This window comes from Actinoplanes sp. NPDC049316 (assembly GCF_040677315.1).
In the GTDB taxonomy this organism is placed as follows: domain Bacteria; phylum Actinomycetota; class Actinomycetes; order Mycobacteriales; family Micromonosporaceae; genus Actinoplanes.
This window is the reverse complement of record NZ_JBFAQM010000005.1, coordinates 55,212-169,560: the sequence shown is the minus strand read 5'-3', so window position 1 is coordinate 169,560 and position 114,349 is coordinate 55,212. Positions and strand designations below refer to the sequence as shown.

General features: G+C 70.8%; 104 protein-coding genes, 1 tRNA gene and 4 pseudogenes (2 of these 109 only partly in view). 40 read left to right on the top strand and 69 right to left on the bottom strand.

The genetic code is table 11. From position 1 onward, the window contains the following. A protein-coding gene (locus AB0K03_RS10170) for a DNA repair helicase XPB (RefSeq protein WP_364682744.1) crosses the window boundary here: on the top strand, positions 1-140 show its end. 1,522 nt of this gene lie to the left of the window's left edge; only the last 140 of its 1,662 coding nucleotides appear in the window; its start codon lies off the left edge, out of view; it ends in the stop codon at positions 138-140. 4 nt (positions 141-144) lie between these two features. Here AB0K03_RS10170 and AB0K03_RS10165 read toward each other — a convergent pair whose 3' ends face one another. The 4 genes from AB0K03_RS10165 to ligD (AB0K03_RS10150) are packed head-to-tail and all read right to left on the bottom strand — an operon-like array spanning position 145 to position 3,212. Then, a complete protein-coding gene (locus AB0K03_RS10165; RefSeq protein WP_364682740.1) occupies positions 145-990 on the bottom strand; it encodes an HAAS signaling domain-containing protein in 846 nt (281 codons plus the stop codon). Next, complete coding sequence (locus AB0K03_RS10160) at positions 987-1,328, bottom strand: PadR family transcriptional regulator (protein ID WP_199517008.1); 342 nt, start codon at positions 1,326-1,328, stop codon at positions 987-989. The genes AB0K03_RS10165 and AB0K03_RS10160 overlap by 4 nt, the downstream gene beginning before the upstream one ends. Before the next feature lie 32 nt (positions 1,329-1,360). Continuing rightward, positions 1,361-2,272 (bottom strand): non-homologous end-joining DNA ligase, encoded by a 912-nt coding sequence (gene ligD / locus AB0K03_RS10155; protein ID WP_364682738.1) that lies wholly within the window; start codon positions 2,270-2,272, stop codon positions 1,361-1,363. Beyond that, on the bottom strand, positions 2,262-3,212 hold the full coding sequence (ligD, locus tag AB0K03_RS10150; RefSeq protein WP_364682737.1) for a non-homologous end-joining DNA ligase: 951 nt from the start codon (positions 3,210-3,212) through the stop codon (positions 2,262-2,264). The genes ligD (AB0K03_RS10155) and ligD (AB0K03_RS10150) overlap by 11 nt, the downstream gene beginning before the upstream one ends. A 93-nt stretch (positions 3,213-3,305) precedes the next feature. Between ligD (AB0K03_RS10150) and AB0K03_RS10145 the strand changes: the two genes are divergently transcribed. From AB0K03_RS10145 to AB0K03_RS10135, 3 genes are read left to right on the top strand one after another with little or no spacing between them, the layout of a single operon-like run. Continuing rightward, complete coding sequence (locus AB0K03_RS10145; RefSeq protein WP_364682735.1) at positions 3,306-4,214, top strand: Ku protein; 909 nt, start codon at positions 3,306-3,308, stop codon at positions 4,212-4,214. 13 nt (positions 4,215-4,227) lie between these two features. Beyond that, positions 4,228-4,716, top strand: coding sequence for an NUDIX domain-containing protein (locus tag AB0K03_RS10140; protein WP_364682733.1), 489 nt, complete (start codon positions 4,228-4,230; stop codon positions 4,714-4,716). 38 nt (positions 4,717-4,754) lie between these two features. Continuing rightward, positions 4,755-6,014 carry an MFS transporter gene (locus tag AB0K03_RS10135; protein ID WP_364682731.1) on the top strand — a complete coding sequence of 420 codons (1,260 nt, stop codon included), beginning with the start codon at positions 4,755-4,757 and terminating at the stop codon, positions 6,012-6,014. A gap of 1 nt (position 6,015) precedes the next feature. Here AB0K03_RS10135 and AB0K03_RS10130 read toward each other — a convergent pair. Beyond that, positions 6,016-7,195 (bottom strand): annotated as a pseudogene (locus AB0K03_RS10130) (geranylgeranyl reductase family protein). 29 nt (positions 7,196-7,224) lie between these two features. On the opposite strand from AB0K03_RS10130, the gene AB0K03_RS10125 reads away from it, so the two are divergent. The 3 genes from AB0K03_RS10125 (at position 7,225) to AB0K03_RS10115 (ending at position 9,792) form a co-directional block, all read left to right on the top strand. Beyond that, positions 7,225-7,791, top strand: coding sequence for a sugar O-acetyltransferase (locus tag AB0K03_RS10125; protein WP_364682729.1), 567 nt, complete (start codon positions 7,225-7,227; stop codon positions 7,789-7,791). A gap of 109 nt (positions 7,792-7,900) precedes the next feature. Continuing rightward, positions 7,901-8,473: a TetR family transcriptional regulator gene (locus AB0K03_RS10120; protein WP_364682727.1), complete on the top strand. Its 573-nt coding sequence runs from the start codon at positions 7,901-7,903 to the stop codon at positions 8,471-8,473. After that, the gene (locus AB0K03_RS10115; protein ID WP_364682725.1) at positions 8,470-9,792 is read left to right on the top strand and encodes an MFS transporter; all 1,323 of its coding nucleotides are present in this window, start codon (positions 8,470-8,472) and stop codon (positions 9,790-9,792) included. The genes AB0K03_RS10120 and AB0K03_RS10115 overlap by 4 nt, the downstream gene beginning before the upstream one ends. Before the next feature lie 142 nt (positions 9,793-9,934). Here the strand turns inward: AB0K03_RS10115 and AB0K03_RS10110 are convergent, their stop codons facing one another. The 7 genes from AB0K03_RS10110 to AB0K03_RS10080 form a co-directional block, all read right to left on the bottom strand. Next, complete coding sequence (locus AB0K03_RS10110; protein WP_364682723.1) at positions 9,935-10,279, bottom strand: DinB family protein; 345 nt, start codon at positions 10,277-10,279, stop codon at positions 9,935-9,937. Positions 10,280-10,362: 83 nt separating this feature from the next. Further along, positions 10,363-10,563 (bottom strand): DUF397 domain-containing protein, encoded by a 201-nt coding sequence (locus tag AB0K03_RS10105; protein ID WP_364682721.1) that lies wholly within the window; start codon positions 10,561-10,563, stop codon positions 10,363-10,365. Positions 10,564-10,752: 189 nt separating this feature from the next. Further along, complete coding sequence (locus AB0K03_RS10100; protein WP_364682719.1) at positions 10,753-10,950, bottom strand: DUF397 domain-containing protein; 198 nt, start codon at positions 10,948-10,950, stop codon at positions 10,753-10,755. A gap of 65 nt (positions 10,951-11,015) precedes the next feature. Beyond that, positions 11,016-11,933 carry a helix-turn-helix transcriptional regulator gene (locus tag AB0K03_RS10095; RefSeq protein ID WP_364682717.1) on the bottom strand — a complete coding sequence of 306 codons (918 nt, stop codon included), beginning with the start codon at positions 11,931-11,933 and terminating at the stop codon, positions 11,016-11,018. A 174-nt stretch (positions 11,934-12,107) separates the two neighbouring features. Beyond that, entirely contained in the window at positions 12,108-12,554 is a 447-nt protein-coding gene (locus tag AB0K03_RS10090; protein ID WP_364682715.1) for a DUF6232 family protein, read from the bottom strand. Between the two features lie 241 nt (positions 12,555-12,795). Beyond that, entirely contained in the window at positions 12,796-13,239 is a 444-nt protein-coding gene (locus AB0K03_RS10085; protein ID WP_364682713.1) for a DUF6232 family protein, read from the bottom strand. Between the two features lie 253 nt (positions 13,240-13,492). Next, positions 13,493-13,846, bottom strand: coding sequence for a DUF1304 domain-containing protein (locus AB0K03_RS10080; RefSeq protein ID WP_364682711.1), 354 nt, complete (start codon positions 13,844-13,846; stop codon positions 13,493-13,495). Positions 13,847-13,994: 148 nt separating this feature from the next. Between AB0K03_RS10080 and AB0K03_RS10075 the strand changes: the two genes are divergently transcribed. From AB0K03_RS10075 to AB0K03_RS10060, 4 genes and pseudogenes are all read left to right on the top strand, one after another. Beyond that, entirely contained in the window at positions 13,995-14,456 is a 462-nt protein-coding gene (locus AB0K03_RS10075; RefSeq protein WP_364682709.1) for a DUF2231 domain-containing protein, read from the top strand. Positions 14,457-14,491: 35 nt separating this feature from the next. Then, a pseudogene (locus AB0K03_RS10070) lies at positions 14,492-15,045 on the top strand (type 1 glutamine amidotransferase domain-containing protein). A gap of 126 nt (positions 15,046-15,171) precedes the next feature. Continuing rightward, positions 15,172-15,762 (top strand): alpha/beta hydrolase, encoded by a 591-nt coding sequence (locus tag AB0K03_RS10065; protein WP_364682708.1) that lies wholly within the window; start codon positions 15,172-15,174, stop codon positions 15,760-15,762. Between the two features lie 231 nt (positions 15,763-15,993). Continuing rightward, complete coding sequence (locus tag AB0K03_RS10060; protein WP_364682706.1) at positions 15,994-16,836, top strand: hypothetical protein; 843 nt, start codon at positions 15,994-15,996, stop codon at positions 16,834-16,836. A gap of 391 nt (positions 16,837-17,227) precedes the next feature. Here AB0K03_RS10060 and AB0K03_RS10055 read toward each other — a convergent pair. Beyond that, positions 17,228-17,301: transfer RNA gene (locus AB0K03_RS10055), tRNA-Thr, on the bottom strand. A 188-nt stretch (positions 17,302-17,489) separates the two neighbouring features. On the opposite strand from AB0K03_RS10055, the gene AB0K03_RS10050 reads away from it, so the two are divergent. Next, positions 17,490-19,250, top strand: a complete 1,761-nt coding sequence (locus AB0K03_RS10050) for a metallophosphoesterase (RefSeq protein WP_364682705.1) — start codon at positions 17,490-17,492, stop codon at positions 19,248-19,250. Positions 19,251-19,278: 28 nt separating this feature from the next. Here AB0K03_RS10050 and ricT read toward each other — a convergent pair whose 3' ends face one another. After that, a complete protein-coding gene (gene ricT / locus AB0K03_RS10045) occupies positions 19,279-20,115 on the bottom strand; it encodes a regulatory iron-sulfur-containing complex subunit RicT (RefSeq protein WP_364682703.1) in 837 nt (278 codons plus the stop codon). Between ricT and AB0K03_RS10040 the strand changes: the two genes are divergently transcribed. Further along, positions 20,114-22,045, top strand: a complete 1,932-nt coding sequence (locus AB0K03_RS10040) for a hypothetical protein (protein ID WP_364682701.1) — start codon at positions 20,114-20,116, stop codon at positions 22,043-22,045. The genes ricT and AB0K03_RS10040 overlap by 2 nt on opposite strands. Positions 22,046-22,475: 430 nt before the next feature. On the opposite strand, the gene AB0K03_RS10035 is transcribed toward AB0K03_RS10040, so the two are convergent. From AB0K03_RS10035 to tmk, 5 genes and pseudogenes are all read right to left on the bottom strand, one after another. Continuing rightward, entirely contained in the window at positions 22,476-23,093 is a 618-nt protein-coding gene (locus AB0K03_RS10035; RefSeq protein ID WP_364682699.1) for a hypothetical protein, read from the bottom strand. Between the two features lie 28 nt (positions 23,094-23,121). After that, positions 23,122-23,418, bottom strand: a complete 297-nt coding sequence (locus AB0K03_RS10030; RefSeq protein ID WP_364682697.1) for a type VII secretion target — start codon at positions 23,416-23,418, stop codon at positions 23,122-23,124. Continuing rightward, positions 23,418-23,744, bottom strand: a complete 327-nt coding sequence (locus AB0K03_RS10025; protein WP_364682695.1) for a YbaB/EbfC family nucleoid-associated protein — start codon at positions 23,742-23,744, stop codon at positions 23,418-23,420. Before AB0K03_RS10025 ends, AB0K03_RS10030 begins: the two co-directional genes overlap by 1 nt. Before the next feature lie 277 nt (positions 23,745-24,021). Further along, positions 24,022-25,212, bottom strand: a complete 1,191-nt coding sequence (locus tag AB0K03_RS10020; RefSeq protein WP_364682693.1) for a DNA polymerase III subunit delta' — start codon at positions 25,210-25,212, stop codon at positions 24,022-24,024. An 859-nt stretch (positions 25,213-26,071) separates the two neighbouring features. Then, positions 26,072-28,030, bottom strand: a pseudogene (tmk, locus tag AB0K03_RS10015) (dTMP kinase); the annotation flags it as partial. Positions 28,031-28,270: 240 nt separating this feature from the next. On the opposite strand from tmk, the gene AB0K03_RS10010 reads away from it, so the two are divergent. Then, on the top strand, positions 28,271-29,473 hold the full coding sequence (locus tag AB0K03_RS10010) for an amino acid deaminase/aldolase (RefSeq protein ID WP_364682691.1): 1,203 nt from the start codon (positions 28,271-28,273) through the stop codon (positions 29,471-29,473). 4 nt (positions 29,474-29,477) lie between these two features. Here the strand turns inward: AB0K03_RS10010 and AB0K03_RS10005 are convergent, their stop codons facing one another. Beyond that, entirely contained in the window at positions 29,478-30,107 is a 630-nt protein-coding gene (locus AB0K03_RS10005; RefSeq protein ID WP_364682689.1) for a TetR family transcriptional regulator, read from the bottom strand. Between the two features lie 218 nt (positions 30,108-30,325). Here AB0K03_RS10005 and AB0K03_RS10000 point away from each other — a divergent pair, with 218 nt between their 5' ends. After that, the gene (locus tag AB0K03_RS10000; protein ID WP_364682688.1) at positions 30,326-31,639 is read left to right on the top strand and encodes a D-arabinono-1,4-lactone oxidase; all 1,314 of its coding nucleotides are present in this window, start codon (positions 30,326-30,328) and stop codon (positions 31,637-31,639) included. Between the two features lie 32 nt (positions 31,640-31,671). Beyond that, on the top strand, positions 31,672-32,370 hold the full coding sequence (locus AB0K03_RS09995) for a YafY family protein (protein WP_364682686.1): 699 nt from the start codon (positions 31,672-31,674) through the stop codon (positions 32,368-32,370). On the opposite strand, the gene AB0K03_RS09990 is transcribed toward AB0K03_RS09995, so the two are convergent. The 7 genes and pseudogenes from AB0K03_RS09990 to AB0K03_RS09960 form a co-directional block, all read right to left on the bottom strand. Then, positions 32,357-32,719 carry a VOC family protein gene (locus AB0K03_RS09990; RefSeq protein ID WP_364682684.1) on the bottom strand — a complete coding sequence of 121 codons (363 nt, stop codon included), beginning with the start codon at positions 32,717-32,719 and terminating at the stop codon, positions 32,357-32,359. The two genes, AB0K03_RS09995 and AB0K03_RS09990, sit on opposite strands and share 14 nt — an antisense overlap. Positions 32,720-32,827: 108 nt before the next feature. After that, complete coding sequence (topA, locus tag AB0K03_RS09985) at positions 32,828-35,644, bottom strand: type I DNA topoisomerase (RefSeq protein ID WP_364682682.1); 2,817 nt, start codon at positions 35,642-35,644, stop codon at positions 32,828-32,830. A 794-nt stretch (positions 35,645-36,438) separates the two neighbouring features. Next, a pseudogene (locus AB0K03_RS09980) lies at positions 36,439-36,735 on the bottom strand (hypothetical protein); the annotation flags it as partial. A 66-nt stretch (positions 36,736-36,801) separates the two neighbouring features. Next, on the bottom strand, positions 36,802-37,332 hold the full coding sequence (locus tag AB0K03_RS09975) for a hypothetical protein (protein WP_364682680.1): 531 nt from the start codon (positions 37,330-37,332) through the stop codon (positions 36,802-36,804). A gap of 77 nt (positions 37,333-37,409) precedes the next feature. After that, on the bottom strand, positions 37,410-39,776 hold the full coding sequence (locus AB0K03_RS09970) for a sodium-translocating pyrophosphatase (protein WP_364682678.1): 2,367 nt from the start codon (positions 39,774-39,776) through the stop codon (positions 37,410-37,412). A gap of 609 nt (positions 39,777-40,385) precedes the next feature. Next, positions 40,386-40,826 carry an ATP-binding protein gene (locus AB0K03_RS09965; protein ID WP_364682676.1) on the bottom strand — a complete coding sequence of 147 codons (441 nt, stop codon included), beginning with the start codon at positions 40,824-40,826 and terminating at the stop codon, positions 40,386-40,388. Further along, positions 40,823-41,194, bottom strand: coding sequence for an STAS domain-containing protein (locus AB0K03_RS09960; protein WP_364682674.1), 372 nt, complete (start codon positions 41,192-41,194; stop codon positions 40,823-40,825). The genes AB0K03_RS09965 and AB0K03_RS09960 overlap by 4 nt, the downstream gene beginning before the upstream one ends. A 339-nt stretch (positions 41,195-41,533) precedes the next feature. On the opposite strand from AB0K03_RS09960, the gene AB0K03_RS09955 reads away from it, so the two are divergent. After that, complete coding sequence (locus tag AB0K03_RS09955) at positions 41,534-43,831, top strand: DEAD/DEAH box helicase (protein ID WP_364683059.1); 2,298 nt, start codon at positions 41,534-41,536, stop codon at positions 43,829-43,831. Positions 43,832-43,851: 20 nt separating this feature from the next. Here the strand turns inward: AB0K03_RS09955 and AB0K03_RS09950 are convergent, their stop codons facing one another. Genes AB0K03_RS09950 through ssd form a run of 8 tightly spaced genes read right to left on the bottom strand, consistent with a single transcriptional unit; the run spans position 43,852 to position 48,693 of the window. Continuing rightward, on the bottom strand, positions 43,852-44,202 hold the full coding sequence (locus AB0K03_RS09950; protein ID WP_364682672.1) for an Rv3654c family TadE-like protein: 351 nt from the start codon (positions 44,200-44,202) through the stop codon (positions 43,852-43,854). After that, positions 44,199-44,576, bottom strand: coding sequence for a TadE family type IV pilus minor pilin (locus AB0K03_RS09945; RefSeq protein ID WP_364682670.1), 378 nt, complete (start codon positions 44,574-44,576; stop codon positions 44,199-44,201). The genes AB0K03_RS09950 and AB0K03_RS09945 overlap by 4 nt, the downstream gene beginning before the upstream one ends. Positions 44,577-44,626: 50 nt before the next feature. Next, positions 44,627-44,815, bottom strand: a complete 189-nt coding sequence (locus AB0K03_RS09940; RefSeq protein ID WP_364682668.1) for a DUF4244 domain-containing protein — start codon at positions 44,813-44,815, stop codon at positions 44,627-44,629. Between the two features lie 60 nt (positions 44,816-44,875). Next, entirely contained in the window at positions 44,876-45,412 is a 537-nt protein-coding gene (locus AB0K03_RS09935; protein WP_364683057.1) for a type II secretion system F family protein, read from the bottom strand. A 50-nt stretch (positions 45,413-45,462) separates the two neighbouring features. Next, the gene (locus AB0K03_RS09930) at positions 45,463-45,654 is read right to left on the bottom strand and encodes a hypothetical protein (RefSeq protein ID WP_364682666.1); all 192 of its coding nucleotides are present in this window, start codon (positions 45,652-45,654) and stop codon (positions 45,463-45,465) included. Further along, complete coding sequence (locus AB0K03_RS09925; protein WP_364682664.1) at positions 45,651-46,400, bottom strand: hypothetical protein; 750 nt, start codon at positions 46,398-46,400, stop codon at positions 45,651-45,653. The genes AB0K03_RS09930 and AB0K03_RS09925 overlap by 4 nt, the downstream gene beginning before the upstream one ends. Continuing rightward, positions 46,397-47,593, bottom strand: a complete 1,197-nt coding sequence (locus AB0K03_RS09920; protein WP_364682662.1) for a TadA family conjugal transfer-associated ATPase — start codon at positions 47,591-47,593, stop codon at positions 46,397-46,399. Before AB0K03_RS09920 ends, AB0K03_RS09925 begins: the two co-directional genes overlap by 4 nt. Next, entirely contained in the window at positions 47,590-48,693 is a 1,104-nt protein-coding gene (gene ssd / locus AB0K03_RS09915) for a septum site-determining protein Ssd (protein WP_364682660.1), read from the bottom strand. Before ssd ends, AB0K03_RS09920 begins: the two co-directional genes overlap by 4 nt. A gap of 260 nt (positions 48,694-48,953) precedes the next feature. On the opposite strand from ssd, the gene AB0K03_RS09910 reads away from it, so the two are divergent. Together AB0K03_RS09910 and AB0K03_RS09905 are read left to right on the top strand one after the other, a co-directional pair. Then, on the top strand, positions 48,954-49,310 hold the full coding sequence (locus AB0K03_RS09910) for an STAS domain-containing protein (RefSeq protein ID WP_364682658.1): 357 nt from the start codon (positions 48,954-48,956) through the stop codon (positions 49,308-49,310). A gap of 418 nt (positions 49,311-49,728) precedes the next feature. Beyond that, on the top strand, positions 49,729-50,529 hold the full coding sequence (locus AB0K03_RS09905; protein WP_364682656.1) for an HAD-IB family hydrolase: 801 nt from the start codon (positions 49,729-49,731) through the stop codon (positions 50,527-50,529). Between the two features lie 271 nt (positions 50,530-50,800). Here the strand turns inward: AB0K03_RS09905 and AB0K03_RS09900 are convergent, their stop codons facing one another. Together AB0K03_RS09900 and AB0K03_RS09895 are read right to left on the bottom strand one after the other, a co-directional pair. Then, a complete protein-coding gene (locus AB0K03_RS09900; RefSeq protein ID WP_364682654.1) occupies positions 50,801-51,283 on the bottom strand; it encodes a PH domain-containing protein in 483 nt (160 codons plus the stop codon). Between the two features lie 81 nt (positions 51,284-51,364). After that, on the bottom strand, positions 51,365-52,108 hold the full coding sequence (locus tag AB0K03_RS09895) for an oxidoreductase (protein WP_364682652.1): 744 nt from the start codon (positions 52,106-52,108) through the stop codon (positions 51,365-51,367). Positions 52,109-52,331: 223 nt separating this feature from the next. Between AB0K03_RS09895 and acs the strand changes: the two genes are divergently transcribed. The 7 genes from acs to AB0K03_RS09860 all read left to right on the top strand — a co-directional run bounded on the left by acs (position 52,332) and on the right by AB0K03_RS09860 (position 63,039). Further along, positions 52,332-54,317, top strand: coding sequence for an acetate--CoA ligase (gene acs / locus AB0K03_RS09890; RefSeq protein ID WP_364682650.1), 1,986 nt, complete (start codon positions 52,332-52,334; stop codon positions 54,315-54,317). Positions 54,318-54,587: 270 nt separating this feature from the next. Continuing rightward, entirely contained in the window at positions 54,588-56,948 is a 2,361-nt protein-coding gene (locus AB0K03_RS09885; protein ID WP_364683055.1) for an immune inhibitor A domain-containing protein, read from the top strand. Between the two features lie 186 nt (positions 56,949-57,134). Beyond that, positions 57,135-59,516 (top strand): immune inhibitor A domain-containing protein, encoded by a 2,382-nt coding sequence (locus AB0K03_RS09880; protein WP_364682648.1) that lies wholly within the window; start codon positions 57,135-57,137, stop codon positions 59,514-59,516. Between the two features lie 986 nt (positions 59,517-60,502). After that, positions 60,503-60,808, top strand: coding sequence for a hypothetical protein (locus tag AB0K03_RS09875; protein ID WP_364682647.1), 306 nt, complete (start codon positions 60,503-60,505; stop codon positions 60,806-60,808). A gap of 200 nt (positions 60,809-61,008) precedes the next feature. Then, on the top strand, positions 61,009-61,419 hold the full coding sequence (locus tag AB0K03_RS09870; RefSeq protein WP_364682645.1) for a hypothetical protein: 411 nt from the start codon (positions 61,009-61,011) through the stop codon (positions 61,417-61,419). 185 nt (positions 61,420-61,604) lie between these two features. After that, the gene (locus AB0K03_RS09865; protein WP_364682643.1) at positions 61,605-62,075 is read left to right on the top strand and encodes a hypothetical protein; all 471 of its coding nucleotides are present in this window, start codon (positions 61,605-61,607) and stop codon (positions 62,073-62,075) included. Between the two features lie 43 nt (positions 62,076-62,118). After that, positions 62,119-63,039: an alpha/beta hydrolase gene (locus tag AB0K03_RS09860; RefSeq protein WP_364682641.1), complete on the top strand. Its 921-nt coding sequence runs from the start codon at positions 62,119-62,121 to the stop codon at positions 63,037-63,039. A gap of 15 nt (positions 63,040-63,054) precedes the next feature. On the opposite strand, the gene AB0K03_RS09855 is transcribed toward AB0K03_RS09860, so the two are convergent. From AB0K03_RS09855 to AB0K03_RS09840, 4 genes are all read right to left on the bottom strand, one after another. Beyond that, complete coding sequence (locus AB0K03_RS09855; protein WP_364682639.1) at positions 63,055-63,417, bottom strand: hypothetical protein; 363 nt, start codon at positions 63,415-63,417, stop codon at positions 63,055-63,057. Beyond that, positions 63,410-66,820 carry an SseB family protein gene (locus AB0K03_RS09850; protein ID WP_364682637.1) on the bottom strand — a complete coding sequence of 1,137 codons (3,411 nt, stop codon included), beginning with the start codon at positions 66,818-66,820 and terminating at the stop codon, positions 63,410-63,412. Before AB0K03_RS09850 ends, AB0K03_RS09855 begins: the two co-directional genes overlap by 8 nt. A gap of 510 nt (positions 66,821-67,330) precedes the next feature. Beyond that, on the bottom strand, positions 67,331-67,624 hold the full coding sequence (locus AB0K03_RS09845) for a WXG100 family type VII secretion target (RefSeq protein WP_364682635.1): 294 nt from the start codon (positions 67,622-67,624) through the stop codon (positions 67,331-67,333). 21 nt (positions 67,625-67,645) lie between these two features. Continuing rightward, the gene (locus tag AB0K03_RS09840; RefSeq protein ID WP_364682633.1) at positions 67,646-67,984 is read right to left on the bottom strand and encodes a WXG100 family type VII secretion target; all 339 of its coding nucleotides are present in this window, start codon (positions 67,982-67,984) and stop codon (positions 67,646-67,648) included. Positions 67,985-68,238: 254 nt separating this feature from the next. On the opposite strand from AB0K03_RS09840, the gene eccE reads away from it, so the two are divergent. The 3 genes from eccE (at position 68,239) to rarD (ending at position 72,576) form a co-directional block, all read left to right on the top strand. Beyond that, a complete protein-coding gene (eccE, locus tag AB0K03_RS09835; protein WP_364682632.1) occupies positions 68,239-70,140 on the top strand; it encodes a type VII secretion protein EccE in 1,902 nt (633 codons plus the stop codon). Between the two features lie 560 nt (positions 70,141-70,700). Then, entirely contained in the window at positions 70,701-71,084 is a 384-nt protein-coding gene (locus AB0K03_RS09830) for a phage holin family protein (protein ID WP_364682630.1), read from the top strand. A gap of 424 nt (positions 71,085-71,508) precedes the next feature. After that, positions 71,509-72,576 carry an EamA family transporter RarD gene (gene rarD, locus AB0K03_RS09825; protein ID WP_364682628.1) on the top strand — a complete coding sequence of 356 codons (1,068 nt, stop codon included), beginning with the start codon at positions 71,509-71,511 and terminating at the stop codon, positions 72,574-72,576. Between the two features lie 19 nt (positions 72,577-72,595). Here the strand turns inward: rarD and AB0K03_RS09820 are convergent, their stop codons facing one another. From AB0K03_RS09820 to AB0K03_RS09710, 23 genes are all read right to left on the bottom strand, one after another. Further along, the gene (locus AB0K03_RS09820) at positions 72,596-73,312 is read right to left on the bottom strand and encodes a zf-HC2 domain-containing protein (protein ID WP_364682626.1); all 717 of its coding nucleotides are present in this window, start codon (positions 73,310-73,312) and stop codon (positions 72,596-72,598) included. Continuing rightward, positions 73,309-73,824 carry a sigma-70 family RNA polymerase sigma factor gene (locus tag AB0K03_RS09815; RefSeq protein WP_364682624.1) on the bottom strand — a complete coding sequence of 172 codons (516 nt, stop codon included), beginning with the start codon at positions 73,822-73,824 and terminating at the stop codon, positions 73,309-73,311. The genes AB0K03_RS09820 and AB0K03_RS09815 overlap by 4 nt, the downstream gene beginning before the upstream one ends. Positions 73,825-73,900: 76 nt before the next feature. After that, positions 73,901-74,695: an IclR family transcriptional regulator domain-containing protein gene (locus tag AB0K03_RS09810; RefSeq protein WP_364682622.1), complete on the bottom strand. Its 795-nt coding sequence runs from the start codon at positions 74,693-74,695 to the stop codon at positions 73,901-73,903. Between the two features lie 263 nt (positions 74,696-74,958). Continuing rightward, positions 74,959-75,951 (bottom strand): polyprenyl synthetase family protein, encoded by a 993-nt coding sequence (locus AB0K03_RS09805; RefSeq protein ID WP_364683053.1) that lies wholly within the window; start codon positions 75,949-75,951, stop codon positions 74,959-74,961. Between the two features lie 231 nt (positions 75,952-76,182). Continuing rightward, the gene (gene nuoN, locus AB0K03_RS09800) at positions 76,183-77,715 is read right to left on the bottom strand and encodes an NADH-quinone oxidoreductase subunit NuoN (RefSeq protein ID WP_364682620.1); all 1,533 of its coding nucleotides are present in this window, start codon (positions 77,713-77,715) and stop codon (positions 76,183-76,185) included. 2 nt (positions 77,716-77,717) lie between these two features. Further along, on the bottom strand, positions 77,718-79,256 hold the full coding sequence (locus AB0K03_RS09795) for an NADH-quinone oxidoreductase subunit M (RefSeq protein WP_364682618.1): 1,539 nt from the start codon (positions 79,254-79,256) through the stop codon (positions 77,718-77,720). Next, complete coding sequence (gene nuoL / locus AB0K03_RS09790; RefSeq protein WP_364682616.1) at positions 79,256-81,181, bottom strand: NADH-quinone oxidoreductase subunit L; 1,926 nt, start codon at positions 81,179-81,181, stop codon at positions 79,256-79,258. Before nuoL ends, AB0K03_RS09795 begins: the two co-directional genes overlap by 1 nt. Positions 81,182-81,193: 12 nt before the next feature. Next, positions 81,194-81,493 carry an NADH-quinone oxidoreductase subunit NuoK gene (nuoK, locus tag AB0K03_RS09785; RefSeq protein ID WP_023357573.1) on the bottom strand — a complete coding sequence of 100 codons (300 nt, stop codon included), beginning with the start codon at positions 81,491-81,493 and terminating at the stop codon, positions 81,194-81,196. Then, positions 81,490-82,257 carry an NADH-quinone oxidoreductase subunit J gene (locus AB0K03_RS09780; protein ID WP_364682614.1) on the bottom strand — a complete coding sequence of 256 codons (768 nt, stop codon included), beginning with the start codon at positions 82,255-82,257 and terminating at the stop codon, positions 81,490-81,492. Before AB0K03_RS09780 ends, nuoK begins: the two co-directional genes overlap by 4 nt. Next, positions 82,254-82,910 (bottom strand): NADH-quinone oxidoreductase subunit NuoI, encoded by a 657-nt coding sequence (nuoI, locus tag AB0K03_RS09775; RefSeq protein ID WP_364682612.1) that lies wholly within the window; start codon positions 82,908-82,910, stop codon positions 82,254-82,256. The genes AB0K03_RS09780 and nuoI overlap by 4 nt, the downstream gene beginning before the upstream one ends. 1 nt (position 82,911) lies before the next feature. Next, complete coding sequence (nuoH, locus tag AB0K03_RS09770) at positions 82,912-84,306, bottom strand: NADH-quinone oxidoreductase subunit NuoH (protein ID WP_364682610.1); 1,395 nt, start codon at positions 84,304-84,306, stop codon at positions 82,912-82,914. Then, the gene (locus AB0K03_RS09765) at positions 84,303-86,777 is read right to left on the bottom strand and encodes an NADH-quinone oxidoreductase subunit G (RefSeq protein ID WP_364682608.1); all 2,475 of its coding nucleotides are present in this window, start codon (positions 86,775-86,777) and stop codon (positions 84,303-84,305) included. The genes nuoH and AB0K03_RS09765 overlap by 4 nt, the downstream gene beginning before the upstream one ends. After that, positions 86,777-88,093 carry an NADH-quinone oxidoreductase subunit NuoF gene (nuoF, locus tag AB0K03_RS09760; protein ID WP_364682606.1) on the bottom strand — a complete coding sequence of 439 codons (1,317 nt, stop codon included), beginning with the start codon at positions 88,091-88,093 and terminating at the stop codon, positions 86,777-86,779. The genes AB0K03_RS09765 and nuoF overlap by 1 nt, the downstream gene beginning before the upstream one ends. Then, entirely contained in the window at positions 88,090-89,316 is a 1,227-nt protein-coding gene (nuoE, locus tag AB0K03_RS09755) for an NADH-quinone oxidoreductase subunit NuoE (RefSeq protein WP_364682604.1), read from the bottom strand. Before nuoE ends, nuoF begins: the two co-directional genes overlap by 4 nt. Then, the gene (locus tag AB0K03_RS09750) at positions 89,317-90,642 is read right to left on the bottom strand and encodes an NADH-quinone oxidoreductase subunit D (RefSeq protein ID WP_364682602.1); all 1,326 of its coding nucleotides are present in this window, start codon (positions 90,640-90,642) and stop codon (positions 89,317-89,319) included. It lies immediately after the preceding gene. Continuing rightward, the gene (locus AB0K03_RS09745; protein ID WP_364682600.1) at positions 90,639-91,358 is read right to left on the bottom strand and encodes an NADH-quinone oxidoreductase subunit C; all 720 of its coding nucleotides are present in this window, start codon (positions 91,356-91,358) and stop codon (positions 90,639-90,641) included. The genes AB0K03_RS09750 and AB0K03_RS09745 overlap by 4 nt, the downstream gene beginning before the upstream one ends. Further along, entirely contained in the window at positions 91,355-92,026 is a 672-nt protein-coding gene (locus AB0K03_RS09740) for an NADH-quinone oxidoreductase subunit B family protein (RefSeq protein ID WP_364682598.1), read from the bottom strand. Before AB0K03_RS09740 ends, AB0K03_RS09745 begins: the two co-directional genes overlap by 4 nt. A 5-nt stretch (positions 92,027-92,031) precedes the next feature. After that, positions 92,032-92,397, bottom strand: coding sequence for an NADH-quinone oxidoreductase subunit A (locus AB0K03_RS09735; protein ID WP_364682596.1), 366 nt, complete (start codon positions 92,395-92,397; stop codon positions 92,032-92,034). Positions 92,398-92,524: 127 nt separating this feature from the next. Next, positions 92,525-93,805: a geranylgeranyl reductase family protein gene (locus AB0K03_RS09730; RefSeq protein ID WP_364682594.1), complete on the bottom strand. Its 1,281-nt coding sequence runs from the start codon at positions 93,803-93,805 to the stop codon at positions 92,525-92,527. Positions 93,806-93,904: 99 nt separating this feature from the next. After that, positions 93,905-94,186 carry a hypothetical protein gene (locus AB0K03_RS09725; RefSeq protein WP_364682592.1) on the bottom strand — a complete coding sequence of 94 codons (282 nt, stop codon included), beginning with the start codon at positions 94,184-94,186 and terminating at the stop codon, positions 93,905-93,907. A gap of 49 nt (positions 94,187-94,235) precedes the next feature. Further along, entirely contained in the window at positions 94,236-94,931 is a 696-nt protein-coding gene (locus AB0K03_RS09720; protein WP_364682590.1) for a demethylmenaquinone methyltransferase, read from the bottom strand. Between the two features lie 432 nt (positions 94,932-95,363). Continuing rightward, positions 95,364-96,599, bottom strand: a complete 1,236-nt coding sequence (gene mqnC, locus AB0K03_RS09715) for a cyclic dehypoxanthinyl futalosine synthase (RefSeq protein WP_364682588.1) — start codon at positions 96,597-96,599, stop codon at positions 95,364-95,366. 46 nt (positions 96,600-96,645) lie between these two features. Continuing rightward, positions 96,646-97,386: a TetR/AcrR family transcriptional regulator gene (locus tag AB0K03_RS09710; RefSeq protein ID WP_364682586.1), complete on the bottom strand. Its 741-nt coding sequence runs from the start codon at positions 97,384-97,386 to the stop codon at positions 96,646-96,648. Positions 97,387-97,460: 74 nt separating this feature from the next. On the opposite strand from AB0K03_RS09710, the gene AB0K03_RS09705 reads away from it, so the two are divergent. From AB0K03_RS09705 to AB0K03_RS09695, 3 genes are read left to right on the top strand one after another with little or no spacing between them, the layout of a single operon-like run. Then, the gene (locus AB0K03_RS09705; RefSeq protein ID WP_364682584.1) at positions 97,461-97,841 is read left to right on the top strand and encodes a VOC family protein; all 381 of its coding nucleotides are present in this window, start codon (positions 97,461-97,463) and stop codon (positions 97,839-97,841) included. A 54-nt stretch (positions 97,842-97,895) separates the two neighbouring features. Then, complete coding sequence (locus AB0K03_RS09700; protein WP_364682582.1) at positions 97,896-100,946, top strand: DEAD/DEAH box helicase; 3,051 nt, start codon at positions 97,896-97,898, stop codon at positions 100,944-100,946. A gap of 1 nt (position 100,947) precedes the next feature. After that, positions 100,948-101,784 carry an SWIM zinc finger family protein gene (locus AB0K03_RS09695; protein ID WP_364682580.1) on the top strand — a complete coding sequence of 279 codons (837 nt, stop codon included), beginning with the start codon at positions 100,948-100,950 and terminating at the stop codon, positions 101,782-101,784. 85 nt (positions 101,785-101,869) lie between these two features. Here the strand turns inward: AB0K03_RS09695 and AB0K03_RS09690 are convergent, their stop codons facing one another. Further along, positions 101,870-103,468, bottom strand: coding sequence for a beta-1,3-glucanase family protein (locus tag AB0K03_RS09690; protein WP_364682578.1), 1,599 nt, complete (start codon positions 103,466-103,468; stop codon positions 101,870-101,872). Positions 103,469-103,730: 262 nt separating this feature from the next. On the opposite strand from AB0K03_RS09690, the gene AB0K03_RS09685 reads away from it, so the two are divergent. Together AB0K03_RS09685 and AB0K03_RS09680 are read left to right on the top strand one after the other, a co-directional pair. Continuing rightward, a complete protein-coding gene (locus AB0K03_RS09685; protein WP_364682576.1) occupies positions 103,731-104,687 on the top strand; it encodes an aldo/keto reductase in 957 nt (318 codons plus the stop codon). A gap of 34 nt (positions 104,688-104,721) precedes the next feature. Continuing rightward, positions 104,722-105,753, top strand: a complete 1,032-nt coding sequence (locus AB0K03_RS09680; RefSeq protein WP_364682574.1) for an alpha-hydroxy acid oxidase — start codon at positions 104,722-104,724, stop codon at positions 105,751-105,753. A 4-nt stretch (positions 105,754-105,757) separates the two neighbouring features. On the opposite strand, the gene AB0K03_RS09675 is transcribed toward AB0K03_RS09680, so the two are convergent. The 3 genes from AB0K03_RS09675 to AB0K03_RS09665 form a co-directional block, all read right to left on the bottom strand. Continuing rightward, positions 105,758-107,281, bottom strand: a complete 1,524-nt coding sequence (locus AB0K03_RS09675) for a hypothetical protein (protein ID WP_364682572.1) — start codon at positions 107,279-107,281, stop codon at positions 105,758-105,760. A 169-nt stretch (positions 107,282-107,450) separates the two neighbouring features. Continuing rightward, positions 107,451-108,305, bottom strand: a complete 855-nt coding sequence (locus tag AB0K03_RS09670) for a menaquinone biosynthesis protein (RefSeq protein WP_364682570.1) — start codon at positions 108,303-108,305, stop codon at positions 107,451-107,453. A gap of 207 nt (positions 108,306-108,512) precedes the next feature. Then, positions 108,513-108,650: a hypothetical protein gene (locus tag AB0K03_RS09665; RefSeq protein WP_364682568.1), complete on the bottom strand. Its 138-nt coding sequence runs from the start codon at positions 108,648-108,650 to the stop codon at positions 108,513-108,515. Positions 108,651-108,844: 194 nt separating this feature from the next. On the opposite strand from AB0K03_RS09665, the gene AB0K03_RS09660 reads away from it, so the two are divergent. Continuing rightward, positions 108,845-110,869 carry an AAA family ATPase gene (locus AB0K03_RS09660; protein ID WP_364682566.1) on the top strand — a complete coding sequence of 675 codons (2,025 nt, stop codon included), beginning with the start codon at positions 108,845-108,847 and terminating at the stop codon, positions 110,867-110,869. Between the two features lie 36 nt (positions 110,870-110,905). On the opposite strand, the gene AB0K03_RS09655 is transcribed toward AB0K03_RS09660, so the two are convergent. Continuing rightward, entirely contained in the window at positions 110,906-111,328 is a 423-nt protein-coding gene (locus tag AB0K03_RS09655) for a GNAT family N-acetyltransferase (RefSeq protein ID WP_364682564.1), read from the bottom strand. 203 nt (positions 111,329-111,531) lie between these two features. Here AB0K03_RS09655 and AB0K03_RS09650 point away from each other — a divergent pair, with 203 nt between their 5' ends. From AB0K03_RS09650 to AB0K03_RS09630, 5 genes are all read left to right on the top strand, one after another. Then, positions 111,532-112,185, top strand: coding sequence for a transporter (locus tag AB0K03_RS09650; protein ID WP_364682562.1), 654 nt, complete (start codon positions 111,532-111,534; stop codon positions 112,183-112,185). After that, positions 112,182-112,511: a transcriptional regulator gene (locus AB0K03_RS09645; protein WP_364682560.1), complete on the top strand. Its 330-nt coding sequence runs from the start codon at positions 112,182-112,184 to the stop codon at positions 112,509-112,511. The genes AB0K03_RS09650 and AB0K03_RS09645 overlap by 4 nt, the downstream gene beginning before the upstream one ends. After that, the gene (locus AB0K03_RS09640) at positions 112,508-113,377 is read left to right on the top strand and encodes an ABC transporter ATP-binding protein (RefSeq protein WP_364682558.1); all 870 of its coding nucleotides are present in this window, start codon (positions 112,508-112,510) and stop codon (positions 113,375-113,377) included. The genes AB0K03_RS09645 and AB0K03_RS09640 overlap by 4 nt, the downstream gene beginning before the upstream one ends. 14 nt (positions 113,378-113,391) lie before the next feature. Further along, positions 113,392-114,132, top strand: coding sequence for an ABC transporter permease (locus tag AB0K03_RS09635; RefSeq protein ID WP_364682556.1), 741 nt, complete (start codon positions 113,392-113,394; stop codon positions 114,130-114,132). An 82-nt stretch (positions 114,133-114,214) separates the two neighbouring features. Further along, positions 114,215-114,349, top strand: partial view of a VOC family protein gene (locus AB0K03_RS09630; protein WP_364682554.1) — the beginning only. Its footprint extends 630 nt past the window's final position; only the first 135 of its 765 coding nucleotides appear in the window; it begins with the start codon at positions 114,215-114,217; the stop codon falls past the right edge of the window.

The following is a 114,349-nucleotide window of genomic DNA, read 5'->3' as shown; positions in this document are numbered from 1 at the left end:
TCTACACCGTGGTGTCCCGCGACACGATCGACACCGAGTACGCGGCCCACCGCCAGCGGTTCCTCGCGGAGCAGGGGTACGCGTACACGATCGTCGACGCGGACGACGTGCTCGGGCCGCCCCTGCCGCAGGTGGATTAGGCCCCTACTCGGTCGGGAGCGGCACGGGCGGGACCGGCGGCAGGTCCACCGGGTCCGGCGCCTCCACGGACACTGCCGCCGGCGCCTCGTCCACGCTGCTGGTCTGCAGCAGGAACGCCCCGGCGAGGCAGCCGAACATGACGACGACCGCGAAGGCGATGGCGGCCCCGACGGCCGCGCGCACCCAGGCGCGTGATGACGGCTCCCGGCGCGGCGGCGGGGGCGCGAAGGGCGGCCCACCGACGAACGGTGGCGGGGGTGCGTCCGACCACGGCCGCCCGCCGGGGCCGCTCGGGAAGAGGTGGCCGCCGCCCGGCGGGAAGGGCCCGGGACGCTCGCGGAGCAGGTCGTCCGGCGGCGGCACCACCGCTGCGGAGAACGACGGCGGCGCATATGCCTGCACCGGCGCGGCCGAGGCCGGTTTCGGCGCGGGCGGGGTTTGCAGCGGCGCGGGCGAGGCCGGCCGGGCGCCGGCCGCGCCGAAGAGTTCCTCGCTGCCGAGCGCGGCGGTCCGCTCGGCCCGCCCGGTGAAGCGCGCGGACGCGGCAACCGTCAGGGTCCCGCTCGCGGCCCGCGGCGCCGCACCCGCCGGTGCCAGCTCCACGGTCGGCTCCGGGAGCCCGGCCTCCTCGTACGCCGCGGCGGCCACGACCTCGGGGCTGCCCAGCCGCTCGAGCACGACGAGCAGCTCGGTCTCGGACGTGACACCCCGCTCGGCGCGCTCGTTCACGATGTGCGCCTCGAGGTCGCCGAGCAGTTCCCGGCGTTGCAGGACGGGCAGGCCGCCCAGGCGTTGCTCCAGTTCGCGCAGGTACTCGGCGACGACCTCGTCGCATCTGTCGCTGCTCATGCCCCACCGGTCCCTACGAGACGGTCGACGGTCTGTCGAAACGACACCCATTCCGTGCGGAAGTGCTCCAGCGCCGACCGGCCGTCGTCGGTGAGGGCGTAGTAGCGCCGTGGCGGCCCCGACGGCGACTCGCTCCACTTGCTGTCGAGCCAGCCGATGCGGCGCAGCCGGGACAGCAGCGGGTAGATGGTGCCCTCCGAGGCGGCGAGGCCGCGTTCATCGCCGAAGCGGCGGACGATCTCGGTACCGTACCGGTCCTCGTGCTCGACCATCGCGAGCACACAGAACTCGAGGGTCCCGCGCCGCAGGCTTGTCGAGAGCTGCGCGACGTCTGCCATGCGGCACACGGTACCTTGCGTCGCAAGGTACCTCAAGAGAGCGGTACCGGCGGCCCGCCGGCCAGCAGATCGGCGAGCAGATCGCCGTGGTTCTCCACCCGCTCGAGCACCTCCGCGGCGCCGAGCTGCCGCGCCGGCTCCTCGCCGAGCGCCATCGCCGACACCTCGTCCCACGTCAAGGGCGCGGACGCGGTCGGCTCCGCCTGCGCCCGCAGCGAATACGGCGCCACGGTCGTCTTAGCGGCCGCGTTCTGGCTCCAGTCGATGAACACTTTTCCGGGCCGGATCGCCTTCGCCATCTTCGCCGTGATCGAGCCAGGAACCCGCGCCGACAGCTCTTCGGCGATCCTCTTGGCGTACCCGGAAACGGTTTCGGAATCCTGAACCCCCGCGATCGGCACGCAGAGCTGCATGCCTTTCTTGCCGGAGGTCTTCGGGTACGCGCTCAGCCCGTCCTCGGCGAGCCGGTCCCGCATCAGCATCGCCACGGCGCAGCATTCCCGCAGTCCCGCCGGGGCGCCCGGGTCGAGATCAACGACCATCAGATCGGGGTGCTCGCCGATCCTCCACTGCGGCGTGTGCAATTCCAGCGACGCCAGGTTCGCCACCCACACGAGCGTCGCCAGCTCGTCCACTACCACGAAGTCGATGGTTTCCCGTGATTTGGTCGACCCCGGTACGGGCAGCGTCTCCAGCCGTACCCAGGAAGGAGTTCCGCCCGGCGCGTTCTTCTCGAAGAAATGCGTGCCGTCGACGCCGTTGGGGTAGCGGATCCGGGTCAGCGCCCGGTCGCGCAGATGCGGCAGCAGCACCGGCGCGATCCGCGTGTAGTAATCGATGACCTCACCCTTGGTGTACCCCGCCTCCGGGTACATGAGCTTGTCCAAATTCGACAGTTCGAGGTCGCGGCCCTCGATCTGCACGGCGAAGCGCTCAGCCGCCATCGTCGTCCTCCACGCATTCCGCCGGCGTCTTGTCGGGGCGCAGCCGCAGGAAACGCGGGAAACGCAGCCGTCCGTCCGGCGTACGGTTCCCGTAGCGCACCTCGACCACCAGGTCGGGATTCACCCAGTGGGCCCCGCGCGCATCCTCGCGCGGCACGGCCCCCGGCGCGAACGGCGATTCGCGCGTGGCCAGCGGTTCGAGCACGGACAGGAGCTCGCGTTCCGCCGCTGCGCCGATCCCGCCGCCGACCCGGCCCCGGAAGAGCATCCGTCCGTCCGGCCCGGGCACGCCCACGAGCAGGCCGCCCAGCTTGCGCGCCCCGGACCGCCACCCGCCGATGACGTAGTCGCCGGTGCGGTCGAACTTCACCTTGATCCAGTCGGGCGACCGCAGCCCCGGCAGGTACGGCGTCCCCAGCCGCTTGGCGACCACGCCTTCGAGGCTGTTCTCCCGGGCTGCCGCCGCCGTCGCCGCGCCGTCGGGAAAGGCCGGGGGAACCATCCTCGGCCCGGGACCCAGGTCCAGCCGCTCGAGGCGGGCGCGGCGCTCCTCGTACGGCAGGTCCAGCAGCCAGGCGCCGTCGTACCGGAGCAGGTCGAAGATCATGTACGTGGCCGGCAGCGTCACGGCCAGCCGGGCCGCCTTCCCGGTGTCCCGCACGTGCATGCGCTCGGCCAGCGACGTGAACGAGGGCCGCCCGGCCGCGTCGAGCACGACCATCTCGCCGTCCAGCACCGAGTCCGGTGGCAGCGAGAGCGCGGCGAGCTCCGGGTAGGCCAGGGTCACCGACGCGCCGGAGCGGGCCCACAGCTGCGGCGGCCCACCGTCGAAGGACGCCAGGACGCGCACGCCGTCCCACTTGAACTCGTAGCTCCACCCCGCGCCGGCCGGCAGCGGCCCCGCGGTCGCGAGCATGGGAGACAGGGGCGCGCCCGGCACCTGATCACCATAGGCAGGAGCGAACACCTTACGCAGGCGTCTCAGTAATGCCATCCTTGATCGAAGCGCAGCTCACGGGGGTAGGAGGCGAGTATGCGAGCGATCTGGAAAGGCGCGGTCTCGTTCGGCCTGGTGTCGATCGCCGTCAAGCTGTACTCGGCCACCGAGGAGAAGGACATCCGGTTCCACCAGGTGCACCGCACCGACGGCGGCCGGATCAAGTACCAGCGCACGTGCTCGATCGACGGCGAGGTGGTCAGCTACGACGACATCGCCAAGGGGTACGACATCGGCGGCGGCGAAATGGTCATCCTGACCGACGAGGACTTCGCCGACCTGCCGCTCACCACCTCCCGGGCGATCGACGTGCTGCAGTTCGTCCCGGCGGACCAGATCGACCCGCTGCTGTTCGCCAAGTCGTATTACCTCGAGCCCGAGGGCCAGGCCGCCAAGCCGTACGTGCTGCTGCGCGACGCGCTCACCGAGGCCGACCGGGTGGCGATCGTCAAGATCGCGCTGCGCCAGCGGGAGCAGCTCGCGACCCTGCGCGTCCACGACGACGTGCTCGTCCTCAACACCATGCTGTGGCCCGACGAGGTACGCACCCCCGACTTCGGCTTCCTCGACGACGACATCGAGACCCGGCCGGCCGAGCTGGCCATGGCGAGCTCCCTGATCGACTCGATGGCCGGCAGCTTCAAACCCGACGAGTTCACCGACAACTACCGGGCCGCGCTGCAGGAGGTCATCGACGCCAAGGTCGAGGGCCGCGAGATCGTGGCCCCCGAGGAGACCGAGGAGGCCCCGGCCGCCGCGGTCGACCTGATGGCGGCGCTCAAGGCGTCCGTCGAGCGGGCCAAGGCAGCCCGCGGCGAGGCGCCCGATTCCGCCGGCGCCACCTCGATCAAGAAGGCGGCCCCGGCGAAGAAGACCGCCGCCAAGAAGACCACCGCCGCAAAGAAAACCACTCCCGCCAAGAAGGCGGCGAAGAAGGCCTCCTGACTACTCTGGTCCCGTGGCATTGACGTGGGCTGAGTCTTATCTGGGCCGGGTACGCACCAGCGTCGGCGACGCGGACACCCTGCTGTTCGTGGGAGCGCGGGGGGTCATCCTCGACGAGCAGGGACGCCTGCTGCTGATCCAGCGCTCCGACAACCACCGCTGGGCGATCCCGGCGGGCGCCATGGAGCTCGGCGAGAGCATGGAGGAATGCGCGGTCCGGGAGGTGTGGGAGGAGACCGGGCTGCGGGCCACCTCGCTGACCCCGTTCGCGTTCTACAGCGCGTACACGTACACCAACGAGTGGGGTCACACGTACCAGCAGATCCTCATGTCCTTCCGGATCCACGCCTGGGAGGGTGAACTGCAGACGGTGACGGAGGAGTCGGTCGACGCCGGTTTCTTCCCGCTCGACGCGCTGCCCGGCCCCAAGTCGATGGTCATCGACGAGACGCTGGCCGACCTCCGGGCCTTCGAGTCCACCGGGCGCATGGTCCTGAAATAGGCTCGCCCGCGCCGGACGCCCCGGGGCAGGATGCGGTCGTGACCGACCGGCCCCGGCGGCGGCTGGGGCTCGACCTCACCCCGCTGCGCACCTCCCGCGACTTCCGCCTCGTGTTCTTCGGCGGCGCGGTGTCCGGCGTCGGGTCGTTCATCACGTACGTCACGATCCCCTATCAGGTCGCCCGGCTCACCGACGATCCGCTCATGGTGGGGCTGCTGGGCGTCTGTGAGCTCGTACCGCTGCTTTTCATGGCCTTCGTGGGCGGCGCGCTCGCCGACTTCCTGGACCGCCGCCTGCTGGTCCGCGGGGGCGAGTTCGCCCTCGCCGCGCTCTGCGGCGTCCTGCTGCTCAACTCGCTCTCCGACCGCCCGCACCTGTGGCTGCTCTTCCTGATCGCGGCCCTGACCGCCACGGTCGACGGCGTCCAGCGGCCCGCCCTCGAGGCGATGGTCCCCCGCCTGGTGCGGCCCGAGGAGCTGCCGGCCACGATGGCCCTGCGGTCGCTGGGCATGCAGGTGGCCCAGCTCGGCGGCCCGGCCCTGGCCGGCGTGCTGATCGCGTCGGTCGACCTCGCCCTGGTGTACGCGTTCGACCTCGTCACGTTCGCGGTTTCGGTGACCTGCCTGACGCTCGTGAAAGCGGTGCCACCGCCACCCGACGCGGACCGGCCGTCGCTGCGCTCGGTGGTCACCGGCCTGCGGTACGCCCGCAGCCGCCAGGAGTTGCTGGGCACGTACCTGGTCGACATCAACGCCATGTTCTTCGGCATGCCCCAGGCGCTCTACCCGTTCCTGGCTACGCAGCTCGGCGGCCCGCGCGTGCTCGGCCTGCTCTACGCGGCGCCCGCGGCCGGCTCCCTGCTCGCCACGCTCGCCTCGGGCTGGACCGGCCGGGTGCACCGCCACGGCCTCATGGTGATCATCGCGGCCGCGCTCTGGGGCGTCGGCATCGTCGGCGCCGGGTTGTCCGACATGCTGTGGCTGACATTGTTCTGCCTGGCCTTCGCGGGCGCCGCGGACATGATCTCCGGCATCTTCCGCATGGTGATCTGGTCCCAGACCATCCCGGACCACCTGCGCGGCCGGCTCGCCGGCATCGAGATGCTGTCCTACACGACCGGCCCGCTGCTGGGGCAGCTCCGTTCCGGCCTGATGGCCCGCGGCCGGCTGGGCGTCACCGGTTCCATCTGGGTGGGCGGCGTGCTGTGCATCATCGGTACGGGGGCCCTGGCGCTGGCCCTGCCGAAGTTCGTGCGGTACGACGCCCGGGAGCACCTCGCGCGGACCGCCGGCTCCTGACTCAGCCGCCGAACAGCCCCGCGGGGATCCGGATGCCAGGACGGGCCAGCACCTCGGCCATCGACAACTCGCCCCGGCAGAACTCCTGGAACGCGCGCCAGCCGAGCGAGGTCCGCATCGCCGTGTGCATGAGCCGCGCATGCCGCTCGAACACCCGCAGCAGCCGTCGCCCCGCCGCCATCTCCGGCGCGAGGTGCCGCTCGACCAGTGTCTCGTATCCGGCCAGCCCGTCCGGGGCGTCCGCGCGGGCGGCCACCTCGCCGGCCCACGTGCCGGAGCGCAGCGCGTAGCTGATCCCCTCGCGGGTCCACGGTTCCAGCAGGCCGGCGGCGTCACCGACCACAACGACCCGCCCCTTGCGCAGCGGCGAACCGGCGTTGCGGCACCGGGTCAGATGCCCGGAGTCGCGGACGACCCGACGGTCCTGCAGGCCCAGCTGGGCGAGGAACTGCGAAAGGTATTGCTTGGTCTCCGCGCCTTTGCCCTTCGCCATGATGACGCCGACGGTCAGCTCGTCGCCCTTGGGGAAGACCCACCCGTACGAGCCCGGCACCGGGCCCCAGTCGAGCACGACGCGACCCCGGTACGCGACCCCGGTACGCGGCCCGGTCCGCGGCCGTGGCGGCCACCTCGACCTCCAGCCCCAGATCCTGCTGGTCGAACGTCACCCCGACATACCGGGAACTGATCGCGGCCGAGCCGTCGGCGCCGATGACCGTACGGGCCCGCACGACCTCACCGTCGGCCAGCACGACCGTGGCCGCCGCGTCGTCCTGGTCGATCGCGCGGACCTGGGCGTTCTGCCGTACGTGCGCCCCGGCGGCCACCGCCGCCTTGTACCAGGCGAAGTCGAAGTCGTCGCGCCGCACCATCGTCAGCAGCGGGCGCTGCGGCGACCGGCGGGTGAACGCCCGCCGCCCGCGGTCGGTGAAGGTGACGGCGGTGATCGTGTCACGGGCCGGCACGGTCAGCCGCGGCCCGGCGATCCCGAGGGACGTGCCGATCAGCCCGCCCCCGCAGGTCTTGTAGCGCGGGTGCTCCGCGCGCTCCAGCACGATCGTCCGGGCCCCGGCCGACGCCGCCGCATGGGCCGCCGCCAGGCCTCCCGGACCACCACCCACCACGGCCACGTCCCACTCCGCCACCACGGGCGCGAGTCTATCGATCGGCGCTGTGTACATCCGTACACTGGATATGTACGCTCGTACACATGACCGGCCCCAGCATGCGCGAGCGGATGCTCGCGGGAGAGCTCTACATCGCCGACGACCCTGAGCTGTTCCGCGACATGGAACGGGCCACCTCGCTGCGGCACCGCATCAACACGATGGACCCCACGGACCGCACCACGCAGCGATCCCTGTTCACCGAGCTGCTCGGCGCGTACGGCCAGGACAGCGAGATCCGGCCACCCTTCCACTGCGACTACGGCTACCAGACGTTCATCGGCGCCCGCACCTTCGCCAACTTCGGTTTGCTCTGCCTCGACGTCGCCCGCATCACCATCGGCGACGACGTCCAGATCGGCCCCAACGTGCAGCTGCTCACCCCGACACACCCGGTCGCGGCCGGCCCGCGCCGGGACAAGTGGGAGGCGGCCCTGCCGATCACCATCGGCGACAACGTCTGGCTCGGCGGCGGCGTCATCGTCCTGCCCGGCGTCACCATCGGCGACAACACGGTGGTCGGCGCCGGCGCGGTGGTCACCCGCGACCTCCCGGCGAACGTCGTGGCGGTCGGCAACCCGGCCCGCGTGATCCGCGAGGTCGAGCCGTGACCGCCCGCGGGCTGCGCGGCCTTGGCGGGCTGCGCGGCCTTGGCGGGCTGCGCGGCCTTGGCGGGCTGCGCGGCCTTGGCGGGCTGCGCGGCCTTCGGAGGGCCGAGCCGTGACCGCCCCGTCGCGGCCGGTGCGGCGGCACGATCCGGACCGGCGGTCCCGGATCATCGACGTCACGGTCGAGATCATCGCCGAGTGCGGGATCGCCCACACCACCCACCGGCGGATCGCGGCCGCCGCGGACGTGCCGCTGGGGTCGCTGACCTATCACTTCAAAGGCCTCGACGACCTGCTCGCGCAGGCCTTCCGCCGGCATGCGGAACGCATGTCCCGCGCCTACGAGGCGGCCTTCGACGACGTACGCACCCGCGACGACTTCGTCGAGGCCGTCACGAACCTGATCCACAGCGACGCGGACGCCGACCCGCACGACTGGGCCGTGGCGTACGAGCTGTACCTCGCTGCGCTGCGCGACCCGGCCCTGCGCGAGGTCACGGAGTCCTGGATGCACACCAGCCGCGCGGTCCTCGAACGCTTCATCGACCCGACCACCGCCCGGGGCGTCGACGCCCTCATCGAAGGCCTGGTCATGCACAAGGTCCTCGCCACCACCCGAGGCGCCACCCGCGCCGAGACCCGCGACATCATCAGCCGCCTCGTACCCGCGGAAGCAGGATCATGACCACCCTCACGCGCCCCGCACCCGCGTCGGCGACAGCCGCGGCCCGGGCCGTCTACATCGCCTTCATCGGCGCGGGCGTCGCCATGGCGTCGTGGGCCACGCGCATCCCCCAGGTACGCGACGGGCTCGGCCTCACCCCGTCCCGCCTCGGCATGGTGCTACTCGCCATCGCCACCGGCTCGATCATCTCGCTGGTGCTGGCCGGCCAAATCGTCGCCCGCTTCGGCTCGCGCCGCACGGTGGTCGCCATGGCGGCGCTGCTCGCGCTGGCGGTGACGACGGTCGCGCTCGGTTACCCGTACGGCGTCCCGCCCGTCGTCGTGGGGCTCTTCTTCTTCGGCTTCGCCAACGGCGCCTGGGACGTCGCCATGAACGTCCAGGGCGCGGTGGTGGAACGCCGCCTCGGCAAAGCGATCATGCCCCGCTTCCACGCGGGTTACAGCGTCGGAACGGTGGCCGGCGCCGGAGTGGGCGCGGCGGCGGTCGCCCTGCACATCTCGGTGACCGTCCACTTGATCGTCGCGGCCCTGCTGATCGCGGCGGCGGTCATCGTCTCCGTACGCAGCTTCGTCCCGGACGACCACGACGTGCCGGAACCGGCATCGGCACCCCACAGCGCCGCTGCCGCTCCGGGCTCTTCCGCCGGTACTTCAGCGGGTTCCGCTCCCGGTTCCCCGGGCGGTGGGCGCCGCACGAGCGCCCTGACCGCCTGGCGCGAGCCCCGTACTCTGCTCATCGGCCTCTTCGTCCTGGCTTTCGCCTTCGCGGAGGGCGCTGGCATCGACTGGATCAGCGTCGCCATGATCGACGACTACGGCACGGCCGCGACCACCGGCACGCTCGCCTTCGCGCTCTTCATGACCGCGATGACCGTCGGCCGCTGGTTCGGCCCGCCGCTGCTCGACCGCTACGGCCGCGTCGCGGTGCTTCGCGCCCTGGCCGTCCTCAGCCTCACCGGCCTGCTCATCTTCGTGTTCGGCCCGAACACCGCGACCGCCTTCGCCGGCGCCCTGCTGTGGGGCCTCGGCGCCTCCCTCGGCTTCCCGGTCGGCATGAGCGCCGCAGCGGACGACCCGACCCGAGCGGCGCCCCGGGTCAGTGTGGTCGCCTCCATCGGCTACTGCGCGTTCCTCGGCGGCCCGCCGCTGGTCGGCTTCCTCGGCGATCACATCACCGTCCTGAAAGCCCTGACAGCGGTGGCGATGGTCCTGGCCGTGGCCACCTCCATCGCCGGCGCCATCCGCCCGCTCCCCTCCCCGGACTCCACCCCCGTCGAGCCCCACACCGACGACCCCGCAACAGCCCGGAACGCCGGGTAGGTCAGCAAGCCGGCAAGCCGCCGGCCCGGGCAGCGGCCCGGAGGACCGGACCGGATGGCTTGCCGGCGCGGGCCCGACCAGCGGTCCGCGGCATGCCGGTCGACCCGACTACGACAGCGACACCAGGACAACCCTCACCGCATCACCGACAGCCGGTCGTCGCGAGCGCTCGCGCCCGTGGCCCGATACAAATCCCGACCTCCCCACCGTGATGGAACACCTCCCGGTTGAGGTGCAGCACAAGCGTGGCCATCGGCTCCGCGGCGAAGAAGGCTCCCTTCGGCCCCAGTTGCCGCAGCAGCCCGTCCTCGTCGAGGCCGGCCACCCCGTCACGCCACCATCGGTACGAGCGCTCGAGCAGCTCCACGCCCTCGGAGGCCGTACCGGGCAACCGAGCGGGCCAATGTCGGCGGTCGAACATGTCGGCGTCCTCGGGCACACTGCCGGCCCCGAAGAACGTGCTGGCGCGCTTACGCAAGATGCCCACGGCGTCGCCGGGCGGTCGCGGCCACCGGCGGCGGATCCGGCTCCAAGGTTCCGGGCAGCACCGACAGTGACCCCGACACCGCCTCAGCGCAGGTCGAATTCACCGCTCCTGACGGCGTCGCAGAAGGCGTGCCATTCGTCGGCGGAGAATCGGAGCGGTTCGGCTTCGGGTTGCTTGGAGTCCCGGATCAGGTAGTCGCCGCCGGCCCGGGCGACCTCCACACAGGTGCCGTTGCTGCAGCGGCTGCTTCTGTGCCAGATCGGTTGTTCCGTCCAATTTGCCATATGACGCACCTCCGTGACGGTTCCCCGCTCCACGGTAGGCGACGGCGGCCAGATGCGGCAGAAAGACAGCAGTGAGTGAACCGCGACGAAGGAGCGATTCGCGGCTTATTCACCTATATATGCGGTGTATTTGTACACTCCGCGCACGGTTTGACGCGTCTTCCATGCGCGGAGCGGCTCACGCGAGACTCAGAACTGGAATTCGCCTGCTTGTACGCCTTCGACGAAGGCGACCCACTCCTCCTTCGTGAACGACAGAGCCGGAGCCTCGGGCTGCTTCGAGTCGCGGATCAGGTACGTGTCGTCCCCGACCCTCGCCACTTCGACACAGGTACCGTTCGCGCACTTGCTGCTCTTACGCCATGCGGGCATGGTGACGCTGTCCATCGTTCGCCTTTCACAGGGCCGCCCGCGTGGACACATATCGTCACGAGTCCACACGGACTCATGATTTATCGGTGGTGTTCTCGGAGGCGGCCTGTGCCGGCCGCTCCCAGATCGATGATGCGCTTCTGGATGAAATCGATCGTGTCGGACTCATCGAGAGCCTCTTCCCACACCAGGTCGTACCGATCCTTGTGGCGCCTGGTGGTGGCCTTGTCCTCGATCACTTCGTCGGTCAGGCCGTTCTCGTGATAGAGGAGCATGCCTTCCTTGTCGTGTGGATCAAGAGAAAGCAAATCGAAGGACGCGTTGTTGGTCACGGGAGCGTCGAGGGTGAACGGCACCATCCGCAGCCGGATGGCCCCTTCGCTCGCCAGCCGGTGCAACTCCTGCAACTGTGCGGTGATCACAGCCACGCCGCCGACGGGGCGCATGAGGACCGACTCGTCCAACAGCACGAACAGTTCAACGGAGCCGACGCGGGAAAGTAGCGCTTCCCCGCGTTGCCGGCGCGCTCCGAGCAGGGCCTTGATCCGCGTCTCGGACATCTCGTCGGTCCAGAGACGCATGAGGGCCGCCGCGTATTCCGGCAGCTGCAGCGGCCCGGGGATGAAGTAGATCGAGAAATAGCGGATGGCCGTCGCGACGGCCTCGAATTCGATCAGTTTGCGATAGGACTCGCTGAGCACGTCCTTGTAGGGCGGCTTCTGGTACCAGGCCTGCCGCTGCCGGATCCGGGCCACCCGGGCGTCGACCAGCAGACTGCTGATGACGTCCTTGTCCTTGACCTTCAGGAAGGCCAGCAAGGGCCGCAGGTCGTTCGGGGCGATGGTGACCTCGCCGCTCTCGATCCGGATGACCTTGCTGAGCGACCATTCCATCTCGTCGGCCACCTGCTGCTGCGTCAGGCCGGCCGCCTCTCGTGCCTCGCGCAGCGCCAATCGCACGCGCCGACGCGCGACCGTTGGCGAGACAGCCTCAGCCATGGCTCCTTCATCGTCGAAGTGGATGCCCCGGTGACCGATCAACGTGCGACCTCGCTGTCTGCCAAGACGCAATCAGCGAGGTCGCGCGCCACTCTACTCATCGTCTTATCAGACGGCACTTGCACACGCACTCTGTTCTCGAAAAGAGACCTGTGACATTCCGGAAACTATCGGTTAGACAGTCGCGAGAGGACCCGCCGACCGGACGGCACCGGAGTCCTCGATGGCGCGTCGCAGCGCACGCGTCACCTGGTTGAAAACGCGCAGGTCAGCTGAGGCATACAGGGTCACGGCCAAGCCGCGGTACGTCGCCGTGAGACGCCAGCGGCGGGCGGCGCGCTGCCGCAGCGAAACCGTGACGACCATGCCGACGACAAGGGCGACGGCAGCCGCCGTGAAGCCGACGGCCGCTCCTGCGAGACCCCAACTTGCAGCCGTTAGGGTGACGAGCCCGGCCGCTGTCACGAGCATGCCGGCGAGCTGGGAGTTGGCGACTTCCCCTCGGACCAGTCCGACGTCGCGCAGGTCGGCGACAGCGAAGATCCGGTTGGCGGTGGCGGTACGCCACACGAAGTGTTCGTCGGTGAGCAGAGCGTCGGGGCCACGGTAGTAGACACGCATTGCGAACTCCCTTCCATGCTCCTCCGCGAGGGGAAAGGGTGCCGTGACACGGCTCGAAGATGTTTCCCGCCTCGCTGGGACCGGACCGTTCGCCAGTGGTGACAACGGCACCCGGTTGCCGCCGAGTGCCGCCTGATCCCCCCTGACGTTCCGCCGTGTCCTTCTATCAGAAGTAGAACATAGCCATCATCCTGATCGCCATAACTCAAAGTGCCATGTTGCAGATTGCGAGCAGGCAGCCTCAGAGAGGGCCGTTCGGCTCGTAGGCGGACCGGAGCCGGCCGTCTTCGATCGCCCGGCGCAGACCACGGGCGACCTGCTGAAACACACGGTCGTCGGCCGATTCGTAGAGGTGGACGGTCGCGCCGCGGTAATCGGCTTGGAGGATCCACGGCCGCGGCCGAGCTCGTCGCGCCCGGACTGCCAGGGTGCCGGCGGCCGCCGCGGATCCCGCCAGGCCCACGAGGGCGTACAGGACCGGGATCGCACCCATGGACAATGCGGCTCCCGCCAGCACCGCCACTCCGCTGATGGCGTACGGGAAAGGCGAGCTGCCTGCCTGTGCCCGGCTGATTCCGACGTTGCGTAGCTCGCCCACCGAGTAGGACTTCGCCCCGCCGGGTGCGTGGTGGACGAAGTAGTCGCCGGTCACCGTCGCGTCGGGCCCACGGTAATAGAGGCGCATGCGATCACCCCTTTCCTGCTCCCAGCCGAAGCGAGGAGAGGAAAGGCGAGCCGTCATTGGCGCAGGGAGGATCCCCGCCTCGCTCGTACGTCACTCCGCACGGGCACTTGAAGGCGACAACGGCACCCGGTTGCCGCCGGGTGCCGTTGCTGTCTCTTCCTCGGCTCCGCTGTCCTCAGTACAGCACGCCACCGCGCTGTTCGCCACACATCAACTTGCCATATCGCAGATTGCGTACCGGCGGGCTCGGCCGTCAGCGGGCCAGCAGGACCAGGAGCAGGGCGATCGCAGCCGGGACGACCTGCACGAACAGGATCCGGCGGGTAGCCGTCGCCGCGCCGTAGATTCCGGCCACGACGACACAGCACAGGAAGAACACCTGGAACGCGAGGCTGTCCGAGATGAGACCATAGAACAGGCCGGCCGCCAGGAAGCCGTTGTACAGGCCCTGGTTCGCGGCCAGGGTGGCGCTCTGCGCCGCGAACTCGACAGTGGTACCGAACGTGGCCCGCACCCGATCCGTCCGCCAGAGGAACATCTCAAGGACGAGAATGTAGACGTGGATGAGGGCCACGACGCCCACCATGATCTGCGCAGCCAACTCCATGCGGCACACCTTATCGATCAAGGGATATCGACGGCCGTAACCGTCGTCACCACGCGTTTCGCCGTTCGGGACGCCGGGTAGGGCCACAGACGATCGAGCCGCACATACCGGACCACCGAGTACGAACGACCTGGGGAGGGTGAGCACCATGGAGAGCCGACTGAGAATCGCCGGCCAGGCGGTGCAACCCGTCCTCGTGATGTTCCCGCTGGGACTTTTCTCGATGGCCGTACTCTTCGATGTCGCCGATCTGCTCGGCGGCCCCGAGATTCTCGGCGCACTCGCGTACTGGAACATCGTCGCCGGCCTGGTGGGCGGCATGCTGGCCGCTCTCGCCGGAGCGATCGACCTGATGTTCGTGCCGAACGGCACGCCCGCGAAGCGGATCGGGGTCCTGCAGAGCCTCGCCAACATGGGCGTCCTCATTCTTTTCGCGGTGATCCTCATGCTGCGTATGCGCACCCCGGACCGCGTGGCCGGCGGCGGCCTCCTCGCCGTCGAGATGCTCGCCCTGGCCGGCGCGGTCTTCGGCGCCTGGTACGGCGGCGAACTCGTGAATCGCCGCGCGGCCGCGTTTGCCCGCGCCCGCGCCGGGAACCGCTCCTACTGACGGAGCAACAGCGCCGCGCGAAAGGGGAATCGACAATGGCCACCTCGATCACAGGTAAGCGGGTCGCGTTCCTCGCGACCGACGGCGTCGAGGAAGTGGAGTACACCGAGCCCCGCAAAGCCGTCGAATCAGCAGGCGGAACGGCGGAGCTCGTCTCCATCAAGAGCGGTGACATCCAGGCCGTGAACCACATGGACAAGGCCGGCACGTACCCGGTGGAAAAGCAGGTGAAAGAGGCCGACGCCGAGCCCTCGTCCTGCCGGGCGGCGTGGCCAATCCGGATTTCCTGCGCACCGACCCGGATGCGGTCCGTTTCGTCCGCTCGTTCTTCACCGCCGGCAAACCGGTCGCCGCGATCTGCCACGGCCCCTGGACCCTCGTCGAAGCGGGCGTCGTCGACGGCCGCACGCTGACCAGCTGGCCGAGCCTGCGCACCGACCTCGCCAACGCCGGCGCCACGTGGGTCGACGAAGAGGTCTACGTCGACCAGGGCCTGGTCACCAGCCGCAACCCCGACGACCTTCCCGCCTTCTGCGCCAAGATGCTCGAGGAAATCGCCGAGGGCGCCCACGAGAAGCAAACCGCCTGACAAATTCACAAGTACGGACACAGCAAGCTCAAGTGGCGCACGGACGAAGGTCCGTGCGCCACCGGCTTGCCGAGCGACCGCCGGGCTGAACCCCAGATCTGGCGGCCACGCCCTAGGGTCGTGCGCATGACTGACGCTGTCGTGATTCCCGGCGGTTGGTTCGGACCGTACGCTCCCCTGCTGATGTATTCCGGCGACGTGGCGGAACAGCGCGGCGCGACAGTTCATCGGCACTCGTGGACCCGGGAGTTCCCGAACCCGGACCGGCCGGAGATCGAGGGCTGGGTCAGCGATGAGATCGCACCGCTGCTCGACACCATCGGCGGCCGCCCGCTGCTGATCGGCAAATCGCTCGGCTCGAACGCGGCAACGACCGCCGCCCGGAGAAGCCTGCCCGCCGTATGGCTCACGCCCCTGCTCACCCTGCCGTGGGTGGCTAATGCGCTGAGCCGTGCGACCGCGCCTTTTCTGCTCGTCGGTGGCACCGCCGACGAGGTCTGGAACGGTGATCTGGCCCGCAGGCTGTCGCCCCACGTGCTGGAGGTGGAGGGCGCAAATCACGGCATGTACGTACCCGGCCCGATCACCGATTCGATCGCGGTGCTCAGTCGCGTCGTGACCGCCGTGGAGGAATTCCTCGACGCCATCGGCTGGCCGGGCGAGACGTCCGCCACGTCGTCGCCAGCGCCTGGATCGATGGCGAGCACGTCAAGGTAGAAACTCACGGGAACATGTTCCCCACAGAGATCGCCCCTCGGGCCACCGGAACCGGCTTTCCGCAGTGAGCCACCCACAAAACCAAGGTCGCCCGTCGAACATCTCCTGGGACGCAGACTGGGACTAGACATCAGCGTGGCTGCCGCGCCGCTTCGCGACCGATGCCGAGTACGGCCAGGCCGAGGCCGAGGCACTTTGGACCGCTGTGCAACCGGCATGTTCAATTAGGTCATGCAGGATCGCATGTCCGATGGCCGCCCCATCCGAGGCCCGAAGGACCTGGCTCACTTGCGCGTAGCTCCCTCTGGAATGTGCTGGTGGTGCCAGGCCCGTCCGGCGACGACTGGCGAGCACAAGTTCAAGCGTGCTGATTTGACTCGATTGATGGCCGACGGCGAGCCATTGCTGTGGGGGGATGGCGATGGGAATACCCGTGAGATCAGGGGCAGAAGTGGCGTCACCCGGGACCGCTATGGGGTCGTCAAGTTCCCCAAATCATTGTGCGAGCCTTGCAACAATAAGCGCTCCAAGCCCTTCGACAATGCCTACGACATATATTCAGAGTACGTAGACCGCACCTGGCTACGTATCATGCCTGGGATCGATTTCCAACAAGTTTTCGGCGCAGACTGGGAGGCCAGAACCCTGAATCTCGCGCGTTACTACGGCAAACACTTCGGCTGCCGCATGGTGCGCGCCGGGTTCCCGATACCCGACTCTCTCCGCGAGTTTCTCGACGGCGCCACAGATATGCCGGACGCCCACATGGGATTGATCACAACAGACTCAATCCATGCTCGCTATAAGGGCGGTCTCTCCATAAGTCCGGACTTCGTGGAGGCAGACAGGAACCTCACCCGGCTGAAGCGGTATGTGCTTGCCGCCTATATTGGCTCTATCGGCGTCCGGTACGAGTGGAGGGAGGAAGGATTCACCGAGCGATCACAGTTCTTCCACTATCCGCGTCCCGTCATCAACTGCTTCAAAGATGAGATCGCCGTATGCGAAGGCCGCACCCGCCGGCCCGGTTGGTTTGCGTCGTTGCTGCAGTGGGCGAACCGGCCAAGCTCATGACACTATCGCCACCCACAGCCTGGCCTGCCGCATCGTGCGAGGCCTCGACGATCCAGCACCCACCGGGACGGTTCCGGTGCGCACGCTCGGTGTCAACGAGTCGGCACCCACTCATCGCGCTTCTGGGAGCGGAACCTGCTCTGGGTGTTCCGGATCCGCTGCCCGGCAGCCACTTGGCGGAGACGGTCGTCGCGGAGCCGCCATACCTCGCCCGTGCGGGCGAGCGCGACGATGACGCTGTAGCCAAATGACAACACCTCGACCCGCACCGGTTGGACCAGGCGGTCTCGGCATTGGGTGCGGACTACCTGTGCACCAGCACGGGCGAAAGCACCGTGGTGGACGTCGAGAAACACAGAAGCCCAGGCCGATGACCTGGGCTTCCGTACTGAGCCGCCTGACGGAATCGAACCGTCGACCTACGCATTACGAGTGCGTCGCTCTAGCCGACTGAGCTAAGGCGGCAACGCTACAGAAGTGTACGGCATGCCCCGCGATCGTCCGCCGTGGGTGGCCCCCGGGCGCGCCGAACCGGACAGGCGATGTCATACCTCCGGGCTACTCTGCCATGCGTGACCGATCAACAGCCTTCCCGGCGTCCCCGGCCGCGGGCTGCCGAGGCCGAGCCGTCCCGTGCTCGGCGACCGGTGAGCATGGATCCCCCCGAGCTCGGGTTCAAGCCCCGGCGGCCGGTCGGCTGGCTGGCGCCGTTGCTGCTGCTCAACACCGGCCTGCGGACGTTGCTCGCGATCCTCTTCGGCGCCTATCTCGACAAGCGCGAGCTGCAGAACGCCATGCCCGGCGACTCCTTCGAGGAGCCGGGCACCGACGGCGAGTTGTGGCTCGACTACGTGGCCGACCTCGGTGACGGGTTCGACGCCACGTATTCGGTGGCTTATCTGCTGGCGCAGCCTCGGCTGGAGGTGGACGGGCGGGAGTTGCCGCGCGGTCAGGTGCTGCTCATGGGCGGCGATCAGGTCTATCCGGTCGCGAGCGGGGATGAGTACGAGAACCGTATGAAGGGTCCGTACCGGGCTGCGCTGCCCGAGCCGCCGGCCGATGGACCGCAGCCGACGCTGTTCGCGCTGCCCGGCAACCACGACTGGTACGACGGCCTCACCGCCTTCCTGCGGTTGTTCGCCCGCCGCCAGGACGGTCACATCGGCGGATGGCGTACGCAGCAGCGCCGGTCGTACTTCGCCGTGCGGCTGCCCGCGAACTGGTGGCTGTTCGCGATCGACGAGCAGTTCGGGGCGTACATCGACGACCCGCAGCTCGTGTATTTCGAGAAGGCCGCCCGGGCGCTCGGGCCCGATGACCGCATCATCCTCATGACGCCGTCGCCCACCTGGGTCAAGGCGGCGCGGAAGCCCGAGGCCTACGACGCGGTCGACTACTTCATCCGCACCATCCTGGCCCCCAGCGGCGCCCAGGTGCGGCTGCTCGTCTCCGGCGACCTGCACCACTATGCGCGCTACTCCGGCGACGACCGGGAACTGATCACGTGCGGCGGCGGGGGCGCGTACCTGTTGGCGACACACCAGTTGCCGGGTGCTCTGACCGTACCGCCGAAGGAGACCTTGACCCGCAGCGCGAGCCGCAGCCGGACCTACGACCTGGTGTCTCGTTTCCCGAGCGCGGCGGATTCGCGCCGCATGAGCTGGGGCGCCTTCCGCAGGATTCCCGCGCGCAACCCCGGTTTCGCCACCATGCTGGGCCTGCTGCACACGCTCACGATGCTCGCGATGGCCGGCGCGGCCAGCCAGGGTGGCATCTTCCAGCGCCTGTTCAGCATCCCGCTGGTGTTCATGCTCGTGCTGATACTCGTCGGCGCTGTCCTGTTCGCGCAGCCACCCGGCGCGGGACAAGCCGAACACGTGCGGCACTGGATCTTCGGCCTGCTGCACGGTTTCGCCCACATCGCCCTCGCCGCCGGCGGCACCTGGGTGTGGCTGAGGCTGCCGTTCCACGACTGGGCCTGGCCCGGACCCCTCGTCGCCGCAGCGGTCCTGTACGGGCCGGTGATCGCGTTCGTCGCCACTCAGATCCTCGCGCTGTACCTGGTGATCGCGGGCTTCTTCGACGTCAACGTCAACGAGCTGTTCGCGGGCCAGGGCATCGAGGACTCGAAGAGCTTCCTCCGGCTGCACATCGCGGCCGACGGTTCGCTGACGGTGTACCCGATCGGCGTGGACCGCGTCTGCCACTCCTGGACGGCCGACCCGGGCGGCCCGCCGGACAGCCCCTGGTTGCAGCCGGCGGATCCGCTGACGGTACGGCTCATCGAGCCGCCGGTACTGGTGGACGGCCCGGCGGCGGTCTCAGCCCCCGGCCCTGCCACGGCAGGCGGATCGACGGCGCCGGACGCACCGCACGGCCCACAGGACGGAGGCACGCTGCCGCAGACCCCCTAGGTCGCGGGCGCGCGGGCGGCGGGTTCGGTCAGACGTAGTGCTCGTCGTGGGCCTGGCGGGGGCCGCAGACCGAGGCCCGGCTGCACGAGCAGCGCGAGCCGTCAGCGTCCATGCGGACCACCACGGCGTCCTTCGGCACGCTGTGCGCCACCACCCGGCCGTCGCCCTCCGGGGTGCTGACCCGGCTACCGACCGCCGGGGCGGATGCCTGGAATTTCTGGTACAGCGGGTGCTCGTACTTGAGGCAACACATCAGGCGGCCGCATGCGCCGGAGATGCGCAGCGGGTTGAGCGGGAGGTCCTGGTCCTTGGCCATGCGGATCGTGACCGGCTCGAAGTCGGTCAGGAACGTGGCGCAGCACAGGTCGCGGCCGCAGGAGCCGATGCCGCCCTGGACGCGGGCCGAGTCACGGGCGGACAGCTGACGCAGCTCCACGCGGCAGTGCAGGGTGGCGCCGAGGTCGCGGACCAGCGAGCGGAAGTCGACACGGTGCGGGGCGGTGAAGTAGATCGTCGTGCGGGCCGCGCCCGTACCGGCCTGGTCCAGAACGTGGTCGACCGCTACCACCTTCATCGGCAGCTCGTGCTGCTTGATCAGCTTCTTGGCCGCGACCTTCGCCTCGGCCTTTCGTTTTCTCAGCAGCTCGTCTCGGCGCAGGTCACGCTCGTCGGCGAGACCGGCGACCTTGGGGAAACCGCTCGTGTCCTCGCTGACCCATTGCGCCGCCCAGACGCACTCCGCCACCTCGGGGCCGTCGTCGGTCGGGACCAGGACCCGGTCACCGACCTGGGGCGAGAAGTCGCCCGGGTCGAGGTAGTAGAGGCGGCCGTACCGGTTGAAGCTGACCGCGCACAGCATGCCCATGGCCCCAGCCTACGGCGACGGACCGGACGTGCGAAATGCCACAGAACGACATAGATCCGCGCAACCCCCCGCATCGAGCCTCGTTGGGCAGTCCCGTAGACGCCGCTCGCTGCGGCAATCCTTGGGGGAGGAAACTTTCATGGCATCCGCCGTGCCCGTACGCGATGATCTTGCACAGCCCGCCACGCCCGCCCGGCACTCCCGGTCGTGGATGACCCAAGCGCCGGCAATCGTGCGATTCGACCGCGGTCGGCGACTCGGCCACCTCGCCGCCGCAGCCGGGCGCAAACGGTCGGCCGCAACAGAAACGCAGCTGACCATGGCTGCGGAGGCGGACTTGACGACCGTCGATGCGACGAGCAGCGCGGGCGTCGGCGGGAATGCCGCAAGCGGCGGGGTTCCGGCCGGCGGCCGGGCGGCGGCAAGCCGGGCGGCGGCAACCCGGGCGGCGGCAACCCGGGCGGCGGCAACAGCGGGCCACGCGGCCGCCGCGTGCGCGTCGCCCGCCAGCGCGGCGGCCGGCGTGCGTACGGAAGGCGGCGCGGCTGCATCGCCGGGTGCGGCGGCCGGCGTGGGTGCGGGAGGCCGCGGGGGTGCGGGTTCGCGACGACGGCGGGTTCTCGTTGCGGCCGGGGCCGTCGGGGCGGTCGGGATGCTCGCCGTGCCGCTGCCGGCCGGTGCTGCGCCCGCACCCTGCGAGCAGGCCGAGCGGTACGCGGCACAGTCCGGCAGCCAGATTCTTCGGCTGAATGCGCTCGGGGCCGCCGATGGCAAACCGGCCTCGGAGATTCATGTCGGTGACGCCAAGTCGGCGATGGTGGCGCAGGCTCCGGTGAGTTCGGCGGCCGTGGCGCGCATGATCGACGCCGTCGGCGCGCCCGAGGGCCTGTCGGAGGCGCTGCAGCAGCAGGCGCCGCCCACGAACAACAAGCCCAACCGCCGCGCCACCGGCGCCGCCGACACCGGGCCGATCAGCCTGGGCGACGGCACGCTGACCACTCACGCCCAGTGGGAAGCCGGCATGGCCTGCGGCGCCACGGACGGTGAAGTGACGCGGGCGACGGCCCGGCTTCGTGACGCCGGGATTCTCGCGGACGGTGACTCGGCGCTGGTGCGCGTACCCGGCAAGGTGGAGAGCGAGAGCACGACCGAAGTGGAGCGGCACGGCGCGGCTGTGGCGACCGTGGCGTCCGCGGGTCTCGAGGCGGGAACGTTCGAGCTGCTCGACGGGGCGGTGAAGGTCGCGATCCGCAAGGCGCCGTCGCTGCGGGCGAGCATGTCCATGAAGGATGGTGGCGAGGTCCGCTACATCCCGGCCACGGTCGAGGTGTCCGGCGAGGGCTTCAAGACCGAGCGGCTCGACACTGCCGGTGACGAAATTGAGGTCACTCTGCACGAGCCCACGAAGGAGGCGACCAGCGAGGAGTCCGGTACCGCCCCGTCCGGGCTGCTCGGAGCGCTCGGCAAGACGCGGCTCCTGGGGGGTGGTGACGGTGCCCCGCTCCCCGGCGTACCCGAATTGCCGCAGGTCACCGAGCCCCGCACCGAGACCGCGCCGGTCGTCGAACCCGGCACCAAGGTCCGGATCTCGCTCGGCGAGGTGCGCCAGGCAGCCCGAGGCCGCGCGATCGCGGCCCGTGCGTCCGCACTGTCGGTGACCATCACGCAGGGTGGGCCGGACGACCGCACCAAGCCCGGGTACGGCGGGAGCGACGCGGCCGTGCTCGACTTCGACATGGGCGTCCTCGAAGCCGCCGCCGTGGCCCCGGAAACGGCGGGAGGCGTGTCGGGCGCCGAGGCAGCCGGCGAGGGTGGCGGCCTGCCGATCACCGGGCCGCGGGTCGACGTGATCGCGTTGAGCGGCGTGGCATTGCTGATCGCGGGTACGGCGGCGCTGATCTTCGGCATGCGGGGGCGCTCGCGATCGTGACAGGGCGCGGCGGCGCGGCGGTGCGGTGCGGGGATTCCGGGTACGTCGCTCCTGAGCGCGGCGGTGCGGGGCTCCGGCTCGCGGAGCCGGCACGGTGGCGGCTGAGCCCTGTGGCGGCGGGGTTCCGGGCCGCGGTGCGCACTCGTGCAGATTTCCCGCCGCGGCTTGGACGGGCTTCGATATGGGCCGTCGAGGTGACGGGAATCGACCGACGGCCAAGGACGGGTACGCCGCTCGGGCCGTCCTGATTCGACCGAGCGGCTCGTTCCGCGCCAGGGGAGGCGACAAAGCCGCGCGGGAGGCGTTGAGTGGGAGCTGAGCCTGCGGGGGGTGCAGGAGGTCACGGCGTCGCTCTCGGAACCGGTAACCGAGTGCGGCGCCGTTGCCATGTCCACGGCTTGAGAGATCGCCATTCCCCGGGACTTCATGGTCACCGCACCGCAGCGACCGGCTCCGCCAAGGCCGCCGACGTGTGCAGCAGCTCAGTCGCCTGGTCGTACGCGTCCGCCACCGTGCGGAGCACCCTCTCCGCGACCGTGGCCGCGGCGGCCAGCTCCCGCGGCGCAGTGACGTCCACTTTGTCCCCGGCCAGGGCCACCGCCTCGAGCGAGCCGAGAATGTCGGCGAGGACAGCGGCCACACTCTCTCGCGTGTGATGCATCCAGGCGATCAGATCATCGGCGAGGTCGGCGGAGGCCTGGAGGAGTTCGTCCAGGCTGCCGGGTTCGCCGCTCAGATGGGTGGCCGTCCGCATGCGCACCCGGTCGTAAGCCTCCGCGGCTATGCCCGACCAATCTCCCGGCGCCGGTAGCGACCCGGCGAGCACCGCGTAGGCCCGCGCGTCCGCGCGCAACTCAGGTGCCGCGTCCACGAGGTCGGCCGGTCGCAGTGCCGCGACAGCGCGCACCGCGTCGCCCGGGAGCAGCCGTACGCGGCGCAGCTGCGTCCACACCTCATCGCCGGGCGGGGCCCCGCCGCCGGAGATCGTCGCGTCGACCCGGCGCAGGAGCGGGCCGGCCGTCTCCAGCAGTTCGTTCAGCCGGTCCATCACGGCACCCGTCTCACCACGGCGTACATCAGAATCCCCGGCGCACGCGACGGGCCGTTTCGTCGTCGGTCTCCGCGTAGGTCTTAGCGGTCAGTCGTACGTCGGCAGCAAGGTCCGTCAGGTCCTTCGCCGCCTCGGCAGCCTCCCGCGCCCGCGCGGCGAGCACAGCGGCCCAGCGGTCGTGCAGTTGTCTGCCCACCCGGCCGGGCACGCCCTCGTCGCTCGCCCCGAAGGCCCCAGACGACGCGGCATGCGCCGGCAGCGACCGGTCCACTGTGGTCAGCGCGTCGGCCGCGGACTCGAGGCGCTCGGCCAGCTGTTCCATCAGTGCTCCCCCAGCGAGCGGAAGGCGCCGAAGATCTCGTCGTGCAGTTTCTCCCTGGCCCAGCGGGCCGCTTCGGTAGCATTCGTGACCACTGCCTGCACCTCCCGGGCCAGGTCTGTCGCGCTGCGTTGTTGCAGGTTGCCGCGGATGCGAACGTCGGTGATGTCGCCGGCCGCGGTCACCAGCACCTCGACCGTGTCATCCGGGGAATGGACCGAGACGACATGGGCCGCGACCGCCTTGTCGAACTCGGCCCGCAGGACGTCGAGGCGGCGGTAGCGCTCGATCGCCTCGTCGATCCACGCCTCGTCGATCTCGCGGGGCATCGTCGGCTCCTTACCGGGCGTACCGCAGTGATTGCGTTCCGGCACCGAACCGTACCCGGTCCGGCGACCGCCGCGCATCCCCTTCCGCCGTCCCTTGTGGATAACTGCCCTCGCGGACCGGCGCGGATCCCTGCTGTGGATAACCCGAGCCGACGGCCGCGACTCTGGAAGACTTCCAGTCAGCTCGGCGCAAGAAGGAGGGTCAATCCCATGGCAAAGAGCAGATCAGCTTGTCTCCTCGATCGAGGAGACGGCCGCTCCCGGAGCAGAGAAGAGCTCAGCCCTTCCACAGGGTGAGCATCATCGCCTCCACCGCGATCTTCGGCTTGACGTTCAACTCGATCGCTTCCCGGCAGGCAAGCACCGCTTCGAGCCGTCGCAGCGTGCTCTCCGGTGACCACTTGCCCGCGGCCGCCTCGGACTGCGCAGCGGTGTCGGTGTGCACGACCGGCACGGGCGCCCGCAGGTTCGTCACGAGCACGTCACGGTAGAAGCCGGCGAGGTCGACGAGCGCGCGGTCGAGTGCGTCGCGCTGGGAGCGGGTGAGGCGGGACTTCTGGCGCTTCTCGAGCTCCTTGAGCTGGCCGGCCGCTCCGCGCATCGCTCCGGCTGCGCCTCTGCCCGTGCCGCCGGCTCCGAGGGCTTGTTCGAGGGCCGCGCGTTCCGTGCTGTCGGTTTCGGTCAGGGCGGCCACGGCTTCGGCCTCCGCGGCCTCGATCAGTGCCGACGCGGCGTCGAAGCAGGCGCCGACGCCGGTCAGGCGACGCGGAACGGTCAGGACCGCCTCGCGGCGTTTGCGGGCGTCCGGGTCGTGGGCGAGACGTTTGGCACGACCGACGTGACCCTGCGCCGCCGCCGCGGCCCACGAGGCGACGTCGGGGGCGATGCCGTCCCGGCGTACGAGGACCTCGGCCACCGCCTCGGCCGACGGCTGCCGCAACGGGACGACGCGGCAGCGCGACCGGATCGTCACCGAGATGTCGTCGGGGTGAGTGGACGGCGTGCAGAGCAGGAACACCGTACGCGGAGGGGGCTCCTCGATGGCCTTGAGCAGAGCGTTGCCGGCGGCTTCCGTGAGGCGGTCCGCGTCCTCGATGACGACCGCCTGCCACCGGCCGCCGGACGGGGCGCTGCCGGCGCGGAGCACGAGCGCGCGCATCTCGTTGACGCCGATCGACAGGCCCTCCGGCACGACGTACCGGATGTCGGCGTGCGTGCCGCCGAGGGCAGTGCGGCACCCGTGACACTCGCCGCAGCCGATGCCGTCGCGTTCGCACTGCAGGGCCGCGGCGAAGGCACGCGCCGCCACGGACCGGCCGGAGCCGGGCGGGCCGGTGAAGATCCACGCGTGCGTCATCGCCCCCGCGGCGATGTCGTCGCCGGCCACGATGCGCGCGGCGGCCGCTGCGGCGCGGCTCAGGGTGGCAACGGCCTCGTCCTGCCCCACCAGGTCGGCGAACACGCTCATGGCGTCGATTCTCGCTCGCTCATCGGCGCTCGCCCACCTGGTCGTCTGCCGCAGCGGCTTCGGCATCAGTCGCGGCCGCTCCGGGCCCGGAGCCGGCCGCCGCCGTACCGGCATCCGGACCGGCCGCTGCCACATCGGCATCCGGGCCGGCCGCTGCCACATCGGCATCCGGGCCGGCCGCTGCCGCATCGGCATCCGCGTTGAGCGGCGCGCTGTCGTCGGCAACGGCGTGATTGCCGGTCATCTCTTCGAGGACCTCCAGCGGCGTCTCCACGTCCGACGCCGGAGGCGTCGCAGCCGGCGACGAATCCGCAGGCGGGTCCGAGGCTGGAGACGCCGATGTCGCGCCGTGCCGGGGAGGAAGAACCTGCGTCGCGTCAGGCGAAGCGACAGCCTGCGTCGCCTCGGCCGCCGTCACCGCCTGGGTCGCCGTCATTGCCTGGGTTGCCTCGGCCGGGTTCACGACCTGGGTCGCCTCGGCGGACGGGATGACTTGCGTCGCCTCCGGCGACGCGACCGATGACGGCGAACCGGCCGGGAGGATCACCGCCGTTTCATCCGGACCGCCCACCGACCGCACCACCACGGTCTCGTCGGACTCACCCGCACCCCGCGGCATCGCCACGGTGCTGGACGAGTCAGCACCGCCGTCGGGCATCGGCATCGTGCGGGCAGCACCGCCGTCGGGCATCGGCATCGTGCGGGCAGCACCGCCGTCGGGCATCGGCATTGTGCGGGAGGACTCGTCCGAGGGCATCGGCACCGTCCGTGACGGGTCCGTGCCCGCTTGCACGACCTGCGTCTCGTTCGGGTCCGCGCTTCGCGGACCGCCCGGTTCCGCGTGGTGGTCCTCGCCGGTGAGCAGGGCGTTCACCCTGACCGTCACCGCATCCGCGATCTCGTCCATCGGCCGGGCCGCGTCCAGGACCAGGTAGCGCTTCGGGTCCGCCGATGCGAGGTCGAGGAAGGCATAGCGGACGCGTTCGTGGAAGGAGCGGGATTCGCTTTCGAGGCGGTCCGTGCCGAGGCCGCGGCTGTCGACCCGGCCGAGGCCGACCGTGGGGTCGACGTCGAGCAGGACGACGAGGTCCGGTTTGAGCCCGCCGGTCGCCCAGGACGACAGCCAGGAGATCTCCTGGACCGGCAGGGTGCGGCCGGCGCCCTGGTAGGCGAGGGACGAGTCCACGTACCGGTCGCTGATGACGACCGCTCCGCGTTCGAGGGCCGGTCGCACCACAGTGGCCACGTGGTGGGCGCGGTCCGCCGCGTAGAGCAGGGCTTCCGCTCGGGGTGAGGGCGCGTCGGTGTCGGAACCGTGGGAGAGGACGAGGCTGCGGATGCGGGCGCCCACGTTGGTCGCGCCCGGTTCGCGGGTGACCACCACGTCGTGGCCGGCCTCGCGCAGGGCCTCCGAGAGGCGGGTGACCTGGGTCGACTTTCCGGCTCCCTCGCCGCCTTCGAAGACCACGAAGATTCCCGTACGTGTGAAAGGCTCGGCCGGCGACAGCGGACGCCCGCGGACCGCGCCCCACAGGTCCGCCAGGACCGATACGCCGTGCTTGTCGTCCATCTGGCGGAATGCGCTGATGCCTGTCCACACCCCGATCGCGCCCGCGACGAGGAGCAGGACGCGGGTGGACGAGATGTCGACGGAGAAGTCGCCGGCGCGGACCGTGCGGCTGCTGCCGAGGCCGACGAGGACGCCGGCCAGCGAGATCGCGAGGAGCAGGACGAGCCGGGCGCCGATCTGGACGACGGCGAACACCCGGCCGCGGACCTCGTCGCCGACCTGGCTGCCGAGGAGGGTGACGCCGGCGAGGAACGCCATGCCCGCGCCCGCGCCGACGAAGAGCGCGCCGAACAGCGCCATGGACAGGTGGAAGGCGACCGACAGGAACGCGACCGAGCCGCTGGCGAGCACGATGCTCATGCCGAACCAGCGGCGCCGCGAGAGCTCCTTGACGATCATCGGGCCGAGGCCGATGCCGAGCGCCAGGCCGATGAAGAGGGTCGCGAAGAGCAGGGAGAACGCGGCGTCGCCGGCGCCGAGGGAGGCGGTGAAGAAGCGGGCCGTGCCGATGACGATGCCGGCGCCCGCGAACGCGCCGAAGATGCCCAGCACGAGGCCGCGGACGAAGGGTGTTCCGCCGATGTAGCGCCAGCCCTCGGTGAACTGACGCCACATGCTCTGTTCGGCGTTCTTCTCCTGGCGTTCGCGGCGGCCCGCGCTGATCTCCTTGATGCCGAAGAACACCACCGCCGCCGTGGCGGCGCGGGAGAACGCGTTGATGTAGAGGGCGATCTGTACCGGTTGGGCCCAGTCCGGCAGCCCGCCGATCGGACCGCGGACCAGGCCGTCGAGCGCCGCCAGCGCGAGCGCGGCCAGGATCGGGGTGATGCCGTACGTGGTGATCAGCGTGAGCTGGTTGGAGACCTCGAGGCGGCCCTTGGGGATGAGGTTGGGGACCGCGGCCTCCTTGGCCGGGATCCACATCAGCGTGATCGCCTCGCCGATGAAGGTGGCGATCACCGCCCAGGTGACCGTGAGCCCGCCGGAGTCGCTGAAGAGCGCCACCACCGGGATCGAGCCGTAGAAGAAGAAGCGCAGGATGTCGCAGATGACCATGGTGTAGCGCCGGTCGAACCGGTCGGCCATCACCCCGGCGAGCGGCCCGAGCAGCAGGCCGGGCAGGAGGCGTACGGCGATCGTGCTGCTGAACGCGGTGCTCTGCCCGACGGCGCCCTCGACCTGCTGGGAGGCGAACAGCGCGGTGGCGAGCGTGCCGATCCAGTCGCCGAACGAGGCCACGCTGAGCACCAGCCAGAGCCGCCGGAACGGGCGGATCCGCAGCACGGAACGCAGGGCCGCGACCCCGGAGAGATCCACGGGGGCGGCGTCGCGTGCCGAGCTCGTTTCGGTGTCGATGACCTTACCTCCGGCTAGTCCACTGCCCGAAGCACTCTAACGGGCGCTTGCAGCTCACCGCGGGTGCGCTCGTTCGAGTGGCGCATAAATGAAGGTGTTTCGCATTGGCGGATCAGCGGATAGGTTGCCCCTGTGACCGCTGGACGCGCATTGCAGAAAAAGCTCGACCAGGCCACCGCCCACCTCGAGACGCCGCTGGCCGCGGTCGACCTGGCGGCCTTCGACGCCAACGCCGCCGCGCTGTCGGTGCGCTCGGCCGGCAAGCCCATCCGGGTCGCGAGCAAGTCCGTCCGCGTCCGCGCCCTGCTCGAACGCGTCCTCCAGCGCCCCGGCTGGTCCGGGGTCATGGCGTACACGCTGCCGGAGGCGATCTGGCTGGTCCGGTCCGGGGTCAGCGACGACGTGCTGGTCGCGTACCCGACGGTGGACCGGGCCGCGATCGCCGAGCTGACCGCCGACCCGGCGTTGGCCGCCGCCATCACCATCATGGTCGACCATCCGTCGCACCTGGACCTGGTCGACGCGGTGACGTCGCCGGGCCGGCGTCCGGACGTACGGCTGTGCCTCGAGCTGGACGCGTCGTGGCGACCGGCCGGGCCGCTGCACGTGGGCGTACGTCGCTCCCCCGTGCACTCCGCAGCGCAGGCCGGCGCGCTGGCCCGCCGGCTGGTGGCCCGCCCCGGATTCCGGCTGGTCGCGATGATGGCGTACGAGGCGCACATCGCCGGCGTCGGCGACGCCCCACCCGGGCAGGCGCTGCGGGCGCGGGCGATCCGCATGATGCAGCGACGCGCCCTGCCCGAGCTGCTGAAGCGGCGGATGGCCGCCGTCGAGGCGGTCCGGGAACACGCCGACCTGGAGTTCGTGAACGGCGGCGGCACCGGCAGCATGGCCGCGACCGCCGCCGACCCGTCGATCACCGAGATCGCGGCCGGCTCCGGCTTGCTCGGGCCGACGCTCTTCGACACGTACCGGACTTGGCGGCCCACACCGGCCGCGTTCTTCGCCCTGTCGGTCGTCCGCCGTCCGGCGCCGCGGATCGCCACGGTGCTCGGCGGTGGCTGGATCGCCTCGGGACCGACCGGGCCGTCGCGCCAGCCCACCCCGTGGCTGCCGGAGGGCCTGCGCTTCCGCGGCGACGAGGGGGCGGGCGAGGTGCAGACGCCGCTGGTCGGCCCGGCCGCGGACGAGCTACGGCCCGGCGACCGGGTGTGGTTCCGTCACGCCAAGGCCGGCGAACTGTGCGAGCACGTCAACGAGGTGCACCTCGTCGACGGCGACACGGCCACGCCGGCCCCGACGTACCGGGGCGAGGGGTATGCGTTCCTGGGTTGAGGCGTCAGGCCGGAACGTGGCGGTGCAGGTATTCGCGGATCAGCGCCTTGGCCTCGATGAGCACGGCCTCGTCGCCGGCCGGGTCGCGCCGGAACGCGAGCTTGATCAGCGCGTCCGCCGCCTCGACCGCGATCAGCAGCGCGAATCGCAGCCGCGTGCGATCCATGAGCTGAAACTGGTCGACCAGCAGCTCGGCCAGCCGGTCGCCGATGACCGCGTTGTTGTCCCGCTCGGCGTCCAGCAGGTGCAGGTCGACCACGTCACCGAAGTGCAGCGTACGGAAGCCCGGCACGCTCCGGTGCATGTGGATGTACGCGTCTATGGCCGCGTCCACGCCGTCCCACCAGTGGGCGAACGTCTCGTTGGCGAAACGCGCCGACAGACTTTGCAGGTACGCGTCCATGTTGCGCATGGCGAGCGCCTGGACGATGGCCCGCTTGTCCGGGAAGAACTGGTAGACCGAGCCGATGGCGACCTCGGCCCGCTCGGCGAGCAGGGTCGTGGTCAGGCCTTCGTACCCGACCTCGTCCACCAGCTCGGCGCAGGCGTCGAGCATGCGCTGGACCCGGGCAACGCTTCTGCCCTGCACGGGGACGCGCCGCAGCGGCCCGGTGGTGACGGTTGGTGTCGACACGCGTCGCCACTCCCTCTCAGCGGTGATAATGAGCACTCTTCACGACCGCGGACGGACCGGCCCGGGACTACGCGTACGCGGAGCCGAGGAAGGTCACGAACAGCACTCAATCGGAACGTTACTCGGATCAACGAGCGAGACGCATCGACGGGACGCCGGGGACACGCGGTATCCCCGGTTTTGTGCGACTGTCCGCTCGTCGGGAGGACAAGGCCGTAATGACCAGTGACAACGCAGCCCCCGCCGCGTCCCCCCGATGGCACAACTGGGGCGGCAACCAACAGTCCGTAGCCGCCGGCATCCTGATGCCCGGGTCCGCCGAGGAGGTGGCGGCGCTCGTCAAGGAGGCGGTGGCCGGCGGGCGCCGGGTCAAGGCGGTCGGCAGCGGGCACTCCTTCACGGGCATCGCCGTCGCTGATGACCAGCGGATGCTGCTGCACCGGTTGGCCGGCCTCGTCGCCGTCGACGGCGACCTCGTCACGGTTCAGGCCGGCATGCCCCTGCACCGGCTGAACGCCGTGCTGGCCGAGCACGGGCTCGCCATGCCCAACCTCGGCGACATCGACCGGCAGACCGTCGCGGGCGCGATCTCCACGGGTACGCACGGCAGCGGACAGGCGTACTCGACGCTCGCCTCGACGGTCGAGGCAGTGACGCTCGTCACAGGATCCGGCGAGGTGCTGCGCATCGACTCGTCGTCCGAGCTCTTCCCCGCGGCGCGACTCGGTCTGGGCGCCCTCGGGGTGCTGGTCGAGGTGACGCTGCGGTGCGTACCGGCATTCGTGCTGCTCGCCGACGAGCGGCCGATGCCCCTGCCCGAGGTGCTGGCCGGCCTCGACGAGCAAATCGCCGCCAACGACCACCTCGAGTTCTACTGGTATCCGTACACCGACCGGGCGCAGCTCAAGCGCAACAACAAGGTGCCGGTGTCCGACCGGCCGCTGTCGCCGTTCCGCAGCTGGCTCGACGAGGAGTTCCTCTCCAACACCGTCTTCCAGGGCGCTTGCAAGCTGGGTCAGAAGATCCCGGCGATCGTCCCGACGGTCAGCGCGGTCGCCGCGCGGGCCCTGACGGCCCGCACCTACACCGACCGGTCGGACCGGGTCTTCTGCACGTCACGCCGGGTGCACTTCGTGGAGATGGAGTACGAGATCCCGCGCGAGGCGCTGTCCGAGGCGCTGTCCGCGCTGCCCCGGATCATCGAGAGGTTGCCGTTCAAGGTGCAGTTCCCGGTCGAGGTGCGGTTCACCGGGCCGGACGACATCTGGCTGTCGCACGGGTACGGGCGCGACTCGGCGTACATCGCGGTGCACCAGTTCTCGGGCAGCCCGTACGAGCCGTACTTCCAGGCGTTCGAGGCGGTGTGCGAGCCGCTGGGCGGACGACCGCACTGGGGCAAACTGCACTATCGGAATGCGGAGTCGCTGCGGCGCGCGTACCCCCGCTTCGACGATTTCGTGGCCGTGCGTGACCGGCTGGACCCGGGCCGGGTCTTCACCAACCCCTACCTGGACCGGGTCCTCGGCGCCTGATTTCTGTCGTACCCGGCCCCTAGGTTGGGGCCATGAATCGCACCGACCGCCTGTACGCCCTGGTGGAGGAGTTGCGCGCGGTCGCGCCTCGGCCCCGCAGCGCCCGCTGGCTGGCCGGCCGCTTCGAGGTGAGCGCGCGCACGGTCGAGCGGGACATCGGCGCCCTGCAGCAGTCCGGCGTGCCGATCTACGCCGAGCCGGGTCGCACGGGTGGCTACTGCCTGGACAAGGCGCGCACGCTGCCGCCGGTCAACCTGACGCCGGGCGAGGCCGTCGCGATGGCGGTGGCGCTGCGGCGGATGGAGGGCACGCCGTTCCGCGCGGCGGCGGGCTCCGCGCTGCGGAAACTCGTCGCCGCGATGCAGGCCGACGACGCCGCGGCGTCCCACGATCTGGCCGGGCGCGTCCATCTGGTGGGTGATGCGGGCCCGGCTGCGCCGATCCCGCGCCTGGTGAGCGATGCCCTGGCGACCCGCCGCGTGCTCCGTATCCGGTACGGGGACAGCGAAGGCGCCGCCACCACGCGCGAGGTCGAGCCGCTCGGGTACGTCGGCAAGGAGGTCCACTGGTATCTCGTCGCCTGGTGCCGGATGCGCGACGCCCTGCGCGTGTTCCGCACCGACCGGATCACCTCGGTCTCGGTCACCGCCGAGGTCCCGGCGCCGCGGGTGCTGCGCCGGGAGGACCTCGACATCCCGTACGGGCCCGTCCATCAGGTCACTTTGGGCTGAAGACCGCGAAGTGGTTGCCGGAGGGGTCGAGCAGATGCGCGAACGTCACACCTACGGGGTTCACCTGCGGCGCCCGCTGCACGCGCCCGCCGGCTGCCTCGACGCGCCGGCACGTGTCCTCGACGTCGGCGACGAGCACCGTGAAGACGGCGTAGCCCGGCATCTCTCCGCGGGTGTGGAAGAGCCCGCCACGCATACTGCCGGTGCTGATCACCTGGTACGCCGGGTCCGTGCTGGCTGCGTCGTCGTGCGCGACGCTCCAGCCGAAGACGTCGCCGTAGAAGCGCTCCGCGGCCGCCGGGTCGTCCGTACCGATCTCGAACCAGGCGATGCCGTTGATCTCCGCCATGTGATCCCCCTCGATGAGTCGTGCCGGGCGTCTCCCGGCACGACCACTCTCGAGGTCCGCGGCGACAACCCCCTGTCGGTGTTTCGGCAGGAGATCGCGCCGGGTGGTTCAGTCGGCGGAGGCCGTGGCCTTCGCCGGGGCGGCCTTCTTCGCCGCGGCCTTCTTCGCGGCGGGCGCGGCGTTGGTCGTCTTGCGGGCGGTCGCCTTCTTGGCCGGCGCCTTCTTCGCGGCGGTCTTCTTGGCGGGCTCGGCCGCGTCGGCGGTCTTCTTGGCGACCGCCTTCTTGGCCACCTTCTTCTTCGGCGCCGGACCCTTCGCCCGCTTCTCGGCGAGCATCTCCGAGGCCTGCGCGACGGTCAGCTCCTCCGGCGTCTGCCCGCGCCGCAGCGACGCGTTGAACTCGCCGTCGGTCACGTACGGCCCGAACCGGCCCTCCTTGATCACCATGGGCTTCTCGGTGACCGGGTCGGGGCCGAGCTCGCGCAGCGGCGGCTTGGCCACGCCGCGCTGGCGGGTCTTCGGGGCGGCCAGCAGGGCCAGCGCCTCGTCCAGCGTGATCGTGAAGAGCTCGTCCTCGCGCTGCAGCGACCGCGAGTCGGTGCCGCGCTGCACGTACGGGCCGAACTTGCCGTTCTTGGCGACGATCTCCGCGCCCTCGGGGTCCTTGCCCACGACCCGGGGCAGGGTGAGCAGCTGCAGCGCCTGGTCCAGCGTCAGCGTCTCCGGCGACTGGGTGCGGAACAGCGACGACCGCCGCTCCCCGCTCTCCACGTACGGGCCGAAGCGGCCGGACTTGAGCAGCACCGGCTCGCCGGTCGACGGGTCCTCGCCGAGGCTCTTCTCCCCGCCGCCGCCGAGGAACAGCTCCTTGACCTTCTCGGGGGTCAGCTCGTCGGGCGCGACCCCGTCCGGGATGGAGACCCGGTCGTTCGGCGACTCCTCGGTGGCGTCCGGGAGCTGCCGCTGCAGGTAGGGCCCGTAGCGGCCGACGCGCACGACGATGTGCCGGCCCTCCTCGTCGTCGAAGAGCGGGATCGAGTTGATCGACCGCGCGTCGATGGCGCTGAGGTTGTCGGTGACCAGCTTGCGCAGGCCGCCCGCCTGGGCGATCGAGTCGTCCGGGTCGGCGCTCTGGCTGCCGAAGTAGAAGGCGCTGAGGAAGTCCAGCGAGGCGTGGTCGCCACCGGCGATGCCGTCGAGGTCGTTCTCCATCGCGGCGGTGAAGTTGTAGTCGACCAGCCGCGGGTAGTGCTTCTCCATCAGCCCGATCACGGCGAACGCGATGAACGTCGGGATCAGCGCCTGGCCGCGCTTCTCCACGTACCCGCGGTCCTGGATCGTCTGCATGATCGACGCGTACGTCGACGGGCGGCCGATGCCCAGCTCCTCCAGCGCCTTGACCAGCGACGCCTCGGTGTAGCGGGCCGGCGGGCTGGTGTGGTGGCCGACCGCGGCCAGTTCCTCGGCGGTCAGCGGCTGGTCCTTGACCAGGTTGGGCAGGCGGCGCTCGGCGTCCTCGGCCTCGGCGTTCTCGTCGTCGGACGACTCGACGTAGGCGCGCAGGAAGCCGGGGTCGGTGATGGTCTTGCCGGTCGCGGCGAAGTCGGCCTCCTCCTGCGTGGTGGAGATCGCCCGGATGCGCACGGAGATCGAGTTGCCGACCGCGTCGGTCATCTGCGAGGCGACCGTCCGCCGCCAGATCAGCTCGTACAGCCGGAACTCGTCGCCGGAGAGCTCGTTGGCCAGCTCGCCGGGGGCCCGGAACGTGTCGCCGGCGGGGCGGATCGCTTCGTGCGCCTCCTGGGCGTTCTTGACCTTGCCGGTGTAGCGGCGCGGCTCCGGCGGGACGCTGCGCTCGCCGTACAGCTCGGCGATCTGCCGGCGGGCGGCCGCGATGGCCGTCTCCGACAGGTTCACCGAGTCGGTACGCATGTAGGTGATGTAGCCGTTCTCGTACAGCCGCTGAGCGGTCCGCATTGTCTGCTGCGACGACATGCGCAGCTTGCGCGCCGCCTCCTGCTGCAGCGTCGAGGTGATGAACGGCGCGTACGGCCGGCGCCGGTACGGCTTCTCCTCGACCCGGGTGACCTGGAACGGGCGGTCCTCGAGCCGCGCGGCGAGCCCGCGGGCGCCGTCGCCGTCGAGGTGCACGACCGCCGCACCGGGCTTGATCCGGCCGGTGGTGGGCTCGAAGTCCTTGCCGGTGGCGATGCGGTCGCCGTTGAGCGCGATCAGCGTCGCCGAGAAGTTGCGCGGCCCCTCGGCCTTGCCCTGAACGGCCAGCTGCGCGTTGATGTCCCAGTACTCGGCCGTGCGGAACGCCATGCGCTGGCGCTCCCGCTCGACCACGATGCGGGTGGCGACGGACTGGACCCGGCCCGCCGACAGCTTCGGCATGACCTTCTTCCAGAGGACGGGGCTGACCTCGTAGCCGTACAGCCGGTCGAGGATGCGCCGCGCCTCCTGGGCGTCGACCAGATCCTTGTCGATCTCGCGCGGGTTGGCGACCGCGGCCTGGATCGCCGGCCGGGTGATCTCGTGGAAGACCATCCGCTTGACCGGGACCTTCGGCTTGATCGTCTCGACCAGGTGCCACGCGATGGCCTCGCCCTCGCGGTCCTCATCGGTGGCGAGGAAGATCTCGTCGACCTCCTTGGCCAGCTGCTTCAGCTTCGCGATCTGCTGGCGGCGGTCGGAGGAGACCACGTAGAGGGGGTGGAAGCCGTTGTCGACGTCGACGCCGAGCCGCGCCCACGACTCGCCCTTGTACTTCTCGGGCACCTCGTCGGCGTTCTTCGGCAGGTCACGGACATGGCCGAAGGAGGCCTCGACGAAATAGTCGGGCCCCAGGTAACCGGCGATCGTCTTGGCCTTCGACGGGGACTCGACGATGACCAGACGGGTCGTCCTGGCGTTACTCGGCACGGCACTCCCACACTTCGGTTCACTCGGCGGCCCGTCGCGGGACGGCAGGCACGCGGACGTTCAACGTAACGCGCCGGACGAGCTGGCATTCCCCGGGCAGACAGAAGTCGGATGGTAACGGCCCGGCCACCGCACGCGTCCGACGGCGACACCGTACACCGGGAACATGGCGTCGTGTCGTACACAATCGGGGAAGATCACGCAGCTGCGGCGCCCGGCCACAGCCGCGCGGGGGCCGCGGCGGGCCGTTCGCCGATCAGTTCGGCGAGCCGGGCGAGACGCCTGCGACCTGCGATCACGTACGCCGGACCGGCCTGGATCGTGCCCGCGAGCCCCACCCGGGAGAGTGCGTCATCAATGGCATTGTCAAGCAACCCGTCGGGATTCAGACCGAGTGCGTACCCCTGCGGCCGCGGTGACCCCGCCGCCGCGACCCAGAGGCGCAGCCTCGGCCCGTCGAGGAACAGCCTCCCGGAGGGCGGCGGCCAGCTGCGGGCAAGACCGTTCAACCGGCTGCTGTACGCGGTCCGCACTTCGAACGCCGGCGGAGGTTCCTCCTCGTCTCGCTGCCGCTCTTCTGCCTCGTCCGCCGGCTCGGGCGTCTCCACGGCCGGGGTGGGCTCGGGCGTCTCGACGGCCGGCGTGGGCTCGGGCGTCTCGACAGCCGGCATGGGCTCGGGCGTCCGCGGTGCGCTGTCGTCCCCGGCATCCCCGGCCTCGTCGATCTCCTGATCGACCGGCACCGCGACCAGCTCGGACACCCGATCCTCGCGCGGCTCGGCTGCCACCGGATGCCAGTTGACCACCAGCCCCCGGGAGACGAGCTCCTCGACCAGCACGTGCACCCGCCAGGCCGCGTCCACCCGGACGGCGACGCGGGCCGTACCGCCCATCCGGCCGAGCGTCCCCGGGCCGGCCAGCAGGCCTGCCAGATCGGCCAGCGACGGGTCGACGGCCTCCACCCCGAAGACGGACAGCTGCTTGCCGGAGGGCGCGGCGGCGGTCGTGGCCCGGCGGGACCGGACGCGGGCGGGCTCGACCGGCGCGGGCAGCACCTCGCGCGGGATCAGCGGCCACCCGGGCTCGGCCATGGTCAGCGGCACTCCGGCTCTTCGACTCTCGCCATGATCAACAGTCTTCGAAGATCTCACTCATGATCAACGACATTCCGGGGCTTCGTCGAAGGCTTCCTTGAGCTCCACCGACGAGAGGTTGCTCGTGTCCAGCTCGCTCGCCTTGTACTCGGTGTTCAATGTCTCCACGACCGTGCCCACCTTGGCGTAGAAGTCCTTCGACGGGCTGGTCTGAAGCGCTTCGATGCCCGTCTTGGCGCGGCCGTACGCGTCGCGCATCGCGCTCAGTGAGGTCGTGAAGCTCTCCGCCACCCTCTTGCCCTGGTCGACGTCGGGCACCCCGGCCTTCTCCACCCCCGCGCGGGCCTTCTCGCTGGCCGACTCCGCGCCGCCGAAGAGCCGCATCAGGTTCTCCTTCGCCTGGGCGGGGGTCGTCGCGGCGGTCATCTGCTGCTGCGTACGGGTCGCGAGCGTGCCGATCTCCGTGCGCCAGGGGGCGAGCACCTTGCACACCGAGGCGGCCCAGGCGCGCGGCGCGGGGCCGCTCGAGCACGCACCCAGCGTCACGACGAGCGAGCAGACGATGAGTAAGAAGGTGGAGCGGGCCGTGCGCATGGATTGCAGCGTACGGCCAACGTACGACGGAGGGCACCCGGCGAGCGCCGAGTGCCCTCCTGACCACCGCTCTCGGATCAGGCGCTGACCTTCTCCGAGGTGGACGGCGCCGCGGGGGCCTCGTCGCCCATGGAGATCGGCTTGCGCTTGCTCCAGACGACCGCCGCCACGATGATCAGCGCCGCCACGATCGCGATCGTCACGCGCAGCGCGGTGTTCTGGTCCGTACCGACGCTCCAGGCCACGACGGCCGGGGCGATCAGCAGCGACACCAGGTTCATCACCTTCATCAGCGGGTTGATGGCCGGGCCGGCGGTGTCCTTGAACGGGTCGCCGACCGTGTCGCCGATCACCGTCGCGGCGTGGGCGTCGGAGCCCTTGCCGCCGTACGCGCCGTCCTCGACCAGCTTCTTCGCGTTGTCCCAGGCGCCACCGGAGTTGGCCAGGAACACCGCCATCAGGGTGCCCGCGCCGACCGCACCGGCCAGGTACGCCGCGAGCGCGCCGGCGCCCAGGCCGAAGCCCACCGCGATCGGCGCCATGATCGCCAGCAGACCCGGGGTGAGCAGCTCACGCTGCGCGTCACGGGTGCAGATGTCGACGACCCGGCCGTACTCGGGCCGCTGGGTGCGGTCCATGATGCCGGGGAAGTCGCGGAACTGGCGGCGTACCTCCATCACGACCGCGCCCGCCGAGCGGGAGACGGCGTTGATCGCCAGGCCGGAGAAGAGGAACACGACCGCGGCGCCGACCAGCAGGCCGACCAGGTTGCGCGGGTTGGAGATGTTCAGCAGGCCGAGGATCTCGTTGCCGATCCGGTCGGGGCTGATGCCGGCGTCGGCCAGCGACGACGACAGCGTGTTCGTGTACGAGCCGAACAGCGCCGTGGCGGCGAGGACGGCCGTCGCGATCGCGATGCCCTTGGTGATCGCCTTCGTGGTGTTGCCGACCGCGTCCAGCTCCGTCAGGATCTGCGCGCCGCGCTCGTCCACGTCGCCGGACATCTCGGCGATGCCCTGCGCGTTGTCCGAGATCGGCCCGAAGGTGTCCATGGCGACGATGACGCCGACCGTGGTCAGCAGGCCGGTGCCGGCCAGCGCGACCGCGAAGAGCGACAGCGTGATGGAGGAGCCGCCGAGCAGGAACGCACCGTACACACCGGCGCCGATGAGCAGCGCCGAGTAGACCGCCGACTCGAGGCCGACGCTGATGCCGGCGAGCACGACCGTGGCCGCGCCGGTCTGCGACGACTTGCCGATGTCCTGCACCGGGCGCCGCTGCACCTCGGTGAAGTAGCCGGTCAGGGCCTGGATGGCGGCCGCGAGCACGATGCCGATCACGACCGCGCCGATGGCCACCAGCCGCGGGTTGCGGTCGCTGCCGACGACGCCGGCGTCCAGCGACGCGTCGTTGAACCCGGCGAAGGAAGCCGGCAGGTAGATGAAGCTGACGATCGCCACGATGATCGCCGACAGCACGGCCGAGATGTAGAACGCCCGGTTGATGGCGGTGAGGCCGTTGCGGTCCGAGGCGCGCAGCCGGGTGATGAAGACACCGACGATGGCGATGACCACACCGATCGTCGAGACGATCAGCGGGAAGATCAGACCGTCCTGGCCGAACGCCGCCTGGCCCAGGATGAGCGCGGCGACGAGCGTGACCGCGTACGACTCGAAGAGGTCGGCCGCCATGCCGGCGCAGTCGCCGACGTTGTCGCCGACGTTGTCCGCGATCGTCGCGGCGTTGCGCGGGTCGTCCTCGGGAATGCCCTGCTCGACCTTGCCGACCAGGTCCGCGCCGACGTCCGCCGCCTTGGTGAAGATGCCGCCGCCGACCCGCATGAACATGGCGAGCAGCGCGGCGCCGAAGCCGAAGCCCTCGAGCACCGTCGGGGCGTCGCTGCGGTAGATCAGCACGACCAGCGAGCCACCGAACAGGCCCAGGCCCACGGTGAGGAAGCCGACCACGCCACCGGTACGGAACGCGATGCCCATCGCCTTCTCGCGGCCACCGGACTCACCCGCGGCCGCGGCGACACGCAGGTTGGCCCGCGTCGCCAGCGCCATGCCGGCGCCGCCGATGAACGAGCTGAACACCGCGCCCACGACGAAGAACAGCGACCGGCCGATCTTCACCGCGGTCTCGTTGTCGCCGTTGCCGTGCACCGGCAGCAGGAACAACAGCACGACCGCGATGACCACGAAGATCGCCAAGGTCTTGAACTGCCGGAACAGGTACGCGGACGCACCCTCCTGCACAGCCCCGGCGATCTCCTGCATGTTGGTGGTGCCGCGCCCGGCCTTGAGGACCGACTGCACGAACATGGCGGCGAAGGCGAGCGCGACCAGCGCGAACACCACCGCGACGATGACGAACGTGACGTTCGAACCGCTGAGGGACGCCCCGCCGCTCTCCGCGGCGAGGGATATGGAGGTCCCGGACATCAATGTCCTCCTGTACACCGACCGCACCCGGTAGTGGACGAAACCGCCGGGCGCATCCCCGCATCGGGGAGACGACAAACCGGGTCCCGCGGCCGCGGGACCAGGGAGCAGTAGCTGATTACCGGCGTACTGTAGCGGCCGCGGGTGGTGATGGTCACACCTGGTTCCGGCCGTGTCGTGGTGATGTTTACCGCTGTGTTAGCGGTTGGCGTTCGAACGGGTGACGGCCTAGGCTCCGGGGTTCTAGCTGGGCTTTCCCCAGCGATGCGCCGAACGGCGTCCTTTTTGCGCTGAGTGGTGTTCGCGCAGGGCTCGGGAACGGGCATTCCTCTGCGTCCACTCGCATGCGCATGGCGTCATTTCCGAGCGGCGTCCGCGGGCTGCCGGCAGCCGGCGCCGTCCGCGGCTCTATCGGCGGCCCGGGCCGCTCGCGGATCAACAGCGATCTGCGCCGCTCGCGGATCAGCGGCGGTCGATGCCGCCGACCGCCCACTCCGGCGGGCAGCGCCGCGCGCGAGGCCGTAGTTGAACAGGCCGACAGATCGGCGAGGCCAGGCCGCGGTTGAACAGGCCCGGACCGAGCGGTGAGGACACGGCTGGGCGGCCGGGTCAGCGGCGGTGGACCGGCCAGACCATGCGGACCTCGGTGCCCGCGCCCTCCTCGACGGGCCGGACCTGCAGGTCGTCGACGAAGCCGGCGAGCAGCGCGAATCCCACGCCGGTGGTCAGCGCCTCGTCGGTGAGCGACTCGTCCGCCAGCTCGTCCGGCGGCAGCTTCGTCAGGCCGATGCTGGCCTCGATCGGGGCCCGGTCGATCACCCGCACCGTGTACGAGTCGGCGTCGGCCATCTCGACCATGACGAGGTCGGGAAGGTTGTACTGGTTGTGCAGGGCCACCGCACGGGTGCACGCCTCGCCGATCGCCAGGCGTACCTCGTCGAGGAGCTCCTCGGCGACCCCCGCGCGCCGAGCCACCGCGACGCCGACCAGCCGGGCGGTGCGCACGTGCACCGGCGCGGGCGAGAACGACAGCCGTACCGTCGCCATCACGCCGTCGGAGGGGTGTTGTCGCGTTCGCCGGACGCCGTCGAGGTCGCCGCCTCGATGGAGGGGTAGATCGGGAAGACCTGGTCGAGGGCGGTGATCCGGAAGATCTTGAGCAGGGGCTCCTTCGAGCAGACCAGGCCGAAGGTGCCGTTCGCCGCCCGCAGCCGCTTGAGGGCGCCGACGAGCACGCCCAGCCCGGTGGAGTCGAGGAAGTCGACCCGGCCGAGGTCCACCACCACGTGGCGCGACCCCCCGTCGACCAGCTCGACGAGCCGTTCGCGCAGGCGCGGGGCGGTGTAGACGTCGACCTCACCGCCGACGTCGAGCACCGTGTGCTCGCCGACGGTCCGGCTGGTCAGCGACAGCTCCATCGGTCCTCCTCCCTCCGGGGCAAGCCCTCAGGCAGCCGATCTCCCCAGCGAATCTAACCACCGACCGTCATCCCCCGGCGCACGGCACCCACCGTCGTACCCGTTTGGGGTTCGGGGCATACCGATGTCACAGTGCAGGACGTGAGCTCGACAGCACCGGACATTTCGGCCACTGTTCCGGGCACCCCCGCGGCGGGTCAGGGCAAACCGGCCGTTCCCGCCGCGCGAACCGACGATTCCGCCACGCACGCCGGCCCTCCGGCGGATCAAGCTGACGGGACCGGGCAGGGCGATGTTCTCGCTGGGCGTAGCGGGCTCGCTGCGCTCGGGCCGGCCGACCTGCTGCATCGGCTGCGAGCGCGCCGAACGTCCGCCGAGGACTCTCCGATCACCCACGTCGAGCGGGTCGAGGCGCGGGCCGGGCGGACCGTGCCCTGGCCGACGTGGGTGCCGCAACCGCTGCGGGACGCGTACGGCTTCGAGCCCTGGGAGCATCAGGCCGCCGCGGCTTCGCTCGCCCATGCCGGACAGCATGTGGTGCTCGCCACGGGCACGGCGTCCGGTAAGTCCCTTGCGTACCAGATGCCCGCGCTGAGCCGGCTCCTCGAGGACCCACGGGCGACCGTGTTGTATCTCTCGCCGACCAAGGCGCTCGCCGCGGACCAGCTGCGGGCCGTCGCACGCCTGGACCTCGACGGCGTACGGCCGGCCACATACGACGGTGACACGCCGCGCGAGGAGCGCGAGTGGATCCGGCAGCACTCGCGCTTCGTGCTGACCAACCCGGACATGCTGCATCACGCCATCCTCCCCGGACACGCCCGCTGGGCTCCCTTCCTGCGCCGGCTCGCGTACGTGGTGATCGACGAGTGCCACACCTACCGGGGCGTGTTCGGCTCGCACGTCTCGCACGTCCTGCGCCGCCTGCGCCGGTTGGCGGCCCAGTACGGCAGCACCCCCACGTTCGTCCTGGCCTCGGCGACGTCGGGTGACCCGGAGGGCGCAGCCTCCCGGCTGACCGGGCTGCCGGTGACCGCGGTGACCGACGACGCATCGCCGCGCGGGGCTGTCACGTTCGCCCTGTGGGAGCCGCCGCTGCTCCCCCACGAGGATCCCGACCTGCCGCCCACCCGGCGCTCCGCGCTGAGCGAGACGGCGGATCTGCTCACCGACGCCGTGGTCGCGGGCACCCGTACGCTCGCTTTCGTCCGCTCCCGCCGAGCGGCCGAGGTCGTCGCGACGATGACGCGGCGCTCCCTCGACGAAGCGGTCCCGGGTCTCGGCCGGCGCGTGGCGGCCTACCGGGCGGGCTACCTGCGCGAGGACCGGCGCGCGATCGAGCGGGCGCTGATGTCGGGCGAGCTGCTGGCCCTCGCGTCGACGAACGCGCTGGAGCTGGGCGTGGACCTGGTCGGGCTCGACGCCGTGCTGATCTGCGGCTACCCCGGCACCCGCGCGTCGCTGTGGCAGCAGGCGGGCCGGGCGGGGCGGGCCGGCGGCGAGGCGCTCGCGGTCCTCGTGGCGCGTGACGACCCGCTGGACACGTACCTCGTGCACCATCCCGAGGCGCTCTTCGGCCGCCCGGTCGAGGCCACGGTGCTGGATCCGGCCAACCCGTACGTCCTCGGCCCGCAACTGTGCTGCGCAGCCGCCGAGGCCCCGTTGCGCCCGGCGGACCTGGAGATGTTCGGCGGCCGGGCCGCGCGCGACGCGGTGGAGGGCCTGACCCGTACGGGAGCGCTGCGCAAACGCCCCACCGGCTGGTACTGGACCCACCAGGGCCGCCCGGAGGTCGACCTGCGCGGTACGGGCGGCGCACCGGTCGCCGTGGTGGAGGCGGCGACGGGCCGGCTGCTCGGCACGGTCGACCAGGGCTCGTCGCACGTCATGCTGCACCCCGGTGCGGTCTACCTGCATCAAGGTGTCTCCTATGTGGTGGATGAGCTGGATCTGGAGGAGGCGGTGGCCCTCGTGCACGCCGCGGAGCCGGACTGGTCCACGCACGCCCGCGACGTGACGGACCTGTCGGTGGTGTCGGTGCGTGAGTACGTGGACGCCGGCCCTGTCGGCCTCTTCCTGGGCGAGGTCGACGTGACGAACCAGGTCGTCTCGTACCAGCGCCGCCGCATCGGCACCGGCGAGGTGATCGACACCCGCCCGCTGGACCTGCCGCCGCGCGAGCTGCGTACGGTCGCCGTCTGGTTCACGATCTCGCCGCGCACCCTGCTCGCCGCGGGCGTCGAGCCGCCGGACATGCCGGGTGCCCTGCACGCCGCGGAGCACGCCGCGATCGGCCTCCTCCCGCTGATGGCCACGTGCGACCGCTGGGACATCGGCGGCCTGTCGACCGCCAACCACGCGGACACGCAAGCCCCGACGGTCTTCGTGTACGACGGCCACCCGGGCGGTGCGGGCTTCGCGGAGCGGGCGTACGGGACGGCAGCCGAATGGTTGCGAGCGACCAGGGAAGCAATCACCTCGTGCGGATGCGACGCGGGATGCCCGTCCTGCGTGCAGAGTCCGAAGTGCGGCAACGGCAACAACCCTCTCGACAAGGCCAAGGCGATATCCGTCCTGGACGCGGTGCTGGCCGCCCTCCCCGACCGCTCGTCGGAAGAAGAACAGAGCGCGGCGTAACACCGGTCGCATGGCACAAGTCATCGGAGGACCGGTCCGGCCCGGGCGACGGCGGAGGCGTGGCGCTCGAGGCCCGGCAACGGCCTGACCACCGTTTCGACCGCGACCACGATGTCCCGGCCCTCCAGCCGGCACGCGGTCAGCCGTCCCCCGTTCGCCGCCACCAGTTCGGCGGCCCGCGCGCAGGCCACCTGCCGGCCTTCGACGGCTCGCATCGCGCCGGCGAGGGCGCCGAGGTCAGCTGCCGTACGGGCCTCGTGCCGTCCGACCCGAGCGGCGCCGACCGCAGCGCCGGCCACGCCGCCGCCGACGAAGACCAGCCCGACCGCCAGCACGAAGATGGATGCGGCGCCTCGATCACGGTGGCTCATGGGATGAGCTCCGGTTCGCGTGCCGCCGTGGCGCTGGCCTCGACCGTGATCGCGGGAAGGTTCGCCCCGAGCACCGCCACCGGAGTCCGTACGGTGACCGTCACGACGTCCGTCCCGCCGGCCACCTTCACGTGGGCGCCGGATGGGGCTATCCGGCGGGCCTCCTCGGGGCCCTGACCGCCGCGGGCGGCGACGAGAGCGCCTTCACGGGCGGCGTCGACGCAGCGGCCCTTGGTGGTCAGGGCGCTGACGGCGGTGAGGCCGCAGAGAAGGAGAAGCATGAGCGCCGGCAGCCCAGCCGCGAGCTCGGCTGTGAACGAGCCCCGATCAAGCGCCCTCGGCGGGCAGCCGAGTGCGGGATGTCGCGCCCGCACACTTCGCCGCGCGAAGGGCAGCGGTCGACGGCCGGGCTGCCGGCGCGCGGTCACTTCAGGGCCTCGGTGATCACGCGGGCGAGGGACTGCTGGATGGAGGGGCTGGTCAGGACCTTGAGCAGGACGCCGGCGAAGGCGACCGCGGCCAGGGTGCCGACGGCGTACTCCGCGGTGTTCATACCGTCGTCGCGGCCCGCATCGGCGCGGAGGGCGGCGAGCCGGGCGATGAGTCGGTGCACGGGTGCTCCTTCTTGTCGTGTGTCGTGGTGACCGGTTGTCGTATCTGTCGTGGTGACGGGTCAGAGGACGGCGCCGAGGACGGCGACCACCACCGGGACCAGGCCGGCGAGCAGGAAGGCCGGCAGGAAGCACAGTCCCAGCGGCAGGACGATCAGGACGCCCGCGCGCCGGGCGGCCGACTCGGCGGCGATGGCCCGGTCGGCCCGCAGGTCGTCGGCGAGGCGCGTACATGCTCCGGAGAGGGCACCCCCGCTGGCGCTGGAACGGACCGCCGCGGCGGTGAGGCGGTCCGCGCCCGTGACGCCGGCGAGGTGGGACCAGGCCTCCGGCGGGTCGGCGCCCAGCCGCAGCGACCGGGCCACGCGGTCGAGGCGGTCGGCCAAGGGGCCGCCCAGGGCTTCGGCCACTGCGGACACGGCGCGGTCGACCGGTGCACCGGCGCGCAGGGCCGCGGCCAGGAGGTCGGCGGCGAGGGGCAAGTCTGACTCGGCTCGCGTACGCGCGGCGCGCACCTCCGCCGGCTCCTGACGTCTCAGCCAGCGGTCGGCGCCGTACGCGACCCCCGCCGCGACCGGTACGCCCCACCAGTGCCCCACGTACCAGACGATGGCCGCGCCGCAGGTCAGCGCGACGAAAAGGCGGCGGATCACGCAGCGACCTCCCGCGCGACGGTGACCGCGGCGCTCAAGGCGCGCAGGGGGCACGTGACGCCGCCGGGCCGGGCCTCCGGCAGGCGCGATGCCCTCAGGAGAGTCACGATGCAACAGGGGTGGAGCGGCACCTGGACCGGGCCGCCGGCCCGCAGGATCGCCTCGGCGCCGCAGAGGGAGGCAGTCATCGCGAGGCTCCGTCGGTGAGGCGGCCGGCCCACATCAGGCCCGCACCCTGCAGCAGCACCGCGCCCGTGGCGCACGCCGCCCCTACCGGGGTGTGCAGCAGGACCCCCAGCGGGTCCACGCCGATGAAGTAGCCCAGCCCGATGCCTCCGAGCGGCAGGGCGGCCAGTAGTAGCGCGGTCGCCTGCGCACCGGCGGCCTGGGCCACGGCGGCGGCCCGGGCCCGGTCGGCCGCGCGGGCATCGGCCTCGATGCGGTCCACCAGGTCGGCCGTCGGGGCGCCCGTACGATCGGCCAGCCGCTGAGCCGCCGCCGCGAGGTCGCCGAGGCGCCCGCCGATCGCAGCGGCCGGGGCGAAGCCGAGCCCTGCCCGGAGATCGGCGGCCAGCGCGCTCAACTCGTCCAGGCTGCCCGAGTGCTCGCGCATCTCCTGCCGCTCGGTGAGCCGCCGGGCGAGCTCCCGGGCGCCGAGCGCCGCGTACACCGCGCCGACCAGGGCGGCCACCGGCCCGCCGACGAGGAGCCCTGCGACCGCGGCGGCCGCGGCGACGACGGCTATCGACCGCCCCGGATGCCGGACGACGCGGGCGGCGATTGCGCCGGCGTCGATCGACGGCAACGCCCGCGACGGCGGCGTGGACAGGCGGCGCAAGCCCGCGCGGGCCGGCCAAGCGGCGACCACGGCCGCGCTGACCAGCAGGACCGCCGCGAGGGACCACGGCCACACCGTGGGCAGGGAGGAACTCATCCTCGGCACCCCAGAACGGGCGGTACGGCGACGCCGCGTTCGCTCAGGAGACGGGCGAGGGCCGGCGCGCCCGGTCCCGCGCCCCGGCCCCGCTGCCAGGCGGCGATGACGGTGGCGAGGTGCTGCTCCCCCGTCGGCAGCAGCACCCCGACCGAGTCCAGGACACGGCCGCGGCTGAGGCGGCGTACCTGGAGGATCACCTGAAGGGCGGCCACGGCCTGGGCGTGCAGGGCCGCCCGCGGCAGGCCGCCGAGCATGCCCAGCGCCTCGAGCCGGGCCGGCACGTCCGAGGGCGCGTTGGCGTGCAGCGTGCCGGCGCCGCCCTCGTGGCCGGTGTTGAGCGCGCCCAGCAGGTCGACGATCTCGGCGCCCCGGCACTCGCCGACGACCACGCGGTCCGGACGCATGCGCAGCGCCTGCCGGACGAGGTCGGTGAGGCCCACCGCGCCCGCGCCCTCGACGTTGGAGGTGCGCGCCTGCAGCGTGACGACGTGCGGGTGCACCGGGCGCAGCTCGGCGGAATCCTCGACCAGCACGATGCGTTCGGTCGGCGGCACGAGGCCGAGCAGCGTCGCCAGCAGCGTGGTCTTGCCGGTACCCGTACCGCCGGTGACCAGGTAGGCCAGCCGCGCCTCGACCACCGAGGTCAGGACCGCGGCGAGCGCGGGCGGCACGGTGCCCTGCCGGACGAGGTCGTCGAGGCTGAACGGGCGCTGGCGGAACGTGCGGAGCGACAGGTACGGCCCTGTCGTGGCGACCGGCGGGAGAACCGCGTGCAGACGGGTGCCGTCGGACAGGCGGGCGTCGGCGTACGGGAGACCGTCGTCGAGCCGCCGGCCGCACGCGGCGGCGAGGCGCTGGGCGAGACGGCGGACGTCGTCCGGACCGCCCACGTCCACGGCCGCCCGGTGCAGGCCGTGGCCGCGGTCCACCCACACCTGCACGCCGTTGACCAGCACGTCGGTGACCGCCGGATCGGCGAGGAGCGGGGCCAGCGGGCCGGCGCCGACGAGCTGATCGCGGACCCGGCCGGCGAGGCGCCGGACGGTCGGGTCCCCCAGGACGGCCGCGTCGGCCTCCCGGCGTACGGCGGTGACGAGGGTGGCCTGCGTCGCCTCGAGACGTTCCTCGGCGATGTGCCGCCGTACCCGCTCGGCGAGCGACGGTGGTGCGGAGACGGACCGGCCGGTCATGCCGCGTCCGCCGTCCCGGCGTCGTCGGTCAGGTCCTTCAGCAGCCGCCGGCACAGCTCCGCCAACGGTCCCCGTCCCTCGGCGGTGGGCGCGTGTCCCCGCTCGAGTCCCTGGCACAGGACCTGCTCCGGCCGCAGCGAACCGGCCAGCGGCAGGCCGAGCGAACGGGCGACCTCGCGGGCCTTGAGCCGCCCCGGCGACGGGCCGCGCACGACGACGGACAGCTGCCGGCAATGCAGCCGGGCAGCCGCGGCCACCCGGGCGGCCGCGGCCGTCGCCCGGACCTCGGCGGGAACGATGAGATATGCCCGGTCGGCGGCCTGGAGGGCGATCACGGCGGCGTCGTCGAGGTGCCGGGGCACGTCGACCACGGTGAGATCACGGCGCTCCCGGCCGACGTCCACGGTGACCGCCATGGCCTCGGCCGGCACGGGCTGGGCGGCGTCGCGCCCGTACGACAGCAGGACCAGGTCGCCGCGGCGCGGCAGGGCCCCGAGCAGCGCGGACGCGTCGACGCGACCGCCCGCCTCGACGATCGCGGCCCAGCGGAGACCGTCGACCTCCTCCCAGCCGAGGACGAGGTCGAGGCCGCCGCCCAGCGGATCGGCGTCGAGCAGCAGGGTGCGCTGCCCGTCGCGGACGGCGGTGACGGCCAGGCCGCCCGCCAGGGTGCTCGCCCCGGCGCCGCCCCGGCCGCCGAGCACCGCCAGGACGCGTCCGGCGGGCGGCGGCCCGGGCGGTTGCGTGAACTGCTCGACCAGCCAGGGCTCCGCGAGGGGCAGGACGGCCACGTGCTCCGCGCCGAGAGAGCGGGCGAGATCCCACGCTTCGGGGGCGATCGGCTCACGGCTGACGAGGACGACCCGCCGGTGCCGGGGCAGACGGGCACGCAGGCAGGCTTCGGCCTGGTCAGCGCCGATCACGACGAGCGGCGCGTCTGGGTATCGGGGCCGGGCGGCCGCCGGGTCGGGGGCCACGTCGGCCTCGGTGCCGGCCAGGGCGGCGAGCCGCACGAGATCGTCGAGCAGGGGCGGGTCGGCGGTGACGACGAGCGGCAGGGCCGGGGACGGCCCGGGCGGGACGGGGGTACGGGCGGACATCGCGGCTCCAACGGTCACGGCGGACGGAACGGAGCACCCACCGTGGCGGCCCTGCGGAGCGCCGCTCAACCGGAGATCGACGACCTGTGGATAACTTCGGGGCCTGTGGACAACGCGTACCCGACGGGCTGATCTGCTATGACGAGCAGGTCGGAGGCGGGTGGGGCGGGCGTAGCATCGGCGGGTCCGCGGCAGGCGCGGGGAGAGTGGACGGGCCCCACGTTGGGTATGTTGGTGCCGACACGACCGATGGAGTTGGCATGGAGAACCCGATCCGGAGTGCGCTCGGCGAGGACGGCACGGCCCTGGTGAGCATCCGCGGGGAGATCGACTTCTCCAGCGCCGACGAGGTCGCCCAGGGCATCCGTGACGCCGTGTTCCAGTGGTCCCCGCCCGAAGTCCGCATCGACCTGGCCGAGGCGACCTTCATCGACTCGACGGGGCTCGGCGCGTTGATCGAGGGCTACCGCGCGGCCACCGACGCGCAGACCCGTTTCGTGGTGACGAATCCCAGCCCCAGCTTCCGGCGGGTGCTCTCCGTGACGGGGCTCTGCGACCTGTTCGGCATGCCCGAGGAAGAGCAGGCCGCCGACCTGAGTCGAGCCACCGGCGCCTGAAGGCCGCGGCCGCCGCCGGGAACGGTCGGCTGCCGAACGGCGAGGCCCCGGCGGATGGACCACAACTCCCGCCCGGATGGTCGCTTCGCGTGTGTGCGGGGCCGGCCTTGCCGGCGCCGTACCTGAAAAAAGCGCTGCACCGGAAAGGGAACGACCCCCGTCGGGGGTGACGGGGGCCGTCCGAGGATTCGGCTCCGGGGGGGTCGAGCCGAATCGGCCCGGTGATCGCGGGGGGCGCAACCACCGAGAGTCTCGATGGGGTGGAACGCGACCATCAGTGACAGCAACATCAAGTGACAACAACATCAAGTGACAACATGAATCCCAGTCGCAACACAAGCATGCCTCAGCAGCGCGCCACCGTCGAGTACCCACCGTCACCGGAAATGGGTGCGTCTTGCGGCTACACTTTCGGCCCGTGGGCCAGAGTGCCGCATTCTTCGATCTCGACAAGACCGTCATCGCCAAGTCCAGCGCGCTGGCCTTCGGACGGCCTTTCTACCGTGATGGGCTGATCAGCCGCCGCGACGTGGTGAAGTCCGCGTACGCGCAGCTGATGTTCCGGCTCGGCGGCACCGACGAGCAGACGATGGCCCGCACGCGTGACTATCTGGCCGCATTGTGCAAGGGCTGGCGGGTCGAGCAGGTCCAGCAGATCGTCGCGGAGACCCTGGAAGAGCTGATCAATCCGTACGTGTACGCCGAGGCCGCCGTCCTCATCGGCGAGCACCAGGCGGCCGGGCGCGACGTCGTGCTCGTGTCCGCGTCCGGCGACGAGATGGTGCGTCCGATCGGCGAGCTGCTCGGGGTCACCGACGTGATCGCCACCCGGATGGGCATCGTGGACGGGCGCTACAGCGGCGAGGTCGAGTTCTACGCGGCCGGCCCGAGCAAGGTCGACGGCGTGCGGGAGCTGGCCGACGAGCGCGGGTACGACCTTGCGGAGTGTTACGCCTACTCGGATTCCAGCAGTGATCTGCCGCTGCTGGAGGCCGTGGGCCGCCCGAGCGTGGTGAACCCGGACCGGACCTTGCGCCGCGTCGCGCTGGAGCGGTCGTGGCCGGTGCTGGAGTTCCGGCACCCGGTGCCGCTGGGCCGCAGGCTGCGGGAACGTCCGGCGGTCCCGGTGGCGGCAGCGGCGCTCGGCCTGGGTGTCGGGGTGGCGATCGGTCTCGCGCTGTACGGCCGGCACCGCCGCACGCGGGCCGCGCCGGCATAGACACCGGTCACGCCGAAGTGTCTGACCAATCACGCAAAGTAGCTTCCGCCCTGGCGATCAAGGACCGCGAGGCGTAGAAAGAACACGCGGACCTTGATGACAGCAGGTTCGTGCACGGCCACCGGGAACCCACGCGCGATCAGCCACGGCAGGCACGTTGCGGCGGGACCCACCGGGATGCCCGGCGGGACTGCCGACAACGACCCAGGTGCACGCTTGATAACCCGGTCGGACGCGCAAGCGGCGGCGCCTCGGATGCGAGGCGCCGTCCTTACATTCCGGAGGCTTTGGCTTCCAGGTGGCGGCTGCGCAGGTCCTGGTAGACGGCGCGGAACAGGTGCGGCCGGTTGTGGAAGTCCACGCCCTGCGCCCACAGTTCGGTGTTCACGGTGGAGCCGTCCCGCCGCTCGATGAGCACGGTCATCCCGCCCTCGATCTCCCAGCGCCCGACCTTGTTGGTGTGGCGGTGCAGGCGGACGTGCGCGATCTCGTCCCAGCCCAGCCGGCGGGACCGCAGCAGGCCGCGGATCTGGAGCCCGCCGGGGCGGACGTAGACCCCCATCTCGAGGATGCGCCACCCGCCGACCACCCAGATCGCCGTGAGCGTCATAGCGAGGTAGGTGACCCCGTTGCCCTCGACCTGGAACAGGCCGACGCTGGCCCAGCCGAGCAGGGCGAACGCGATCGCCTCCCAGCCGATGACGAGCCATCGGCCGACTCCGGGCGAATACGGCCGAACCCAGTCCTCTCCCACGGGACCGAGTATGCCAACCCGGCCAGGGATGAATCCGGCGTTTCGGTCTTCGATGCAGAAGGCGACCGACCGGGCGATGCCCTACTTGCCCGAAGGTGCCAGCACCTCGTCCGAGATCTGCGTGAGGTGGTCGGCGCCCGCCGACACTGCGGCCGCGTAGTGCCGCAACCATGAACGCAGGCCGTCAGGAGTCCCCGTGGCGTAGGCGCCCGAGGCGCCCACGTACTCCGGCTCGCGGTCGAGGTGGCCCTGCTCGACCACCACGAGCCCGCGCGGGTCGAAGCCGCGGGCGACGAGGGTCAGCCGGGCCGCGGCCCGCGCGACCACTCCCGCAGGGCCGGCGAACGGCCGCAGCGTCAGCAGCTCGGCGTGCACGACCGCGGCCAGCAGCAGCGGCGGTGTCCGCTCGTTGCCGGCGACGAGGCCGGCGAGGGCGTCGATCCGCTCGGCGCCGGAGGTCAGCCGGCCCAGGTCCGCGTCGGCCACCGCGCCCCGCGCGGCGAGCACGTGCAGGCGGGCGAGCACCTGGCGGGGAGCGCGCGGCCACAGGTCGACAAGCCCGCCGAGCGCCTCGGACACCCGCAGCGCGCCCTGGACCACCGGATCGGTGACCGTGCCGGCGCGCACCGACGCGAGGTCGTGGCGGTGATCCTCCAGCGCGGCGCTGGCGACGGCCGCGCGCAGTCCGGCCTCGGCAGCCACCTGGCCACCGTTGCGGCGCAGCGCCCGGTGCCGCATGGCGGCATCGACCTTGGCTCGGGCGTCGGCGAGAGCGGCCTCCACGTCGGCGAGGGCGAGCAACGGGGCCAGGGGATCGTTCGTCACGCGCCTACCGTAACCGGAAAAAGACCCGAAACAGGTGCTGCGCAAACGGGCTCGGAAGTGGCAAGATTCGCGCAGTACCGAGCAGCTCCTGCCCGGTCGGCGCGCACGCCCTGCCACTCGGCGCGGCAGAAGGGCGCTACGGCTTGCAACCCTCGCCCCGGCGCACCGGGCAGAACTACTGTTCAACAAACGAGAGACCGGTCACGGCAGAGGAGCCGCCCTCATGAGTGAGACGCTGGAGAACCTGTATTCCGAGACGCGGCAGTTCCCGCCGCCGGCCGCGCTCGCCGCCGAGGCGAACGTCAAGGCGGAGGCCTACGACCGGGCCGCCGCCGACCGGCTGGGTTTCTGGGAGCAGCAGGCCGACCGCCTGACCTGGGCCAAGCGGTGGGACCAGACGCTGGACTGGTCGAACGCGCCGTTCGCCAAGTGGTTCGTCGGCGGCGAGCTGAACATCGCGTACAACTGCGTCGACCGGCACGTCGAGGCGGGCCTGGGCGACAAGGTCGCGATCCACTGGGAGGGCGAGCCCGGCGACACCCGCACCATCACGTACGCCGACCTGCTCAAGAGCGTCAGCCAGGCGGCGAACACGCTGACCGAGCTCGGCGTCACGGCCGGCGACCGGGTGGCGATCTACCTGCCGATGATCCCCGAGGCCGCGGTCGCGATGCTGGCCTGCGCCCGGATCGGCGCGCTGCACAGCGTGGTCTTCGGCGGCTTCTCGGTCGACGCGCTCGCCACCCGCATCCAGGACGCCGACGCGAAGCTCGTGATCACCGCCGACGGCGGCTACCGCCGGGGCAAGCCGTCCGCCCTCAAGCCGACCGTGGACGAGGCCGTCACGCAGTGCCCGAGCATCCAGCACGTGCTGGTCGTCCGCCGGACGGGCGAGGACGTCGCCTGGGGCGAGAAGGATTTGTGGTGGCACGAGACGGTCGAGCGAGCGAGCGAGAAGCACGAGCCGCAGGCGTTCGACGCCGAGCACCCGCTGTTCATCCTCTACACCTCGGGCACGACCGGTAAGCCGAAGGGCATCCTGCACACCACCGGCGGCTACCTGACCCAGGTGTCGTACACGTACAACGCGGTGTTCGACCTCAAGCCCGAGACCGACGTCTTCTGGTGCACCGCGGACATCGGCTGGGTGACCGGCCACTCGTACATCGTCTACGGTCCGCTCTCCAACGGCGCGACCCAGATCATGTACGAGGGCACCCCCGACACCCCCCACAGGGGACGGTTCTGGGAGGTCGTCGACAAGTACAAGGTCACGATCCTCTACACCGCGCCCACGCTCATCCGCACGATGATGAAGTGGGGCGACGACATCCCGGCCAAGTACGACCTCTCCTCGCTGCGCATCCTCGGCAGCGTCGGCGAGCCGATCAACCCCGAGGCCTGGATGTGGTACCGGGCGAACGTGGGCCGCGACAACTGCCCGATCGTCGACACGTGGTGGCAGACCGAGACCGGCGGCATCATGATCTCCCCGCTGCCGGGCGTCACGAGCACCAAGCCGGGCTCGGCCATGACCCCGCTGCCGGGCATCTCGGCGGACGTCGTGGACGACCAGGCCGAGTCGGTGCCGGACGGCGGCGGCGGCTTCCTGGTGCTGCGCGAGCCGTGGCCCTCGATGCTGCGCACGATCTGGGGTGACGACCAGCGCTTCATCGACACGTACTGGTCACGCTTCGGCAAGGGCGCCGGCACCGGCGACGAGTGGATCTACTTCGCCGGCGACGGCGCCAAGAAGGACGAGGACGGGGCGCTCTGGCTGCTCGGCCGGGTCGACGACGTGATGCTGGTGTCCGGGCACAACATCTCCACCACGGAGGTGGAGTCGGCCCTGGTGTCGCACCCGTCGGTGGCCGAGGCGGCGGTCGTGGGCGCGACCGACCCCACGACCGGGCAGGCCATCGTCGCGTTCACCATCCCGCGCGGCAATGTGGACACCAGCGGCGACGCGGGCGAGAAGCTGATCCAGGACCTGCGCAACCACGTGGCCAAGAAGCTCGGCCCGATCGCGAAGCCCCGGCAGATCATGCTCGTGGCCGAGCTGCCCAAGACCCGCTCGGGCAAGATCATGCGGCGGCTGCTCCGCGACGTGGCCGAGAACCGCTCGCTGGGCGACGTCACGACGCTGCAGGACTCGACCGTGATGGACCTGATCTCCTCCGGATTGCAGGGGGCCAAGTCCGAAGACTGAGATAATTGTCTATGAATGGCGGCAGATCTGCGATCGTGGGGTCTGCCGCCATTTCATGCGCGCGGTCCATTTTCGACCATTTGCCGGTTCGTGCATTATGGAAGATCCATAACGCGTAACCATCGCCGAACAATCCGTGTCACCCCTTCCAAGACATCGGTGTGTTTGCATACGTTCACCTGAGCCTCGGAACCGGGGCGGTTCACCGCCGTCGCTGCACGACAGCGCGCGGTCATGCCAACGGAGGTAAACGTAGTGCGCAAGGTGGTCGTGGGACTGCTCGGCGCCGCGATGGTCACCAGTGTCGGGATCATGGTCCCGGCCGGCGCCGTCGCAGCACCGCCGGTCGATCCAGCGCCGGTAGCCAAATCCGGTGCGGCACCGTTGGACGATCTGCCCAACCCGCTGGAGGAGAAGCGTCGCGCCCTGCGCGAAGAAGCTGTCGCCGACGTGGTCAGCGGCAAGGCCAAGCCGATCAAGCGGAACGGCAGCACCGTCGTCAAGGTCGGTCGCACCCAGGGGTCGGGCGTGACCAACCGCAAGGTGGCCAAGACCGGCACCGACCAGTACGTCGAGCTCGGTCGCGAGCGGACCGACCGGATCTTCGTGATCCTGGCCGAGTTCGGCGACCAGCGGCACCCCAGCTTCCCCGACGTGGACAGCGACCCGGCCACGCCCGGGCCCACCACGTTCGACGGCCCGCTGCACAACAAGATCCCCGCGCCCAACCGCTCGGTGGACAACTCGACGGTGTGGCAGGCCGACTACAACGCCGAGCACTACCGGGACCTGTACTTCGGTGAGGGCGCCGGCAAGGAGTCGGTGAAGACCTACTTCGAGACCCAGTCGTCCGGGCGCTACAGCGTCGACGGCGAGGTCACCGACTGGGTCAAGGTCAACTACAACGAGGCCCGGTACGGCCGCGACTTCTGCGGCGGCCACGTCTGCAACAACACCTGGGCGCTGGTCCGCGACGCCGCCAACAAGTGGGTGGCCGACCAGAAGGCGGCCGGGCGCACGGACGCGCAGATCGCCGCGGACATGAAGTCGTTCGACCAGTACGACCGGTACGACTACGACAACGACGGCGACTTCAACGAGCCCGACGGCTACATCGACCACTTCCAGATCGTGCACGCCGGCGGCGACCAGGCCGACGGTGACCCGCAGCAGGGCGAGGACGCCATCTGGAGCCACCGCTGGTACGCGTACGGCACCGACCAGGGCCGCACCGGTCCGTCGAACAACCTCCTCGGCGGCACCCAGATCGGCACCACGGGCATCTGGATCGGCGACTACACCATCCAGCCGGAGAACGGCGGCCTGAGCGTCTTCGTGCACGAGTACGCGCACGACCTGGGCCTGCCGGACGACTACGACACCTCGGGCCGGGGCGACAACAACAACGAGCACTGGACCCTGATGGCCCAGAGCCGGCTCAGCGCGGCGGGCGACCAGGGCATCGGCACCCGCCCCGGCGACCTCGGCGCGTGGAACAAGCTGCAGCTCGGCTGGTTCGACTACGAGACCGTCGTGGCCGGTCAGCAGAAGACGCTGAACCTCGGGCCACAGGAGTACAACACCGCCAAGGCACAGGGTTTCGTGGTGGTGCTGCCCGACAAGGAGGTCACCACCGACCTCGGCGCACCGTACGCGGGTGACGGACAGTTCTTCTCCGGCAACGCGGACGACCTGAACAACTCGTTGTCGCACGCGATCGACCTGACCGGCAAGACCACCGCGGCGGTCACGCTCAAGGGCCGGTACGACATCGAGCAGGACTACGACTACCTGTACTTCGAGGCGTCGACGGACAACGGGGCCACCTGGACCCGCCTGGACGGCACGCTGGACGGCGCCCCGCTGCCGCGCGACGCCAGCAACACCCCGGCCCTGACGGGCAGCACCGGCGGCGCCTGGAAGGACATCTCGGTGCCGCTGAACGCGTACGCGGGCAAGAAGATCACCTTCCGTCTGCACTACCTGACGGACGGCGGCGTGGCCGAGGGCGGCTTCTTCGGTGACGACCTCACCATCACGGCGGACGGCGCGACCGTGCTGGCCGACGGCGCCGAGGGCGACACCACGTGGAAGCTCGACGGCTTCTCGATCGTCGGGGCCACCTCGACCGAGGATTTCGACAACTTCTACATCGCCGGGCACCGCAGCTACGTGTCGTACGACCAGTACCTGAAGACCGGCCCGTACTTCTTCGGCTACCCGGCGACCCCGGACAAGGTGGACCACTACTCCTACCAGGAGGGTCTGCTGATCTCGTACTGGGACACGTCGCAGGTCGACAACAACACCAACGTGCACCCGGGATCGGGCCGCAACCTGATCATCGACGCGCACCCGGCGCCGTTCTACAACCTGGAGGGGCTGCCGTGGCGGGCCCGCATCCAGGTGTACGACGCCCCGTTCAGCCTGAAGAAGGCCGATTCGTTCACGCTGCACATCAACGGCAAGCCCAGCTACATCCGGGGCCAGGCCGCGCAGCCGCTGTTCGACGACACCAAGAAGTACTTCTACGACGAACTGCCGAACCAGGGCGTGAAGCTCCCGGCGGTCGGCGTGAAGATCAAGGTCGTCGACGCGAACGGCACCTCGATGAAGGTCCGCGTCAGCTGAACCGGACATAACGGCGGCGCCCGGGTTCTTTCCCGGGCGCCGCTTCCTATTCCGCATAAAGAAATGGTTCCGAAGACTTCCACGCATCTCTCTTTTTGCATACGTTCACCTAGGCCCCGAATCCGGGGCCTCTGCACGCCGAGCCGCTGCACGACAGCGTTTCGGGCACGTCGACGGAGGTACGTAGTGCGCAAAGTAGTCGTGGGACTACTGGGCGCCGCGATGGTCACCGGTGTCGGGATCTCACTCCCCACCGTTGCCCAGGCGGCACCCCCGGTGGAGCCGACACCGGCGGCCAGCAAGCGGGCCGCCATGGACGACCTCCCCAACCCGGTCGAGGACAAGCGCCGCGAGCTGCGTCAGGAGGCCATCAACGGCGTCCTGAAGGGCGACATCAAGACGCAGCGGCGCGGCGGCAGCACCGTTGCGAAGGTCGGCAAGACGCGGGGTGGCGGTCTGAACGACCGCACCGTCAAGGCCGCCGGCCAGGACCAGTACGTCGAGCTCAGCAACGAGCGCACCGACAAGATCTTCGTCATCCTGGCGGAGTTCGGTAACCAGCGGCACCCGAACTACCCGGACGTCGACAGCGACCCGGCCACGCCGGGCCCGACGACCTTCGAGGGCCCGCTGCACAACAAGATCCCGTCGCCCGACCGGTCCAAGGACAACACCACGGTCTGGCAGGCGGACTACAACAAGAAGCACTACGAGGACCTGTACTTCGGCGAGGGCAAGGGCGTCGAGTCGCTCAAGACCTACTACGAGACGCAGTCGTCCGGGCGCTACAGCGTCGAGGGCGAGGTCTCGGACTGGGTCAAGGTGCCGTACAACGAGGCCCGCTACGGCCGCGACTGCGACATCAACGGCCTCTGCACCGACACCAACGCCTGGGCCCTCGTCAAGGACGCGGTGACCAAGTGGGTCGCCGACCGCAAGGCCGCCGGCCGCACGGACGCGCAGATCGCCACCGAGGTCAAGCAGTTCGACCAGTGGGACCGCAACGACTACGACGGTGACGGCGACTTCAACGAGCCCGACGGCTACATCGACCACTTCCAGATCGTCCACGCCGGCGGCGACCAGTCCGACGGCGACCCGCAGCAGGGTGAGGACGCCATCTGGGCGCACCGCTGGAACGCGTACCTGAACCTGGTCGGCGTCGACGGCCCCTCGTACAACAAGTACGGCGGCACCCAGATCGGCAACACCGGCGTCTGGATCTCCGACTACACCATGCAGCCGGAGAACGGCGGCCTGAGCGTGTTCGCGCACGAGTACGGCCACGACCTCGGACTGCCGGACGACTACGACACCAGCGGCGGCACCAACAACAACAGCGAGTACTGGACGCTGATGGCGCAGAGCCGTCTCTCCGGCGCCGGCGAGCCCCTCGGCACGCGCCCCGGTGACCTCGGCGCCTGGAACAAGCTGCAGCTCGGCTGGCTCGACTACGAGACCGTCGTCGCGGGTCAGAAGAAGACCCTCGAGCTCGGCCCGCAGGAGTACAACACCGCCAAGGCGCAGGGCGTCGTCGTGGTGCTGCCGGACAAGAAGGTCACCACCGACCTCGGTGCCCCGTTCGCGGGCACCAAGCAGTACTTCTCCGGCAACGAGGACGGGCTCAACACCTCGCTGAGCACGACGGTCGACCTGACCGCCGCGACCTCCGGCGCGCTCGACCTCAAGGGCCGTTACTCGATCGAAGAGGGCTACGACTACCTCTACTTCGAGGTCTCGCAGGACGACGGCGCCACCTGGACCGCGGTCGACGGCACGGTCGGCGGCGCGCCCTTCGGCACCGACGGCGGCGAGCCGGGCCGTCCGGCGATCAGCGGCACCAGCGGTGGCGCCTGGAAGGACATCCACGTCCCGCTGGACGCGTACGCCGGCAAGAAGGTGCAGGTCCGCCTGCACTACCTGACCGACGGCGGCGTCTCCAAGGGCGGCTTCTTCGGCGACGACCTCACCGTCAAGGTGAACGACGCGGTCGTCTCCACCGACGGCGCCGAGGGCACCCCGGCGTGGACGCTCGGCGGCTTCAAGGTCGTCGGCGCCACCACCACGGCGGACTACGACAACTTCTACATCGCGGGCAACCGCAGCTACGTGTCCCACGACAAGTACCTGAAGACCGGCCCGTACAACTTCGGCTGGCCGGCCAAGCCCGACTGGGCCGAGCACTTCGCGTACCAGCAGGGCCTGCTGATCTCGTACAACGACCAGTCGGTGGCGGACAACAACGTCAACGTGCACCCCGGCAGCGGCCGTAACCTGATCATCGACAGCCACCCGGCGCCCTTCTACAACCTCGAGGGCCAGCCCTGGCGGGCGCGTATCCAGCTGTACGACGCCCCGTTCGGCCTGACCAAGGCGGACTCGTTCACGCTGCACGTCAACGGCAAGCCCAGCTACATCCGGGGCCAGGCCGCGCAGTCGACGTTCGACGACACCAAGAAGTACTTCTACGACGAGATCCCGTGGAACGGCGTCAAGCTGCCGGCCGTCGGGGTCAAGATCAAGGTGCTCAAGCAGAACGGCACCTCGATGAAGATCCGCATCTCCTGACCCACCGCACCAACCGACGCCCGGGGGCCCGTCAGGCCCCCGGGCGTCACTCTTTCAGCCAGGCGAACCCGACCGACGACTTCGACGCCCCCTGGGAGCACCGCACTACTCCGTAGGCCCGGAGCTAATTCAGTTGCAGCCCCAACTCGACGTGTTGACGCCTTCACTGTCGCAAGGACTAGACAAGCGACGTAACGACTCGCGAGGACGGCAATCGTCCGTAGTCGAGAAGCGGTGTGGCGGACCTCGCCAGGACGGATACAACAAGCAGGATAGGCAAAAGGGTCATTTCGCATTACTTCTTTCAAGCGCATGACGAAATCCGACTCATGCCCGGTAGAACTGTCCGGCTTCCGACTCCACCACGTGAGATCATTAACTGAGTTGCATCTATGCAACTACGATCTTGATCGATAGAGTGGCACAGCACACGGGTTAAGTAGGCGCTCAATGCCGATCTGGTTCATAGCTGCGTAACCCATGTTGGCCAATTCTGCGGCAGCTCGTCGGCATGCACGGGGAGCTCCCTAGATTCGACACCACTTCCAGAAACGGGGATGATTGTGCACGTTCACAAAATTGTTGGCGCGGCCCTCGCTGCTGCATGCGTAGGCATTCTTCCAGGCACGCCCGCGCTAGCGCAGACCACAACCGTCCACGTTGCCGCAGATGAGCCTGACGTCCCGGATGTCCAGGAGTACCCGGAGAATCCGAACGAGATTGACACTGGAGAGGCACCCACTAAGGCCCCCACGGCAGTTGATCTCGCCGAGGTAGGAGCCATCGTTCGCGCACCCCTCGAGTGCGAGCCCGGCCACTCGGCCTATTCATGGAGTGGCACGAGCACCCCGTGGACAGTGACTCACGCACGGGGATACGAGAACTTCACCGGCAGCACTGCGACATACACCAAGTCCGCGACCCGAGAACGGACGATCAGCGCCTCCGCCCAGATCACCTCTGGAGCGACAGTCAGCGCTAGCGTCGTGATCGCCAGTCTGGACGGCCAGGTGTCGTGGACACTCGCTGCCGCCGGCAGTGTTACGGCCACCGGATCCGTGTCGATACAAGCGACGATGAAGCCCGGAAGCGTCTACGTCTTCTATGCAGGCGCGCGCAAGACGAGCGGCAACTTCAGCTACTCCCTCTGCAACTCGAGCGGAACCCACGTAACAGTGAAGAGCAAAGGCAAAGCGACGAGCTTCGGACTTAAGCGTGACGGTGCTGTGCGCTGCGGGAGTACCGTTTCCAGCGCGAGCCTGGCCTACCTGGCGAAGCGCGATTACTGCTGATGAGTACGGCCCGCGAATTTGTTTCAGCCATCATGGCGCTCGGAGTCTTACTTTACGTTACTGCCTGCGATGGCGCCAATGACTCGGCTGCGGGCCCAGCATCTGCCAGAGACACTGCCGGCACCCGTCCGGCATTGACGTCAGGGCCAGCGTTTTGCAAAGGCGGGACCGTCGCATTGGCGCCTCTGTCCCGCAAAGTTGTGGCGACCGATGTATCCGGTATCATCAAGAGTTCCCGCGGAAAGCCGTTCACCGCACAACTCAGACCGGTTCGAACTGTAGTCCCTTCAGTCTCGGCATCCGATGCCGTAGACGACGCTGCGGTCTTCGCCAAATTCGCACAACAAGCGGGACCGGCCGTTGCACCACTGAACGAAACGTCGCCGCACGAGAAATCCTCAGGACAATTCACCGTCGATAGCGACGGCTCGATGGTGACTTACGAGTCCGTCCAATTGGTCGAAGCCAGCTTCACCTATCGTTGCGGCGATGTCGTCATCAGCGGTGTTGTCAACTCATGGGGACGACCCCGCACTGGCATCATGCGATGCAACGAAGCCAAACCTCCGACGGCTGATATCACCAAAGAGGTGGCCGCACTCGCCTGCTGAGCCGAGGACCTGTTCCTCGACACCGCACGCTGCGCCGGAGCTACACGATCGAGTTCCGGCGCAGCATGTCGCAGCCGTCAACAGTTACCCCCGCGACGCGACGCGTTGTCGCCTCAACTTCCCAGCGTCGCCTTTCCACCCGCGCCGTCTGGGAACCGCTGACGCCGATCCCAGGTCGAAACCTCATGAACCTTTTCCGTACGGCCGCAGCAACGTCCCTGGTCGTCGCGCTTCTGACCGGCTGCTCGTCCACCCCGGCCGAGGACAACGGCATCTCCGTGCCCTCCTCGCCCAGCGCCTCCCCCACCCCCTCCGCCTCCCCTTCAGTCCCGCCCAGCGCGTCACCCAGCGGGCCTTTCAACTCCGTGCCCACCGGACCGCCCCCCGGCGCGAAGAGGCCCAGCGGCATCCCGAAGACCCCCACGGACATCGTGCACAGCCCCGGCTGGACCGACGGCTGGATCACCCGTGGCGGCACCGGCCCCTGCTACGGCTTCGCGGACGCCGACGGCAAGCCGTACGCGGTCTACTCCGCCGCCGGCACCGCCCTGAAGAAGGGCGAGTACGTCCGCGTCCGCCTCGTTCCCGCCCGGTTGCGCATCGACTGCGGCGAGGGCACCCCGGTCGAGATGCTCGCCGTGGAGCGGGTGCGATGACCGCGGGCCCCCGGCCTGGCCCGATGCCCGTACGCTGGTGCGCATGACTTCGCAGGTGGACGAGGCGTGCGTCCTCACGGAGGGCCCCTGGACCCACCGTTTCGTCGGCGCCAACGGCAGCCGGTTCCACGTCGTCGAGGCGGGCACCGGACCGCTCGTGCTCCTGCTGCACGGCTTCCCCGAATACTGGTGGGCCTGGCACGACGTGATGACCCGGATCGCCGACGCGGGCTTCCGCGCGGTCGCCATGGACCTGCGCGGGTACGGCGCCAGCGACAAGCCACCGCGCGGCTACGACGGCTACACGATGGCCGCCGACGTGACCGGGCTGATCAGGGCCCTCGGCGAACGCTCGGCAATGATCGTCGGCACGGGCGCCGGAGGCATGATCGGCTGGACGGCGGCCGCCTTCCACCCCAAGATGGTCAGCCGTCTCGTCGTCCTCGGCGCCGCCCACCCGCTGCGGCTGCGGGCGGCCCTCTTCGCCGACCCGCGAGGCCAGATCGCCGCCACGGCCCCCACCCTCAAGTTCCAGGTCCCCCGCTACGAGCACGTGCTCACCAAGGATGACGCCGCCCTCGTCGGCGAGCTCATCGAGCGCTGGAGCGGTCCCCAGTGGACGCGGACGCCGGAATACCGCGAGTACGTGGCCCGCTGCCGCGAGGCGATGCAGATCCCGCAGGCGGCCTTCTGCGCGCTGGAGGCGTACCGCTGGGTCTTCCGCTCGGCACTGCGCCTGCAGGGCTACCGCTTCGTGAAGCTCATGCAGCGTCCGCTCATCACCCCGACCCTGCAGATGCACGGCGCGCTCGACACCTCGGTCCTGCCGCGCACGGCCCAGGGCTCCGGCCGCTACGTCATCGCGCCGTACGAGTGGCGCCTCATCGAGGACGCGGGCCACTTCCTGCACCAGGAGGCGCCGGACGTGGTCACCGGAGAGATCCTGCGCTGGCTCAAGGCCTGAGCGGCCCCCGCCTACTCAGACGCGGTGTTCGTAGAGCTCGGAGACCTCGTGTGCCGGCGCCCACCCCTGGTACACGCCGAAGTCGAACTCCTCCAGCCCCAGCGAGCGCGCGATCGGCGCCCGTCCGCCCGTGTACTCGAGCCGCAGCCAGTCGTCCGCCTCGGCGAGCACGATGAACGGCTGCCCCCGCCACGAACACGTCGTCCGCACGTACACCAGGTCGCCGTACTCGCCGGGCTGGAGCACCCGCACGTACCGCCCCGGCCGGACCTCCTCGAACCCGTCGCCGGGCTCGGGCGAGTAGACCCGCACGTTCTCCCCGTCGGGCGCGGCGTCGTACTCGCGCCCGTTCCAGGTCACCACGTACCCGTCACGCATCGGCTTCCCCCACCTTGCGCCACATCGGAGCGTCGGCGTCGAAGATCGCGACGATCCGCTCGGCCCCGTCCCCGTCGAGGCGCCACAGCTGGGCACCGTGCGGCAGCCGCACACTGTCCACCTTGAACTCGGCGATCACGTCGCTGCCCTCACCCGGGGCGAACCCGTTGCCACGGAACGGCGCCCGCTCGATCACCCAGCCGTCCATGGCCCGCAACGCCTGCTCGTTCTGGCCGCCGTACGGGATGCGGTAGAGGCTCGGCCGGAATGCCGGCCAGCGAAGCACGTACGCCTCCTTGGCATCGCCCTGATAGGGCGACCCGTCGTACAGCAGGCCGAGCGCCGCGAAGAGCTCACCGGGCTGCTGGATGTGCTCCACCTCGGCGGCCCGGTGCACGAACCCGGCGACCCGGTCGTACCCGCGCTCCAGGTAGTAGTCGACCTGCTCCACCGGAACGGTCTTCTGCATCATCGTCGGCCGCACATCGGTCTCGTGCGCCCGCTGCGGCAGAGCCTTCGGCCCCTCGGCCGGCTCCTCGATCGGCTCCCCGCCGAGGCCGGCCTCGATCGCCCAGTTCGCCAGGGCGATGACCTGCGGACCGGGATACCGCGCGCCCACGGCACTGCCCGGATTCACCGCGAAGGACCAGGCGGGATCCGGCCAGTTACGGATCAGGTCGACGAACCGGACCGCAACGGTACGGGCGGGCTCGACGTAATGCTCCGCCAGCCGATCCCGGCTCGTGAACACGACCAGATACCGCTCGTCACCCGCATCCTCGGTACGGAACGCGAACCCCGACTCCCCGGGCGAACTCCCCGGCCGCGACTGCGGGGCCACGGGAACGAGCACGGTGGCGAGCAGCAGCGTGGACAGGAACGAGTCGGTGCTGCGGTCGATGGTGGCCTGGTAGAGGTCGCGCTCCACCTCGTTCGCCGGGATGAAGTCGTCCTCGTCCGCCGCCGGGCCGCCGGACTGCTGCGGCCACCCGTCCCCGGCCGACCACTCGCCGGTCCCCGAACCGCGGCTCCCCAGGTCGATCCGGGCGGTGGCCTCGAGACCGGCCCGCTCGTACCGAGGGGCCGTCGCGGCTCCGGAGGCGCCGGCGTCCTCGCCTGCGCCGGGACGGTCGACGATCGGGGCGGGCGAACGACGCGGGAGGCTGCCGGTCATCGCAGCCGTACGGGCCTGGTCCGTCGGTGGCCGGTCCTCGGCTGGGGTGTCCGGTTGCGTCTGCTCGCTCCCGGTGGCTGGACCGCCCGGGCCGCTCTCGCCGGCCGGACCTGTTCCGCTGGCCAAGCCGCTTCCGCCGGCCGGACCGGATTCGCTCGCTGGGGCGTTGCCGACGGCCGGACCGCTTCCGCTCGCCAGGCCGCTTCCGCCGGCCGGACCACCCAGGCCGCTTCCGGTCGCCGAGTCGCTTCCGCCGGCTGGGCTACTTCCGCCGGCTGGGCTGCTTCCGCTCGCCGGGCCGGCCAGGCCGGTCGTGCCGGCTGCGCCCGTCGTGCGGAGGTCGGCGGGCTGGTTCGGCGTTGTCGGCGGGGCGGACGGGCGGGTGGCCGGCGCCGCGGGGGTGCTCGACCGGTTCGCCCCGCCCACGCCGGGGATGACCGGCGGCGCGATGCTCGGCTTCGGAGTCGCGGCAGGCGCCTGACGCATCGCCTGGTCCGCCACGGACCCACGAGCCGCCGGGCCGGCCGCGGACGTACGGGCGGCCTGGTCCGCGGCAAGGTTGACGGAGGTCGGTGCCTCACCGAGCAACGGGCTGTCCGACGGCGCGGTCGGCGACGCCCCTGCCTCACCCCTTGCCGCAAGCGCCTGCGCGGCGGCCGCCATGGACGAGGGCCGCTCGGACGGCGGGGTCACCTGGCGACGCGGCAGCTGCGGGCCCGTACCGGCTTGCGCGGCAGCCTCGGCCTGCTCGCCGGCCGTGAGGTGACTCGGCAGCGGTGGGGTCTGCGCCATCGGCGTACGGGTGGGAAGCGGGGCATCGGGCGGCTGCAACGGAGGCAGGGCATCGTCGCCGCCGGCCTCGTTGCCTGCCGCGTCGGAACGCCCGCCGCTCGATGCTGCCGTGCCGCCTGCTCCTGGGCCACCGGAGCGGCTGCCCAGTGCGTCGAGGGCGCTGCCACTGCCGGGCGGCGCGGTCGTACCGGACCGGCTGGCCAGCGCATCCAAGGCGCTACCCGGCGGAACCGCGGAAGGCGGAGTCGCCGCCCGCACCGGCCCTCCGGAGAAAGCGGCAGGCGACGGTGCGGTGCCACCGGGCTCCTGCTGAGGCGCCCGGCCGCCGCCCGTCGTGAAACCACTGAAGCTCGACGAATCGCCGACGCCACCCAGGCCGGGCGGGGTCGACGGGACCCGGGACGGCAATCCGCTGGGCAGAACCGCTCCCGGCGTACGCACGGGAAGCCCACCGGGGCCGACCGGCCCACCCTGCGACGACCCGGGCCCGGACGGCTCGGAACCGGACTGGCCGGGCGCGGACGGCGCGGAGCCGGGCGCGGACGGCGCGGAGCCGGGCGCGGACGGCGCGGAGCCGGACTGCTGGCCGGGCGCGGAGCCGGACTGCTGGCCTCGCGCGGAGCCGGGCGCGGACGGCGCGTAGCCCGGCTGCTGACCGGCTCCGTAGCCCGTCGCGGCGACGGGTCCCGTTCCCCGGGGCACAGCGGGGCCCTGGCCGTTCGGGGCTGCCGTACCGTTCGAAACTGTGGGGCCGCGACCAGCGGAAACCGGCGCGCCAGGCATGTGACCGCCGGACACCGGGTCGACGGACGGCGCGCCACCGGGCACCGGGCTGGCGGACGGGGCACCGAAGGACACCGGGCCGCCGGACGGGGCGCCGCCGGATACCGGGCTAGCTGGCGCGCTGCCGGACACCGGGCTGGATGGCGCGCCGCCGGGCACCGGACCGCCGGATGCCGGGGACGCGTACCCCTGCGAAGCGGCCGCCATGGCCGCCGCCTGCAGGTCCTTGAGCCGGCCGGTGCCCTGCCGCGCCGGACCGCGCTTGGGGAGCCGCAGGTCACCACGGCTGAGCTGGGCCACGAACCAGGCCGGCAGGTATCCCTCGATCGGCAGGCCCGGGTTGACCGCCAGCCACCATTCGAGGTTGGGCCACGTCTCGGCCAGTTCGGAGTACGGAACGCGCCTCGCGGATCCCGTGTAATCAGACAGGCAGGCCTGCAGCGCGGACGGGGAGGTAAAGGCCAGCACGTGCGTACGCCCGCCGGTGCTCCACGTGCCCCACCCCAGCGGCTCGAGCCCCGCCAGAGCGTCCGCGGAGACGGGCAGGAGCAGGTCGACGCCGGCGAGAATGCGGAAGTAGGACTCCTGATCATCGGTGCGCAGGGCGTTGCGCATCGCGACTTCGGCGTCCGTAGCCGGTTCCCACTCGGTCACGTCCACCTCTCCCTTCGCGGCGAACGGGCCACCTCAACGCGTACAACCTACAAGGTCAGGCCCCGATCACAATGGGCGGCTGCGTGGATACAGCCAACCAGGCAAACAACCGCCGCGACAGTGGCAGAGAGACACGAGAGCGTAACGAGCAGTAGCGCTTTCTGAGGGCATCGCCAGGGCGGCGGGAAGCACAAGGCACCTGTCCGCGAGCAACCCGCCAGCTTCAGCCAATGCGCGGCCCATAAGCCCGCCATCGCTCCGCCGCCCGCGCCGACGCCATGCTGCATCGCCAGCGTCGCGCTGGACCCGCCAGCGTCGCGCTGGACCCGCCAGCGTCGCGCTGCACCGCCAGCGCTCCGCCGCGCCGGGCCAACGCTGCATTGCGCCCGCCAACGCGTCTCCGCGCCGGGCCAACGCGGCGCTGCGCCCGCCAACGCTTCGCCGCACCCGGACTCGAACATGGAAACGGCCGGGCCGCCCGGAACGGGCAACCCGACCGAACCGTACGGATCAGGTGAAACGCTTCTCGGCGTTGTTCTCCGTCGTGGCGTAGTCCTGCGCCGACTGGTCCACTGCGATCTTGATGTCGCGGAGGATGTTCTTCAGGTCGTTGGACGCCGTGGTCCACTTCTGCTGACGCTGGGCGTACGCGTCCTGGGCCTTGCCCTCCCACGTGGCGACCAGGGGACGCGCGTCGGCCTCGAGCTGGCTGAGCTGGTTCTCGAGCTCGTTCACAGCCTTCTGGATGTCGGCGCCGGCCTGGGCCAGGGCGCCGAAGTTCACCCGCAGCAAACCGTCGTTCATCTCAGTGATCCTCCCCCGCCGTCAGTTCTCGAGCGGCAGGTCGTAGCCGCCGCCACCGGACTTGGTCACCGTGCCGGCGGCCGCGCTGTCGGTGTTGTCGTAGCTGATGCCCGAGGTGCGGATCGCCTCGGCGGTGTCCGCCAGGGCCCTGTTCAGCTGAGCCAGGTCGCGCTGGTACTGGTGCTTGACCGACTGGAACGCCTTGCCGCCGGCGCCCACCCATGCCGTCTGGAGCACCGAGAGCTCCGACATGAGCTTGTTCAGCATCGCGGTCAAGTGGCTGTTGACCTGGTCGAACTTCGCGGCGGTCTGAGCCATCACCGCGGCTTCTGTCTGCGTCTGGGCCACCCCGGACGTCACCCCGCTTCCTCTGTCGTCTGTCGCGCGCCGGGTCCTGGTTGGAAGGGTCGTATCGACCACCGGCGCATTGACGTGGCCACCAGGTTAATCCCTCCGGCGATGCCGTGGGGGGCACCCCTGAGCAGCCGATCGTCCGTTCCGATTGCCGACCGTAGCGGGACGGACGCGGTCACGGTATCCCGACCGGTCAACCTGTGGATATCGATGGGGCGTTGTCCACAGCCGCCCCCCGCCGCCCGTCGCCGCGCCATACGATGAGCCCCGCAGCAGAGGTCGACCGAAGGGCGGGCAGGGTGACGGCAGAGGTGGCGAGCGGCCGCAGCTTTCCGGAGCTCGGCGGCGCGGGTCAACGCCTACCCAAGCTACCCGCCCAGCGTGTCCGATCTGGACGGTTGTTCGGTATTCGCACCGGTCAGCTCGTCAGCACCCAAGTGGCCGCTGTGGCCTTACTGATAGGCGCCATCAACAGCCCGCTCGCGCTCGGCGCCGCTGTCTTCCTGGCGGTCGTGCTGCTTGCCGTCACCTGGCTACGCCTGCGTGGCCGGTGGGCCTTCGAGTGGCTCGACACCGCGATGCGCTTCGCCGGTCGTCGCCACCTCGTCTCCGTCGGCAGCACGCCGACGGCGTTGCTCGAATTCGTCGCTCCCGGTTCGCAGGTCGACCAGATCGAGCTCGCGGGTGACCCCGCCGCCCTCATCGCCGACAGCGACGGCCTGACCGCTGTGCTCGAGCTGGGTGACCCGACGGCGCTGCTGGCCGAGGAGACCGGCACCTTCCCGTCACCGGTCGGCCTGCTGCCACCTGCGGGCACGGAGCATCCCCCGTGCCGCATTCAGCTTCTGCTCACGGGTGCGCCCGCACCATCACTGCGTGCGGGCGGTGGCACTCCGGCGAACTCGTACCGTCAATTGACCGAAGGCCGGCTGCTCGGCCACAGCCGGGCGCTGCTGTCCGTGCGGATCCTGCGGGCCGAGGGGTGGACCGAAGACGATCTCCGGCGCGCGCTGTCGGGGCTGGTCCGCAAGCTGGTGCGTCGCCTCGCGCCGACCACGGTGCGTCCGCTCGGCGAGGCCGCCGCTCTGCGCGTGATCGCCGAGCTGGCGCACGACGACGGTGTCGGCGCCGCCCAGGAGAACTGGCCGGGGCTGCAGGTCGGCGGCATGACCCAGGCGACGTTCCGGCTGGGCCGCTGGCCCGACCTGCGCATCGAGACGTCGCGGCGCATCGTCGCCCGGATGCTCGCACTTCCGGCAGCGGCGACGACGGTTGCGCTGGGTGCGGGGCCACGCTCAGCCACGGGTACGGAAACAGCAGTCGACCTGACCATCCGGCTGGCTGCCCCGGACGCCGCCACGCTGTCCTTCGCGACTCAGACGCTGCGCAAGCTCCTCGCCGCCGAGCGGGCCACCGTACGCCGCCTGGACGGCGAGCACCTCGACGGGCTGACCGCCACCCTGCCCCTGGGCATCCCGACCGCACCGGCGGTGCCCGGCCGCTCCGGCGCGGAGGCGGTCAATGTCGATCACCTGGACGACCTCGATCTGCCCCTCGGCAACGCGGGTCTGATGGTGGGCAGCAACCGCCGGGGCGACCCGGTCATCGCGCGTTTCTTCCGCCCCGAACAGACCCGGGCGCTGCTCGTGGGCGGCGTGCGCTGCGCCCAGCTGATGTGCCTGCGAGCCATGGCTCTCGGCGCCCGCGTCGTGGTCCAGACCGCCCGCCCGCAAGCCTGGGAACCCTTCGTACGCGGCGCCGCCGTGCCCGGCGAGTCCATCGCGGTGATCCCACCCGGCCGCGCCGTCGAGATCCCCCCGGGCTCGGCCCTGCACCCGCTGCTCGTCGTGGTGGACATCGGCCCCGTCGGCGCCGACAACCGGCCGGGCGCCGGCTGGCAGGCCACCCTGGTGATCCGCGACGACTTCAGCCCCGCGGACGCCGACGTGGCCTCCCGAGCGGACCTCCTCCTGGTCCAGCCCCTGCGCCCCGAAGAGGCCCAGCTCGTCGGCGCCGCCCTCGGCCTCGGCGAGACAGCCAAATGGCTCACCCAGATCCGCCCCGACATGATCGGCGTCATCAACCGCCGAGCGGTCCGCTGGGCGGCCCTGTCCCAGACCCCCATCGAAGCCCAACTGATCGGCCCCCCGGCACGCGGCTGACCACCGGGATCGAACAACGCACGCCCTGGGTCAGGACGACCGTTCCGCGCGGCGGCCGCCCCGCGACCGCGCCCACCGGCATCTCGCCCCTACCGGCCGTCATGTCACGAAAACCCCGCACTGAAGGGCGGCCCTTGCCGGGTCAGCGGACCGCCGCACGCCAACAAGCGAACGCCGCGGGCGCTCGCGAACGCCGCGAATGCCGACCGCAGCGAACGACGGTGCACGGCCGCCGACCAAGGCGCGCCGCCAGGCCGCCAACAAACAAACGCCGCCAGGGCGCGGCCGCCGACCAAGGCGCGCCGCCAGGCCGCCGCCGCCAACAAGCAAACGCCGCCAGGGCACGGCCGCCAACAAGCGAACCCTGCGGGTGCGGACCCGCCGACCACGACGCGCCGCGGACCCGCCGGGTCGGCAGACCTGCACGCTGACCACCCATCCGAACAGCGACTCACCGCCCCCAGCACCACCTATCGATAAGTCCCTTTCTTCACTTGATGGCAACAAGATCGCGGAGTGTTGCTGATGTTGGTGGCCCGGCCGTGGCACCATCGCGTGCCATGGGCATCATCATCCGGCTGGCGATCACCGCGGTGTCGCTGTGGATCGCCACTCTGGTCATCGACGGGATCCGGCTCACGACCGACTCGACGCCGGGCAAGGTCGGCACGCTGGTCGCCGTCGCCGTCATCTTCGGCATCGTCAACGCGGTGCTGCGGCCGATCATCAAGACGATCGGCTGCGGGCTGTACGTGTTGACGCTCGGCCTCATCTCGCTGGTCGTCAACGGCCTGCTGTTCCTACTGACGAGCTGGATCGCCGGTCAGTTCGACCTGCCGTTCCACGTCGACGACTTCTGGCCGAGCGCCGTGTTGGGCGCCCTCCTGGTCGGCATCGTGAGCTGGCTGCTCAACATGCTCGTCCCCGACGGCGGCGACGACTGACATCACCCGGCAGGCCGGCGAAACAGCCTTCCGTCGGCCTGCCGCGGAAGCCCCACAGGCCCGCGAAGCCTGACTCCGCCGAACGCCGCGCGAGCTCCACTGGCCACCGCGCGAGCCCGCAGGCCCGCGAGTCTCGCTCCGCCAACCGTTGCGCGAGCTTTAGGCCGGCGATGACTGCGTCCGTCGGCACGAACCACGCCGACGACGGTTCATCAGCGATCGGGCGGTCATCAGCCGCCCGCGGGGCCGAACAGGGACAAGACGGGCAAATCACCACCATCGCAAAGCGCCGCCGACAGCGCCCACCCGGCTGCGGCCGCACCCCCACCACGCCACCGCGCCCAACCCGATCCGGCCGTGCCCGCCCCGGTGACGTTCGACATATGCAAGGACCGAACCCCGGACCACAACTTACGGTGAGGTCATGGGCGAGGAACGGCGTGGATACCTGTACGGGCTGGTCGCGTACGCGTTGTGGGGCTTCTTCCCGATCTACTTCAAGCTGCTCAAGCCCTCGCCCCCGCTGGAGATCCTCGCGCACCGGATCATCTGGTCCGTCGTCTTCGTGAGCCTCCTGCTGGCCGCGATGCGGAACTGGCGCTTCCTCGCCCGCCTCGTCCGCGACCGGCGTCTCCTCGGCGGTGTCACGCTGGCCGGGCTGCTGATCGGCGTGAACTGGGCGACCTACATCATCGGCGTCAACTCGTCGCGGGTCGTGGAGACCGCGCTCGGGTACTTCATCACGCCGCTGGTCGTGGTGCTGCTCGGAGTGACCGTGCAGCGGGAGCGGCTGCGGGTGTGGCAGTGGGTGGCCGTCGGGATCGGTGGCGCCGCCGTGGCCGTGCTGACCGTCGACTACGGGCATCTGCCGTACATCGCTTTGCTGCTGGCTGCGAGCTTCGGGTCGTACAGTCTGGTCAAGAAGCGGTTGTCGCTGCCGCCGGCGGAGGGGTTGTTCGTCGAGTCGGCCGTGCTGGCCCTGCCCGCGCTGGCCTATCTGGGCTGGTTGAACGCCGACGGCGGGGCCGAGTTCGGGCAGGTGTCGGTTCTGCACACCGCGCTCATGGTGTTCGCGGGCGTGGCGACCGCCGTACCGTTGCTGCTGTTCGCGGCGTCGGCCAACCGGGTGCCGCTCGTGGGTCTCGGCATCCTGCAGTACGTGGCGCCGATTCTGCAGCTGGCGTGCGGTGTGTTGCTGTTCCACGAGCCGATGCCCGCCGCGCGGCTGGCCGGCTTCGGCCTGGTGTGGATCGCGCTGATCATCTTCACGGTCGACGGGATCCGCGGATCGCGAGCCAGGGCACGCGACGCCCGGACCGCGACGGAGGCACGCGACGCCCGGACCGCGACGGAGGCACGCGACGCCCGGGCCGCGACGGAGGCACGCGGCGCCCGGGCCGCGACGGAGGCAGAGGATGCGCAGGCAGGGAGGACGGGGACCGACCCCGCGGCCGCCACCGCGGAGCCGGCCTCCATCCTGCCGCCACGCTGACAACCCAAGGGGCAGGCTGTCAGGGGACGTCGTACGCGAGCAGCGTCCGTCCGTCGTTGCGCACCAGCGCCAGCCGGGACAGCATCCCGTCGGTGAAGTGCGTGACGCCCGACATGCTGAACTCCTTGCCCGGCGAGGCGATCCAGGAGCCGAGCTGCTCGCTCTCGCGGTCCGGGCCGTACGCCATCAGGCGGATCGTGTACGGCTCGGCGTCCTGGTTCCCCCGGTTGTACGCGCACAGCAGGTGAACCTTCGTGCCGCCCGGCGCCCCGGCGAGGGAGATCTGCGCGGACACGGGCACCTGGTCGTTCTCCGGCGTCATAGCGACGACGGGTCCGGGGAGTGCCGGATCCTTGGCGGTGCCCCGGCCCATCCAGAAGACCGCGCCGATGCCGACGACCAGCGCCAGGCAGGCCGCGGCCAGGGCCGTGCCGAGCACTCGCCAGCGGACCCGTTTGCGTTCCTCGCGGCGGGTCGTCTGTGCCGCCGTGACCAGGTCGGGCATGGTCGCGCGGCGATGCGGGGGCCGTTGCGGCGCGGAGAAGTCGGGTTCCAGCAAGCGTTCGAAGTCGGCCGGGTCGAGGCGGCCCAGCAGGCCGGGGAGCACCGCGATGTCGGCCACCGCCTCGCGGCAGAACGAGCAGGTCGCCAGGTGCCGTTCGTACGCGGCCCGTTCCGCGGGTGACAGGGCGCCGAGGACGTACGCGCCGTCGTCGTGCTCGTGGTCGCATCTCATCCCGTCACCCCCATCTCGTCCAGGGCCATGCGCAGCGAGCGCAGGGCGTAGTGCGTACGCGACTTGACCGTGCCCGGCGGGACGCCGAGCCGGGCCGCGGCCTCGGCGACCGAGCGGCCCTGGTAGAAGCATTCGACCAGGACCTCGCGGTGGCTCTGGGAGAGCCGTCCCAGGGCTTCCGCAACCGTCCAGGCCTCCACCGCCCGGTCCGCCTCGTCCGCGCTGGGCGGAGGCTCGGGAATCATGTCCGTGACCACCTCGCCGACCCGTACCGACCGTCGCCGCCAGGCGTCGATCGCCAGGTTGCGCGCGGTGGTGAACAGCCATGACCGCACCGTCCCCCGTTGCAGATCCAGCGACTCGGGATGTCGCCAGGCCCGCAGCAGGGTCTCCTGCACGAGGTCCTCGGCCCGCTGGCGGTCGCCCCCGGAGAGACGTACGGCGTGCGCGAACAAGGCGTCCCCGTGCTCGTCCTGCAACGCGCGCAGCAGCTCGGCGTCCTGATTCTCCAAGCCGGCCGACCTCCCTCGCGCGTTCCACCCTCAGATACGGGCGCGCGAGCCGGTGGGTTCAACAGAGGGTTCAACCTCAAGCCGTGGCTGCATCACCGGTGGACAGCGCTTCGGCCACGTTGCGGGCGGCCGCGGTCAGCTTGGCGCGGACGACGCGCGCGGAGGTCAGCATCTCGGCCGCGGGCAGGGCGCAGGCGAGCACGAGCCGCCGTTCCATGTCCCGGTCGGTGATGACGTTGACCGCAGCGCAAGCGAGGCCCTGGCGGAACTGGCCCATCTCCAGCTGCATGCCGCGGCGCTCACCGGCGGCCAGGTCGGCCTCCAGCGCCTCGGGGGTGGTCAGCGTGGCCGGGGTGAAGGCGCGCATGCCCCAGTCGCGCAGGTAGCGGGCGCGCTGGTCGGCGGTGAGGGTGGCGAGCAGGGCCTTGCCGAGCGCGGTGGCGTGCCCGCCCTCGTCGAAGCCGGGCACCATGTCGTCCATGAACGGCGAGCGGGCGCCCTCGGCCGACGCGGTCACCGCGATCCGGCCGCCGACGAACCGGCCGAGGTAGTGGCTGTACCCCGTCTCGACGGCCGCTCGGCGTAGCGCCTCGCCGACGGACGGCGGCCCGCGGAACGCCGAGACCAGCTCGCGGTACCGGTCCGCGATCTCGAGGCCCACGATGTACGTGCCGTCCTCCCGCCTGATCACGTATCCCTCGTACGCCAGGGTGCGGACGAGGTGGTACGTCGTGGCGACAGTGAGTTCGCACCGTCGAGCGATCTGTTTCACGGTGAGTCCGCGCGGGGCCCGACCGACCGACTCGAGCACGCGCAGGGCACGTGACACGCTCCGGATGAGATCTGACGGCTCCGCCAGGGGGTCGCGCACAGCTACCTCCGACGCCGGGGACTTACACCATATGAATAATCTTCCCCGGATGGAATGCCAGAAGCGTGTCGACCATGACGAATCTCTACTCGACGTATGGCCACTGACACTCAGCGTTCAAGAATGTCATTTCCGCGGCCTGTCGGGCATTCCGGCGCACACTGCGTTTCACCAGCGAGAATGCTGCCGCCTTACCACGATCATCGGCAGGGTCGCGCACCGGCCGCAGCGACAAGCCGAAAGAATTCCACAGTGGAGAAGGATCAGCTGGTGCGATCGGCGATGGAGTCGCAGAGCGCCTCCATGGCCCGGCGCGGCGACCCGTCCGGCAGCGGCGCCAGGCGCGCCCGCGCCTCCTCCGCGTAACCGCGGACGGTCTCCCGGGCGCGCTTCATCGCCGCGGACTCCCGCAGCAGGCCCAGCGCCTCGGCGTGCAGGGCGTCGTCGACGAGCGGGCCGGACGCCAGCAGCTCCCGTAGGCGTACCGCGGACGCGTCGGTGTCGTCGCCGGCCAGCGCGTACAGCACCGGGAGCGTGGGGACGCCCTCGCGCAGGTCGGTGCCGGGCGTCTTGCCGGACTGCACGGACTCGGACGCGATGTCGAGCAGGTCGTCGGAGAGCTGGAACGCAACGCCGATCGTCTCGCCGTACCCGGCCAGGGCCTCGACGTGCTCCGGCTTCGCACCGGAGAAGAGGCCGCCGAAGCGGGCCGACGTCGCGATCAACGACGCCGTCTTCTCCGCGATGACGTGCAGGTAGTGCGCGATCGGATCGCTGCCGCGCGGACCGGCCGTCTCGGCGATCTGGCCGTGCACGAGCCGGGAGAACGTCTGCGCCTGCAGCCGGACCGCCTCGGGCCCGAGCGTGGCCGCGATGTCCGCGGCCCGCGCGAAGAGGTAGTCGCCGACGAGGATCGCCACGGAGTTGCCCCAGCGGGCGTTGGCGCTGGGCGCCCCGCGCCGCACGGCTGCCTCGTCCATGACGTCGTCGTGATACAGCGTGGCCAGGTGGGTGAGCTCGACGACCAGGGCGGCCGGGACGATCTCGGGGCGGGCCGGGTCGCCGAACTGCGCCCCGAGCGCCACGACGAGCGGCCGGAACCGCTTGCCACCCGCGTCCATCAAGTGCCGGGCGGCCTCCGCGACCAGCGGGTCGGCGCTGGCCACGTTGCTGCGCAGCGCGTCCTCCACCGCGGCGAGCGTGGCCGAGACCGACGCGTCGACCGCAGGGTCGACGTCGAGGCCGAGCGACGTCAGCGCGCTGTCAGCAGTCACGGTTTCACGATGCCATACGGGATTTCCCGCGGCCGCCCCAGGGGTCGGTCTTTCAAGATCAAGATCGTACCGGGGTACGGGCGGCGCTCCGCGCGAGTGGCGCACCGGCCGGGCCTAGTGCCTGGTCACGCCCGTGCCACCGGCGCCGGGCGGAGCTGCCGGGCCAAACGGAAGGGCCCCGGCCGAAGCCGGGGCCCGCACGCCATTTGCCAGTTATCTGACGAACTGCGCGGCGTCGTTGGTGAGGTCCAGCAGTGGGGCCGGAATCACACCCAGCGCGAACGTCGCGATGACGCCGATGGCCAGCGCCGCGGACGTCAGGAAGCCCGGGATCGACACCGTCGGCGTGCTCTCGCCCGGCTCCTGCAGCCACATCATCACGATGACCCGCAGGTACGGGAACGCCAGCACCATGCTGGTGATCACACCGACGATGACCAGCCAGGTCTGCCCGCCGTCGATCGCTGCCCCGAACACCGCGAACTTGCTGGTGAAGCCGCTGGTCAGCGGGATACCCGCGAAGGCGAGCAGGATGAACGAGAAGACGCCGGCGAGCAGCGGGCTCTTGCGGCCCAGCCCGGCCCAGCGGGACAGGTGGGTCGCCTCGCCCTCGGCGTCGCGCACGAGCGAGACGACACCGAACGCGGCCAGCACCGAGAAGCCGTACGCGACCAGGTAGAACATCGTGCTGGACAGGCCCTCCTTGTTGAGCGCGAGCACGCCCACCAGCAGGTACCCCGCGTTCGCGATCGACGAGTACGCCAGGAGCCGCTTCATGTCGGTCTGGGTGACCGCCAGCACGGCGCCGATCAGCATCGTGAGGATCGCGATGGTGCCCAGGACCGGCTGGAAGTCCCAGCGCACGCCCTCGAACGCCACGTACAGCACGCGCAGCAGCGCGCCGAACGCCGCCACCTTGGTGCAGGCCGCCATCAGCGCCGTGATCGGCGTCGGGGCGCCCTGGTAGACGTCCGGCGTCCACACGTGGAACGGCGCGGCCGCGCTCTTGAAGAGCAGGCCGATGGCGACGAGCGCCAGACCGCCGTAGAGCAGCACCTCGCTGCGCTCCGGGTCGGCCACCGCGTTGTGGATGGAGGCGAGGTCCACGCCGCCGCTGAAGCCGTACAGCAGCGCCACACCGAACAGGAAGAACGCCGAGGCGTACGAGCCCAGCAGGAAGTACTTCAGGGCCGCTTCCTGGCTCAGCAGGCGGCGCCGGCGGGCCAGCGCGCACAGCAGGTACAGCGGCAGCGACAGCACCTCGAGCGCGACGAACATCGTCAGCAGGTCGTTCGACGCCACGAACAGCAGCATGCCGCCGAGCGAGAACACCGTCAGCGGGTACACCTCGGTCGCGCCGGGCTGACCGCCGGCCTGCCGCACGTCCTTCTGCGAGCCGACGGTGATCGCGGCCTGGGCGACGAACGCGCCGCCGGCCTCGACGGTGCGCTCGCCGATCAGCAGCAGCGAGACGACGCCGAGCAGCAGGATCGAGCCCTGCAGGAACAGCGTCGGCCCGTCGATGGCGACGGCGCCGCCGATCGTGACGATCCGGGTGTTGCGCTCGACGATGACGGTGACCAGCGCCGCCACCGATGCCAGCAGGGCCAGGCCGAGCTGGACGCCGTGCCGGCGGTTCTTCGGCAGGACCGCTTCGAACAGGACGCCCAGGCAGGCCGCCCCGAAGAGGATCAACATGGGCGCCAGCGCGCCGTAGTCGATGCCGGGCAGTTTGAGGTCTTCCATGGCTACGGCGCCACCTTCCCGTTCGCGACCGCCGTCGGCGCCGGATCGGTCGTGCCGACGTCCTGCATGGTCGCCTGGACCGCCGGGTTGATCACATCGGTGACCGGCTTCGGGTAGAAGCCGAGGAGCAGCAGCAGGAGCACCAGCGGCGCCACGACGATCTTCTCGCGCAGCGTGATGTCCTTGTGCATCGCCGGCACGTCGTTCAGCGTCGGGTTCAACGTGCCCTGCGTGGTGCGCTGGAACATCCACAGCACGTACGCGGCGGCGAGGATGATGCCGGCCGTCGCGATGACCGCGTAGACCTTGTGCGTGGTGAAGGTGCCGATCAGCACCAGGAACTCGCTGACGAACGGCGCCGTGCCGGGCAGGGCCAGCGAGGCGAGACCGGCGAAGAACAGCACGCCGGCCAGCACCGGGACGAGCTTGCCCGCGCCGCCGAAGTCGCTCACCAGCGCCGAGCCGCGGCGGGCCACGAACATGCCCACGACCAGGAACAGCAGGCCGGTGGCGAGACCGTGGTTGACCATGTACAGCACCGAGCCGGTGCCCGCCTGGGTGGTGAAGGCGAAGATGCCGATGCCGATGAAGCCGAAGTGGGCGATCGACGTGTACGACACCAGCCGCTTGAGGTCGTTCTGACCGACCGCCAGCAGGGCCGCGTAGATGATGCCGATGACGCCGAGGATCAGCGCCGCTGGGGCGAACCAGCGCGACGCCTCCGGGAAGAGCGGGAGGCAGTAGCGCAGGATGCCGAAGGTGCCGACCTTGTCGAGCACGCCGACCAGCAGCGCCGCCGCGGGTGCCGGGGCGGCGCCACCGGCGTCGGGCAGCCAGGTGTGGAACGGGAAGAACGGCGCCTTGACCGCGAACGCGATGAAGAAGCCCAGGAACAGCCAGCGCGCGGTGTTGGTGTCGAAGGCCGCCGAGGCGTCCTTGAGGTTCGCCCAGTCGAACGTGTGCCCGCCGACGACCCAGAGGCCGATCACGGCGGCCAGCATGAACAGACCGCCGACCAGCGAGTAGAGGAAGAACTTCACCGCGGCGTACTGGCGGCGCTGGCCGCCGTACGAGCCGATGATGAAGTACATCGGGACGAGCATGACCTCGAAGAACACGTAGAACAGGAACACGTCGGCAGCCGCGAAGACGCCGATCATCGTGCACTCGAGGGTCAGCAGCAGCGCGAAGTACGTCGGCACCGACCGCTGCGTCTCGTCGACGTCGTTCCACGAGGCCAGGATCACCAGCGGCACGAGCACCGCGATCAGCACGAGCATGACCAGCGCGATGCCGTCGGCGGCGAACGTGAACCGCGCGTCCCAGGTGGGGATCCACTGGTAGGACTCGCGGAACTGGAACCGGTCGCCGCCGACCTGGAACGCGACCCACATGACGATGCTCAGCACGAGCACCACCAGCGACCACGCCAGCGCGACGGTCTTGGCCAGACCGCCCTTGCCGCGCGGGATGAAGGCCACCACTGCCGCGCCCACCAGCGGGAGCAACGTCAGGATGGACAGGAACGGGAAGTCCTTCATTACGCCAACCACCCCAGCTGGATCGCGAGGAACGCGCCGACGACCAGCACGGCGCCGGTGAGCATGGACAACGCGTACGAGCGGACGAAGCCCGACTGGAGCCGGCGCAGGCGCCCCGAGCTCCCGCCGACGGTGGCCGCGAGGCCGTTGACCACGCCGTCGATGCCCCTGTTGTCGAGGTAGACCAAGGCGCGGGTCAGGTAGATGCCCGGCCGCTCGAACACCGCCTCGTTGAACGCGTCGGTGTACAGGTTGCGGCGGGCGGCGCGGACCAGCACGCCGGCCGGCTGCTCCTGCTCGGCCGTACCGTTGCGGAACAGCGCCCAGGCGAGCCCGGCGCCGAGCAGCGTGACCAGGATGCTCAGCGTGGTGAGCAGCCAGTGCGCGAGCACCGGGGTCGCCTCGGCCTCCTCCTGACCGAAGACCGGCTCCAGCCAGTCGGGCACCGAGGTCGACATCAGCCAGCCGGCCCCGATCGAGCCGAGCGCCAGCAGCATCAGCGGCACGGTCATGATGTACGGCGACTCGTGCGGCTCGTGGATGTCCTCGGTCCAGCGCTTCGGGCCGTGGAACGTCAGCACGAAGAGCCGGGTCATGTAGAACGCGGTGAGCCCGGCGCCGAGCAGCGCGGCCATGCCGTACAGCCAGGCGGTCCAGCCCTCGCGCTCGAACGCCGCCACGATGATCGGCTCCTTGGAGAAGAAGCCGGACAGCGGCGGGATGCCGATGATCGCGAGCCAGCCCGTCATGAAGGTGAGCCAGGTCCACTTCATGTACTTGCGCAGGCCGCCGAAGCGGCGGATGTCGACCTGGTCGTGCATGCCGTGCATGACCGAGCCGGCGCCGAGGAACATGTTGGCCTTGAAGAAGCCGTGCGCCAGCAGGTGGATGATCGCCAGCGCGTACGCGGCCCCGCCGAGCCCGACGCCGAGGAACATGTAGCCGATCTGGCTGACCGTCGACCAGGCGAGCACGCGCTTGATGTCGTCCTTCGCCGCGCCGATGATGCAGCCCATCAGCAGGGTGATCGCGCCGACGGTGACCACGATCGTCTGCAGCGTCGCGTTGGCCGTGAAGATCGGGTGCGAGCGGGCGATCAGGTAGACGCCCGCGGTGACCATCGTCGCGGCGTGGATGAGGGCCGAGACCGGGGTCGGGCCCTCCATCGCGTCCGGGAGCCAGGCCTGCAGCGGGAACTGACCGGACTTACCGGCCGCACCGAGCAGCAGCAGGATCCCCATGACCAGCACGGTGCCGCCGGAGAGGGCGGAGACGTTGTTGAAGACGTCGTCGTACTGGGTGCTCCCGATCGTGGCGAACATCAGGAAGATGCCGATCGCCAGGCCGGCGTCGCCGACCCGGTTCATCAGGAACGCCTTCTTGCCCGCGGTCGCCGCGGACGGCCGGGTGTACCAGAACGAGATCAGCAGGTACGACGCGAGGCCCACGCCCTCCCAGCCGAAGTACAGCATCACGTAGTTGTTGCCGAGGACCAGCAGGAGCATGGCCGCGACGAAGAGGTTGAAGTACGCGAAGAACTTCCGCCGCCCCGGGTCGTGCTCCATGTAGCCCACCGCGTACAGGTGGATGAGCGACCCGACGCCGGTGATCAGCAGGACGAAGACGCCGGACAGCGGGTCGAAGAGCAACCCGAAGTCGACCTCCAGCCCGCCGACCGTGATGAAGTCCCACAGGCTCTGCTGGGCGGAGCGGGCTTCCGCGTCCAGCCCGCGCAGGCTGAAGAACATCGACAGGCCGAGGACGAAGGTCGCGGCGACCGCCAGCACGCCGAGCCAGTGGCCCCACTTGTCGGCCCGCTTGCCGAGCAGCAGCAGAACCGTCGCGCTGGCGAGCGGAATGGCGACGAGCAGCCAGATTCCGCTCAAGAGCCCCGTCGCGTGGGCATACTCCACTGTCTGTTCCACGTGAAGGCCCCTTTAGTACTTGAGGAGGTTGGCGTCGTCGACGCTCGCCGAGCGCCGCGTCCGGAAGATCGACATGATGATGGCGAGCCCGACCACGACCTCGGCCGCCGCGACCACCATCACGAAGAACGAGATGATCTGGCCGTCGAGCGTGCCGTTGATGCGGCTGAAGGTCACCAGCGCGAGGTTCGCCGCGTTCAGCATCAGCTCGATGCACATGAACAGGACGATCGCGTTGCGGCGGACGAGCACCCCGGCGGCGCCGATGGTGAACAGGATCGCCGCCAGGACGAGGTAGTAGTCAGGAGTCACTTGTCCGTCCCCTTGGGTGCGGCCTCGGTCGCGGTGAGTTCCCGTACCGGCAGGATCGGCGAGATACTGCGGTCCGAGCCCTTGCCGTCCGGCAGCTTCGCCGGCGCGGCCACCGACATGGTGTTGGCGTACACGCCCGGGCCCGCCTTCGGAGCGGGGTAGTTGCCGGGGCGGAAGCGCTCCTTCATCCGGGCGACCTGGTCCATGACCTCGCCCTTGGCCCGCTCGACGTGCGCGAGCACCATCGCGCCGACCGCCGCCGTGATGAGCAGCGCCGACGTGACCTCGAAGGCGAAGACGTACTTGGTGAACAGCAGCCGGGCGATGCCCTGCACGTTGCCGGGCGCGTTCGCGTCGGCCAGGCCGATCACGGCCGTGTCACCGAGTGAGCGGGCCAGGCCGGTCGCCACGAGCACGCCGAAGCCGGCGCCGAGCAGGATCGCCGCGACGCGCTGGCCCCGCAGGGTCTCGATGAGCGAGTCCGAGGCGTCCCGGCCGACCAGCATCAGCACGAACAGGAACAGCATCATGATCGCGCCGGTGTAGACGATGATCTGGACCATGCCGAGGAAGGGCGCGGAGTTGATCACGTACAGGAAGCCGAGGCAGAGCATCGTCACGACCAGCCACAGGGCCGAGTGCACCGCGTTGCGCGCGAGCACCATGCCCAGGCCGCCGATCACGGCCAGCGATCCGAGGATCCAGAACGCCCACGCCTCGCCGGTGGAGACCTGAGCGGCGGCCTCTGCCGCGTACGCCATCATCGCTTCACCTCCGCGGGCTGATCCGCGGCGTTCTCGCGCCGCAGCGTGCCGGCCGTCTCGGGCCGCGCGCCGGGCTCACCGGCGGTGGACGCGTCGTGCGTGCCCGAGTCGGACCAGGGCGCGCGCTCCGCGCCGGCCGACGTGCCGGGGTTGGTCAGCGCGCCGACGTAGTAGTCCTTGTCGGTGTCGCCCAGCCGCATCGGGTGCGGCGGCTGCTCCATGCCGGGCAGCAGCGGGGCCAGGAGCTCCTTCTTCGTGAAGATGAGGTCCTGGCGGTTGTCCCGGGCCAGCTCGTACTCGTTGCTCATGGTCAGCGAACGGGTCGGGCAGGCCTCGATGCACAGCCCGCAGAAGATGCAGCGGGCGTAGTTGATCTGGTAGATGCTGGCGTACCGCTCACCCGGGGAGAAGCGCATCTCCTCGGTGTTGTCGCCGCCCTCGACGTAGATGGCGTCCGCCGGGCAGGCCCAGGCGCACAGCTCGCAGCCGATGCACTTCTCCAGGCCGTCCGGGTGCCGGTTGAGGATGTGCCGGCCGTGGTAGCGCGGCGCCGGCTTGGGCGGCGAGAACGGGTAGTCGGTCGTGATGACCTTGCGGAACATGTGCGCGAAGGTCACCCCGAAGCCCTTGAACGAGCCCGTGAACGTTCCCACGTCACACCTCCTTGTCTGACGTGTCGTCGTCCGGGTCGGTGGTCGTGCCGCCGACCGTGGCGGGCTGGCGCTCGGCCACCGCGCGCCGGGCGCGAGGGCTGGGCGGGACCTGCAGGTCCATCGGCGGGACCGGGAAGCTGCCCGGCGGCCGGGCCGCGAGCTGCTCCTCGATCGAGCGCTCCCGCGGCTTCTTGCTCGCCGGCCAGAGCATCGCGATGCCGAGCACCACGACCGCCGCGACGATGTAGACGAGGTACCGCGCGCTGCCGTCGATCCGGTCGTTGGTGACCCGGACGCCGGCCAGGAACAGGATCCAGACCAGGTTGACCGGGATCAGCACCTTCCAGCCGAAGCGCATGAACTGGTCGTAGCGCATCCGGGGCAGCGTGGCCCGCAGCCAGATGAAGCCGAAGAGCAGGATCAGGACCTTCACCAACCACCAGAGCAGCGGCCACCAGCCGGAGTTGGCGCCGGCCCAGAACGTGGTGATCGGAGCCGGGGCCCGCCAGCCGCCGAGGAACAGCGTGGTGGCGAACGCCGAGACGGTGATCATGTTGATGTACTCGGCCAGGAAGAACAGCGCGAACTTGAACGACGAGTACTCGGTGTGGAAGCCGCCGACCAGCTCGGACTCCGCCTCGGGCAGGTCGAACGGGGCCCGGTTGGTCTCACCGACCGCCGCGATCAGGTAGATGACGAAGCTGGGCAGCAGCAGGACCGCGTACCAGCTCGGGGCGGTGGGGTTCCAGCCGAGGATGTCGAACCCCGACTCGCCGTTGCCGGCCTGCGCCTTGACGATCTGCGAGGTCGACATCGTGCCCGCGGTCATGAAGACCGCCACGATCGACAGGCCCATCGCGACCTCGTACGAGATCATCTGCGCGCTCGACCGCAGGCCGCCCAGCAGCGGGTACGTCGAGCCCGACGCCCAGCCGGCCAGCACGACGCCGTACACGGCCATCGAGGAGCAGGCCAGCAGCACCAGCACCGAGACCGGCACGTCGGTGAGCTGCAGCGCCGTCTTGTGGCCGAAGATCGACACGACCGGCCCGAACGGGATCACCGAGAACGCGGTGAACGCGGTGGTCGCCGAGATCACCGGGGCGATGAAGTACACCACCTTGTCGGCGGTCTTCGGGATGATCTCCTCTTTGAACGGCAGCTTGATGCCGTCGGTGAGGCTCTGCAGCCAGCCCTTCGGACCGACCTGGTTGGGGCCCGGGCGGACCGCCATCCGAGCCACGACCTTGCGCTCGTAGTTGATCGTGAAGAGCGTCAGCAGCAGCAGGATGACGAAGACGCCCAGCAGCTTGATCAGCGTGATCCACCAGACGTCGTTCTCGAACGTCTGCAGCGTCGGGTCCTGTGCGGCCCCGAGGATCATCGTGGTGTTCATGAGTTCACCTCTTGGGCAAGGACCGGGCCCGGCTTGCCGGCGCTGAGCCGGACCACCGCACCCGACGTGACGCCGAGGCTGCGACGGACCGTCGAGCCGGGCGAGTTCGTGGGCAGCCACACCACCCGCGGGGGCAGGTCGGTGATCGCCGCGGGCAGCGTGACGGCGCCGCGGTCGGTGCCGACCGTGACGGCGTCGCCGTCGGCCACGCCGAGCGTCTCGGCGAGGTCCTTGCCGAGACGGACGACGGGGGTACGGGCCGTGCCGGCCAGCACCTCGTCACCGTCGAGCAGCGTGCCGAGGTCGATCAGCTGGTGCCAGGTGGCGAGGACCGCCTCCTGGGCGCCCGGCTCCGGCACGCTCGCCGCGGTGACCGTGGGCAGTGCCGGGCGCTCGGACCGGCTAGCCGGCATCGCGCCCAGCTCGCGGCGGATCGCGCCGACGTCGCCGGTGCCCAGAGCGAAGCCCATCGACGCGGCGATGGCCTCCAGCACCCGGGCGTCGGTCATCGCGCCGGTCGGCAGCACGGCGTCGAAGGTCCGCAGGCGGCCCTCCCAGTCCATGAACGTGCCGGCCTTCTCCGGGGCCGGCGCGATCGGCAGGACCACGTCGGCGCGCCGGGTCACGGCGCTCTGCCGCAGTTCGACACTGACCAGGAACGGCACCGCGTCCAGGGCCTGCTCGGCCAGGCGCGGGTCGGCGAGGTCGGCCGGGTCGACGCCGGCCACCAGCAGGGCGCCGAGCGAGCCGTCCGCGGCCGCCGCGATGATCGCGTCCGTGTCGCGGCCCGCCGTGGCGGGCAGGGCGTTCGCGTCGACGTCCCAGGCGGTGGCCAGCTCGGCCCGCGACGCCACGTCGGTGACCGGGCGGCCGCCGGGCAGCAGGTTGGGCAGGCAGCCCGCGTCCACCGCGCCGCGGTCGCCCGCGCGCCGCGGCACCCAGGCGAGCCGGGCGCCGGTCCGGGCGGCGAGCTCGGCCGCGGCGGAGAGACCGCCGGGGACGCTCGCCAGCCGCTCGCCGACGATCAGCAGCGAGCCGGGCGCGCTGAGCGCGGCGGCCACCGTGGCGTCGCCGGCCAGCAGCCGCGCCTCGTCGCCCGGAACGGCCGGGACCAGCGCCGCGCCGAGCTTCTCGAAGCCCCGGCTCAGGTACGGCGCCACCGCCGTGACCTTCAGCTTCTTCTTGCCGTGGGCCTTGCGCAGGCGCAGGAAGAGGATCGGGCACTCCTCCTCGGGCTCCAGCCCGACGATGAGCGCCGACGGCGCGTTCTCGACGTCCTCGTACGTGACGTCGGTGACTCCGGCGACCGAGGCGGCCAGGAAGTCGGCCTCCTCCGCCGACAGCGGCCGCGCGCGGAAGTCGATGTCGTTCGTGCCGAGGGCGACCCGGGCGAACTTCGCGTACGCGTACGCGTCCTCGACGGTGAGCCGGCCGCCGGTGAGCACGCCGACGCCCTTGCCCTTCGCCGCCGCCAGGCCCTCGGCCGCGACGACGAGCGCCTCGGACCAGGAGGCCTCACGCAGCTCGCCGCTGTCGGCGTCGCGGACCATCGGGGTGGTGATGCGGTCGTAGCCGGTGGTGTAGCGGAAACCCCACCGGCCCTTGTCGCAGTTCCACTCCTCGTTGACCGCCGGGTCGTCGCCGGCGAGCCGGCGCAGCACCTTGCCGCGACGGTGGTCGGCCCGCATCGCGCAGCCGGCCGCGCAGTGCTCGCACGTCGTCGGCGTGGAGACCAGGTCGAACGGGCGGGCGCGGAACCTGTACTGCTCGCCGGTCAGCGCGCCCACCGGGCAGATCTGGATCGTGTTGCCGGAGAAGTACGAGTTGAAGGCGACGTCCCCCTCGCCCTCGCCGACCTGTCCGTCACCGGTGCCCGTGCCGCCGAAGAAGTCGTCGCGGTACACGTTGATCTGCTCGCCGGACGAGCGGTCCATCAGGTCGATGAACTTGTCGCCGGCGATCTCCTCGGAGAACCGGGTGCAGCGCTGGCACAGGATGCAGCGCTCCCGGTCCAGCAGCACCTGGCTGGAGATGTGGATCGGCTTCTCGTACTCGCGCTTGTGCTCGTGGAAGCGCGTGTCGGGACGCCCGCTCGACATCGCCTGGTTCTGCAACGGGCACTCGCCGCCCTTGTCGCAGGTCGGGCAGTCGAGCGGGTGGTTGATCAGCAGCATTTCCATGATGCCCGCCTGCGCCTTGGCGGCGACCGGCGAGCTGAGCTGGGTCTTGACGACCATGCCCTCGGCGACCGTCTGGGTGCAGGAGGCGACCGGTTTGCGCTGGCCCTCCACCTCCACCAGGCACTGCCGGCAGGCGCCGGCCGGGGCCAGCAGCGGGTGGTCGCAGAACCGCGGGATCGCGATGCCCATCCGCTCGGCGACCCGGATGACCAGCTCGCCCTTGGCGGCGGTCACCTCGACGCCGTCGATGGTCAGCGTGACGGTGTCGGTCTTCTTGGCGACGTCGGTCATCAGTGCGCTCCTACCAGGGCCTTCTCGGACAGCCGCGGGGCGGTCCGGCCCTCGATGTAGTCCAGGTAGTCCTGCCGGAACCACTTCAGCGTGGAGACGACCGGGGTGGCCGCGCCGTCGCCGAGGCCGCAGAACGACCGGCCGAAGATGTTGTCCGCCGTGTCCTGCAGGGTGTCCAGGTCCTGGTAGGTGCCCTGGCCGGAGAGGATCCGGCGGTACGTGCGCACCATCCAGTAGTTGCCCTCACGGCACGGGGTGCACTTGCCGCAGGACTCGTGGTGGTAGAACTCCAGCCAGCGCCAGGTCGCGTACACGGGGCAGTCCTGGTCGGAGAAGATCTGCATCGCCGTGGTGCCCAGGATGGAGCCCGCGGCCGCGACGCCCTCGAAGTCCATCGGGGTGTCGATGTGCTCGGCGGTCAGCAGCGGCGTGGACGAGCCGCCCGGCGTCCAGAACTTGAGGTTGTGGCCGGGCTTCATGCCGCCCGCGAGCTCGATCAGCTCGCGCAGGGTGATGCCGAGGCCGCACTCGTACTGGCCCGGGTTGGCGATCCGGCCGGAGAGCGAGTAGATCATCGGGCCGGACGACTTCTCCGTGCCCATGCTCTTCCACCAGTCGGCGCCGCCCAGCACGATGTACGGCACCGAGGCGATGGTGCCGACGTTGTTGACGACGGTGGGGCTGGCGTACAGGCCGGCGACCGCGGGGAACGGCGGACGCAGCCGGGGCTGGCCGCGGAATCCCTCGAGCGAGTCCAGCAGAGCCGTCTCCTCGCCGCAGATGTACGCGCCCGCGCCGCTGTGCACGACGAGGTCCAGGTCGAATCCGGAGCCGAGGATGTTCACACCGAGGTAGCCCTTGGCGTACGCCTCCTTGACCGCGTTGCGCAGCCGGCGGGCGGCGTGCACCGCCTCGCCGCGGATGTAGATGTACGCCCGGCTCGCGCGGATCGCGTACGAGGCGATGATCGCGCCCTCGATCAGCGAGTGCGGGTCGTACGTCATCAGCGGCAGGTCCTTGCAGGTGCCCGGCTCGCCCTCGTCGGCGTTGATGACGAGGTAGTGCGGCTTGCCGTCGCCCTGCGGGATGAAGCCCCACTTGAGGCCGGTCGGGAAGCCGGCGCCGCCGCGGCCGCGCAGGCCCGAGTCCTTGATGAGCTGGATCAGGTCGTCCGGGTGCACGTCCAGCGCCTTGCGGACCGCGGCGTAGCCGTCGAGCCGCTCGTACACGTCGATCTTCCAGGCGTCCGGCGACAGCCAGCGCTTGGTCAGGACGGGGGTGAGCTTCTGGAGCACCTCGCGCCGTGGCTGGGTCACTTCTTCTCCTCGCTGCCGCGCTGAGCGTTCTGCCACCCGGGGTTCTCCGCGGCGGTGGACTGCTCCTTGTGCGCGTCGGTGCTCTCGCTGACGATGCTCTCGCCGCGCTCGCTGTCACCGGCCGGCTTGCCGTCGCCGGCGACCGTGCTGTTGGCCGCGCCGGCGGCCTCTGCCGGGCCGGCGGGTGCCGGGCCGCCTTCGGGCAGACCGCTGCCGGTCGCCGCGGGCGCCGGCGTCGCGGCATCCGGGTTGCGCTGCTCGGCGGCGCGTACCTCGGGGTCCTTGACGTCGCCGCCGCCGGAGCGGGCCGGCTTGCCCGGCGTCGCCCGGCGCTGCTCGACCACGTGCTCGGCCTTGTCGACGACCGCCGCCGCGGCCGACTTGACCGCGCCGGCCGCCTTCTTGGCAGCACCGGTGATCTTGCCCTCGGGCTTCGCGGCCGGCGGCTGGGCGCCCGCCGGGGCGGCGTCCTTGACGGCCTTCGCCGACTCGTCGCGGGCCGGCTTGGTCGTCGCGATCGGGGTGTCGATGTCGAAGTCCGCCACCGCGATCCCGTGTTCCTGGGCGAGCGTGACGCCGCGCAGCGTGGGGGCGCCGGCGACGCCGTCGGCCACCGCGCCCTCGCGCTCGTCGGCGAAGCCGGCGAGCTGGACCTGCATCTCCTTGAGCGTGCAGATGCGGGCGCCGCGGCTGGGCATCGGCCGTTCGCCGGCGCGCAGCTTCTCGGCCAGGGTCACCGCCGCTTCCGGCGTGGCCTGGTCGATGGCGAAGTCGTAGTTGACCGTCACCACCGGGGCGTAGTCGCACGCCGCGAGGCACTCGGCGTGCTCGAGCGTGATCTTGCCGTCGGCGGTGGTCTCGTCGTGGCCGACGCCGAGGTGCTCGACCAGGCCGTCGTAGACCTCCTGCCCGCCCAGCACGTTGCACAGCGTGTTGGTGCAGACGCTGATCAGGTAGTCACCGGTCGGGCGGCGCTTGTACATCGTGTAGAAGGTCGCCACCGCGCCGACCTGGGCCTTGTTGATGCCCAGGATCTCGGCGCAGAACGCGACGCCGTCGGGGCTGACGTGCCCCTCCACCGTCTGCACGAGGTGCAGCAACGGCAGCAGCGCGGAACGCTCACGACCCGCCGGGTAGCGGGCGATGATCTCACGCGCAGGCTCGAGGAGCTTCTCCGCGAGCGGGGCCGCCGCCGGGGAGAACTCAACCGTGGTATCGGACATCTATCGGTCACACCCACCCATCACCGGGTCCAGGGACGCGCCGCCGGCGATCACGTCGGCCAGCAGAGCGCCTTCGGCCATCGCGGGGATGGCCTGCAGGTTCACGAAGCTCGGGTCGCGGTAGTGCACCCGGTACGGGTGCGTGCCGCCGTCGGACACCGCGTGCACGCCGAGCTCGCCGCGCGGGTGCTCGATGCCGACGTAGACCTGCCCCGGCGGGACCCGGAAGCCCTCGGTCACGAGCTTGAAGTGGTGGATCAGCGACTCCATCGACTGACCCATGATCTTGGCGACGTGCTCCAGCGAGTTGCCGAGCCCGTCGACGCCGAGCGCGAGCTGCGACGGCCAGGCGATCTTCTTGTCCTCGATCCAGATCGGACCGGGGCGCAGCCGGTCGAGCGCCTGCTCGACGATCTTCAGCGACTCGCGGATCTCGGCGACCCGGACCAGGTAGCGGCCCCACACGTCGGCCGTCGTGGCGGTCGGGACGTCGAACTCGTACGTCTCGTAACCGCAGTACGGCATCGTCTTGCGCAGGTCCCAGGCCAGGCCGGCCGCGCGCAGGACCGGACCGGTGGTGCCCAGGGAGAGGCAGCCGGTGACGTCCAGGACGGCGACACCCTGCGTACGCTCCTGCCAGATGACCTGGCCGGAGAGCATGTCCTCGTACTCCTTGAGCTTCTTCGGCATGTAGACGAGGAAGTCGCGGATCTTCTTGACCGCCGACTCCGGCAGGTCCTGGGACAGCCCGCCCGGGCGGATGTAGCCGTTGTTCATCCGCAGGCCCGAGGTCTCCTCGAAGATGTCGAGGATGTACTCGCGCTCGCGGAAGCCGTACAGCATCATCGAGATCGCGCCGAGCTCCATGCCGGTGGTCGCCAGCCACACCAGGTGCGAGGCGATCCGCTGGAGCTCCATGAACATGACCCGGATCGTGTTCGTCCGCTCGGTGATCTGGTCGGTGATGCCGAGCAGCTTCTCCACGGCGAGGCAGTAGCCGGCCTCGTTGAACATGTTGGACAGGTAGTCCATGCGGGTCACGAACGTGACGCCCTGGGTCCAGTTCCGGTACTCGAGGTTCTTCTCGATGCCGGTGTGCAGGTAGCCCACGACGGGACGGCACTCGGTCACCGTCTCACCCTCGAGCTCCAGCACGAGGCGCAGCACGCCGTGCGTGGACGGGTGCTGCGGGCCCATGTTGACGACGATCTTCTCGTTGCTGAGCGGGTCGATGCTGCTGGTGACGGAGTCCCAGTCGCCGCCCGTGACCGTGAAGACGCGGCCCTCGGTGGTCTCTCGTTCGGTGGCGTAGCCGGACTGTGTCATTGGTAGACCCTCCGCTGGTCAGGAGGCGGAATCTCGGCGCCCTTGTACTCGACGGGAACGCCGCCGAGCGGGTAGTCCTTGCGCTGCGGGTGCCCCTCCCAGTCGTCCGGCATCAGGATCCGGGTCAGGTTGGGGTGGCCGTCGAACACGACGCCGAACATGTCGTAGATCTCCCGCTCCTGCCAGTCGGCGGTCGGGTAGACGGAGGTCACGCTGGGCAGGTGCTGCCCCACCGCGACCGCGGCCTCCAGACGCACCCGGCGGCGGTACGTCATGGAGGTCAGCTGGTACGAGACGTGCAGCCGGCGCTCGTCACTGCCCAGGTAGTCGACGCCGTCGACCGAGGAGCAGAGCTCGAAGCGCAGCGACTCGTCGTCGCGCATGATCTGGCAGACCTCGGCGATGCGCTCGGGCGCGATGTGCAGGGTGAGCTCGCCGCGGTCGACGACCACCTTCTCGATCGCGTCGGCGAAGCCCGGGTAGGCCTCCTCCAGCGCGTCGTACACCTCGTCGAAGTAGCCGCCGAAGGGCCGGGGGCTGTCCACCGTGGTCGGGCGCCGGCGGGCCAGGCCGCCGAAGCCCGAGACGTCGCCGGTGCCCTTGACGCCGAACATGCCCTTCATCGGGCTCGGCGGTGTCTGCGCCGGGGCGTCGAGGTTCGCGCCGACCGGCTGCGTCGCCGGCACCCCGCCGTCGGAGTGGGAATTCGTCGTCACTTGCCACCCTCCCGAAGGTGCGGCTGCAGCTTCATCCAGTTCTCGATGCGCAGCTGCTCCTCACGGCCTTCCTTAACCGCCTGGGTCCACTCCGCGCGCCGCGCCTTGTCCACGCGGTACGACGACGGCATCGCGCCCGGGGCGACGACCGGCACGTCGCCGCGCTCCCTGCGGGCCTCGAGCATCTTGCGGCCGTTCGGGCCGAGCGGCTGGGCCATGACCTTCTCGCGCATCTTGAGGATCGCGTCGATCAGCATCTCGGGCCGCGGCGGGCAGCCGGGCAGGTAGATGTCGACCGGCACGATGTGGTCGACGCCCTGCACGATCGCGTAGTTGTTGAACATGCCGCCCGACGAGGCGCAGACGCCCATCGAGATCACCGAGCGCGGCTCCGGCATCTGGTCGTAGATCTGACGCACGACCGGGGCCATCTTCTGGCTCACCCGGCCGGCGACGATCATCAGGTCGGCCTGGCGGGGCGAGGCCCGGAAGACCTCCATGCCCCAGCGGCCGAGGTCGTAGTGCGGGCCGCCGGCGGCCATCATCTCGATCGCACAGCACGCGAGGCCGAACGTGGCGCCCCAGAACGACGACTTGCGGGCCCAGTTGGACAGCTTCTCCACCGAGGTGAGGAGGATGCCGCTCGGCAGCTTCTCTTCGATACCCATGGTTATCAGTCCCAGTTGAGGCCGCCGCGTCGCCACACGTACGTGTAGGCGATGAAGACGGTGACGATGAAGAGGACCATCTCGACGAACCCGAACAGGCCGAGCGCCTCGAAGGACACGGCCCACGGGTAGAGGAAGATCGTCTCGATGTCGAAGATGATGAAGAGCATCGCGGTCAGGTAGAACTTGACCGGGAAGCGGCCGCCGCCGATCGGCTGCGGCGCCGGCTCGATGCCGCACTCGTACGCATCCAGCTTCGCCCGGTTGTACCGCTTCGGGCCGACGATCGGGGCGACCGACACCGAGAAGAGGGCGAAGAGCGCGCCGAGGATCAGCAGCCCGACGATCGGTACGTAAGGGTTGAGCGTCATACCGTCTCCTGCTCGACTGTTAGCCGCTTCACACTATTAATGCTCTTGTGCCCGGCCCGCCCCGGGGTCCATCCAACCGCCCCGCCCGACCGCCCATAAGACGGACTGAAGACATTCCTCATTGCGTTCATACCGCCGGTGCGACCTTGGTCAGACCGTTGATGATGCGGTCCATCGCGTCCCCGTCCCGTGGATCCGTCAGATTCGCCAGCAGCTTCAGCACGAAGCGCATCAGCGTCGGGTGCGGCATGCCGTGCTTCGTGGCGATGCGCATGATCTGGGGGTTGCCGATGAGCTTCACGAAGATCCCGCCGAGCCGGTAGTACCCGCCGAAACGCTCCTTCAACTCCGCCGGGTACGCCTGCAGCGCCCGCTCGCGGTCCGGACCGGCGGCGCGCGCGAGGGCCTGGACGGCCACCTCCGCGGCGAGCTCACCGGACTCCATCGCGTACGCGATGCCCTCGCCGTTCATGGGGTTGACCATGCCGCCCGAGTCGCCGACCAGCATCATGCCGCGCGTGTAGTGCGGCACCCGGTTGAAGCCCATCGGCAGGGCGGCGCCGAGGATGGGCCCGTCGGCGTTGGCCTCGTCGCGCATGCCCCAGTCCTCGGGGGTGGAGCCGAGCCAGTCGGTCAGCATCGCGCGGTAGTTGGTCTTGCCGAACGCGTCCGAGGAGTTCAGGATGCCGAGGCCGACGTTGACCCGGCCGTCGCCGAGGCCGAAGATCCAGCCGTACCCGGGCAGCAGGCGGTTGGGGTCCTGCGCGCTGCGCAGCTCCAGCCACGACTCCAGGTAGTCGTCGTCGGCACGCGCCGGGGAGTGGTAGTAACGCCGCACCGCGACGCCGATCGGCCGGTCGTCGCGCTTGGCGAGGCCCATGGCGAGCGGCAGCTTGCCGGACACGCCGTCCGCCGCGATCACCAGCGGGGCCAGATACTGAACCGGTTCCTTATCCGGGCCCACCTTGGCCTCGACCCCGATGGCGCGGCCGTCCGCGTCCAGCACCGGGCCACCGACCGTCACACCGGTACGCAGCAGCGCACCGGCCTCGACGGCCTGCTTGGCGAGCATGTCGTCGAAGTCCATGCGGGTGCGCACGAGCCCGTAGTTGGGGAAGCTCGCGAGGTCGGGCCAGTCGAGCTCGAGGCGGACGCCGCCACCGATCACGCGCAGGCCTCGGTTGTGCAGCCAGCCGGCCTTCTCCGAGGTGTCCACACCCATGCGGACGAGCTGGCGTACGGCACGCGGCGTCAGGCCGTCCCCGCAGACCTTCTCCCGCGGGAACTCCGTTTTCTCCAGCAGCAGTACTCTCAGCCCGTGCCTGGCCATGTGGTAGGCCGCGGCGGATCCGCCGGGCCCGGCACCGACCACGATCACGTCAGCCTCGTCGGCGACGGTCCCGTTCACGGCTCACCTCCGGTCTCACGCGGGCTCGTGAAACAGTTCACAAGCCAGCCCAGGTCGGAGTCTAGGACCGGCATCGAGGCGGATCAGGGTTAGGCAACCCTAACTGTTTCGCGGGGGTGAAATGCCCGCCCCACCCGCGCTCAGCGCCCGGTCTGCAATCTGTCGGGTAGCTCCGTCCAGGTATTCCCGAAACGTACCGCCCAGGGCCCGGTCGAGTTGGACGATCAGCTCATCCACCAGCCGCTGGGCGTGTCCCGGGTCGTACGCCGCCACCATCCGGATCCGCTGCGCCAGCTCCAGCGCGCGGCGTTCACCCTCGTCCCGGTCGTCGATCGCGACGTCGATGTCCGAGTCGTCGACGAAGAGGTCGATAGTCGTCATACCCGCAGCTAACACCGAGTGCGGGCATGAAACGGGCAAACGGCAATCTTTACCTCTTTGTGGCCCGGTGCAACGCCACGATGCCGCCCGTCAGGTTGCGCCACGCCACCCGGCCCCACGGACCGGCCTCCGCGATCCGTCCGGCCAGGGCCCGCTGGTCCGGCCAGGCCCGGATCGACTCGGCCAGATACACGTACGCGTCCGGATTGCTCGACACACCGCGCGCGACCGCCGGCAGGCTCCGCATCAGATAGGACATGTAGACCGTGCGGAACGCGGGGTTGGTCGGGCTGCTGAACTCGCACACCACCAGGCGGCCACCGGGCCGGGTCACCCGCGCCAGCTCCCGCAACGCGGCCGCGGTGTCCACGACGTTGCGCAGCGCGAACGAAATGGTCACCGCGTCGAATGCCTCGTCGGCGAAGGGCAGCCGCAGCGCGTCCCCGGCCACCAGCGGCACTGCTCGCCCGGAGCGCCGCCCGGCACGCAGCATGCCGGTGGACAGGTCGGCGCCGACCGCGTACGCCCCCGAACGGCCCAGTTCCTCGGTCGACACACCGGTTCCCGCGCCGACGTCGAGCACCCTCTCGCCGGGCCGCAGCGCGAGCGCCGCCCGGGTCGCCCGCCGCCAGCCCCGGTCCTGCCCGAAGGAGAGGACGGTGTTGGTCAGGTCGTACCGCTCGGCCACGCCGTCGAACATCTCGGCGACCTCGTGCGGCTGCTTGTCCAGATCTGCGCGCGTCACGCTCGCATCTTCCCCCATCCGACCGCCCCGCCCGCCACCCAAGAACGGACTGAAGCCTTTCTCACGCAAACAGAAAAGGCGGGATGGTGACCCATCCCGCCTTGTCCTTGTGCGTTATATATACGACCGCCATCGGTCGGGTCCGAACCCACCGCCGGCGGTCGATGCCTCGGCGACGCTTGTGGTGTTGCGGTACTACCGGGTGTTACGCAGGCACCGTAACCAGCGCCGACACGGCGTACCAGAGGCTCGCGGCCCTCGTTACCGAGGAGCAATCCGGCCCTCTCCGACCCACCGATCCGCACCTGTCCGATCGGCCGACCCGGACGGTCGTACGGCCCACCGGCACCCCTCAGCCGCGGTCGCTCGGTCGCGGTAGCAGCCGCGCGCGGGTCGCGGCAGCAGCCGCAGCCGCGCTCGCGGGTCCCCCGGTCAGGAGACGTCGACCAGCGGCAGGTTCTTGCGGCCGCCCTCCGGCATCGCGATCGACGAGTAGTGGGAGACCACGCGCTCGTCGGTCGGGTCGTCCGCCGGCGTGCGGTGCACGGCCAGGTGCCGGTAGAGCGTGTCGCGCTGGGCCGGGATGCGGTCCGCGGTGCGGATCATGCCGATCAGCTCGTGCAGGTTCGAGCGGTGCCGGGCGCCGGCCGAGGAGATCACGTTCTCCTCGAGCATGATCGAGCCCAGGTCGTCGACGCCGAGGTGCAGCGACAGCTGGCCGACGTCCTTGCCCGTGGTCAGCCAGGAGGCCTGCAGGTGGGCGACGTTGTCGAAGAACAGCCGGGACACGGCGACGAAGCGCAGGTACTCCATCGTGGTGGCCTGGGTGCGGCCCTTGAGGTGGTTGTTCTCCGGCTGGTACGTCCACGGGATGAAGGCCCGGAAGCCGCCGACACCGTCGCCCTGCTCGACTGCGGAGTCCACGTACCCGTTGGCGACGGCCAGGTCCTGCACCTCGCGGATCATCCGGATGTGCTCGATGCGCTCGGCGTTGGTCTCGCCCGTACCCATCATCATCGTGGCCGTGGAGCTCAGGCCGTTGCGGTGGGCGACCGCCATGACCTCCAGCCATCGCGCGCCGCTCTCCTTGAGCGGGGCGATCGCCTTGCGCGGGCGGTCCGGGAGCATCTCCGCGCCGGCGCCGGCGATGGAGTCCAGCCCGGCGGCCTTGATCCGGATGATGGCCTCCTCGATGGAGACGCCGGAGACCTTGGCCATGTGCAGGATCTCGCTCGGGCCGATCGAGTGGATGACGAGCTGCGGGTACGCCGCCTTGACCGAGGAGAAGAGATTCTCGTAGTACTCGACGCCGTAGTCGGGGTGGTGACCACCCTGAAGCATCACCTGCGTGGCGCCGAGGTCGACCGCCTCGCCGCACCGGTGCAGGATCTCCTCCATCGGGTGCGTCCAGCCCTCCTTGTGCTTCGGCGCCCGGTAGAAGGCACAGAACTTGCACGCGGTGACGCACACGTTGGTGTAGTTGATGTTGCGATCGATCAGGTAGGTGACGATCCCGTCGGGATACCGGCGCCGCCGGACGGCGTCGGCCGCCTCGCCCAGAGCGTGGAAGGGCGCGTCGGTGTAGAGCAGCAGGGCCTCCTCGGGCGTGATCCGCCCGCCGTCGGCACCGCGCTGCAGAATGCTCTCGATCTCCGCGTTCACCGTCACGTCCCGAAGACTACGTCCCCGCGCCGGCACCAGTCAGCGGCGCGGGTCACTGGCGGGCCTTGATCAGCACGTCCAGGCCGTCCAGCACCCGCTCGAGACCGAAGGCGTACGCGTGGCCGGCGTTGAAGGCCGCACCCAGCTCGGCGCCCGCCGCCTCGCCGACCCGGACGGCCAGGGGGTAGCGGTTCCGGTCGAACACCTTCTCCAGCAGCGGCCCGCTCTCCTCCCACCACTGCTGGTCGGTCTGCCCGGAGCGTTCGACGGCGGCCCGGGCGGCGGCCGACGTCCGAGCCGCGTGCTGCACGAAACCCAGCACGTAGGTCAGCGCTGCGTCCATCTCCACGTCGTCGAGGCCGGCGCCCTCGAAGGCGCGCAGCTCGTGGTCGTACTTCGCCATCAGCCCGGGGCCCAGCGGAGGCCGGCTCACCGGGATCTCCGCGGCCCACGGGTGCGCCTCGTACAGGGCGCGATTTTGCTCCGCCACCGCGCGAATCCGCTCCCGCCAGCCGGCGCCACCGTCGCCGTCGCGCGGCATCCGCAGGTAGAGGGCGTCCAGCATCAGGTCAAGTAGGGCCGCTTTGTCCGGTACGTAGGTGTACAGCGTCATGGGCACCACACCGAGGTCCTGCGCGACCCGCCGCATGCTGACCGCGTCGAGGCCCTCGGCGTCGGCCAGCGCGATGGCTGCGTCCACGACCTGGGTCAGCGTCAGCCCCTTCTTGCGCCCACGCCGGCTCTGCGGCTCGTCGAACCAGAGCAGGTCGATGGTGCGTCGCGCCTCGGCCACGAGGGTGGCACCCCTTTCTTGTACGGTGTATCTTGTACGGCGTCCATGAATGAGCCCGGCCGCCGGGAGGCACCGTGCAGATCACATCCTCCGCCGTCTCACTGACCGTCGACGACGTCGCCGCCTCCAGCAAGTTTCTCGCCACGCATTTCGGCTTCACCGAGCGGATGGCCGCCGACGGTTTCGCCTCGCTGGGCCGGGACGACGGCGCGATGGATGTGATCTTCCTGCGTCGCGGCCTCGAGGTGCTGCCCGAGCAGCTGCGCGAGCGCCACGCGTCCGGCACGATCATCGCCTTCGTGGTCGACGACCTCGACGCCGAGCACGAGCGCCTGCGCGCCGAGGGGGTGCCCATCACGCTGCCGCTGCGCGAGGAGCCGTGGGGTGAACGCCTGTTCATGGTGACCGACCCCAACGGCGTGCCGTATGAGCTGGTGCAGTGGGTCGCGACGTGAGCCTCCGGCGCCTCGGTCGTTAATCTCGATGGGTCGATCGGAATCGGAGTCGCAGTGCTCGTCGTACATGGCGTCTGGATAGCCGGTGAGTCGGCGCCGGGCCGGCTCGCGCTCTGGGCCGAGGATCCGGATCTCCCGCTGACCACCACCTCCCGGGCACGGTCCCGGCCGCACCCGTTCGCCGTGGCGGCGGGCGAGCTGTCCGCGGCGCTGACCGGATCCGCCGACGATGTACGCGACGCGCTCGTCAAGGCGGACGAGCACACGCTGAGCCTGCGCCTGCCCGGCACGGCGAAAGGCCCGCTGCCGTCGCCGGAGACAGGCAGCGAGACGCCGTCCCGCGGCCTACGACTGACGGCGTGGGAGACCCCCGCCCTCGTGCTGCCCGGCGATCAGGCACTGTCCGCCCTCGGCGCGCTGGCCGAGCCCGACCCGGAGGGCCCGTGGACGGCTGCGGCCTCCTTGCGCTACCTGTCCCTGCTCGCCGGGCACGCCTGCGACATGGCCGGCCGGGGCCGGATGCTGCCACAGCTCGTGACGGAGGCCGGAGTCCCCGCCGCCCGGTGGCGTCCCGTCCTCACCGGCGGCGACGCGGCGGCCTTCCGGGAGTTCGCCCAGGCGATGCCCCCGGCCTGCCGGGCCTGCGCGGCCCCCGACGCGGGCGCCGCCCGTACGGTGCGCGACGCGCTGAACGCCCTGGTCGACGCGGGAGCACGGTCCATCCTTCCGGAGCGCCTCCTGGCCGGGGCACGGCCCGGCCCCCGGGCCGCCCTGCCGGACCGCTGGGCCTCCGCCCTGACCGCCGAGGACCCCACCCTGCCCGGAGCGGACGCCGCGGACGTGGCGGCCCTCGCCAAGCCGCTGGAGGCCTGGCTGCGGGCCGCCCACGAGGCCAACGGCCCCGTCCGGGTCAGCTTCCGGCTGGTCGAGCCACCACCGGGCGAGGACTCGTGGACCCTCGCGTTCGCGCTGCAGTCGGCCGACGACCCGAGCTTGTACCTGCCGGCCGAGGAGCTGTGGGCCGGCGAGCGGCTGCCCGGGCTCGCGGGGCGGGCGGACGAGACCCTGCTGGCCGGTCTCGGCCGGGCCGTACGGCTCTTCCCGGCCCTGCACGAGGCCCTGCTCGGCGCGCGGCCGCACGAGATGACGCTCACCACGGCCGACGCGCACGAGTTCCTGCGGCAGGCCGCTCCCCTGCTGCAGGCGGCCGGCTTCGGCGTACAGCTCCCGTCGTGGGCAGGGCGCAAGGCGGTCGGGCTCAAGCTGACCACCCGCGCGAAAAGCACGACGCCCTCGGGCAAAGCCGCGGCCGACTCCGGGTTCGGGCTCGAGGAGCTGGTCGACTTCCGGATCGACCTCATCATCGGCGACGGCACCGTCAGCGCCGAGGAGCTGGCCGAGCTGGCCCGGCTCAAGGTGCCGCTGGTGCGCGTCCGCGGCCAGTGGGTGGAGCTGGACGACCGGCAGCTCAAGGCGGCGCTCAAGGCGGTGGGGCGGCGGCGCGAGGGCGAGCTCACCGCGGGCGAGGTGCTGCAGCAGGTCGTCGACGGCGGCGAGGAGGACCTGCCGCTGGTCGAGGTGGACGCGGACGGCCGGCTCGGCGACCTGCTGTCCGGGGAGGCCGCGGCGCGGCTCACGCCCGTGTCCACGCCGCCGGGGTTCCAGGGGGTGCTGCGGCCGTACCAGGAGCGAGGGCTGTCGTGGCTCTCCTTCCTCGGGCGGCTCGGGCTCGGCGGCATCCTGGCCGACGACATGGGTCTCGGGAAGACCGCGCAGACCCTGTCGCTGCTGCTCACCGAGCGCGAGGATGCAGCGGCGCAGCCCGCGGTGGCTGCCACTCTGCTCGTCTGTCCTATGTCTCTGGTCAGCAACTGGCAGAAGGAGGCAGCCCGCTTCGCGCCGAGCCTGCGCGTGATGGTGCACCACGGCACCACACGCAAGCGCGATGACGAGTTCTGTGCGGCCGTGGCCGAGGCCGACGTCGTCATCACCACGTACGGCACTGCGCTGCGCGATTTGCATCTGTTGCGCGATGTCCAATGGGGACGGGTGGTGTGCGATGAAGCGCAGGCCATCAAGAACAGCGGCACGCGGCAGGCGCAGGCCGTGCGGGCGATCCCCGCGCGCACCAGGTTGGCCCTCACCGGCACGCCGGTGGAGAACCATCTCGCCGAGCTCTGGTCCATCATGGAGTTCGTCAACCCTGGGCTGCTCGGGCCCGCGAAGCGTTTCCGCAAGCGGTTCCAGGAGCCGATCGAGGTGCGCGGGGACGCCGATGCGACCGCGGCGCTCAAACGGGCCACCGGACCGTTCGTGTTGCGGCGCCTGAAGACCGACAAGTCGATCATCTCCGACCTCCCGGAGAAGAACGAGATGAAGGTGTGGTGCTCGCTGACGGCCGAGCAGGCCACCCTCTACCAGGCGGTGGTGGAGGACATGATGGCCGTCATCGAGAGCACCGAGGGCATCCAGCGGCGTGGCAACGTCATCTCGGCCATGACGAAGCTCAAGCAGGTCTGCAATCACCCGGCGCACCTGCTCAAGGACGGCTCCCGGCTGCCCGGGCGGTCCGGCAAGCTGGCCCGGCTGGAGGAGCTGACCGAGGAGCTTGTCACGGACGGCGACAAGGCGCTGGTCTTCACGCAGTACGCGGAGTTCGGCGCGATGCTGCAGCCGTATCTCGCCGCACACCTCGACCGTCCGGTGCTCTGGCTCCATGGTGGACTGTCGAAGGCGAAGCGCGACGAGCTCGTCGAGCGGTTCCAGCACGACCCCGAGCCGATGATCTTCCTGCTCTCGCTCAAGGCCGCCGGCACAGGGCTCAACCTGACCGCGGCCAACCACGTCATCCACGTCGACCGCTGGTGGAATCCCGCCGTGGAGGACCAGGCGACCGACCGGGCGTTCCGCATCGGACAGTCGCGCAACGTGCAGGTCCGGAAGTTCATCTGCACGGGCACGCTCGAGGAGAAGATCGACGCGATGATCGAGCGCAAGAAGGCGCTGGCCTCCACAGTGGTCGGTACGGGCGAGGAATGGATCACCGATCTGACGACCGCCGAGCTGCGCGAGCTGTTCGCCCTCGACCCGGTGGCGGTGAGCTGAGATGCCGGTCGACCCCGAGGGCCGCTGGTTCGAGACGACCGGCCCGATCCGTGTGGACGGCGGCCTGGCCGTGCGAGCCCAGCGCGGAAAGATCGGCGAGCAGTGGTGGTCGCGGCGGTTCGTCGACATTCTCGAGCGCACGTGCGCTCCCGGGCGGCTCGCGCGCGGTCGTGCGTACGCCCGCAAGGGGCAGGTCATCGATTTCGAGCTCAGCCCCGGCACGGTGTCGGGCCGGGTGCAGGGTTCGCGGCCGGCGCCATACCAGGTGACGATCCGCATCCCCGCGTACGACGAGACACAGTGGACACGCGCCCTCGCCGTGCTGGGATCCCAGGCGCTGTATCGCGCCGCGCTGCTCGCGGGCGAGATGCCACACGAGATCGTCGATGTGTTCGACGAGCTGGACCTCCCGCTTTTCCCGTCCGATCTGGACATGCGATGCACGTGCCCGGACTGGGGCGTGCCGTGCAAACACCTGTCCGCCGTCCTGTACGTGCTCGCCGAGGCCTTCGACGACGACCCGTTCCTGGTCCTGGCCTGGCGCGGCCGCCCGCGGGAGGAGGTCCTGTCCGCCCTTCGCGGCCTTCCCGAACCGGCCGAAACAGTGGACCCGCTCGCGGTGGACGAGGTGGCGCTAGACGACCGGCTCGGCGACTTCTACACGCCGGCCGTCTCCCTGAGCCGGCTGCGGGAAAGGCCGGCCCGTGTGACGGCTCCGCCGGAGCTGCTGTTGCGGGTGCTGGATCCGCCGCGGGTCCGGGTACGCCACATACCGCTGGTGGACATCCTGCGGCCCGCCTACCGGGACCTCGGCGGCGGACCGTCCACAACGGAATAGCGACACGGCGCGCCTGGCGAGCCCGTTCGTCACTCGCACGCAGAGGGGCCCGCGCGATAGCGCGGACCCCTCGGTCGGAGCCGATTCAGCCCTTGTGCCACTTCTGGTTGGCCGTACCCGCGCAGTCCCACAGCTGCAACCGAGCGCCGTCGTTGCCGTTCCAGTCCTTGATGTCGACGCACTTGTTGGCCTGGACGTTCACCAGGTCTCCCGCGCCCGACAGCACGAACTGCTGCGCACCCGTGTTGTTGCAGGTGTAGAGCTGCACCACGGCGCCGTTGGCGGTGGAGCCGTCGGCGACGTCCATGCACTTGCCGCCGGCCTGGACCGCGCCGTTGGCGAAGGTCCACTTCTGGGCGTTGGTGTTGTTGCAGGTGTACATCTGCAGCGCCGCGCGGTCGACGAAGTTGGCGCCGGGGACGTCGATGCACTTGCCGTTCCAGTCGCTGATCAGCGACGAGCCACCCGTGGTCGGCGGGGTCGTGCCGCCCGCGCCGAACGGGGTGAGGATCAGGCCCGCCGAGCGGGGGTCGCCGTTGTGCACCAGCGACTCGAAGTTGCCGACGTCGTCGAAGGCGAACGCGTACGCCTTACCGTCCGCCATGTTCTGGTGGATGATCTTCCCGTACTGGTTCGCCGGGTTGTTCTGGTAGAACTGCGAAGCGTTCGTGGTCGGCTGGGTGTCGAGCGTGCCGAGCGTGCCGCGGTTGAGGGCGGCGCAGAGGGTCCGGGAGATCGGGCCGACCACCAGGTCGTTCGGGGCGGGCAGGTCGCCGTCGCAGCCCCACACCGACGCCGACGACGGCTTGTTGAACGACGCCACCTGCTGACCGGCCGAGTTGGTGAAGGTCATGACGTTGCCGGACGTACGCCCGAAGTACTTGGTGTTCGGCTGATCCGCGAACGGCACGATCGTCAGGGTCTTCGACGCGTACGCGTTCCACGCCGAGTTGATGTACGAGTCGTAGTAGTTGGCGCTGAGCAGCCCCGCGCCGGCCGCCTTGCCCGGGGACAGGACGCGCAGCACCGTGCCGTCCGAGCGGGTCACCACGGTGTTCGCCCAGCCGGGCTGAGCCTTGATCCCGTTGATGATGGCGTCGCGCCCGTTGTTGACCGGGTCGCCCGACCGCGACGTGACCCCGTTGGAGCCGGTGACGGTGACCGCGTGCGGAACCGCGAACATGTCGACCTGCGAGCTGTTCAGCCAGAGGCCGTCCTTGTTGTACGTGAACTCGCTCCAGTCGAACAGGATGTTGCGGTTCTGGTCGCCTCCGGCCCACGGCGCCGGCTGGACGAAGCCGTCCGGGGTGAGGAACAGCTTGAGCTTCTCGCCGAGGGAGAAGTACACGCGCCCGGAGAAGCCGAGCGGGAACTGGATCGTGGTGGTGCCGCCGTTGCCGGGGCCGCCGATGGCCACGTCCGGCGCCGGGGACGGCGGGATCTGCCCGGCCGGCCAGGGCGTGAAGGTGCCGCCCTGGTTGACGTAGCCGAGCCGGCCGGTGTTGAGGTTGGTGCCGATGACGTACAGGTAGACCGCGTCGCCGCGGCCGGTGTTGTTGGTGACGGAGACCGGGAGCAGTGCCGGGCCGACCGCTTGGGCCGGCGCCGCGGCGGCGGAGACCGCCACCGGCACGGCCACCGCGAGTGCGGCGAGCGCGTGCAACAGTCTTCTCTTGGTTCGCACAGTGACTCCTCGGGGGACGAAGCGAGCAGCGCGAGAACGTACGGGGATGGGGATGTCGTGCGTCGCAACCCCCGCGACCAGCAAGGCAGCCGTGAGAGCGCTCTCACAGCATCGAATGGTTAACACGGTGTGTCAATAGACACAGCCTGATGTATTTCGACGACGTTTCCGGCGAACCGGCCGAGATCACCCGCGCGTCGAAGCGCCACCGGACCCCGGTCGAGGGCGGGCCGCTCGGGGCGTACCGGAATAGGGTCGGAGCATGAGCGAGATGAACTACCGCCGCCTCGGCACGTCCGGGCTGGTCGTCTCCGTCGTCGGCATCGGCTGCAACAACTTCGGCCGCAAGCTCGACCTCGACGGGACCCGGGCCGTCGTCGATGCCGCGTTCGACGCCGGGATCACCCTGTTCGACACCGCCGACATCTACGGCACCCCGCACGGGAGCTCCGAGGAATGCCTCGGCGCCGCGCTGAAGGGACGCCGCGACGAGGTGGTGCTGGCGACCAAGTTCGGCATGGACATGGAGGGCATGAACGGCGCCGACCACGGCGCCCGGGGCTCGCGCCGCTACATCGTGCGCGCCGCCGAGGCGTCGCTGCGCCGGCTCGGCACCGACCACATCGACCTGTACCAGATGCACGAGCCGGACGAGGCCACGCCGATCGAGGAGACACTGGCCGCCCTGGACGACCTGGTACGCGCCGGCAAGGTGCGCTATCTCGGCAACTCCAACTTCGCCGGCTGGCAGATCGCCGACGCCGACTGGACCGCACGAGCGGCCGGGCAGACGCCGTTCATCAGCGCGCAGAACCAGTACAGCCTGTTGCATCGTGACGTCGAGGCCGAGGTCGTGCCCGCGTGCGAGCGGTTCGGGCTGGGCCTGCTGCCGTTCTTCCCGCTGGACAGCGGCCTGCTCACCGGCAAGTACCAGCGCGGGCAGCAGCCGCCCGAGGGCACCCGGCTCGCCCAGGAACGGTACCGGCGGTGGCTCGACGGCGCCGACTGGGACCTGATCGAGGCGCTGACCGCGTACGGGAAGGAACGCGGCCGCTCGCTGCTCGACGTCGCGATCGCGGGTCTCGCGGCACGGCCGGCGGTGACCAGCGTGATCGCCGGCGCGACCACCCCCGAGCAGGTCCGGGCCAACGCGGCGGCGGGCGCCTGGCAGCTCACGGCCGACGACATCGCCGCCCTGGAGGAGATCCTCGCCGGCTGAGCCGAGCCGTGGAGCCGACCTGAGGAGCCGAGCCTTGGACCCGAGCCGTGGAGCCGACCTGAGCAGCCGAGCCGTGGAGCCGCTCGAACGCGAGGCGCAGGAGGTCCTCTCCCCGGCCGTCTTCGAGTACTACCGGGCCGGCACGGGCGAGGGGATCAGCCGGGACGAGGCCGCCGCCGCGTGGCGCAGCTGGCGGTTCCTGCCGCGTCTCTTCCAGGACGTGTCACGGGTCAGCACCGAGACCGAGCTGTTCGGGACCCCGCTGGCCGCGCCCGTGCTGGCCGGGCCGTCCGCGTTGCACACGCTCGCGCATCCGGACGGCGAGGCGGCCACCGCCCAGGGTGTGTCGCAGGCCGGGTCGTTGCTGATCCAGTCGGCGCGCGCGGGGCGGAAGATCTCGTCGGACCGGTGGTGGTTCCAGGCGTACGTGCTGCGCGATCCCTCGATCACCGAGGCGCAGGTACGCGACGCGGCGGCGCGCGGTGCGAGGGCGATCGTGCTGACCGCGGACGCGCCGTACGTCTTCCGCAGCGCGGTTCCCGAGGCGGGAAGCGCCGCGCCGGAGAACCGTACGCCGGGGCAGCAGCAGGATCCGTCCCTGAGCGCGGACGCGATCGGCTGGCTGGCGGCCGTCTCCGGCCTGCCCGTGCTGGTCAAGGGCGTGCTACGGCCGCAGGACGCGATCGCCTGCGTCGAGGCGGGCGCGGCCGGGGTGATCGTCTCCAACCACGGCGGCCGCCAGCTCGACCGGGCGGTGGCGTCCGCGTACGCGTTGCGGCCGGTCGTGGAGGCGGTCGGCAGCCGGGTGCCCGTTCTCGTCGACGGGGGCATCCGCAACGGCGCGGACGTGCTGACCGCGCTGGCGCTGGGCGCGAGCGCGGTCCTCATCGGCCGGCCCGTGCTGTGGGCGCTGGCGACCGGCGGTGCTGAGGGCGTACGGGATCTCCTGCGGTTTTATCGCGACGACCTGGCACGGACGATGGCGCAGGCGGGAGTCCCCAGCCTGGCGCACATCGACGACGGCCTGACGGCCCGGGAATCGGTGATTCCCGGGCCGTCAGCGTGACGTCCTACTCCGCGACCGTGACGATCCGGCGGCGCCGGGCGGTCACGAAGGCGACCGCACCCGCGGCGAGCAGCAGCGCGCCACCACCGGCGAGCAGGCCGGCCGGGGAGCCGGTGACGGGCAGCCCGCCACCCGAACCACCGGCGGTCAGCTCGACGGTGATCGGCGCGACGTCGTTGGACTTCACCGGGTCCTGGTCGCCGCCGTCGACGGTGACCGAGCCGGCCGGGGAGTCGCCGGTGATCCGGCCGGTGAAGGAGAACAGCGCCTTGTCACCCTTCTTGACGCTGTCCAGGGTGAAGCAGACATACGCACGGCCGCGCACTTTGCCGGGCTCCATGTCCTCCGGCGCGCCGTCCGACATCGCGAAACAGTCCTCGTCGACCTTGGTGAGCGCGACGCCCTTCGGAATCTCCACCATGGCGCTGGTGATCCAGCCCTGGAACGGCCCCATCGTCGCCGCCGGGCCGTTGTTGCGCACGCCGACCTGGACCGTACGGGTCTCGCCGACGGCCCCGGCGAAGGTGGCGCCCACGGCGGCGCTGTCGGCCGGGTTGCTCGACACCTTCACGCGGAACGTGGTGGCGTTGTCCCACCCGTTGAGGTCACCGCCCTGGGCGGCGGCCGCGGCGGTCCGCTGCTTGGGCATCCGTACGAGCTTGAGCTGCGACGCCTTCGGGGCGGCCGCGACCTTCTGCGCGGCGAGGTCGGCCAGCTCGAGGTCGTCGGGGTCGGTGGCGAACACCGCGCCCAGGTAGTCAGCCGGGCCCGGGGCGTCCGCCGCGACCTTCACCTTGAGCGGCGTGGCGTCCGACACCGTCAGCACCTCGTCCGGGCCCAGCGGCTGGTCGAAGAAGCAGGCCGTGCCCTCCAGCTCCTCGACCGCGAGGCAGTTGCTGTACGTGGCCGGGAAGCTGATGAACGGCGTGCCCGCGAGGATGATCGCGACGCTGTCCACCGTCCGGTTGCCGGCGTTGCGGACGACCACGGGGACCTTGGCGGACCTGCCGGGCGCCAGCTTGATGTCCTCGACCGCGCCCATCTCGAGGTCGACGCCGGCCTCGGCCCGCACGACCGTGACCTGCGCGGCGGCCTGCCAGGTCGAGCTCGCGTCGCGGACGACGATCGGGAAGCTCGCGCCCAGGGCCGGCAGCGCGCCCGTGGGCTGCACCTGGAACTTGACCGACCTGAAGTCGCCGGGCTCGAGGTCACCCAGTTTGCACGCGGAGGTGTCGGTGCAGCCCTGCGGCGGGGTCAGAACGAGGGAGGCCGGTACCGGGTCGTCGGCGCTGCCGAAGCCGGCGACGAGGTCTTCCGCCTTCACATCGCTTTCGTTCGACACCACGAACTCGACGGTCTTGGTCTTGCTGTCGACGGTGACGACCCGCTCGGGGACGTACACCCCGACCTCGGGACGGTCGTCGCCCGGGTCGGCGTGGGCCGGCAGGGCGGCGCCCATCGTGGCCAGCCCGATCAGGGCCAGGGGCAGGGCCGACCGGCCCAGGAAACTGTGCAGACGCATGGTCACCGCTTCGATGATCAAGTGAGAAGTCCGCGCAGCGTAGGGCACGTGTAGGCGGCCGCGCCACCCGGTGGCACGCGAAGCGGATCAAACCCGGCGAACCCCGGCCCGTCGATCGGCGGGCCGCGGGTCAGAGGCGGCGATGCGGCGTCGGCTGTCGCGGCGAGCCGGCGGATCAGACCTGGGCGAAGACGGGCCCGTCGGCGGGAAGCGGTGGCACCTCGCCGCGCTCCGCGGCCCGCCGGGCGAACTCCCGTACGCCCGCGATCTGCGGCTCGCCCAACGAGAAGTCCAGCGCGCGGAAGTACGTGGCGAGCGTCGACGCGTCGAACGGCTCCCAGCGCGCGGCGGCCTCGGCGACGTCGTCCAGCTCGCCCAGGCACAGGTCCCGGGACCGCTGGAACGCCTCGTGCACCTCCTTGACCATGCCCGGCTGGGCGGCGGCGAAGTCGCGGCGGGCCGCCCAGACCGCGAAGACCATCGGCAGCCCGGTCCACTCCTTCCACGCCTGGGCCAGGTCGGTGACCTCGAGGCCGAGCGCGGGCGCCTCGTACATCGCGCGCAGCGCCGGGTCGCCGATGAGCACGGCGGCGTCCGCCTCGAGCAGCATCTGGCTCAGCTCCGGCGGGCAGCGGAAGTACTCGGGGTTGGCCGCGTACCGCTCGGTCAGCAGCATCTGGGCGAGCAGGACACCGGTGCGGGAGGTGGAGCCCAGCGCGACCGGGCGGCCGTCGAGCTCCGCGAGCGGCCGGGTGGAGACGAGGTTGACCGAGAGCACCGGGCCGTCGCTGCCGACCGCGAGGTTGGGCAGGAGCAGCAGCTCGTCGGCGTGGCGCAGGTATTCCACGAGCGTGATCGGACCGATGTCGAGGTCGCCCGCGACGAGGGCGGCGCTCAGCCGGTCGGGGGTGTCCTTGTGCAGATCGACGTCGAGCAGCGCGCCGGACCGCATCAGCCCCCAATAGATGGGGAGGCAGTTCAGGAACTGGATGTGCCCGACCCGGGGGCGCTGGACCACGTCGTCGCTCATGGTCCGACGCTATCTCCGGCGACCACCGCACGTAGTGGGTCCACCGGGCGCAAGGGAGCTATCTCACGTCCGGCCCGGCGTACGGGCCCCACGCACAGCAGCACTGCGACCAGCCCGGCCAGCCCCGCGGCGGCGACCAGCGGCCGGTCTGCTGATCCGTACGCGGCGGGCCGAGCGCACCCGGGCCGCCGACCGGCGCCGAGCTCATCAGCTCGAAGGCCCGGCCGCGCTCACTGCCTCGCCGGTGCTCCCGAGATGTTCGACGATCGCGATCCGCGCGGGATGCGCGAGCGCCCGCATGACCTTGGGATCGGTGATCCGCGCACGGGCCCGCTGCTCAGCCATCCCCCCATGATCCCGCCTCCCCCGGCGCGCCGGTAAATCGGTCGTGCGGGTCGCGGCTGCGGCGTACCCTGGTGGGCTCGCCCGCGGGGACCGCGCGCTTTCTCAACCGGGCACTGCCGACACCGCATCCAGCCGGAGCGCCGGGCGGCCCAGGTCAGCCGAACCACCGACACCGACGCCGAAAGGTTTCTCGGATGACGCTGCCTGCCCACACCGACCTCGACGACGATCTAGCCGCGGAGCGCCGGCATCTCGCCGACTCCCGCGCCGCCCTGGGCCGCATGCGCGGCCGGGCGGAGTCGCTGTTCTCCTCCTCCGCCGACATCGCCGGCGATGCGTTCTCCGCGGAGACCCTCGGCCGTACGCTGTCCCGCCGCGTCGCCGAGCTGGCGGACGACCCCACCACTCCCCTGTTCTTCGGAAAGCTGGATGTCGCTGAGGCGGCGTACCACATCGGGCGCCGGCATGTGACCGACGATGCCGGGGAACCGATGGTGCTCGACTGGCGCGCGCCGCTGTCGCAGGCGTTCTACCGGGCCAGCGTGCGGGATCCGCAGGGGGTGTCGACGCGGCGGCGGTTCGGGTTCGTCAAGGGCGAGCTGACCAGCTTCGAGGACGAACACCTGGACCGCGGCGAGGAGCTCGGCACGAAAAGTCGCATCCTGACGGCCGAGATCGAGCGGCCACGCGTCGGGCCCATGCGGGACATCGTCGCGACGATTCAACCCGAGCAGGACGAACTGGTACGGGCAGAGCTCGAGGACTCGATCTGCGTGCAGGGAGCGCCGGGTACGGGGAAGACCGCGGTGGGCCTGCACCGGGCCGCCTATCTGCTGTACGTGCACCGGGAACGGCTGCGGCGCTCCGGGGTGCTGATCGTCGGCCCGAACTCGGCGTTCCTGTCGTACATCTCGGCTGTGCTCCCGGCGCTGGGCGAGGTCGAGGTGCAGCAGTCCACGGTGGACGATCTGATCGCTCGCGTACCCGTGAAGGGCCGGGACAGCGAGGCGGCCGCGCTGCTGAAGCACGACGCGCGCATGGCCGAGGTGTTGCGCCGGGCACTGTGGAGCCATCTGGCGAAGCCCGCGGAGCCCATCATGGTGTCCGACGGCTCGTACCGGTGGCGCATCGACGCCGAGCCGCTGCGCCGGATCGTCGACGAGGCGCGGCGGGAGGGGCTGCCCTACGCGGTCGGGCGGGAACGGGTACGGGCCCGGGTCGTCGGGTTGCTGCAACGGCAGTCGGAATACCGTACGGGGAACTCGCCGAGTGACGGCTGGCTGCGCAAGATGGCGAAGGTCGCGCCGGTACGGGAGTTCCTGGACAAGGCGTGGCCCGCACTGACCGCCGAGGCGCTGGTGGTCTCGCTGCTCACCGACGCCACGCTGCTGGCCGCGGCAGCGGAAGGCATCCTGAGCCCGGACGAGCAGGCCGCACTGCTGTGGCCGAAAGCGCCCAAGACGCCGAAGTCGGCCCGGTTCAGCGCCGCCGACCTGCTGCTGCTGGACGAGGCGGCGGGCCTGCTGGAGCGTGAGACGAGCTTCGGGCACGTGGTCGTCGACGAGGCGCAGGACCTCTCGCCCATGCAGGCCCGGGCGATCGCGCGCCGCAGCGAGCACGGTTCGATCACCCTGCTCGGCGACCTCGCGCAGGGGACGGCTCCCTGGGCGGCGGCGCAGTGGAAGGACACGCTGGCGCACCTCGGCAAGCCGGACGCCGCCGTGGTGCCGCTGACGGTCGGCTTCCGCGTACCCGCGGCTGTTGTGGCCCTTGCCAACCGCCTGCTGCCGGCCCTCGGCGTGGACGTACCGGAGGCCGTCTCGCTGCGCCGCGACGGCGACCTGGCCGTCGTCGCGCTCCCGGACCCGGCGGAGGTGGACGCGGCGACGCTGGTCGAGGTGACCGCGGCGCTGGAGCACGAGGGCTCGGTCGCGGTCATCGCGGCGGACCCGGCGGTCGACCGGCTGCGCGCGCACCTGGCCGCGGCGGGCCTGCAGGCCGCGACCCCCGACGACGTCGACTCCGAGGCGCGCGTCACGGTGGTGCCGGCCACGGTCGTCAAGGGCCTCGAGTACGACCACGTCATCGTCGTCGAACCGGCCGAGATCGTGGCCGCCGAGCCCCGCGGCCTGAACCGCCTGTACGTGGTCCTCACCCGCGCGGTGTCCCGCCTCTCGGTGATCCACGCGGCGCCGCTGCCGGACCCCCTCGCCGGCTAGCGGACCGGCGCCGCCGCGGGCGAGCCCTCTCGCCGGCTAGAGCGGCTTCACCCAGCGCGACCACTCGTCCTGGCGCCGGTAGCCGTTCGCGGCCCAGATCGCGTGCGCGCCCTCGTTGTCGTCCAGCACCATGGCGTCGGCGCGCGTCCCGCCGTACGCCCGGAACCGCTCCTCGGCCGCGGCGATCAACGCCCGGCCGATTCCGGCCCGCCGGCGGGACGGAGCCACGGCCAGCCGGTAGAGGTGGCAGCGCCAGCCGTCCCAGCCGGCGATGACCGTACCGACGATCTCGTCGCCGTCGACGGCGACGATCAGCGCGTCCGGGTCGCGCAGGTGCAGCGCGGCCAGGGCGGCCGGGGAGTCGGCGGGCCGGGCGGCGTTCTCGGCGGCGGTGAGCCAGAAGCTCAGGACGGCATTGAGCTCGCGCGCCTCCGCGGCACGCAAAACAAGATCACCCACGCCGCGATGCTAGGCGGCAAGCCGGTCGGCTGCGGCCCCGCCGAGCCGGTTCGACGCCCCGCGCAGGTCGGCAGCAGGCCGCCGACCCGGTTCGACGGGCCCGGGCCGATCGGCCGCAGGCCGCCGAGCCGGTGCCGAGCACCCGAAAAGCTGTGAACTTTGCGCCGTAGAGTTCTTTGACTTTGTGCGGTAAAGTTCTCTGCATGAACGAGGACGACCAACCTCTGGACCCCGCCGAATCCCTGCGCCTCATCGAGCGCGAGCGCAGCGCCACCGCGCGCCGGATCATTCCCGACCCGCGGCTGCTGCTCTGGCCCTGGGGCATCGCCTGGCTGATCGGCTTCACCGTCTACTTCCTGCGGTTCGGCCCGGACGGTCACGTCACCGTCGACATGCCGGCCTGGCTCCCGCTGGTCGTCCTGCTCGTACTGATCTTCATCGCCGGGACGATCACCGGCTTCGTCGGCGGCCGGGCGGCCCGGCAGGTCTCCGGGCCCACGTCCCGCCAGGGCAAGATGTACGGCTGGACCTGGGGCCTCGCGTTCTCCGGCATGATCACGGTGCTCAGCCGCATCAGCGAGCTGCTGCCCACGGCCCAGGCGACCCTGTTGTGGACGGGCACCCTGACCGCGCTGACCGGCGCGCTGCACATGGCCGGCGGCGCGATCTGGAACGACCGGACGATGTTCCGGCTCGGCGCCTGGCTGAGCGTGGTCAACGTGGCCGGCGTGATCCTCGGCCCGGGCTGGCACGCGCTCGTGGTCGCGGTCGCCGGTGGCGGCGGGATGCTCGTCGCCGGGCTGGTCTCCTGGCTGCGGCTGCCGCACGTGGCCGACGGTGAGCGGGCCCGGCGATGACCGATGACGCCGTACCGGAGCTCGACCCGGTCATCCACGCCCAGGCCCGCCTGCGGGTGGTCTCCTCCCTCTCCACCCTGCGCGAGGGCGACAGCATCGCCTTCCCGCGGCTGCAGGACATCCTGCGCATGACCCCCGGCAACCTCTCCGTGCATCTGCGCAAGCTCGAGGACGCCGGCTACGTCGAGGTCACCAAGACCCATCAGGGCCGCACCCCGGCCACCCTGGTCAGCCTCACCCGCCGCGGGCGGCTGGCCTTCGAGGACTACACGACCGCCGTACGGGCCCTGCTCAACGGCGGCGCCGGATCGCAGGAGCAGTCATGATGACCCTCGCCCGAGCCATCGACGTCAGCCGCAGCTACGGCAGTGTTCTCGCCCTCGACCACGTCGACCTGGACGTGCACGCCGGTGAGCTGGTCGGCCTGCTCGGCCCGAACGGCGCCGGCAAGAGCACGCTGGTCAACCTGCTGACCGGCGTACGGCGTCCCACCGGCGGCCGGGTGGAGCTGTGCGGCGGCGACCCGCGTGACCCGGCCACCCGCAAGGTTCTCGGCGTGACGCCGCAGGAGACCGGGCTGCCCTCGGCGTTGCGCGTCGGCGAAGTCGTCGACTTCGTCCGCGCCCACTACCCCGACCCGCTCGGCCGGGACGAGCTGCTCGACCGCTTCGGCCTCGGCGATCTCGTACGGCGGCAGACCGGCGGGCTCTCCGGCGGGCAGAAACGGCGGGTCGCCGTCGCGCTGGCGTTCGTCGGGCGGCCGCGGATCGTCTTCCTCGACGAGCCGACGACCGGGCTGGACGTCGCCGCGCGGCACGCCCTGTGGAACGGCGTACGCCAGTTCCACGCCGAGGGCGGCACGGTCGTGCTGACCAGCCACTACCTCGAGGAGGTGGAGGCCCTGGCGAGCCGGGTCGTGGTGGTCGGCGAGGGCCGGGTGCTCGCGGACGACAGCGTCGCGGCCGTACGCGGGCTCGTCGCGATCCGCCGGGTCAGCCTGACGACGGCCGTACCCGTACCCGATCTTCCCGGAGTGGTCGGCACCGAGCGGGACGGCGACCGTACGCATCTCCTCACGCCGGATGCGGACCGCCTGGTCCGCGACCTGGTCTCCGGCGACGTGCCGTTCCGTGACCTCGAGGTCCGACCGACGTCGCTGGAGGAAGCATTCCTGACCCTGACCGCGGCCTGAGAACGGAGAGACCCGTGTCATCCCTCGCCCTGACCCACGCGCGGTTCCAGCTGATCGAAACGCTGCGGATGCCGATGGCCCTGATCGGCAGCGCGTTCTTCCCCGCCGCCTCGATGATCTTCTTCGTGGTGCCGTTCATCGGCAGCAACCCGCTGTACGCGACGACGGCCACCGCGTCGATGGTCACGTTCGTCGTCATGAGCTCCAACCTCTTCCAGTACGGGATCGGCGTCGCGGAGGACCGGGCCCAGCCGTGGGACCCGTACGCGCGGACCCTGCCCGCGGGCGCGGCACCCCGGTTCCTCGGCCGCATCCTCGCCGGGCTGACGCTGATGATCTTGTCGCTGATCCCCGTCGTGGTCATCGCTGCCGTGGCGACGAAGGCGACCGTGACGCCCGGCCAGTTCGTCGCGGCGCTCGGAGTCACGGTGCTGTCCGCGGTGCCGTTCACGCTGATGGGCCTGGCGATCGGCTACTCGCTGCCGACGAAGGCCGCGGTCGTGCTGGCCCAGGTGCTGTTCCTGCCGCTGGCCTTCGGCGGCGGGCTGATGACCGGGCCCGGCAATGCGCCCGGCTTCATCGAGACCATCGCGCCGTACCTGCCGACCGGCGCGGCCGTACGCCTGATGTGGGCCGCGGTCGGCGACTTCCCGGTGCAGCCGGCCTCAGTGGCGGCCCTGCTGGCCTGGACCGTGGCGTTCGCGGGGGTGGCCGGATGGGCCTATCGCCGCGACGAGGGTCGGCGGTTCAGTTGAACTTCCGACTCTGCCGCGCCGTACCTGGCATCGCGGTGCAACGATCCAAGCGTCCGCCGCAGGCCTTCCGAGGAGATCATTCATGTCCCATCCGACGCCCGGGGTGCCGAACTGGGTGGATCTGGGCACTGCCGATCTGCCGGACGCGACCCGCTTCTACACGCACCTGTTCGGCTGGGAGGCCGACGTCTCCGGCGAGGAGTACGGCGGCTACACC

What these genes read in the sequence shown, in the direction of transcription:
- AB0K03_RS10165 (WP_364682740.1), bottom strand. Translation starts at nt 990, where the DNA reads ATGAGCAGCGACAGATGCGACGAGGTCGTCGCCGAGTACCTGCGCGAA.
- AB0K03_RS10160 (WP_199517008.1), bottom strand. Translation starts at nt 1,328, where the DNA reads ATGGCAGACGTCGCGCAGCTCTCGACAAGCCTGCGGCGCGGGACCCTC.
- ligD (WP_364682738.1), bottom strand. Translation starts at nt 2,272, where the DNA reads ATGGCGGCTGAGCGCTTCGCCGTGCAGATCGAGGGCCGCGACCTCGAA.
- AB0K03_RS10145 (WP_364682735.1), top strand. Translation starts at nt 3,306, where the DNA reads ATGCGAGCGATCTGGAAAGGCGCGGTCTCGTTCGGCCTGGTGTCGATC.
- AB0K03_RS10125 (WP_364682729.1), top strand. Translation starts at nt 7,225, where the DNA reads ATGACCGGCCCCAGCATGCGCGAGCGGATGCTCGCGGGAGAGCTCTAC.
- AB0K03_RS10115 (WP_364682725.1), top strand. Translation starts at nt 8,470, where the DNA reads ATGACCACCCTCACGCGCCCCGCACCCGCGTCGGCGACAGCCGCGGCC.
- AB0K03_RS10105 (WP_364682721.1), bottom strand. Translation starts at nt 10,563, where the DNA reads ATGGCAAATTGGACGGAACAACCGATCTGGCACAGAAGCAGCCGCTGC.
- AB0K03_RS10100 (WP_364682719.1), bottom strand. Translation starts at nt 10,950, where the DNA reads ATGGACAGCGTCACCATGCCCGCATGGCGTAAGAGCAGCAAGTGCGCG.
- AB0K03_RS10095 (WP_364682717.1), bottom strand. Translation starts at nt 11,933, where the DNA reads ATGGCTGAGGCTGTCTCGCCAACGGTCGCGCGTCGGCGCGTGCGATTG.
- AB0K03_RS10090 (WP_364682715.1), bottom strand. Translation starts at nt 12,554, where the DNA reads ATGCGTGTCTACTACCGTGGCCCCGACGCTCTGCTCACCGACGAACAC.
- AB0K03_RS10085 (WP_364682713.1), bottom strand. Translation starts at nt 13,239, where the DNA reads ATGCGCCTCTATTACCGTGGGCCCGACGCGACGGTGACCGGCGACTAC.
- AB0K03_RS10080 (WP_364682711.1), bottom strand. Translation starts at nt 13,846, where the DNA reads ATGGAGTTGGCTGCGCAGATCATGGTGGGCGTCGTGGCCCTCATCCAC.
- AB0K03_RS10075 (WP_364682709.1), top strand. Translation starts at nt 13,995, where the DNA reads ATGGAGAGCCGACTGAGAATCGCCGGCCAGGCGGTGCAACCCGTCCTC.
- AB0K03_RS10065 (WP_364682708.1), top strand. Translation starts at nt 15,172, where the DNA reads ATGACTGACGCTGTCGTGATTCCCGGCGGTTGGTTCGGACCGTACGCT.
- AB0K03_RS10060 (WP_364682706.1), top strand. Translation starts at nt 15,994, where the DNA reads ATGCAGGATCGCATGTCCGATGGCCGCCCCATCCGAGGCCCGAAGGAC.
- AB0K03_RS10050 (WP_364682705.1), top strand. Translation starts at nt 17,490, where the DNA reads ATGGATCCCCCCGAGCTCGGGTTCAAGCCCCGGCGGCCGGTCGGCTGG.
- AB0K03_RS10040 (WP_364682701.1), top strand. Translation starts at nt 20,114, where the DNA reads ATGGCCCCAGCCTACGGCGACGGACCGGACGTGCGAAATGCCACAGAA.
- ricT (WP_364682703.1), bottom strand. Translation starts at nt 20,115, where the DNA reads ATGGGCATGCTGTGCGCGGTCAGCTTCAACCGGTACGGCCGCCTCTAC.
- AB0K03_RS10035 (WP_364682699.1), bottom strand. Translation starts at nt 23,093, where the DNA reads ATGGACCGGCTGAACGAACTGCTGGAGACGGCCGGCCCGCTCCTGCGC.
- AB0K03_RS10030 (WP_364682697.1), bottom strand. Translation starts at nt 23,418, where the DNA reads ATGGAACAGCTGGCCGAGCGCCTCGAGTCCGCGGCCGACGCGCTGACC.
- AB0K03_RS10025 (WP_364682695.1), bottom strand. Translation starts at nt 23,744, where the DNA reads ATGCCCCGCGAGATCGACGAGGCGTGGATCGACGAGGCGATCGAGCGC.
- AB0K03_RS10020 (WP_364682693.1), bottom strand. Translation starts at nt 25,212, where the DNA reads ATGAGCGTGTTCGCCGACCTGGTGGGGCAGGACGAGGCCGTTGCCACC.
- AB0K03_RS10000 (WP_364682688.1), top strand. Translation starts at nt 30,326, where the DNA reads ATGACCAGTGACAACGCAGCCCCCGCCGCGTCCCCCCGATGGCACAAC.
- AB0K03_RS09995 (WP_364682686.1), top strand. Translation starts at nt 31,672, where the DNA reads ATGAATCGCACCGACCGCCTGTACGCCCTGGTGGAGGAGTTGCGCGCG.
- AB0K03_RS09990 (WP_364682684.1), bottom strand. Translation starts at nt 32,719, where the DNA reads ATGGCGGAGATCAACGGCATCGCCTGGTTCGAGATCGGTACGGACGAC.
- AB0K03_RS09975 (WP_364682680.1), bottom strand. Translation starts at nt 37,332, where the DNA reads ATGCGCACGGCCCGCTCCACCTTCTTACTCATCGTCTGCTCGCTCGTC.
- AB0K03_RS09970 (WP_364682678.1), bottom strand. Translation starts at nt 39,776, where the DNA reads ATGTCCGGGACCTCCATATCCCTCGCCGCGGAGAGCGGCGGGGCGTCC.
- AB0K03_RS09960 (WP_364682674.1), bottom strand. Translation starts at nt 41,194, where the DNA reads ATGGAGCTGTCGCTGACCAGCCGGACCGTCGGCGAGCACACGGTGCTC.
- AB0K03_RS09950 (WP_364682672.1), bottom strand. Translation starts at nt 44,202, where the DNA reads ATGAGCCACCGTGATCGAGGCGCCGCATCCATCTTCGTGCTGGCGGTC.
- AB0K03_RS09930 (WP_364682666.1), bottom strand. Translation starts at nt 45,654, where the DNA reads ATGACTGCCTCCCTCTGCGGCGCCGAGGCGATCCTGCGGGCCGGCGGC.
- AB0K03_RS09925 (WP_364682664.1), bottom strand. Translation starts at nt 46,400, where the DNA reads ATGAGTTCCTCCCTGCCCACGGTGTGGCCGTGGTCCCTCGCGGCGGTC.
- AB0K03_RS09920 (WP_364682662.1), bottom strand. Translation starts at nt 47,593, where the DNA reads ATGACCGGCCGGTCCGTCTCCGCACCACCGTCGCTCGCCGAGCGGGTA.
- ssd (WP_364682660.1), bottom strand. Translation starts at nt 48,693, where the DNA reads ATGTCCGCCCGTACCCCCGTCCCGCCCGGGCCGTCCCCGGCCCTGCCG.
- AB0K03_RS09910 (WP_364682658.1), top strand. Translation starts at nt 48,954, where the DNA reads ATGGAGAACCCGATCCGGAGTGCGCTCGGCGAGGACGGCACGGCCCTG.
- acs (WP_364682650.1), top strand. Translation starts at nt 52,332, where the DNA reads ATGAGTGAGACGCTGGAGAACCTGTATTCCGAGACGCGGCAGTTCCCG.
- AB0K03_RS09865 (WP_364682643.1), top strand. Translation starts at nt 61,605, where the DNA reads ATGAACCTTTTCCGTACGGCCGCAGCAACGTCCCTGGTCGTCGCGCTT.
- AB0K03_RS09860 (WP_364682641.1), top strand. Translation starts at nt 62,119, where the DNA reads ATGACTTCGCAGGTGGACGAGGCGTGCGTCCTCACGGAGGGCCCCTGG.
- AB0K03_RS09855 (WP_364682639.1), bottom strand. Translation starts at nt 63,417, where the DNA reads ATGCGTGACGGGTACGTGGTGACCTGGAACGGGCGCGAGTACGACGCC.
- AB0K03_RS09845 (WP_364682635.1), bottom strand. Translation starts at nt 67,624, where the DNA reads ATGAACGACGGTTTGCTGCGGGTGAACTTCGGCGCCCTGGCCCAGGCC.
- eccE (WP_364682632.1), top strand. Translation starts at nt 68,239, where the DNA reads ATGAGCCCCGCAGCAGAGGTCGACCGAAGGGCGGGCAGGGTGACGGCA.
- AB0K03_RS09830 (WP_364682630.1), top strand. Translation starts at nt 70,701, where the DNA reads ATGGGCATCATCATCCGGCTGGCGATCACCGCGGTGTCGCTGTGGATC.
- rarD (WP_364682628.1), top strand. Translation starts at nt 71,509, where the DNA reads ATGGGCGAGGAACGGCGTGGATACCTGTACGGGCTGGTCGCGTACGCG.
- AB0K03_RS09820 (WP_364682626.1), bottom strand. Translation starts at nt 73,312, where the DNA reads ATGAGATGCGACCACGAGCACGACGACGGCGCGTACGTCCTCGGCGCC.
- nuoN (WP_364682620.1), bottom strand. Translation starts at nt 77,715, where the DNA reads ATGGAAGACCTCAAACTGCCCGGCATCGACTACGGCGCGCTGGCGCCC.
- AB0K03_RS09795 (WP_364682618.1), bottom strand. Translation starts at nt 79,256, where the DNA reads ATGAAGGACTTCCCGTTCCTGTCCATCCTGACGTTGCTCCCGCTGGTG.
- AB0K03_RS09780 (WP_364682614.1), bottom strand. Translation starts at nt 82,257, where the DNA reads ATGATGGCGTACGCGGCAGAGGCCGCCGCTCAGGTCTCCACCGGCGAG.
- nuoH (WP_364682610.1), bottom strand. Translation starts at nt 84,306, where the DNA reads ATGAACACCACGATGATCCTCGGGGCCGCACAGGACCCGACGCTGCAG.
- AB0K03_RS09765 (WP_364682608.1), bottom strand. Translation starts at nt 86,777, where the DNA reads ATGACCGACGTCGCCAAGAAGACCGACACCGTCACGCTGACCATCGAC.
- nuoE (WP_364682604.1), bottom strand. Translation starts at nt 89,316, where the DNA reads ATGTCCGATACCACGGTTGAGTTCTCCCCGGCGGCGGCCCCGCTCGCG.
- AB0K03_RS09750 (WP_364682602.1), bottom strand. Translation starts at nt 90,642, where the DNA reads ATGACACAGTCCGGCTACGCCACCGAACGAGAGACCACCGAGGGCCGC.
- AB0K03_RS09740 (WP_364682598.1), bottom strand. Translation starts at nt 92,026, where the DNA reads ATGGGTATCGAAGAGAAGCTGCCGAGCGGCATCCTCCTCACCTCGGTG.
- AB0K03_RS09735 (WP_364682596.1), bottom strand. Translation starts at nt 92,397, where the DNA reads ATGACGCTCAACCCTTACGTACCGATCGTCGGGCTGCTGATCCTCGGC.
- AB0K03_RS09725 (WP_364682592.1), bottom strand. Translation starts at nt 94,186, where the DNA reads ATGACGACTATCGACCTCTTCGTCGACGACTCGGACATCGACGTCGCG.
- AB0K03_RS09695 (WP_364682580.1), top strand. Translation starts at nt 100,948, where the DNA reads ATGCCGGTCGACCCCGAGGGCCGCTGGTTCGAGACGACCGGCCCGATC.
- AB0K03_RS09685 (WP_364682576.1), top strand. Translation starts at nt 103,731, where the DNA reads ATGAGCGAGATGAACTACCGCCGCCTCGGCACGTCCGGGCTGGTCGTC.
- AB0K03_RS09670 (WP_364682570.1), bottom strand. Translation starts at nt 108,305, where the DNA reads ATGAGCGACGACGTGGTCCAGCGCCCCCGGGTCGGGCACATCCAGTTC.
- AB0K03_RS09665 (WP_364682568.1), bottom strand. Translation starts at nt 108,650, where the DNA reads ATGGCTGAGCAGCGGGCCCGTGCGCGGATCACCGATCCCAAGGTCATG.
- AB0K03_RS09660 (WP_364682566.1), top strand. Translation starts at nt 108,845, where the DNA reads ATGACGCTGCCTGCCCACACCGACCTCGACGACGATCTAGCCGCGGAG.
- AB0K03_RS09650 (WP_364682562.1), top strand. Translation starts at nt 111,532, where the DNA reads ATGAACGAGGACGACCAACCTCTGGACCCCGCCGAATCCCTGCGCCTC.
- AB0K03_RS09645 (WP_364682560.1), top strand. Translation starts at nt 112,182, where the DNA reads ATGACCGATGACGCCGTACCGGAGCTCGACCCGGTCATCCACGCCCAG.
- AB0K03_RS09640 (WP_364682558.1), top strand. Translation starts at nt 112,508, where the DNA reads ATGATGACCCTCGCCCGAGCCATCGACGTCAGCCGCAGCTACGGCAGT.